Genomic DNA, 112,914 nt, shown 5'->3' on the forward strand with positions numbered 1-112,914 from the left:
AACGCCCACCGGATGTGTTGATCGTCAATGATCCTTGGGGGCTCTCATTGATGGCCGGGCTGATGCTTAAAGAAGTGCCTTTTTTACTCTTGATGTGCCTTGCAGCCCTCCCCCAGCTAGGCGCAGAAAAGCGCTTAATGATGGCGCGCTCTCTGGGCTATACGCCCACGATTGCCTGGTTAAAAACCGTACTGCCCTCACTTTACCCGCTGATTCGGCTGCCGGTGTATGCAGTGATCGCCTATGCCACGTCGGTTGTCGATATGGCGCTCATTCTCGGCCCCACACTGCCGCCAACCCTTAGCGTGTCGATTCTTAGCTGGTTCAATGATCCGAATTTGGATCGACGCTATATGGCCTCTGCAGGGGCGGTATTGCAGCTTGGGGTCACTCTGGCGGCGCTATTAACCTGGTGGCTGGGTGAACAGTGCATCAGGCGGTTCAGCCATTACTGGCTCGTGAATGGTGCCAGGAAAGCTGGCTCTACAACTATCGCCATTAGCGGCCGGATGCTGTTAACAACGACAACGCTGCTGGTCATCAGCGCGATAGGAGGGTTGGTCGTATTTTCGCTCGCCGGTTTTTGGCGCTTTCCTGATGCTTTCCCTGGCACTTTCACGCTGGATCACTGGCAACGCATTTTGCCGAGTGTGATAACACCACTGATGAATACGCTAAGCGTGGGACTTGCCTCAACGCTCATTGCTGGCGTACTGGTCGTGGCAACGCTTGAGAACGCTGTGCGTCACCACTTGCCGGTTAGCCGCTCCCAGTGGCTGCTGTATTTACCGCTTATCGTTCCCCAGGTCGCCTTTCTATTTGGCTTAGTCGTCGCGGCGGAGAGTATGCGTATTCGCCCCCAGTTAGCATTAGTGATTGTGGCGCATTTACTGTTTGTGGCGCCTTATCTTTACTTATCGCTCTCTGAAGCGTATCGGCGTCTTGACCCGCGCTGGGTACAGGTCGCTCATTCCCTTGGAGTAGGGCCATGGCGTGCGTTCTGGCAGGTGCGCCTGCCGCTGCTATTGGCCCCGTTGCTCACCGCCTGCGCGGTCAGCTTAGCGGTCAGTATCAGCCAGTATTTACCCACGCTGTTGCTGGGCGGCGGGCGTATTCCTACGATTACTACCGAAGCGGTAGCCATGGCTTCTGGGGGCAATCGGCGCCTCATCGCGGTGCTTGCCTTACTGCAAGCGCTGCTGCCCTTTATCGGTTTTAGCCTCGCTTTATTGATCCCGCGATGGGTGTGGGCGAAACGGCGCACTATGCAAGGAGTGGTATGAACGCCAATCCCAGGCTTCACATCAAGCAACTGACTATCTCGCTAGAGAGCGAGATGCTGCTCGCTATCGACCGTGTGATACCACCGGGCGACGTATTGACCGTGATGGGCCCTTCCGGCTCGGGCAAGTCCACCCTGCTGGCTTATCTGGCGGGCTTTTTGTCACCCGCCTTCACTGCCTTGGGCCAGCTCTACCTGGATGAACAGCGCCTGGACACACTGCCCGCCGAGAAGCGTGGTATCGGGCTACTGTTTCAAGATCCACTGCTGTTTCCACACCTGAGCGTCGGCGGCAACCTACGCTTTGGGCTACCTCGTCAGAGTAACGATAAACACCGGCAAATCTCGCATGCCCTTGAACAGGTAGGCCTGGCAGGCTTTGAAAAGCGCGATCCCGCCACCCTTTCCGGTGGCCAGAAAGCACGGGTAGCCTTAATGCGCCTGCTGCTTTCGAAGCCGCAGGCAGTACTGTTGGATGAGCCGTTTTCAAAATTGGATACGGCACTACGTCAGGAGACGCGCTCGCTGGTATTTGGCCAGCTGCGCGAGGCTGGCCTGCCTACACTGCTGGTTACCCACGACCGCGCTGATGCCGACGCTGCAGGAGGGCCGGTCATTGAGCTTGGCTAAACAACTGCCTCGGCTCAGCATCATAATGCCGGTGCTGAACGAAGCCGCCAGCATTAAGAATGCGTTGGAACCACTGCGCACACCGAACGCGGCTCAGCAAATCGAGGTCATCGTAGTTGATGGCGGGAGCAGCGATGACAGCGTTCATATCGCCAGGCCGCTGGCAGACCATTTACTCAACAGTCCGGCCGGCCGGGCGACGCAAATGAACGTGGGCGCACAGCAGGCGAGTGCACCTACGCTATTGTTTCTGCATGCTGATACTCGCTTGCCCGAGGGCGCCATGGAGCAGATAGCCCAAGCGCTAACAACCCATGCCTGGGGCCGCTTTGATATTCAGCTTAACGGCCACAGTGGCTGGCTACCCGTGGTGAGTTGGATGATGAATAAGCGCTCGCGGCTCACCGGCATCGCGACCGGCGATCAAGGCATCTTTGTACGCACCAGCACGTTCCAGGCCATGGGCGGCTTTGCCGAGCAGCCACTGATGGAAGATATTGAGCTGTGTAAGCGGCTCACTCGCGCATCGCCTCCCGCCTGCCTAACGGCAAAAGTGATAAGCTCAGGCAGACGCTGGGATCAGCACGGCGCGTTGAAAACCATCTGCCTGATGTGGCGGCTGCGCTATCGCTACTGGCGCGGCGTTAGCGCCACTCAGCTTGCCAAGGAATATCGCGATGCCCGCTAAGATGCCTATTCAGCGCAAACCGCTGCCTCATTTGCACCTGCTGGCCAAAGCGCCGCTTGCTGGGCAGGCAAAAACGCGCTTGGCACCATTGCTGGGAGAAAGCGGTGCGGCCAATGCACACGCTGAACTGGTGCGCCACTGTGTTGCCAACGCCTGCGGGGCACTGCCCGCTGAGCAGATTACGCTATGGACGGCGCTTGACCACACCCACCCGCTATTTATTGAGTTGCACAATCAATACGGCTTGGCGTTACGCCCTCAGCCGGACGGCGATCTAGGCACTCGGGTTCGCCAGGCTCTCAACAGTACGCCGGGGCCCGCCATGCTGATGGGCAGTGATTGCCCCAGTATTACCAGTGCGCTGATTACCACCTGTGCACAGCAGCTCGCCCGCTACGATGTGGTCATTTTACCCGCGGAAGACGGCGGCTACGGTTTTGTCGGCACCCAGCAAGATTACCCTGCACTCTTTACCGACATCCCCTGGGGAACCCACACCGTGCTGAAAACCACCCAGCAGCGTATTGAGGCGATGGGGCTGCAGGCCGCTTATCCGGCAACCATCTGGGATGTAGACCGTCCAGAAGATTGGCAGCGCTGGAAAGCGTTAGCGCTTTCCGTGTAAGGAAACGGATTCTGTTCTCACTGAGTGAATCTCCCTCTTTATATAAAAGCAGTTAAACGCAATATAAAAGCAGTTAAACACAGCATGCTTACTCCCTCCCCCTGCCCCTGGAGCTTATCGTGACCCGACAACGTTTGATTCTTGCCGCGCTACTGGTCATTGCCATTGGCGTGTTTTTTCTGAGCGGTGCCCACCAGTGGTTCACGCTAGAAACCCTTAAGGCGTACCAAAGCGACTTTCAAGCGGCGTTTAATCAAAATCCATGGCAGGTGGCGGGACTCTTTTTTGCCGTCTACGTGGTGATGACCGCCCTTTCGCTACCGGGTGCCACGCTGCTCACACTGCTTGGCGGTGCGCTGTTTGGTTTGGGCTGGGGGCTGCTAATTATCTCGTTTGCCAGCACGCTGGGTGCGACGTTAGCTTTCGTACTCTCACGGTTTTTATTTCGCCAACCGATTGAAAAACGCTTTCCGCGCCAGTTTGAAGCGGTAAACCGTGGCGTTGAGCGCGACGGCGCTTTTTATCTTTTTATGCTACGCCTTGTGCCGGTGTTTCCATTTTTCATGATCAACCTGGTCATGGGGCTAACGCGGATTAAAACCGTGACGTTTTACTGGGTGAGCCAGCTTGCGATGCTGCCGGGCACGGCGGTTTTCGTCAATGCCGGTGGCCAGCTGGGTGAGCTTGAGAGCCTGGGCGGCATCGTTTCCCCGACGCTGTTAGCCTCGTTTGCGCTGCTGGCGATTTTCCCCTGGATTGCCCGGCGCATCGTGCTATTAGTGCAGCAACGCAAGGCCTACCAGGGCTTCACCCGCCCCCAGCGCTTTGATTATGACATTGTGGTGATTGGCGCAGGCTCAGCGGGGCTGGTCACCAGCTACATCGCTAGCGCCGTGAACGCCAAAGTGGCGCTAGTGGAAAAAAATAAGATGGGTGGCGATTGTCTGAATACCGGCTGCGTACCGTCTAAAGCGCTGATACGCGCCGCCCGCGCAGCCCATGAGATTCGCACCGCGTCACGCTTTGGCGTCAGCGCCAGCGAACCCGAGATCGATTTTTCCAAGGTGATGGGGCACGTTCATCAGGCAATTCGTGATATCGAACCCCACGACAGCGTAGAGCGCTACAGCAGCTTAGGCGTGGAAGTGCATGAAAATCACGCCACGCTCATCTCGCCGTGGGAAGTCCAGGTCGGCGATAAAACGCTGACTGCCCGCCATATCGTGTTGGCCACCGGGGCACGGCCACGTATTCCAGCCCTGCCGGGCATTGAGGGCGCCCCCGTTTTAACCTCAGAAAACCTTTGGTCGCTCACGGAGCTACCCAAGCGCCTAGTTGTACTGGGGGGTGGTGCCATTGGCTGCGAGCTGAGCCAGAGTTTTGCTCGCCTGGGCAGCCACGTCACGCTGGTAGAAGAAGCTGCCCAGCTGCTGGGGCGTGAAGACCATGACGTTGGTGAACTGATTGAAAACACCTTGGCTGGCGAAGGCGTCACGGTGTTGTCCCATACCAAGGCGTTCGAAGTGATGAATGATGCCGCTGGCTACCAGTTGGTCGTTGAGCAGCAAGGCGAACGCACGCTGCTCGCCTTTGACTATCTATTAGTGAGTGCAGGACGCCAAGCCAACGTTGAGGGCTTGGGGTTAGAAACGCTGGGTATCACTACCACTCAAGCGGGCACGCTGGAGCTTAACGAGCGGCTGCAAACGCGGCTTCCTAATATCTGGGCCTGCGGTGATTTAGCCGGGCCTTATCAGCTCACCCACGCTGCGTCACATCAAGCATGGCACGCAGCGGTCAATGCACTGTTTGGTGAATTCAAGAGCTTTGCGGTGGACTATCGCGTTATGCCCGCCGTCACCTACGTTCAGCCTGAGGTGGCCAGAGTAGGGCTGAATGAGAAAGAAGCTGAAGCAAAGGGTATTGCATTTGAAGTCACTCGCTACGCGATGAGCGAGAGCGACCGCGCCATTGCCGAAGGCGCCACTCAAGGCTTTATCAAGGTACTCACCGCACCCGGTAAAGATAAAATTCTCGGCGCGACGATTGTGGCTGAAAATGCTGGCGAGTGGCTGGGTGAGTTTACCCTCGCCATGAAGCATGGCCTGGGGCTTAACAAGCTGTTGGGCACTATTCATCCCTACCCTACATTGGGTGAGGCGGCCAAGGCCACGGCAGGCGTATGGAAAAATGCGCATAAACCCGAGCGGGTGCTGGCGCTATTGAAACGCTACTTCAACTGGCGTCGCGGTGACGGAAAATGAAACAGCTGCTGCTGATCGGTGCAGGCCATGCCCATGCCTTTGTGCTGGAAGCGTTTGCCAATCGGCCAGACCCGAACATTGCCATTACCGTTGTCAGCGACAGTGCTTTAGCAGCTTACTCAGGTAGCGTGCCGGCATGGCTAGCAGGTGAATGTACGCTGCGTGAGACTCAGATCGACGTGGCGGCACTGTGCCAGCGCGCCAATGCACGGCTGCTGCTTTCTTCCGTTCGCCACATCGACACGTTATCGCGTTACGTAACGCTGGCAAACGGCGACCGGATTGATTTTGACATTGCCTCGTTCAATATCGGCTCCACCCTCGCTCCACCTCAGCAGCATGGCGAACAGCTGCCCAAGCTGATGGCCATGCGCCCGTTAAGCTCGCTACACGAACGCTGGCAAGCCTTACAGGCGCATGTTCAGCACCTACCCAGCGACGGCGTTCAACGCGTTGTCGGCATTGGCGGCGGCGCGGCAGGCTGCGAAACGCTGATGAGCGTGATGGCGCAGCTACGCCACCAGCGTGCAGATATTGACTGGCGGGGGCATCTGCTCAGCGCATCCAACCGGCTTTTGCCCGGCGCGGGACGTCTGCCTCGCGGCCTAACCCAGCGTGCGCTATCACGCGCGGGTATTAGTGTGCATACGCAAATACGCGGAGTCGCGTTGGTTGACGGCGGTGTATTAACTCACTGCAACATGCTGATTCGCGCAGATATCGTGCTATGGGCAACCGGCGCCGTCGGCCATCGCTGGCTGGCAGAGTCGGCATTACCGCTGGATAAATATAACTTTATTCGGGTAAACAACACGCTAGAAGCCAGCGATCAGCCGGGGATTTTTGCCGCCGGTGACTGTGCAGCGCTAACGCCAGCACTACCTAACGCCGGCGTTTACGCGGTGCGCATGGGCCCCCACCTGGCGGAGAACCTTCGCCGCGCTTGCCACGGTGAGCCGCTGACCAACTGGCAGCCACCGAAGCGCGTCCTGGCACTGATTGGCACCGGCGATGGCCGGGCCATTGGCAGCCATGGTGACGTTGGCATCTCAGGCCGATGGGTTTGGAAATGGAAAAAGCGGATTGATGCGCGCTTTATCGCACGCTTCAATCCGCCTAATAAGTAGTGCTCAGAACAGCCTACTTGCCTTCGCGCCAGCCGCCGAGTACTCGGCTATCCGGGCCAAAAAAGACCAGCCGATCATGGTCAATTAAATAACGATAGGCCGTTTCCATCATATCCGTTACCCGCTTTGCATCGGCCATTTGGGGGCACGCCATGCGGGTTGTCGCTAATTCGCTAAACGCTATGCGCTGGCTATCGCCGAGCGTCACTTCGCCGGTAAAGCGGTTGCAGCCATCATAACCGCTGACCTTGCCGTCCTTTGCAATCTGGAAATAGGGCGTTTCCGACATGGACAGCCGCTCGTCAGTGCCAACCAGCAATAGATTCCAGCGCTGCTCAACGATAGGGCCTGAGAGCGAGGAGCCGCTCATTTGGCCTCCCGTTGCTGAGCTCGGCCCCGGGGTGCTGCTACAAGCACTCAATAACAGCGCAGCCGAAGCAAGCAGCGGCAGTAAACGCCAACCTTTCATGGTCATGATGATCCATTCCTTCTCTAGCGATTAAGCTTAACGACGATCAGCAGATTGACTACCAGCTACCGCTATTTTCCATAGAGGCCCAGGGCTCTTGGGGTGCTAACGCATCGCCTTTCTGCAGCAGCTCCACCGAAATACCATCCGGCGATTTAACAAACGCCATATAGCCGTCGCGAGGCGGGCGGTTGATAGTAACGCCGTTATCCTGCAGGTATTGGCAAAGCGCGTAAATGTCATCGACACGATAGGCTAAATGGCCGAAATTGCGCCCGCCTGAATACTCTTCTGGGTCCCAGTTGTAGGTCAGCTCTAGCTCAGGCGCCGTCAGCCGCTCTGAACGCTGCTCGTCCGCTGGCGCCGCTAGGAAAATCAGTGTGAAGCGGCCTTTCTCATTTTCTTTGCGACGCACTTCCTTGAGCCCCAGCAGGTCGCAGTAAAAATGTAGTGACGCGTCTAAATCGCTAACCCGTGCCATGGTATGAAGATATTGCATAACGACTCCTGTGAATAATTCATCTTAGCCATGCTTTACAAAAGCGTGACGATAAGACCAAAACATTGCAACGCTGTACAATGACACCATAACGTTTATCTTAACTGGGTTTACTCGATGGAGAAACCTGTGGATTCAGTCACTCAAGCCGCGCTGGGTGCTGCCATTGGCGGCGCAGTGCTAGGACGCCGCCTTGGCGGCAAAGCATTACTCATTGGCGCAGTACTCGGCACCTTGCCGGATCTTGACGTAGTGTTGGATTATGGCGATGCCGTGGCCAATGTCACCGAGCATCGCGGCTTTAGCCATTCGCTGTTTGTGCTTACCGGATTAGCCACGCTAATGGCACTGCTGTGCACACGCTTTGCCCCTGCCCGCGATATCTCCTTTCAACGCTGGTGGTGGCTTTTTACTCTTGGGCTGACCACTCACCCATTGTTAGATTCGCTGACCACTTACGGCACCCAGCTGTTGTGGCCTCTGGACCTACCCCCAGCCGCGCTGCCCATCGTTTTTATTATCGATCCGTTCTACACGCTGCCCCTGCTGATTGCCCTCGGCATTGGCCTGGCTTCAAGGCGGATAGCTAAAGCCTGCACCTGGGGATTAGCCATCTCCAGCGTTTACCTCATCATGGCGATAGGCGCCAAAACCGCAGTGGAGCATCGTTTAGCGCCGGTGCTAGCGGCACAAGGCCTGGAAGATGCGCCCTTACTTATCCAACCAGCGCCGTTCAGTATCGCGCTGTGGCGCGTAACGCTGGTGGACGGCGATCGCTACTATGAAAGTTTGGTCAGTCTGTTTGATGGCCAGCATTCACCACATCTTGAGCCGCTACATCGAAACGCTGAGTTAGAACAGGCCGCCCTCGCTAGCCAGCAGGGCCAGCGTTTAGCATGGTTTGCCGGCCCGTTCTTACGCTACGAGACACGCTTGCTGGACGGTAAAGAGACGCTGATCGCCACCGATGTCAGGCTCGGCTTTCCAGGCTTTCACCCGTTTAGCTTTACACTCGCAACCTTAGAGGATGGCGGCTGGACACCCGTGGCGGTAACCGAGCAGCTAGAAAATACGCGTGAGCTGCCTATGCAAACGCTGTTAAGTCTAGCCGCTCGCGCCACCGGCAACCCTTCCGCTCTATGCGCCAGCGAATTTGTGGCGGATGCATGGCGAGCGGAGCCCACGGCTTATCGCTGTTAAGTTAATGCCTGAGCATTGGGCAGGGCTTATGGAGCGATACCCTGGCCGCAGCCACTGTACTGCTCGCCACCATAGGTCAGCGTGACTCGGGCGGGGAAAGGTTTGCCGCTCATGTCATCGAAGCAGGCCCCCGCCTCAATGCGAACGCGAAAGAAGGGCTCGACATCGCCATTTTCAATCACCACTCGGCCGGCCTCGTTATCCATCACGCTGACCATGTAGGGCAGTTGGATTTTATCCTCACCATAATTGAGCTCAATCGTTAGCGTCGGCGTGTCGTGGGCTAACGCAATCGACCATCCTGGCTCATTGCCCTGGCCAAAGAACATGACGCCGGGCCGTTCAGCGCGGGTTAAGGCATCACGCTGCTCAGCAAGCGAGCACTGTAGCTGACCCCGTGGCGTTTCCACGCGCGCCTGGTCACCGCGATTCCAGAAGCTGATTTCACCATCCTGATAGCGAGCGCCGCTGGCCACAATCGCCTGAGGCAATCGCCAAGCACCATGCAGTGACCAAAGGCGCAGGTCGCTGTCATTGGTCGCGGTGACGAGGTGCTGCTGAGCGGGCATGCAGTGCCAAGCTTCAAACTGCTGTGCAGAGCCGGGAAAAAGCGCCGACGGTAGAAAAGGTGCCCGGTTTTCCAGCGTTGCCTGGTTAGCAACGGCCGTTTCGGCTGAAGGCGTTGCTGCACAGCCCGTTAAGGCGAACATCAGCCCTGTCACGACCGACGCCCATACGCGTGTTGTTAGCATGTTCATTGTACTGGATTCATTGTACTGGGTTCCCTGTAGGACGGATTCTATAGCTTGCGTTGTGCCTACCCGCGTTTGAACGCTTGCAGGTCTTGAGTATCGACACTTTCTACTTGTGGTGGCAACCCCTGCTCTTCGCGCTTTATTTTAAGCTGGTTTTTTTCGGCGAGACGCTCTGGATCACTATTGGCGGCACGTCCATTAAGCTCTGCTAACTGCGCCATGCCCTGATGATAAAAGGTCAGTAGGTCCAGCGCAGTGCGATTGTTCTCTTCGAATTCACGCCGCAGCGGAGCAAGATAGCCGCTGACTTGTGACAGTTGATGCTTAAGCTGCCAAACATAGCGTACCTCAGCCATCCACGGGCGCTCACGCAGCACGGCAAAGAGTGCGCTGGTTGCCAGCAATCCAAGCACAACGCCTAAGACGTTGAGCCACAGGCTGCTGCCAAAGGTAGAGGTCAGCAGCATTGAAAATAATAGACCAAAAATAATCAGCTGCCCCGCCATGGCAAAGCTGATCATACGAGCTTTGCGACGGTAAGCCTCAGGGTCGTGATGTTCTAGGTTAAATACCATAGCCAGCCTCGTTATCTTTGGAAACGCTCTTATGATACGGGGCTGACCAGGGCAAACAAGCTCTTGCGCTAAGCTAAACGCTCCGCGGCCGTTTTGAGCAGATGCTCGGTGGTTTCCCAACCCATGCAAGCATCTGTTACCGACACACCGTAGCGCATTGCGCCGGGCTTTAATGGCTGTTTGCCTTCAAACAGATGGCTTTCTAGCATTAGTGCGACTAGGTTGGCCTCGCCTGCCTGGCGCTGAGCCAACACATCCAGCATAACCTCACTCTGGCGACGATGGTCTTTACGCGCATTGGCGTGACTGCAATCCACCATCAGCCGCGGGTTTTGCCCAGCGTTACGCAGCGCGGCAATGGCCGCACGCACGTGATGCGCCTGGTAATTGGGCTCACCGTGGCCACCACGTAATACGACGTGAGTATGCGGATTGCCCGCTGCTTGCTGGACAATAGGGTGGCCCTGAGAATCAACCGCGAAGCGCTGGTGTGGATGAGCCGCCGCCTCCATGGCATCAATCGCCACCTGTACATCGCCGCTGGTGGCATTTTTAAATCCCACCGCGGCGGCTAAATCACTGGCTAGTTCGCGATGCAGCTGCGACTCCGTTGTGCGTGCGCCAATCGCCACCCAGCTCAGTAAATCGTCCAGATAAGGTGCCAGCATCGGCTGCAAAAGCTCGGTAGCCACCGGCAGACCGCGTGCTGCAACCGCATGCATCAGCTTGCGGGAAAGCGCTAAGCCACGCCCCATATCGCCGCTGCCATCCAAATCAGGATCGTAGGCTAGCCCCTTCCAACCCACCGTAGTGCGTGGCTTTTCGATATAAACGCGCATCACCGGCAAAATATGCTCGCCCACTTGCTCGCTGAGTGCGGCCAAACGATCGGCGTACTCTAGCGTCGCCTTGGGGTCATGCACCGAGCAGGGGCCTACGACGACCAGCAGGCGATCATCCTGACCGCTTAAAATTTGCTGCACGGCGTGACGCTGGCGCGAAATCTGCTCACGTAGCGAGTCATTAAGCGGAACACGCTGACGAAGCGCATCGGGAGTAGGCAGCCTTTCGGACGGCGCGGTGAAGGCCGTATCGCCGTTAGGGCTATGTTTTGAAGGGCTATGTTTTGAAGGGCTATGTTCTGAAGGACTATGTTCTGAAGGACTATGTTCTGAAGGGCTATGTTCTGAAGGGCTATGGTTTGAATGACTTGATCTTGCAGGGCTATTGACAGCAGAACTGATGGGCGCATTCATGATTAACTCTCCGTAATCGTACATCGATTGACTAAGTGACCACCCAGGCGAACACGATCGGAGGTGGCAGCTAGCACCGATCGCGCGCCACTAAATCGCCAGCCATAGCAATAGCCCACAAAGCCAATAGCAAAAGCGTTAGTCAGTACGCGATAAATCATGGTGCCGCTCCTTAATGAAATAATGATGACGATCACTATAGATACGTCCAAAAACGCCAAAAGCCCCGGCGGGGTTACCGACCGGGGCTTCTGTGCTTGCGGCAGGCAACCGAGTGGTGTGCCTGGTAGCGCGACGTTAGACGTCGGCCAAGGGCACACCGTGGCTAAACCAATACCAATAAGATGCAATGCTGTTAGCCAGCTCAGCGCTACGCGCTGGCTGAAGGCTTTCCACGCTCACACGCAAGCCATCAGCCATTATCGGCTGGGGCTTAACTGTGAATGGCGTGGCGAGTCGTCGCATGCTGATTTTCCGTTGGTAATGGTGAGCCCTGACCGATCGCCCTAAGGGCTGCCGCAGTGGCGTAATGACTTTATCCTGCCTGCAAGCGTTTCAAATGGCAATACTCATGTGCTAAAAGCTTGCAGCTAAGCAGTGCCCTTCAAGTCAAACAGGGCTAAAAAAGGGCTTAGAAAAGAGCTTTAGCGGGCCTAAGACAAATCATTTTTGGGATATTAGCTAGCCCGTGGAGCATAGGCGAACACGTCTGAAAACACGCGCTCTAATGGCCTGCCTTTACTTTCAAGCACGTCCAGGCAGGCATACACCATGCCTGGCGAGCCTGATAAATAAACATCATGCGCATGCGGGGCAATATCCGCGGCCTTCAGGGCATCATCAATACGTCCCTGCTGATGGCTAATCCGCGCTCCTGCCGCTAGCGGCTCCTCTAACGGAAGCTCGGTGACAGCATGGAATGAAACGTTGGGATACGTTTGCGCCCAGTGGCTGGCCAGCTGTTCTAGATAAAGATCACGGTGTTCGCGTGCGGCCCACCATAGCGATACTTGCCGATCGGGCTGTTCGTGCAGCACCGCCTCAACCATGGCTTTCATCTGTGAAAAGCCGGTACCCGCGGCGATGAGCATAAGCGGCCGCTGGCTTTGACGATCCAGCACGCATTCACCGCCCGGCAATCGCAGCGTTAGTTGGTTCGCGACCTTCAACAGCTCTCGTAGGCGCACGGAATTGTTTCGCTCCGGCCAATGCTGAATATGTAGTTCAACAATGCCATCCCCGCGATCGAAGCTGGCAATCGAAAACGGCACCCAGGTGGTATCGTCTAACTTAAGCTCTAAATACTGGCCCGGTGCATGCTGCATAGCTTCGGCGCGCCCTTCGAGCGTCACGCCAAACACATCGGGATTCAAGTTCTCAACTTCGGTAACTTGGCAAGTCAACGTCCTTGCACTCATGAAAGCCTCTTTTTGCAAATTCGGTCAACTATTTCGGTCAACTATAACGCGGCACGTTTAACCGCCGTGGCGAGAGGGCGGCAAATCAAGGCCAATCCCAAGTGCTTCCCAGCGATCATCCACCCGCGCTTTAACGGCTTCGTCCATCACAATGGGGGTGCCCCACTCCCGGTCTGTTTCACCCGGCCATTTATTGGTGGCATCTAGCCCCATTTTCGACCCAAGGCCTGAGACCGGCGAGGCGAAATCGAGATAATCAATCGGCGTATTCTCTACCAAGACGGTATCGCGTGCGGGATCCATTCGCGTGGTGATGGCCCAAATAACGTCTTCCCAGTTGCGCGCATCAACGTCGTCATCCAGCACAATCACAAACTTGGTGTACATGAACTGCCGCAGAAAGCTCCAGACCCCCATCATTACGCGCTTGGCATGGCCAGGATACTGCTTCTTCATAGTGACCACCGCCATGCGGTACGAACAGCCTTCTGGCGGCAGATAAAAGTCGACAATTTCTGGAAATTGTTTACATAGAATCGGCACAAATACTTCGTTCAACGCTAACCCAAGGATCGCCGGTTCGTCAGGCGGACGCCCGGTGTAGGTTGAATGATAAATCGCGTCACGGCGCATGGTCATACGGGTGACGGTAAAGACAGGAAAGTGATCGACCTCATTGTAGTAACCGGTATGGTCACCAAAGGGACCTTCCGCTGCCATGTCGTCGGGATAGATGAAGCCTTCGAGGATGATTTCGCTCGATGCCGGCACATCAAGATCCGCATGGCCGCACTTGACTAGCTCAGTACGCGAGCCACGTAGCAGCCCTGCAAAGGCATACTCCGAAAGAGAATCTGGCACGGGCGTAACGGCGGCAAGAATCGTTGCCGGATCAGCGCCCAAAGCCACCGCCACCGGAAACGGCTCTCCGGGATGTTCTTTTTGAAACTCTAAGAAATCCAAAGCGCCGCCGCGATGGGATAGCCAGCGCATAATCAGGCGGTTTTTACCGATTTTCTGCTGACGATAAATACCAAGATTTTGGCGCTTTTTATGCGGCCCTTTGGTAATCACCAACGGCCAGGTGACCAACGGCCCTGCGTCGCCAGGCCAGCAGTGCTGGATTGGTAGCAGGCCCAGGTCGACGTCGTCATCCTCATAAACCACTTCTTGCACCGGCGCCCGCTTGACGTTTTTGGGCCCCATGCTGAGCACTTGCTTGAAAATCGGCAGCTTGTCCCAGGCATCTTTTAAGCCTTTAGGCGGGTCGGGCTCTTTGAGAAACGCCAGCAGCTTGCCGACTTCTCGCAACGCTTCTACCGAGTCCTGCCCCATTCCCAGCGCTACCCGCTTGGGCGTGCCAAAGAGGTTGCCCAGCAGCGGCATGTCGTGGCCCTTGACGTTTTCAAACAACAGCGCCGGGCCACCGGCACGCAGCGTGCGGTCGCAAATTTCAGTGATTTCCAGATAAGGATCGACTTCGACGTGGATACGTTTGAGTTCACCACGGGCTTCTAACGCCGCGATGAACTCACGCAAGTCTTTGTACTTCAAGGCACGCTCCCTGGCTGGCTACTGCACGGCGGCGTTTGTCCTACTCAACGCTAGCAGCGCTGATATGAACAACACGCTAGCGGCGCTTCATCGCTTCAAAGAATTCGAGATTGGTCTTGGTGTCTTTCAGACGATCAATCAGGAACTCGGTCGCGGCGGTATCTTCCATCGGATTGAGAAGCTTGCGCAGAATCCACATGCGCTGCATTTCATCCTCAGAGGCCAGCAAGTCTTCACGACGAGTGCCACTGCGACGGATATTGATCGCCGGGAATACGCGACGCTCGGCCAGCTTGCGGTCCAGGTGGGCTTCCATATTGCCGGTACCCTTGAACTCTTCAAAGATGACTTCGTCCATCTTAGAGCCGGTATCGACCAGCGCAGTAGCGATAATCGTCAGGCTGCCGCCCTCTTCGATATTACGCGCAGCACCGAAGAAGCGCTTTGGCTTCTCAAGCGCGTGGGCATCCACACCACCGGTCAGTACTTTGCCGGAGCTAGGCACTACGGTGTTGTAAGCGCGCGCTAAGCGAGTAATCGAGTCAAGCAGGATGACCACATCTTTCTTGTGCTCAACCAAACGCTTGGCTTTCTCGATGACCATTTCCGCCACCTGTACGTGACGCGCTGGCGGCTCATCGAAGGTCGATGCAACCACTTCGCCACGCACGGTGCGCGACATTTCGGTCACTTCCTCAGGGCGCTCATCGATCAACAGTACGATCAGATGACACTCTGGATTGTTACGCGTGATAGAGGTCGCGATGTTTTGCAACATGAGCGTTTTACCCGCTTTAGGCGGCGATACCAGCAAGCCACGTTGGCCTTTACCAATCGGCGCGGTGAGATCAATGATCCGCGCGGTAAGGTCTTCCGTGGAGCCGTTACCGATCTCCATACGCATGCGATCGTCTGGGAACAGGGGTGTTAAGTTCTCAAACAGTATCTTGTGCTTGGCGTTTTCCGGACGGTCAAAGTTGATTTGACTGACCTTCAGCAGGGCGAAATAGCGCTCACCCTCCTTCGGCGGACGGATTTTGCCTGAAATGGAATCGCCCTTGCGCAGATTGAAACGACGGATCTGTGAAGGCGAAATGTAAATATCATCTGGACCGGCCAGATAGGAGCTGTCAGCGCTACGCAGGAAGCCAAAGCCATCCTGAAGAATTTCCAGCACACCATCGCCATAAATATCCTCGCCACTTTTGGCGTGTTTTTTCAGGATGGCGAAAATGATGTCCTGCTTGCGCGAACGGGCCAAGTTATCAATACCCATTTCACGGGCGATATCGAGGAGCTCGGGAACGGTTTTTTGCTTGAGTTCAGTAAGATTCATCGGTGTGTTAGAAAATTGCTCATGGAAGCTGGGCGCTAGGCGCCGGGAATAAGACAGGAGGCGTTTCAGTTACGCCGTGTGATGCGTTCAGACCCCGGAAAAGACACGCGCTCGAAAATGAAAGGAACTTGATTGGGCTCAGTTAATGACACTATTGGTTAGTGTGATTAAGGCTCAACTCGAGGGTGCTAACGGTTGTTTAATCTGGTTCGCACAGGAGAGTGGCGAAACCAGTGGGCTATCTGACGACTTGGAAATCTGGCTGACGCTAACGAGATAAACCATGAGTAGCGTCTGGGGCGACCAAGATGCCGTACTTGAACGACGAATGTAAAACGATTTATTACCATAACGCCGCGCTTGTGGACACACTAACAAACTAGGTCATATCAAGCCAGTAGCTCGATGGTAGTCAAGCATCGCGACAAACGCAAGTCTTTGGTAATTGACAATGGATAAAGCTCACCGCAACCTTGGCACAGACCATAAGAAGGATAGCGTATGCCCCAGGACCTTTCGACACCCACTACCGCCACTGCGGAGACAGAAAGCGTTGCGCCACAGCGCTTTGCCGCGATTGACCTGGGCTCCAACAGCTTCCATCTTTTAGTGGCCAACTATCAGCATGAGCGCCTGCAGGTCGTCGCCCGACTGGGCGAAAAAGTCCAGCTGGCAGCGGGTTTAGATGATGATGGGCTGCTCAATGAAGCCGCCATACAGCGTGCGCTGGACTGCCTGGGCCGCTTCGCGCCGTTTCTTAGCGACATTCCCCATGGCAACTTACGCATCGTCGGCACCAACGCGCTGCGCGACGCACGTAACAGCCAAGCCTTTATTGAGCGCGCTGAAGCTCAGCTAGGTCACGCTATCGAGATTATTGCCGGTCGCGAAGAAGCCCGCCTCATTTACCTAGGTGCTGCTCACGCGCTGGCCGAAAACGGCCGCCGCTTAATTGTCGATATCGGCGGCGGCTCCACCGAGTTCATCATTGGCGAAGCCTTTGAACCCAAAGCATTGGAAAGCCTGCGCATGGGCTGCGTGACCTTTTCTCGACGCTTTTTCCCCGATGGTGAGTTAAACGAAAAACGCATGCGCCGTGCTGAAATCGCCGCCCTCTCAGAACTCGCTAATATCCAGCGCCCTTATCAGCGTTTAGGCTGGGACGACCCTGTCGGCTCAAGCGGCACGATCAAAGCTGCCGCTAGCGTGCTGCATGCTTACGGCGATACGCCTCATGAAGGGGTTATTACGCGCAGCGGGTTAAAAAAACTGCGCGAGCGCCTGCTGAAATGCAAGCAGCTGGACAAAGTCGAACTCGATGGCCTAAAGGCTGATCGCGCCAAAGTCTTCCCTGCGGGGATTGCCATCCTAGGAGCGATTTTTGAAGCCTTCGATCTCACGCAAATGCGTTTTGCGGACGGCGCCCTGCGCGAAGGCGTGCTCTACGATATGGCGGGACGCAATAGTGCTGAAGATTCACGCTCGAAAAGCCTGGAATCGCTGAAGCGAATCTACGATGTAGATACTCGCCAAGGAGCCAATGTCGCCGATACCGCCGAGCGTTTATTTAACCAGGTACGCCATGCCTGGTCGTTGGGCCCCGCCCAGGCGCGCCACTTACAGTGGGCAAGCCATGTGCATGAAATTGGCCTTGCGATTTCCCATAGCCAATTTCACCGCCATGGGGCCTACCTGCTGGAACACTCCGACCTGGCCGGCTTTTCACGCCCGGAACAGCGCCAGCTGGCCTTTCTAGTGCGCGCCCATCGACGCAAATTTCCGCTCAAAGAGTGGCAAGCGCTGCCAGAAACACAGCAGGCGAGCGCTCAAAAGCTCGCTCGGCTGCTGCGCTTGGCGGTTTTATTTAATCATTCTCGACCTGAAGCGACGCCAGCGCTACCGCTATTAAACGTCGATAGCGACAGTTTGACGATTACACTGCCGGAAAGCGATGAACCCACCCTGCTGAGCACCGACCTCGAACAGGAGCAGATGTTTATGCAAGCCGCGGGGTTTAATTTTGCGGTTAAGCAGGTGAAGGCTGAGGAGTAAACTCGACCCCTTCAGCCTGCCAAAGCAGCCTACCAGGAGGAGAAACCACGCCAATACAGGTCTCTGCCTGCATCACCACCACTAGCCGCTCGCGCTCCCAGGGCGGCACGGATGCCTCTTGCAGCAACCGCTTTAAATCGCGCCGACCACGCCCGGGCAGTTGGATCACCTCGCCCCCCTTGCGCCAGGCCACCCGCAGCTGTTGTGAGCAAGTCACCTGCCAACCTAACCGCCCCACTGGCGTTTCGAGCGGCGTTTGACCATCCCAGAAAACGTCCCACGGCAGTAGCGATTCAAGCCTTGTCATAACGTAGAGTCGGTGGCGCCATAGCCGTGCCTGACCACCCGGCCACTCAACGCAGACCGCTGCATCGGCCTTAGCCGTAAGCTGCTCCAACAGGCTTTCTAAGCGTTTTTGCGGCGGCGGCGCCAAGCCTTGCTGTTGGCACAGCGCTCGCACCAGCAGCCGCTGACGCGGGCGTGAGCATCGATTAAGCGCATCGACATCCACCTGGCCATCATTGGTCATAAGGCCCGCTAGTTCTGCTGCCACGTACTCACCCAGTACGGTATCCGCCTCATACGCATGCGCCGCGCTATTCGCTAACGCACGCGCGGCTCCTGGCCAGCGCTCCTGGATTTCCGGCAGCACGCGATGGCGCAGGCGGTTACGGTCGAGGCTAATATCAGCATTAGTAGGGTCTTCACACCACGTTAGTGCTAGTGAACGCGCCGCGGCTTCCAACTCGGCTCGACGTGCGCTCAGCCAGGGGCGCACAAGCGTAATACCCTGAGATTCACGCCGATAAGGCATGCCCGCCAAGCCACGTAACCCGCTGCCCCGCAGCGCAGCGAGCAGAAACGTTTCTGCCTGATCATCCTGGTGCTGGGCAAGCCATAGCGCATCGCCAGCGGCTAGCGTGGCGTAAAACGCGGCGTAACGAGCGTTACGTGCAGCGCCTTCGATACCCTGCCCCTGCACAGCCACCGTGACATTGACCACCGTCAGCGGCACATTCAAGCGCTCACACAGCGCCCGCGAGTGCGCCTCAAAGGCCTGGGCAGACGCCTGAAGGCCGTGGTTGATATGAATAGCGCGAACGCAGCGATTAGCCTGCTTGCCTACCATGGCGGCGAGTGTCACCAGCAGGCACGAATCTAAACCGCCGGATAGCGCCACCCAAACAGAGCGCCCCGGCGGGGTTTCCGCCAGGGCGTCGTTAAGCAGGCTTTGCAGTGTGCTAAGCGGCTGGGGCGCCATAGCTCATTAAGCGCTTGTAGCGGCGCTCCAGCAGCGCCTCGGTGTCCATCGACTGCAAACGCTCTAAGCTCGCAGACAGCGCCTCTTTAACACGCTCAGCGGTGGTTAGAGGATGCCGATGCGAGCCGCCTAACGGCTCTTTAATCAATGAATCGACAAACCCAAGCTCTTTTAGACGCTCGGCGGTAATACCCATGGCCTGAGCAGCGTCAGAGGCTTTGGTCGCGCTCTTCCATAGAATCGAGGCGCAGCCTTCCGGCGAGATAACCGAGTAAGTCGAGTACTGCAGCATTTGTAGCTCGTCGCAGACGCCAATAGCCAGCGCGCCACCGGAGCCGCCCTCACCCACCACGGTAGAAATAATCGGTGTTTTCAGCCGTGACATAACGGCCAAATTGTAGGCAATTGCTTCTGACTGACCGCGCTCTTCGGCATCAATGCCGGGATAAGCGCCGGGCGTATCGATAAAGGTCAGAATCGGCATTTTGAAACGTTCGGCCATCTCCATCAAGCGGCACGCTTTGCGATAGCCTTCTGGACGCGGCATACCGAAATTGCGGCGCACTTTCTCTTTCACGTCACGGCCTTTTTGATGGCCAATCACCATCACCGGCGCATCGTTCAACCGCGCAACCCCACCAACAAGAGCGGCATCGTCGGCGAAGTTACGATCGCCATGCAGCTCATCAAAGTCAGTAAAAACATGCTCAAGATAGTCGAGCGTATAGGGACGCTGCGGGTGACGCGATAGCTGAGAAACCTGCCAGGGAGTTAAATCCTTGAAGATAGATTCCGTCAGCTTGCGACTTTTTTCTTCCAGGCGAGCAATCTCATCGGAGAGATTCACTTGGCTGCTGGAGCCGACTAAACGCAGCTCTTCAATTTTTGCCTGAAGCTCGGCAATGGGCTGTTCGAAATCGAGATAATTAGGATTCATCGGCGCTACCTGTAAAAAGAAGCCTGATCAAAATAAGCATTGATAAATAATGAGAGAATAAGAGCATTATCGCACCCTGATTCTGCCACGCAAGGTGAAGGCTTCTTTGCCGCTTGGTTAGCGGTAGCGAAGCTGGACGCCCGCCTGGCCCTGTACATCTCGCAGCGCTAGTAATAAATCATCGCTAGGCGCAACTTTCCACTCATCGCCAAGCTCAAGCCAAGCCACTGCTGCTGGATGGCGGTACTGCAGCCGCACGGGCAGCCCCGCTTCATCGCGGTATGGCGTAAGGCTATCACGCAGGCTCTCAACTAAACGGCCGTTGATTTGCTCAGCGTCTAGGGCAAGCTCAACCGCCTGACCATAGCGAATCCGCGCCGTCACCATGGGCGTGACGTCTTTACCGCGCAGGCGCAAACCGCCAGAAAATTCGTCGCTGGAGACTTCACCTTCAACAATTAACACCTGATCGGACTCAATCTGGCCGCGCAACTGCTCGAACACCTCACCAAACAACGAGGCCTCAATGCGTCCGGTGCGGTCATCCAAGGTGATAAACGCCATGGTATCACCACGCTTGGACTTCATCGTGCGCACGCCAACCACCAGCCCTGCCACACGCTGAGGATCGCGAGAAGGTTTTAAATCGCTGATGCGAGTGGAAACAAAGCGCTTTAACTCACGCTCGTACTCATCAATCGGGTGACCGGTTAGGTAAAGCCCTAGGGTATCTTTCTCCCCCGACAACCGCTCACGATCGGTCCACTCCCGGGCGCTGAGATACTCGGCGTAAACGTTGCTATCGCTGTCGTCAGTTTCAGCGAACGCATCGCCAAACATGTCCAGCATGCCCAGATTCTGATTAGTATGATTCTGCGCAGCGGCTTTTAGCGCGTCTTCCATCGCTGCGAACAGCACCGCACGATTAGGACCTATCGTATCGAGTGCACCGGAGCGAATCAGCGCCTCCAGGGTGCGCTTATTCATCCGTTTAGGATCCATACGCCGGCAAAAGTCGAAGATATCCTTAAACGGGCCGTCTGCCTTGCGGGCATCAACAATGGCACCAATAGGCCCTTCGCCCACACCTCGGATCGCGCCCAGGCCATAAACAACGCGCGCGTCCGTATCCACCGTGAATTTGTAGCCCCCCACGTTGACGTCTGGGGGCGTCACCGTGAGCTTAAGATTGCGACACTCTTCAATCAGCGGCACCACTTTATCCAGGTTGTCCATTTCGGTGGACATGACGGCCGCCATAAAGGGACCCGGATAATGGGCTTTCAGCCAAGCGGTTTGATAAGACACCAGCGCGTAGGCAGCCGAGTGCGACTTGTTAAAGCCGTAGCCGGCGAATTTTTCTACTAAGTCAAAGATATTACCGGCCAGATTCTTATCGATACCGTTGGCGGCACAGCCATCCATAAAGCCGTCGCGCTGCTTAGCCATTTCTTCGGGTTTTTTCTTACCCATGGCGCGGCGCAGCATATCGGCCTGGCCAAGGCTGTAGCCTGCCATGACCTGAGCGATCTGCATGACCTGCTCTTGGTAAAGAATAATACCGTAGGTAGGTGCCAGCACCGGCTTAAGCAGTTCATGCTGGTAATCCGGGTGCGGATAAGAAACTTCGGCCCGGCCGTGCTTACGGTTGATAAAATCGTCGACCATGCCCGACTGGAGAGGCCCAGGACGGAACAGGGCCACCAGGGCAATCATATCGTCTAGTGAGTCGGGCAGCAGGCGCTTAATCAGCTCCTTCATGCCACGCGATTCAAGCTGGAACACCGCGGTGGTTTCGGCGCGCTTTAGCATTTCAAAGGTCGGCGCATCGTCCAGCGGAATGCTGTCGATATTCAGCGCCCCCTGACCGTTAACGCTACGCACCTTATCGACCATCTCCAGCGCCCAGTCGATAATCGTCAGCGTACGCAGACCCAAGAAATCGAATTTGACCAGGCCCGCTTCTTCGATATCGTTTTTATCGAACTGGACGACGAGGCCTGAGCCGTCTTCATCGCACAGCAGCGGTGAGAAATCGGTGAGTTTGGTCGGCGCGATTACTACGCCACCCGCGTGTTTGCCGGTACCCCGCGTGGTGCCCTCTAGCTTGAGCGCCATCTCCCAGATTTCTTCGGCCTCTTCGTCGTTGCCGATAAACTCTTTAAGCGCTGGCTCTTGCTCAATCGCTTTGGACAGCGTCATACCAACTTCAAAAGGGATCAGCTTAGAGAGCTTGTCGCCCAGCGAATAAGGTCGGCCCTGAGCGCGAGCAACATCGCGCACCACGGCCTTCGCCGCCATGGTGCCGAAAGTAACAATCTGCGAGACTGCGTTACGCCCGTAGCGCTCGGCCACGTACTCAATGACTTTGTCGCGTTTTTCCATGCAGAAATCGACGTCAAAGTCGGGCATGGAAACACGCTCAGGATTCAAAAAGCGCTCGAACAGCAGGTCGTAGCCAATCGGATCTAAATCGGTAATTTTTTGCGCGTAGGCTACCAACGAACCTGCACCCGAGCCACGCCCTGGCCCTACCGGCACACTGTTATCCTTCGCCCACTGGATAAAATCCATAACGATCAGGAAGTAGCCGGGAAAGCCCATCTGAATAATAACGTTCAGCTCAAATTCAAGCCGATCGCGATAGCGCTGCTCGATCGCTTTGTATTCGTCACTCTCGCGAGGATAGCGCTCAGCGGGAAATAAGAAATCCAAGCGATCCGTCAGGCCATCGTGGGAAACCTTGCGAAAAAATTCGTCCTGCGTCATGCCCTCGGGAATTTCGAACTCAGGCAGGAAAATCTCGCCAAGGCGCACATTGACGCTGCAGCGCTGGGCAATCATCACGCTATTTTCTAGCGCTTCGGGTATATCAGAGAACAGCGACGCCATCTCATCGGGGCTTTTTAGGTACTGCTCTTCGGTATAACGACGCTCGCGGCGCGGGTCGTCCAACGCTTTGCCTTCGCCAATCGCCACCCGGGTTTCATGGGCCCAGTAATCCTCGCGAGCCAAAAAACGCACGTCATTGGTAGCGACTACCGGCGTACCAGTCTCGATGGCTAACTTGACGCTTGCGTGAACACAGGCCTCTTCTAAGGGGCGCCCGGTGCGCACTAGCTCCAGATAAAAACGCTCCGGAAAGGCTGCCTGCCATTCTTTCAACAGCGCTCGCGCATCCTGCTCGTGATCAGATAGCAGGTGGCGACCAATTTCGCCATCGCGAGCGCCGGAGAGCGCAATCAACCCCTCGCTCTGCTCCATCACCCACTGTCTGTCGAGAATGGCGCGCCCCTGGCGCTGGCCGTGAGTCCAGCCCTTAGAGATCAGTTCGGTGAGATTACGATAGCCAACGTCATTCATCGCCAGCAGCGTTATACGGTAAGGATGCGATTCGTCGTGCGGGTTCTGGAGCCATAAATCGCTGCCAATCACGGGCTTTAATCCCGCGCCCTGGGCCGCTTTATAGAACTTTACCAGACCAAATAAATTGGTTTCGTCGGTCAAGGCCAGCGCCGGCATCGCCCGTTCAGCGGTGGTACTGACCAGCGATTTAAGCTTAACCAAGCCGTCAACCAGGGAGTACTCACTGTGCAAACGCAGATGGACAAACGGTACCGTCATGAGACTCTCGCTAACGTCATAATACCCTCAACAAATTCATAACATTCTCGGCAAATAAAGACATTGGCTTAAAGCAGCGCTAGGGTATGTTGATCGCTGATAGCTGACGCTGAACAGGCGCAAAGCTGCGTCGATGTTCGGGTAAAGGCCCATGCGCAGACAGTGCCGCTAGGTGCTCTTTTGTGGGGTAGCCTTTGTGACGGGCAAACCCATATTCAGGATAGCGCATATCCAGCGTCACCATCTGTGCATCGCGCGCCACTTTAGCCAAAATCGATGCCGCGGCGATAGCCGCATGGCGGGCATCGCCTTTTACCACAGCTTGTCCGGGCAACCGGTGACCGGGCAGCTTGTTACCATCGATGAGCAGATACTCCGCCGAAGGCGCCAGCGCATCAATGGCTCGGCGCATAGCTAAGTGAGTGGCGTGATAAATATTTAGCGCGTCCACTTCGGCGGCACTGGCCTCTGCTACCGCAAACGCTATTGCCCGCGCGCGAATCTGCTCATCCAGCGCTTCACGCCGACGCGCGCTTAATTTTTTCGAGTCAGTCAGACCTTCAATCGGATGGGCAGGATCCAGAATGACCGCAGCGGCCACTACGCTGCCGATCAGTGGTCCGCGTCCCACTTCATCGACCCCGGCAAGCCGCTGGCCGCTATAGGCAATCTCTAAAGGCGGATAGTCGGCGTAGTTAATCGTCATAAGCCTCTTCCCATGGCTGCCCTGCTGCCAATGCGCCGAGCGCTTGCGCCGCGCGCCGGCTAGCGTTGCGCTGCAGCGTAGCGTGTATCTCGGCAAAGCGCGTTTCAAGCGCGTAACGGCCCGGTTCATCGGTCAACATAGCACTGAGCTGGTCAGCAATCGCCTCAGGCGAGGCGGCCTCCTGAATCAGCTCAGGCACCAGCGTTTCTTGCGCAATCAGATTCGGCAGCGACACCCACTGAGTTTTCACCAGCCGCTTCGCCAGCCAGTGAGTCACCGGCGCCATTTTGTAAGCGACCAGCATCGCTCGGTGGCAGAGCATCGCTTCAAGCGCCGCCGTACCGGAGGCGAGCAAAACAATATCGCTTGCCACCATGGCTTCGCGGGCTTGCCCCTCTAGCAGGCTAGTGCGTTCCGCGAGCAGCGGATAGCCGGCAAGTAGTGCGCTTATTTCACGACGTCGATCAGGCGTAGCGGCGGGAATAACAACGTACAGCGCGGGATGACGCTGACAAAGCTGCTCGGCAGCGGCCAAAAAAGTAGCGCCTAAAAAACGCACTTCGTTAGCCCGCGATCCCGGCAGCAGAGCCAGCACCGGCGCATCAGCAGGCAAGTGGAGTGCATGTCGCGTAGCATCACGATCATTTTCAAGCGGTAGCTCGTCGGCCAGCGGGTGGCCAACAAACACGACGGGGACTCGATGGGCACGATAAAAAGCAGCTTCAAAGGGCAGCAGAGTTAGCATGCCATCGACTGATTTGGCGATGCCTTTCACTCTGCCCTGACGCCACGCCCAAACGGAGGGGCTAACGTAATGGGCGGTCGTAATACCCGCCTCGCGGAGCTGTCTTTCTAGCCCCAAATTGAAATCAGGTGCGTCGATGCCCAGCATAATATCCGGCTGCCAGGCCAGCGCTTCTGTTTTTAAGGTACGCCGCACACGAATCAGCTCAGGCAGATGCTTGAGCACTTCAACCAGCCCCATGACTGACAGGGTTTCTAATGGAAAACGACTTTCCATACCCTCAGCCTGCATGCGAGGCCCGCCGATACCACGAAACTCAACGCCCGGATGACGCGCTTTCAGCTCGCGCATCAACCCTGCGCCCAGAATATCGCCGGAGAGCTCCCCGGCCACGAGATAAACGCGTTGCAGGGTCATAAAATAACTCGCATGGGCTAGCGGGTAATGCCGCGTGTCGAGCGCTCAATAGAGGCGGCAAAATGCTCGACCTCAGGCAAATCAAAACGGCGGCGCATCTCGGCAAGCGCTTGCTCTGTCGTCAAGCCCTGGCGATACACCATTTTGTAGGCTGCAGTAAGTGCGTTAATCGCTTCGCGACTAAAGCCTCGACGCTTCAAACCTACTAAATTAAGGCCGCGTGCTTCAGCAGGATTACCATTAATCATGATATACGCGGGCGTGTCTTTGGTAATAATCGAGCCACCGCCCGCCATGGCATAATCGCCAAAGTGGCAGAACTGATGTACTGCCGACAAGCCACCTAGGATGACGTGGTCGCCGACGGTGACATGGCCAGCCAAGGTGACCTGATTAGCCAAGATGCAGTCGTTACCAATAACGCAATCATGCCCAACGTGCACATAGGCCATAAATAAATTGCGCGAACCAATCGTGGTTTCACTGCGATCCTGAACCGTACCGCGATGCAGCGTGGCGCCTTCGCGAATTACGTTATCGTCGCCCATCACCAGGCGCGTTGGCTCGCCTGCGTATTTTTTATCCTGGCAGTCTTCGCCTACAGAGGCGAACTGAAAGATACGCGTACGCTCGCCCAGAGTAGTGGGGCCTTTAACCACCACATGAGGGCCAATGACAGAGCCTGCGCCGATAGTGACGTCTGGCCCAATAACACTAAAAGGACCCACCTCAACGTCATCGGCTAGACGCGCCGCTGGGTCGACCAAGGCAGTAGGATGTATCAAGCAACCTTCCTCTCGGCACAAATAATTTCCGCTTCGCAGGCTAGCTCGCCATCAACAGAAGCGCGACAGGCGAATTTCCAGATACCGCGTTTACCTTTGATAACGTTAGCTTCTAACGTGAGCTTGTCGCCGGGCATAACCGGGCGTTTGAAGCGCACTTTATCGCTACCTACTAGATAATAGACGTAGCCATCGGCCGGTAGTTTATTAACCGTTTTAAAGCCAAGAATGCCACACACCTGGGCCAGCGCTTCGATAACAAGCACGCCGGGCATAATCGGATGGTGCGGAAAATGTCCGTTGAAAAACGGCTCATTGATACTAACGTTCTTGTACGCAACGATGGACTCACCGATGGTCAATTCCGTTACTCGATCCACCAGCAAAAACGGATAGCGGTGAGGCAAGTATTCGCGAATTTCATTGATATCCATAACCATCGTAGCGACCTCTAAAATGACAAAAAAACCTGATGAACACCGTAGGGGGAATCAGGTAAATACCAGCACGCCTGCTGGTGAAAAGGCTGTGGATTATACCCCGCTGCTGCCTAGCCTCAAGCTAACGGCGGATAAAATCATTCAGCACTTGTTAATCTCGCTGCTTTTTTTCCAACCGCGCTAAACGCTTGGCGATATCATCGAGCTGCTTAAAGCGCACCGCGTTTTTCCGCCACTGGTTATTGGCCATGGCACCAGTTCCCGAAGAGTAGACTCCGGGTTCATGAATAGAGTTCGTGACCAGGCTCATTCCTGTCACCTGAACGCCATCACAAATGGTCAAGTGGCCAGATAGCCCGACGCCTCCGCCCAACATGCAGTGCTTGCCGACTTTGGTGGAGCCCGCAATACCTACACAGCCCGCCAATGCACTGTGGTCGCCAATAATAACGTTATGGGCAATTTGCACCTGACTATCGATTTTAACGTCATTGCCAATCACCGTATCACCCAGCGCGCCACGATCAATACTCGAGCAACTGCCGACTTCCACATCATCACCCAGCACAACGCCACCCAGCTGAACAATTTTATGCCAGCCGCCACCATCGTGAGCAAAGCCAAACCCATCGCCGCCAATGACACAGCCACTTTGCAGGATCACGTTCTTGCCAATAACGACGCTATGACAGACGGTAACGTTGGCGTGCAGGCGCGTACCTTCGCCGAGCTGGCTATCGGCCCCGACCATACTACCGGCACCAATAACGACACGGTTGCCAAGCACCACTCCTGCTTCTACGACTGCGTGCGCCTGGATAGACACATCGACACCTAGCTGCACGTCATCGGCCACCACCGCCGTCGGGTGAATGCCAATCACGTCACGCGCTGGCAACGGATCAAACAGCTGAGAGAGCTTGGCATAGCCTAAATACGGGTTATCAATTTCCAGACGCGGCACAGGGCAATCTTTGCCATGCTCGGGGTGCAGTAACACTGCCGCCGCCTGGGTCGTCGCCAAATCTTTCAAATAGGCACGGTTCGCCAAAAAAGCCACTTGATCTGGCTGCGCTTCTTTTAGCGTCGCAAGACCGCGTATCGGCTGCTCAGCATTGCCCTTAAAGGCAACGCCTAAGTGGCGAGCAATGTCTGCAAGAGTAAGGTGATGAGAAGCGTGCGTCATGGGAACCCAGAGAAGCTTTGGTGTGGCCAGGCCACACCAAACATCGTTTAAATTTAGTTCAAGCCATCAAAAATCTGAGTGACTTCGTCGGTCAGATTAGGCAGGTCCACACCAGAGTGCAATACGCCTTGTGGCTCAACCAGCACGTCTATGCCGTGACGTTCCAGCACTTGCTCTACGGCTTGCTCTAGCTTGGATTCAGCGCTTTCTAAAAACTGCTGCTCAGAACGCTGCTGCGCCTGCATCACTTCTTGACGAAGCTGCTCAAAACGACTGCCCTTTTGCTGCAATTCGCCTATCAGCGACTCACGCTGGGACTGCCCCATTGTTTCACCTTCGTTTTGCAAGCGCTGCTGGAGCTGCTGGAGCTCGTTGCCAAGAGACTGCGCCTCCCGCTGCTGGCTGCCGATTTGACCTTCCAGACTGCTCAGGGACGCTTGAGCAGACTGGGTATTCATCAACGCTGCTCGCCAATCAAGCACGGCCACTTCCGCCGCATGAGCAGGTAAAATCATCGCGCCCAACAAGCATACAACCGCTGTCAGTTTACGCATTGTGTTAACTCCTTAGGTCACGCTAGTGCGCGCCATCATGGCACGCGACCTAGCAAAATTAGAGCGGCTGCCTCTTAGAGCTCTTAGAACGTTTGTCCCAATGAGAACTGGAAGAACTGCGTATCGTCACCGCTCTCATCATTCAATGGCCGAGCAACACTAAACGTTAGCGGGCCTACCGGTGTCAGCCAAGAAAGGCCAATACCTGTGCTGTAGCGCAGGTCACCTAAATCAACGCCCGAGTTACACTGCTGACGACCGGCATCTTCATCCAGCACATCGTAGCAAGAACTCAGGAAGGTATTACCACCATCTAAGAACAGCGATGTTTGCAGTGCGCGCTGATCTTCAACAAAGGGCAGCGGGAAAATGATCTCGGCGCTGCCTTCGATTGAAACATTACCGCCCAACGTACGATTACGGCCGCCTTCAGAAGATGGCGTCGTGCGTTGGCCTAGCGTATTAGAGGTAAAACCACGCACCGAGCCTAGGCCACCGGCATAGAAGTTTTCATAGAAGGGGAACGGATCGTTGCCGCCTAACGTGTCGGCATAGCCGACATTACCGGTAAATTTGAACGCGAAAGATTCATCAGCGTTGAGCGGGAAAAGCTGCTGGGCTCGCGCACGCAGTTTATAGTATTCCGCATCGCTGCCCGGTACACCGGTTTCTACTGAAAGACGCTGGTAGTTACCATTCGTCGGCATGATACCGCGGTTAAGGTTGTTACGTGTCCAGCTGGCCGTTAACTTAAGGCTTTGCGCGTTTTCACCCTGGTCTTCAACATAGCGGCGAATTTCAGAGGCCGTATCAAAGTAAGTTTTGACCGTTAGATCTTCAACACTGGCGCCAAAGTTAAGCCGCGATAGCTCGCTGACAGGGTAACCGAAGTTAATACCGGCACCGTAGGCATCCGTCGAGAACGTAGAAATATCGGAATCGGCGTAGTCAGTTTCGCGGTAGAAAACATTGTAGCCGCGAGAAATCCCATCGAGCGTCCAATAGGGGTCGGTGAAACCAAAGTTGACGCTGGTAAAGGTATCGCTGCGCTGAGCCCCTACGTTGACCCGATTACCCGTGCCAAGGAAGTTGTTCTGCGATAGGCCTACGCCGTAGATAACGCCGGCACTTTGAGAAAAGCCAACGCTCGCCGACACCGAACCGGAAGGCTGCTCTTCAACGTTATAGGTAACATCCAGCAGGTCCGGCTCGCCAGGGACTGGCTGCGTATCCACTTCTACTTGGCTAAAGAAACCCAGTCGCTCTAGACGCTGACGCGATTGAGTGATGGCATCCGTCGAAGCAGGCGCGCCTTCTAGCTGAATCATCTCGCGACGCAGCACTTCATCTTGAGTGGTGGTATTACCGAAGAACTCAATGCGGCGTACATAGGCACGCTCACCAGAATTAACGGCGATGACCAAATCGACCGTCTCGCCGTCGTCCGACATTTCAGGTACGCCCTGAATATCAGCAAAGGCAAAACCTTCAGCACCCAGCCGCTGGCGCAGGGCTTCAGTGGAGGCATTGACATCGCCACGCGAGAATATCTCACCTTCGTTAACGGTGAGCAGCTGGCGGGCCTCGTTTTCACTGATCTGTAAATCACCCGCAAAACGAATATTGCCAACGCGATACTGTTGACCTTCATCAACGTTTAACGTGATGAAAATCTCCGATTTTTCGGGACCAATCGACACCTGAGTCGAGGTAACGTCAAAGTTGACATAGCCGCGATCCAGATAGTAAGAACGCAGTCGTTCAATATCGCCCGACAGTGCTTCGCGGGAGTACTCATCGCTAGAGAACCAGCCAAAAAACCGCCCTGGCCGATCGTTTAGCTCAAATACTTGGCGCAGCGTTTCGTCATCAAAGGCTTCATTACCAATAATATTGATCTGGCTAATTTTAGCAATTTCGCCTTCATTGATGTTGATATTGACCTGAACGCGGCCTTCATCAATTTCTTCAACTTCGGTATCAATGCTGGCGCTGTAGCGACCCTGAGACTGATAAACGCCTTCCAGCTCGCGCTGAATTTCTTCTAGCGTTGAAAGCTCCAGCACCTGCCCCTCAGAAAGGCCCGATTGGCGTAAGCCATTACGCAGATCATCTTCAGATATCTGATCGTTGCCGTTGATCTGTAGCCGTGCAATGGTCGGGCGCTCAACGACCTGAATAACGAGCACATCCCCCTCACGGGCCAAAGAGACATCGTCAAAAAGTCCCGTTGCAAACAAATCACGAGCAGCGTCAGCCAACTGGGCCTCGCTGACGCGCTCGTTGGCACTAACGGGGAATGCATTGAAGACCGAGGCGGCAGATACCCGCTGTAGTCCTTCCACTCGAATGTCTGAAACATCAAAGGATTGTGCTTGGGCGCCGCTGGCGCCTGCCAGCAAAAGTGCCGCCATTCCAAGGGTCTTGATTTTCATGCAGTCAATTCGCTCGCGTTGGTCTGCCCATCATTCCAGACAGGCACCATATACATTTGTGCAGGCAGATGACAAGGCATCCTGCGCGCTACACGCGTCATTACCACAGGCGCATCAGATCAAAATAGAGGGCCATCAACATTAGGGTGCCAACCATGGCAAGCCCAATGCGCAATCCTACGGCTTGTGTTCTTTCAGATACTGGCCGTCCACGCACGACCTCCATGAAATAATAAAGCAAATGGCCACCATCAAGCACGGGGATTGGTAGTAAATTAAGCACCCCAAGACTGATAGAAAGATACGCTAGAAAGCCAACAAACGCTTCTATCCCCGCACGCGCTGAATCTCCAGACACCTGCGCGATGGTAATCGGCCCGGATAAGTTGGAGGGAGAAATGAGCCCAACCAACATCTTCCGTATGGCATCTACGGTTAATAGCGTCATTTCTCCGGTGCGCGAAAGCGCCTGTCCAACCGCTTCAATAGGGCCATAGCGAATTTCACGCTGGAACTTTGCAGGCCATTCAACCTGCTGCGCGCCGGCACCGATATAACCAATTTCAACCCCCGTATCTAAGCTGTTACGCCCTGGGGTTAAATCTATATTCGACCGTTCGCCGTCTCGCTCGTAGGTGAGGTGCAGCGTTTCACCAGGGCTGCCCCGCACGATATTGACGAAGTGCATCCAATCATCCACCGGCTCGCCATTAATCGCTACCATGGTATCGCCAGCCATAAGGCCCGCCTGCTCGGCGGCCTCGCCACTCACTACTTGGCCTAAAATAGCCGGAAACGCTGGCTGCCACGGCGTGATACCCAGCGTTTCCAACGGCTGCGGTGGGTCCTGACGCACCAAATAATCTACCACCGGCAGCATATAGCGCTGTGAATCGCTCGCCCCTTCGGGCCGTGCCTCAATACTCAGCTCGCCGTTAAAGCCAATGATAGACACTAGCTTTAGATTAACATCTTCCCAGGAGCGCATTTCATCGCCCTGAACAGCGACAATTTCATAGCCCCGCTCAAGCCCCGCCTGCTCGGCAGGGGAATTCGGAATAACGCTTCCCACCATGGGCGCGACGACCGTGGTACCGGCCACAAATAGCCCCCAGTACACAACGATCGCTAGCAAAAAATTAGCGATCGGCCCCGCTGCCACAATAGCAATGCGTTGCCAAACTGTCTTGCGGTTAAACGCCTGGTCTAGTTGATCTTCTGGAACCGGCGCTTCGCGCTCATCAAGCATTTTGACATAGCCGCCGAGCGGAATCGCCGCGATGGCGTACTCGGTGCCTTGACGATCAACCCGGGACCACAAAGGCTTACCAAAACCTACCGAAAAGCGCAGCACTTTGACGCCGCAACGACGCGCCACCCAAAAATGGCCAAACTCGTGAAAAGTCACTAACAGGCCCAGCACCACAATGACCGCTAAAATATTTTGTATCAGGCCCACACTACACTCCTTTACGCCCCGCTCTTAACGACCAGCTCAGCGGATGCTTAAGCGGACCACCTTGTTACCAGCTCAATCGCCTGATGTCGCGCCCACTGGTCGGCTGCCAGTACGCTTTCCACACTGTCAACGCGACCTTCAGAGGGGCGTGAAAGAATTTCTTCTACCAGCTGCCCAATCGCAGAGAAGCCCAGCCGACGCTGCAAAAATGCTTCAACCGCTATTTCATTCGCTGCATTTAATACGGCCGGCGCCAAGCCGCCTTGCTGCATCGCTGCGCGAGCAAGACCTAAACAGGGAAAACGCGCTTCGTCAGGGGCTTCAAAATCGAGCCGTGCCACCTGAAAAAGATCAAGAGTTCCCACTCCAGCGTTAATACGCTCAGGCCAAGCAAGCCCGTAGGCAATAGGCGTGCGCATATCTGGATTACCCAGCTGGGCAATCACTGACCCGTCATGATACGCCACCATGGAGTGAATCACGCTTTGCGGGTGAACCACCACCTGGATTTGCTCAGGCGTTGCATCAAATAACCAGCAGGCTTCAATAAGCTCTAACCCTTTATTCATCAACGTTGCGCTGTCGACTGAAATCTTGCGCCCCATCGACCAATTAGGATGGGCACAGGCCTGCTCTGGCGTTGCGCTATTGATCTCGGCCTGACGCCAGGTGCGAAACGGCCCCCCAGAGGCCGTCAACATAAGCTGGGTAATGCCGTGTTGTGCCAACCCACCGCGGTGCTCCACGGGTAGACACTGATAGATGGCATTATGTTCGGAATCAATTGGCAATAACGTTGCGCCCGAGCGGGAAACAGCCTCCATAAACAGCGCGCCACTCATGACCAGTGCCTCTTTATTGGCCAGCAGCACTCGCTTACCCGCCTCCGCCGCCGCCAGTGCTGGCAGCAATCCTGCGGCGCCCACAATCGCGGCCATAACACAGTCGACACTGGCATCTCGAGCAACGTCACATAGCGCCTGCGGGCCGGCATTGACATCGACCTGCTGCCCAGCTTGCTTAAGTTCACGGCGTAGCCACGCGGCATCAGCGTCGCTATCTAGCACGGCGACCGCGGGTCGATGCACCAAACACTGGGCTAGCAACGCCTCCTTTGACGTGTGCGCAGTTAGCGCGTGAACTGCATAGCGCTCGGGATGGCGGGCAATCACGTCCAGCGTGCTAGTCCCCACAGAGCCCGTCGATCCTAGCACCGTAACTCGCTGCAACGATGATGGCTTAGCTGACTGAATCATAGCGGCAGCCCTTGGACCAGCATTGGGGCAAACCTTGCGACCAAGACCTCGAGATACAGCAGCGCAAACAGCGGGATGGCGGCTGTCAGGCTGTCAATACGGTCTAAAACTCCGCCGTGACCAGGCAGCAGCTGGCTGGAATCCTTGATATTGCGATATCGCTTCAACATACTTTCTAACAAATCACCAAGCACGGAAATCAGAGTGACCAGAGCGGTGATTATGATCAACGCTAATCCTCCCGCGACGCCCAGCGGTTGCCAAATGGCAAACGCTAGTGCCAGTAGCGAGGTTGCCACCAGCCCTCCAATAACGCCTTCCCAGGATTTACCGGGGCTAACGCGGGGAGCAAGCTTGCGCTTACCCCATCGACGGCCGGCAAAATAAGCACCGATATCGGCGGTCCAGACAAGCAGCATCACGAACAATAGCCAAATCGCGCCGCTATCACGCAGCACGTTAAAGCCCACCCAACACGGTAGTAGCACCCATAAACCCATTGCTAAGCGGCGCCCTGTGGCTTGCCACTGCGCCCCCGCTGCCGGGTAGCGCACGACCCAGTAAAGGTTTACTAACCAGCCCACTGCGGCTAGCCATAGCGGCCAAACGGCAAATACCGCGCCACTAAGCCACATACCCGCCATCAGTAAGGCTAGAGCGGCTACCAGCTGTAAGCGGGCACGCTGGCGAGTAACGCCGGCTAAATTGGTCCACTCCCAAGCGCCAAGCAGAACTATCAAGGCTGTAAACAGCGCAAATGCACCGCCTTGTAATCCGAACAGGCCGATTAGCGTAAGAGGCGCTAACCAAGCTGCGGTGATAATCCGCTGTTTAAGCACCTTGCGCCTCAATTTGTTCGTCTGTCATACCAAAGCGACGACGACGCTGACAGAAGTCGTTTAACGCCAAATCAAAAGCGTCTGCGCCGAAATCAGGCCATAACAGAGGTGAAAAGTGCAGCTCAGCGTAAGCGAGCTGCCAAAGCATGAAATTTGATAGCCGCTGCTCTCCGCTCGTCCGTATGCACAGGTCGACCGGCGGCACTCGCTCGCTCCCCATCGCTGCATCGAAGCAATCTTCATCAATGGCGGAAGGTGCTAAGTCACCGGCGGCGACCTGCTCAGCTAAAGCACGGGCCGCGCGAGCGATCTCCCACTGCCCACCATAGTTGGCGGCAATAACTAAATGCATACCAGTGTTGTGCGCCGTTAGCGCCTCAGCACGCTGAATATGCTTTTGGATAGCATGAGAAAAACCACGCTCCTCGCCAATAATCGACAGCCGGACATTGCGCTCATTGAGTTTTTTGACTTCACGCTTAAGCGCCATTAAAAATAGCTCCATCAGCGCGTTAACCTCTGCTGCTGGACGTTTCCAATTTTCGCTGGAGAACGCGAACAGACTAAGCGTTTTCACCTCACGCTCAGCGGCCCGCTGAATCACCGCACGAACCGCTTCAACGCCTGCGCGGTGCCCACGCACGCCAGAAAGCCCGCGCGCGCGCGCCCAGCGGTTATTACCATCCATAATGATGGCAACATGGGACGGCATAGCCTCCCCATCCAGGGAAAGAACGCTGGCATCGTCCGGTTGTTTTTTGGGAAACTGCGGTGACGTCATGGGTTCTCGCGCCAAAGTTCAGTCATAAAACACCCGCCAGAGCGTCGACAAACGGGCAGCTAACGCTGCCCGTCATTGAATAAAACACAGAATTATACCTGCATAAGATCCTGTTCTTTTGCGGCCAACGCTTTATCGACTTCAGCGATATATTTGTCGGTCAATTTCTGAACCTCATCTTCACCTTGACGCTGATCGTCTTCGGTAATGTCTTTTTCTTTTAACAGCGACTTAAAGTCACCGTTGGCATCACGACGCACGTTGCGCACGGCAACACGGGCATTCTCTGCTTCGCTGCGCGCCTGTTTAATGTAAACCTTGCGGGTTTCTTCGGTCAGCATCGGCATCGGAACACGAATGACGTTACCCGCGCTGGCCGGATTAAGGCCAAGGTCAGACGTCATGATGGCTTTTTCGATCTTCTGAATCATGCCCTGTTCCCACGGTGCAATGCTCAGCGTACGAGCATCTTCAACGTTCACAGAGGCTACTTGGGTGAGCGGCACCTGGCTACCGTAATAATCAACGGTGACCGCGTCCAGAATGCTCGGATGAGCGCGCCCGGTACGAATTTTATTGAAGTTACTATTCAGCGCCTCAACGCTTTTCTTCATGCGCGATTCGGCATCTTTCTTAATATCGTTGATCACGTCATTACCCTCTATATATCAGCGTGCCTTCCTTGCCCCCCACCACCATATTCAGCAGGGCACCAGGCTTATTCATATCAAACACCCGCACCGGCATATTATGGTCACGTACCAGGCAGATAGCGGTCAAATCCATAACGCCCAGCTTTTGATCTAGGGCGTCGTCGTAAGAAAGCTGGTCATACTTAACAGCATCCGGGTGTTTTACCGGATCTTTATTGTAGACGCCATCAACTTTGGTCGCCTTGATCACCACGTCAGCATCCACTTCAATGCCGCGCAAACAGGCAGCTGAATCAGTCGTAAAGAAGGGGTTACCCGTTCCCGCCGAGAAAAGCACAACGTCGCCGGAGGTTAAGTAGCGAATGGCAGTGCGCCGATCGTAGTGCTCAACCACACCGCTCATCGGGATAGCCGACATAACGCGCGAACGAATATTGGAACGTTCGAGTGCATCACGCATGGCCAGCGCATTCATGACGGTGGCCAGCATCCCCATATGGTCGCCAGTCACACGATCCATACCGGCCTCACTGAGCGCGGCGCCGCGGAACAAGTTTCCGCCGCCAATCACGATACCCACTTGCACACCAATACCCACCAGCTGACCGATTTCCAGCGCTAGGCGGTCAAGCACCTTAGGGTCAATACCAAAATCGTGTTCACCCATCAGCGCTTCGCCCGAAAGCTTGAGCAAAATACGTTTGTATTTTGACTTCGAACTCTCAGCGTTGCCTTTGCTGGGTGCGACGTAAGGGGTCGGCTCTTGAACATCACGTGACATGGCATCTCTCCTGAGGCAGGCCTGAACACAAGCAGGCGGGGCAGCCCTGATTTGTACAACCATCCGTTGCACAGGAACCAATTACAAGGGCCGGATACGCAAAGGCGTGCGCTCGCGCGCACGCCATCTTCTTCTTGAAACCTCTGACCCTAGCGACGGCCAGCCTGTTCCATAACTTCTTTAGCAAAATCGACTTCTTCTTTCTCGATACCTTCGCCTACTTCAAAGCGCGTGAAGCTAACGACTTCGCCACCCGCTGCTTTAACGAACTCAGCGACTGTCTGGTTAGGATCTTTAACAAACGGCTGCTCAGTCAGGCTGTTTTCGGCCAGGTACTTTTTCAAGCGACCCTGCACCATTTTCTCAGCGATCTGCTCCGGCTTACCGGCCATATCCGGCTGTGCCAAGATAATAGCTTTTTCTTGATCAAGCTGTTCTTGGGGCATGTCAGCAGGAAGCGCAACCGCAGGGTTGATAGCAGCCACGTGCATCGCAACATCTTTCGCGACGGCCGCGGTACCGCCAGTCAACACAGTCAGAACGCCAATGCGGCCACCGTGGACGTATTCGCCAACCAGGCCACCTTCTACAGCGTTAACAACGACGGCACGACGTACGCCGATATTCTCGCCAATTTTCTGAACCAACTGCTCACGTGCAGTTTCCAGATCGCCCGCCATTACAGCAGCGACATCTTCGTTTTTAGCGGCGAAGAAACCACCAACGATTTTGTCAGCAAACGAAATGAAGTTGTCATCACGCGCAACAAAGTCGGTCTCGGAGTTGATTTCGACCATTACGCCGTAGCTACCGTCTTCCGCTACGCGCGTAACTACCACACCTTCTGCGGCGATACGGTCGGCTTTCTTCGCGGCTTTAAGGCCTGAATTTTTGCGCAGGTTTTCGATTGCAACGTCGATATCGCCATCGGTTTCGGTGAGTGCTTTTTTACACTCCATCATGCCGAGACCGGTACGTTCGCGAAGTTCCTTGACCTGAGAGGCGCTAATAGCTGCCATGAGAATTCACCTCTGAAATAGTGCTATTGAAGTAGCACTTGAAAATAGTGCTATGAGAGTTAGACGCAACACAGGCGAGTATAGTCAGAATAGATGACCATCATGTATCACTTTGCGTTACGGGGCCTGCTTCGATGAGCTGGCAAATGCGACTCGCCCAGATTATTCATCTGTAGCGCGACAAAGGGGGCATAGCCCCCTTCATCACGATGCGGCATAAATCACCGCATCCACAGCAGCTATTACTCAGCAGCCGTGTTGTCTTCAGCTGCAGCGGCCTCTTCGGTCACTTCAACAAACTCTTGAGCATTGCTTTCTTTGGCACGACCACACGCATCCGCAATCGCTTTAACGTAGATCTGGATAGCGCGGATAGAGTCATCGTTGCCTGGGATCACGTAATCAACGCCATCGGGGTTGGAGTTAGTATCCACCACGCCGATGACCGGGATGCCAAGCTTGTTGGCTTCGTTGATCGCAATACGCTCATGGTCAACGTCGATGACGAACAGCGCGTCCGGAAGGCCGCCCATGTTCTTGATGCCGCCGATAGAACGCTCAAGTTTTTCTTGCTCGCGAGTCGCCATCAAGACTTCTTTCTTGGTCAGCTTCTCGAACGTACCGTCTTCACGCATTGCTTCAAGTTCACGCAGACGCTTAATCGACTGGCGAATGGTCTTGAAGTTGGTCAGCATGCCGCCCAACCAGCGATGGTTGACGAACGGCTGTCCGCTACGGTTGGCTTCTTCTTTAATTACCTTGCTAGCGCTGCGCTTGGTGCCAACAAACAAAATTTTGTTGTTGGATGCCGCCATCTTCTCAACCACATCGACCGCTTCATTCAGTGCCGGCAGAGTGTGCTCAAGGTTGATGATGTGAATCTTGTTGCGCGCGCCGAAGATAAACTTGCTCATCTTCGGGTTCCAGTACTTGGTCTGGTGACCGAAGTGAGCGCCTGCTTTAAGCAGGTCACGCATATTGACGTGAGACATGGTAAAACTCCTCAAACTCGGGTTAGGCCTCCACGCACCCCATGGATCCGACCGTTGACTGCGTTAGACGCTGCCAGCGGCACCCGGGACCATGTGCCGGTGCATGTGTGTTTTTAAGGCTTGACGTTTTTAGTGATTAAGCAAGCAACGCGCCGCTTCGTGGCACACTGCATATTCATTGCCCCGCCCTTCAGTGTGCACCCAGCCAATAAAGAAGCTCGGAATCACGATTGCAGGAAAGCGCGCGGCTTTATACCATAGATCATCGCCAAGATGAAGTCGCGCCCCGTTTGACGGTTTTAAATTGCGCCATCTTCTTTGCCCCTTTTACATTCAAATCGAGTATTCATGAACGTTCCTATCAAAACGCCTTCTGAAATCGAACACATGCGCGAAGCCGGACGCCAAGCGGTCAGCGTCATCGAAATGATCACCCCGCATGTGCAGGCCGGCATCAGCACCGGCGAAATCGACCGCCTTTGCCACGCATACATTGTTAACGAACTAGGCTCAATCCCTGCGCCGCTGAACTACCATGGCTTTCCCAAGGCAACCTGCACCTCGCTGAATCACGTGGTGTGCCACGGCATTCCCGACGATGCCAAGACGCTGAAAAAAGGCGACATCATGAACCTGGATATCACCGTTAAGACCCCTGCGGGTTATCACGGTGACTCCAGCGTTATGTTCATTATCGGTGAGAACATTCAGGGCGAGCGACTAAGTCGCATCACTCAAGAGTGCCTGTATAAAAGCATCGAATTAGTAAAACCCGGCGTGCGCCTTTCTGAACTCGCGCGGGTGATTCAAAAGCACGCTGAAGAAAACGGCTATTCGGTCGTCCGCGATTTCTGCGGCCACGGGCTGGGTGCCGAGTTTCACGAAGAGCCACAGTTTTTACACTACGATGGCTACGCGCCGGATGCCGACATCAAACTCGCGGCGGGCATGTGCTTCACGATCGAACCGATGATCAACGTTGGCGGTTACAAAACCAAAGTATTGCGCGATGGCTGGACGGCTGTCACCAAAGACCGCAGCCTTTCTGCCCAGTGGGAACATACGCTGCTGGTCACTGAGTCTGGCGTTGAAGTGCTGACTGCACGTAGCGAAGAAGACTTCAGCTTTTTGCCCAACTGATGCTTCTACACCACTACCGGTTTGAACCGGACACCTCGCTTTACGACCTGCACGCCTTTCGCGCGGAGCTTGCAGGTTCGCGCTCACCGATTGCCCCGTTTAAGGCGGCCCTGCGCGAGCTACAGGCGCGCCTAGATGACCAGTTCCGTGCCGGTGCGGATATTCGCAACCTGGTGCGCGGCCGCGCCTGGTACCTAGACCAACTGCTGGCAATCGCCTGGGCACTGCAAACGTGGCCCGATGACGGTATCGCGCTGGTCGCGGTAGGTGGCTACGGCCGGGGTGAGCTACACCCTCACTCGGATATCGATCTGCTCCTGCTGCTGGCACAGGACGATGACACCGCTTACCGCGAGCCGCTCACCGCGTTTATCACTTTCTTGTGGGATATCGGCCTTGAAATTGGCCATAGCGTGCGCTCACTCAACGACTGCGAGCGAGAAGCAAAAGCCGATGTGACGGTCATTACTAACCTGCTCGAATCGCGCCTAATCGCAGGCCCCGAAAGCCTGCGTGTCGCCATGCAGCAGCGCTTAAGCGCCAGCAACATTTGGCCCGCCGATCATTTTTTCGAGGCCAAATGGCAGGAACAAATATCTCGCCACTACCGCTACAACAACTCTGAATACCACTTGGAGCCCAACCTTAAAAGCTCCCCAGGCGGTCTGCGCGATATCCAAATGATCGGCTGGGTCGCTAAACGCCATTTTGATACTGAGCAGTACACGGACATCGTGGCCAAAGGGTTTATGAATGATGCCGAGCTGCGCATTCTCAGCCAGGGCCAGGCGTTTTTATGGCAGGTACGCTATGCCCTGCATATGCTCACCGACCGCGCTGAAGACCGCCTGCTGTTTGACCACCAGCGCACTATTGCCGACATGTTTGGCTTTCGCGATACGCCGGAACGCCTGGCGGTTGAGCAATTCATGAAACGCTACTACCGGCATGTCACCGCGCTCGCAGGCCTTAACGACATGCTGCTACAGCATTTTGACGAGGTCATTCTGCGTGGCAAAGAGGCCCTAGAAACCGTCAAGCTCAACGAGCGCTTTGAGACCAAAGGCGGCTACATTCAAGCGCGCTCACGCACCTTGTTTCGCGAGCAACCCGCGGCCATGCTGGAACTGTTTCTTCTCATGGCCCAGCACCCTGAAATTGAAGGGGTTCGCGCAGATACGATCCGGTTGATTCGCGATCACCGCCATCAAATTGACGACCACTATCGTGACGAGCCTCGCCATCAGCGGCTATTCATGGCCATCATGCGCGCCCCTGGCAACGTACCGCGCCAGCTGCGCCGCATGAACCGCTACGGCATTTTAGGCAAGTATCTGCCTGAATTTGGCCGCGCGGTAGGTCTCATGCAGCACGATCTGTTTCATATCTATACCGTCGATGCCCACACGCTGCGGCTGCTTAAGTTTCTGCACGGCTTCCGCAAATCGGACGCCAAGGACGACTTCCCGGTAGCGGCTGCGCTAATACCTCAGCTGCCAAAGCTGGAGCTACTGTGGATTGCCGGCCTGTTCCACGATATCGGCAAGGGGCGCGGCGGCGATCACTCGGAAATCGGCGCTCGCGACGTGGAGCAGTTTTGCCAAAAGCATCACGTATCGCTGCATGACACCAACCTTGTTAGCTGGCTTGTCGAGCACCACCTGCTGATGTCGATGACGGCACAAAAGCGCGACATTACCGATCCTGACGTGATTCGCGATTTCGCTTTAATAGTGCGCAATGAGACCCGCCTAGATTATCTGTATGTGCTCACCGTCGCCGACATCAATGCCACTAACCCTACGCTGTGGAACGGCTGGCGTGCATCGCTGCTGCGCCAACTTCACGCCGAAACCAAGCGCGCCCTGCGCCGCGGCCTGAACAATCCACCGGACCGTGACGACTGGGTACGCGAGACGAAAACAGAAGCGCGTTCGCTGCTACAAACCATTGGCGTCAATCGTGGGCAAATTGACCAGCTTTGGGACTCGCTTGGGGAAGACTACTTTCTGCAGTACGCGCCGAGTGAAATTGTCTGGCAAACCCAGGGCATCCTCAATCACAACCAGTCACCGCTACCGCTGGTACTGATTAGCGCGCCCACAGCAGACATGGCCGAAGGCGGCACCAAGGTGTTTATCCACACCCGCTCGGTGGATGATTTATTCGCCGCCACCGCGGCCGCCATGGAGCAGTTGGGGCTTTCGATTCACGATGCGCGCATCGCCACTTCCCACAACGATTGGACGCTAAATACCTTTATCGTCCTCGATAGCCACAGCCAGCCAATCCGCGATCCTGCGTACATCGAAGAGATGCGCCAGCATTTAGTCGAAGAGCTCGATGACCCTGACGACTACCCCAACATTGTCACCCGCCATACGCCGCGTCAGCTCAAGCATTTCAAGGTACCCACGGAGGTCATTATAGAGCAAGACCCGGCCAACGAGCGCACCCTGCTAGAGCTAACGGCCCCCGACCGCCCCGGCCTGTTGGCCCGAGTAGGGCGTATTTTTATGGAGCAGGACATCGCGCTTTCTGCGGCAAAAATTGCCACGCTAGGCGAGCGCGTAGAAGACGTATTTTTCATTACCACCAAAGCAGGTGAGCCGCTTACTGACCCCGAGCGCCAGCAGCAGCTGCGCGAGCGCTTAATAGAAGTATTAGGGGTTTAGAATGCTCTGCAAGCCCAGTAAGGTTTGAGCCAACACTGGGGCTTGCTTATAATTGTCGGTCTACGCCCGCCACGCCACCAACGGACATATCATGAACGCCGACCTTGACGCCCTGCATCCCTACCCGTTTGAAAAGCTGGCCGCGCTCAAGGCAGCGCTCACCCCACCGGCTGAGATCGCACCTATCTCGCTGACGATTGGCGAACCCCAGCACGCCCCCTACCCCGCAGCGCTGGAAGCCATGGTGGCGCATCAGCTGGAAATGGCCCGCTACCCGGCCACTAACGGCCTGCCTGCACTGCGCCAAACGATTGCTGCCTGGGCAGCCCAGCGTTTTCAATTGCGCGAGCTGGATAGCGAGCGCCACGTAGTGCCGGTTAACGGCACGCGAGAAGCTATCTTCGCCTTTGTTCAGGCGGCGCTGGACCGCACCCGCCCGGCCAAAGTTGCCGTACCCAATCCGTTTTATCAGATTTACGAAGGCGCGACGCTGTTAGCCGGTGGCGAGCCGCTTTACCTGGACTGCACCGCTGAGAATGGCTTTCGACCCGACATTAGCGCGGTGCCCGCCGCCACGTGGCGCGAGGTGCAGATCGTCTTTATTTGCTCGCCGGGCAACCCTACCGGTGCGGTCACGCCTCTTGATGAGTTCAAGCAGCTGATTGCGCTGGCTGATGAACATGATTTTATTATCGCCTCCGATGAATGCTACTCGGAGCTGTATCTTGACGAAGCCGCCCCACCGCCCGGCCTGTTGCAGGCCTGCGCAGAGCTTGGGCGCGACGATTACCGGCGCTGCGTCGTCTTTCATTCGCTTTCCAAACGCTCCAACTTGCCAGGGCTGCGCTCTGGCTTTGTGGCGGGCGATGCGGCATTACTGACGCCCTTTAAGCGCTACCGTACCTATCACGGCTGCGCAATGTCGCTACCACTGCAACATGCTTCTATCGCCGCCTGGCAGGATGAACACCACGTGCGCGCGAATCGCGACGCCTATCGCGAAAAGTTTAGCGCCGTTACCGGTGTACTCGCACCCGTAATGGACTTTCCGGCGCCAAAGGCTAGTTTTTATCTATGGCCTGCGGTACCGGGCGGTGACGACATCGCCTTTACCCAACGCCTATTCGCTGAGCAGCACGTGAGCGTTTTGCCCGGCAGCCTAATGGGCCGTACCGGCAGAAGTGGCAAAAATCCCGGAGCCGGCCGTTTGCGATTAGCGCTGGTCGCTGAGTTAGCGCCCACGCTTGAAGCGGCCCAGCGAATTCGCCAGCTGATAGAGCTCGGTTAACAGTGATTACTCACCGCGCCCTTATTTAACGTTCTTGGAGGTCGTATGCGAACGCTCTACATTATCAATAATTGCGACACTTGCCGTAAGGCACAAAAAGATTTAGAAGCGAAAGGTATTGCCTTTAAAAGCTATGATTTACGCAAAGATGGCCTTTCAGCGAGCTTGCTTGAGCATATCCTGGAGCGCGTAGCGCTAGTGGAGGCAATCAATAAGCGCAGCAAAACCTGGCGCGAGCTTTCCGATGAGGAGAAAAACTACGACGCCAACTCGGCTCGCCAACTGCTGATCAAACATCCGACGCTGCTTAAGCGGCCGCTGCTCGAAGTAGACGACGCCACCATTTTAGTCGGCTATCGCGAGGGCGATTACGACCAGCTACGCGGCTAGCCGCGGCCACACACTGTTTATTTTTACGACCCTTTTCCCTAACCACAGGACGACGACTTATGCTGAGCTTTGCGCTTGGAATCGGCACTCAAAACACTCAGGGCAACTGGCTGGAAATTTATTACCCGGCGCCACTGTTCAACCCAGAAGCGAGTCTGGTGGAGGCCGCGCAACAAGCGCTAGATGCGCCTAAGGGCAATGCCGCCATCAGCTTTCTACCCGAAGACTGCACGCGGCTGGCCAAGGCGTTAGAAGCCGCCGGCCATTCTGCCCAAGCGGAGCTTGCTGAAGCGCTTTCTGCCAGCCAGCGCCCGCTGGTAGCCATGTTCCTGGACACAGACCAAGCTCCGCAAACCGTGCCTGAGGTGTATTTAAAGCTGCACCTACTGTCGCATCGCCTAGTCAAGCCTCATGGCCTCGATCTCACCGGCATGTTTGGCCTGCTGCGCAATATCGCCTGGACCAACGAAGGCGCGATTGATATTGAAGAGCTACCAACGCGCCGCCTGAAGGCGCGCATGGCCGGCCGCGCGCTGTCCGTTGACTGCGTTGACAAGTTCCCCAAAATGACCGACTACGTGGTGCCCACCGGCATTCGCATTGCTGACACCGCCCGCGTGCGTCTGGGCGCTTATTTGGGTGAAGGCACCACCGTCATGCACGAAGGCTTCGTCAACTTCAATGCCGGCACTGAAGGCCCTGGCATGGTTGAAGGCCGTATTTCAGCCGGCGTCATGATCGGCAAAGGCTCTGACCTTGGCGGCGGCTGTTCGACCATGGGCACGCTCTCCGGCGGCGGCAATATGGTTATTAAGGTCGGCGAAGGCTGTTTGATCGGCGCCAACGCAGGCATCGGCATTCCGCTAGGCGACCGCTGCACGGTAGAAGCAGGCCTGTATATCACCGCGGGGTCTAAAATTACGCTTTTGGATGAGCAAGGCCAAGAAGTGGATACCATCGCTGCGCGCGAGTTAGCCGGCCAAGATGACCTGCTATGGCGCCGCAATTCACAAAGTGGCCGCATTGAGTGCCTGACCAATAAAAGTGCGATCGCCCTCAACGAGGCGCTGCATGCCCATAACTGAGCCTGAATCACTGTCGCCCACGCTCACGCTCGCCTTTGAGCTGCTGCGCCGTGCGTCGGTCACGCCAGACGACGAGGGCTGCCAGCCGTTGATGATCGAGCGCTTAGAAGCGCTCGGTTTTCATATTGAGCGCCTGCAGTTTGGCGATGTGCAAAATTTTTGGGCAATACGCGGCCATCACGGCCCCGTCATAGCGTTCGCGGGGCATACCGACGTGGTCCCCAGCGGCCCGCATATCAATTGGCAGCATCCGCCATTTGAACCCTGTATCGACGACGAGGGCATGCTCTGCGGCCGCGGCGCTGCCGATATGAAAGGCAGCCTGGCCTCAATGCTGACAGCGGTTGAGCGTTTTGTTACCCGCTACCCTCAGCACGATGGGCGAATTGCCTTTCTGATTACCTCCGACGAAGAGGGCCCCGCAGTGGATGGCACCCGTGCGGTGGTTGAGCATTTACGCGAGCGCAATGAACGCCTTGATTATTGCATCGTCGGCGAGCCTTCCTCTACTGAGCGCCTGGGCGATGTGATTAAAAACGGGCGCCGCGGCTCGCTCGGCGGCGTACTGCACGTCAAAGGCATTCAAGGCCACGTGGCTTACCCGCATTTAGCGCGTAACCCTATTCATCAAGCGATGCCTGCGCTAACGGCGCTCATCAACGAGCACTGGGACGCTGGCAACGATTTCTTCCCGGCCACCAGCTTTCAAATATCTAACCTTCGAGCAGGCACAGGCGCCACCAACGTGATTCCTGGCGACGTGGAGGTGGTATTTAACTTCCGCTTTTCCACTGAGGTGACGCATGAAGAGCTCAAAACGCGCACACACGCGATTTTGGACCAGCATGCGCTTGAGTATCAGGTAGACTGGACGCTCAATGGCGAACCATTTTTGACTGCAGAAGGCGAGCTTGTCGATGCGGCCATTAAAGGCGTTGAAGCGGTGACCGGCCTGAGGCCCACGCTTTCAACCAGCGGCGGCACGTCTGATGGCCGCTTTATTGCCACCCTGGGCGCGCAAGTGGTCGAGCTAGGACCGCTTAACGATACCATCCACAAGGTCAATGAGCGCGTTCGCGCCAGCGATCTAGACGATTTAAGCCGGATTTACGAAGCCACGCTACAGGCGCTGCTCACACCCGGCGAGGCAACCGTATGATGGAGCGTTACCCCGATATAGAAATTTACCTGAAGAGCATTTCGCTTGACGCACTCAATGCGTGGCTTAAAAGCTCGCTGATAGCACCGCCGCTTAGCCCAGCCGGTAAAGGCCAGTGGAAAACCCGCGGCCAATATCAGGGCGACTGTGTACCGGTTTTATTGGTTGATAGGGCTGCGGATGGGTTTGCTAGCCTTTGGTTTGATAGCAACCTTACCCCCTGGCTAACCGACCAAGACTGCGCCCAGCAGGCAGCCGAAGCGCTGCAAACCGAGGTGCGCTGCTCGCTAGGCGGCTGGCATCCTGGCGATGACCCTGATCGCTTTTGGCAAGTATTCCCGGGCGGCAAAGAAGGTGAAATTGCGTGGCCAGATTCGGGCCGCTGATATCAGGCTCACTAAACCACCCAACGAGCTAAACGCAAACGACCCCGCCAAGGCGGGGTCGTTTGCTATCAAATAAGTGGTTAAACCTACTCGATAATACTCACATCGTCAGCTTGCAGGCCACGCTCATTTTTTATCACGTGGTAACGCACAATTTGACCTTCTGCCAACATACGCGGGCCACGACCCCGAATGGCGCGAAAATGTACAAATACGTCTTCGCCATTGTCGCGGGTAATAAAACCGTAACCTTTGTTAGTGTTGAACCACTTTACATCACCTTCTTCACGGCCGTCATTGGGGTCGATGATGTCTTCTTCCTCATCATCTTCCAAAGGAGCCGCCTGGGGCGGGCGCGACGCTGACTTGGAGCGTGCCATAGCGTCTGACGCCACCATTGAAGGCGCAAGCGCCGCTGATGCCAAGGTGCCGAGGAACAAAACAATAAAACACCCTATAGCAACGGCAATATACACACCGCTCATACCACTGATGGCTAACTCGGCCAACCATAGCTCAGCGAGCGCACTATCGGTTAGATGAACAATCCCCGCCAGCAGAAATGGCGTGGGGGCGGACAGTAATACACTGATTAAGAAACAGCGAAACACAACTTTTGGGTTCATAGAAAAAGAAAGCTCTCTTGTTGTATGGGTAACAGACGAAGGACAATACCCGAACTATCAGGCCCACTCCCAATAGCACCGGCATACTACTACATAAGGCTGCAATGTTATCATGACCCACGAATTAACGCCTGCTGAGCTAACTCAACTTCTTGAATCGTTAGAAAGTCGTCTCGCCTACCAAGAACACTGGCTGGACACGCTAGACCAAGCGGTCGTGCAACAGGAGCGGCGCCTGGAAAAATTAGAGCAGCTCAGTGGGCTAATGCGCGAACGCCTGCGCGAGCAACATCAGGCACTCCAAGATAGCGAGCCCCAGGGTGGCCGACGCCCTGAGGATGAGCTGCCTCCGCACTATTAAACCGACGGCCAGCGGGTGGACGGTTTAACTGGCGCTGATGACGCTGGCGGGATCAACACCATCAAGACCAAACGCTTGCGCCACCGCAGGGTACGTCACTCGCCCGGCATGGACATTAAGGCCCGGCAGAAAATGCGGGTCATCACGCAGCGCCTGCTGCCAGCCTTTATCTGCCAGCGCAATCACAAACGGCAGCGTTGCATTGGTTAGCCCTTGGGTAGAGGTCCGCGCTACCGCACCGGGCATATTGGCCACGCAGTAGTGCACAATGCCATCAACGATGTAGGTCGGCTCGGCGTGCGTCGTGGGTTTGCTGGTTTCAAAACAACCGCCCTGGTCAATCGCGACATCGACCAATACGCTGCCGGGCTTCATATTAGCCAGCATATTCCGAGTGATTAATTTGGGAGCGGCCGCACCAGGCACCAGCACTGCGCCAATGATCATATCGGACTCACGCACAGCGCTGTCTAATGCGTCGGTAGTTGAATAAACCGTTTTAATGCGCCCCTGGTAACGATCATCTAGCACTTCTAGCCGGGCCAGCGACTTATCCAGAATGGTGACGTCAGCACCTAGCCCCAGCGCCATACGGGCCGCGTTTTCGCCGACCACGCCTCCCCCAATCACGGTCACTTTGCCCGGCGCAACGCCAGGGACACCGGGCAGCAGCACGCCAGCGCCCCCCTGGGCTTTTTCTAGGCTGTGCGCACCGGCCTGAACGGCCATTCGACCGGCCACCGTGCTCATCGGCGCCAGCAGCGGCAGGCCGCCACGCGCGTCGGTAATGGTTTCATAGGCGATACAGGTCGCGCCGCTTTCCATCAGCCCACAGGTAAGCGTTTGTTCAGCGGCAAGATGTAGGTAGGTGAACAGCGTATGCTTCGCGGTGAGCCGTGCCACCTCCTCCGACTGAGGCTCTTTGACCTTAAGAATCAGCTCTGCACCGCGCCACAGCGCCTCTACATCGGTTTCTATCTGCGCTCCGGCGGCGTGATAGTCGTCATCCGCAAATCCCGCACCCTCACCGGCACCGGCCTGAACACTGACGTGATGGCCACGCTCGACTAGCTCGCGTGCGCCGGCGGGTGTTAAAGCCACTCGATATTCATGATTTTTAATTTCTTTAGGGATGGCGATATTCATTGGCGGCTTCCTTTTTTATGTAACGTCGGCGCTCAGCAGAAAAATTAGCTCTGTTAGGCAAACTACATCACCCCTAACGTTGACCACCAGCCCAGAAAATAAAAACAAAAAAAACGCCGGTTAAGGCGTTTTTTAGGAGAAAAATCTAGCGAATGCCGTTTCTACACGAAAAATTCAACTTGTCCCTGCGTCACTCCACCACCACCGCGCCGCCATAGATACGCCGATACTCATCGGGCAGCCGCTTGGGCCGTCCCGTACTAAGCGCGACACAGGCAAAGCGCGTGCGTGCGTTTAGCAACGTTTTGCCATCCCGCGGTCGCTTAAGCTGAAAACGCCGGGTCAAACTGAACCGCTCATCACAATCGACAATCCAGGTCGCCAACAGCAGTTCGTCGCCTGCAAAGGCGGGCGCGAGATAGTCCAGCTCGTGGCGATGAACCACCATGGCACGATCAAGCTTACGATAACGCTCAAGCGACAGCCCGAGCGCCTCCGAGTGCGCCCAACTGATCTGCTCAACCCAGCGCAGATACTCGCTGTTGTTGGCGTGCTGATAGGCGTCAATCGCCTCATCAGCCACGCGGATATCAATCATGAAGGGATCAGGCAGCGCCCACTCCATTAGCTTTTTCCTTTCGATTAATCGCGGAACACACGCACGCCGAGTGCTTTTAGGTAAGACGTTTCTGGGATAGCCGGGTGTACCGGGTGATCAGGCCCTTGGTGGCCCTGGAAAATCACCTGGCCTTGACGGTCTTGGTGGCGTACCGCGCCACGCACGACATCCATTAGCCGATCATTCGCCAAGTGCATAGAGCACGAGGCGGACATCAGCAGGCCATCGCGACCCAGTAGGCGCATAGCTTCGCGGTTTAAGCGGGCATAGGCACGCTCGCCGTTGGGAATATCTTTGCGCTTTTTGATAAACGCAGGCGGATCAAGCACGATGACATCAAATTGCTCACCGTCTGCTTTCAAAGCCGCCAGGGCTTCAAAAGCATCGCCCTCACCCACGGCAACCTGCTCCTGAACACCGTTCAGCTCGGCGTTGCGAGCCACTTGCTCAAGCGCTGTCTTGGAAGAGTCTAAGCACAGCACATCTTTGGCACCGTGAACCGCGGCCTGAACACCCCAGCCACCCACGTAGCTGAACACGTCCAGTACGCGCTTACCCGACACTTGGCGATTGAGCCACTCGCGGTTCACCCGGTGGTCAAAGAACCAGCCGGTTTTCTGGCCGTTAATAACCGGCACAGCAAAGCGCGCGCCGTTCTCTTCAAGCAAGACTTCGTCAGGCAAAACGCCTTTGATCACTTCAACGTGAGCCTCTAACCCTTCCTGACGACGCCCGCCGGTATCGTTACGGAAGACGATCACTTCAGGCTTGATGACTTTTTCCAGCGCATCAACGATCTCATCTGCCAATGCCTGCATGCCGGCAGTATTGAGCTGAACGACGACCACATCGCCAAAGCGATCAACCACCAAACCTGGCAGCAGATCCCCTTCGCCGTGGATCAAGCGGTAATAGGGCTGGTCATACAGGCGCTGGCGCAGAGCAAGCGCTTGGTTAAAGCGGTGCACAAACAGCGAGCGGTCCAAGCGCATTTCGGGATCGCGTGACATGACCCGCGCCGCAATAAGCGAATGAGGATTCACATACGCCACCGCCATGACTTTGCCGTTGGAAGCTTCTACCAGAGCGGTTTCGCCTGCCGCAAAGTTTTTCAGCGGCGTCTCTTTAATATCGACCTCGTTGGAGTAGATCCAAAGATGTCCCGCTTTAAGGCGGCGGTCAGCGTGTTTATTTAGGCGCAGGCGTTGGGTCACAAAAATCTCCAAAAGCGCTGTTTTAGCGCTTTGTCTTAAAACGTTGCCTTAAAACTTAGGCTTGAAAAACCTGAGGCTTAGAAAATCTTAGGCTTAATAAAACCTAGGCATGGCAACAAACTTGAATAGGGCAATCATTTGAGGTGCAAAACAACAGTATTAGGGGCGGCCATTAGTGCTGGCAGCCGGGACAGAACACGCTGGCGCGCTGGCCAAGCGTAATGCGGCGCAGTTCAGCACCACAGCGAAAGCACGGCTGGCCATGGCGCCCGTAAACCTTCAGGCGCTGGGCAAAGTAGCCCGGCTCACCCTGGCCGCTCACAAAATCGCGTAGCGTAGTGCCGCCTTGAGTAATCGCAGCGGCCAGCACCTCTTTTACCGCTACCGCCAGCTGCTGATAGCGCGCGAGGGACACGCGGCCCGCTGCGCGCCGTGGATCAATACCGGCCATAAATAACGCCTCGGCCGCGTAAATATTCCCGGCGCCAACCACTACCTGGTTATCCATCAAAAACGGCTTAACCGCCACCCGCTTGTTGCGCGAGAGCGTGTATAGCCATTTACCGTTAAACGCATCAGACAGCGGCTCTGGTCCTAAGTGCGCAAGGCGCTTATCCAGCGCTGCATCCTCTTGCTGCCAATCCACAAAGCCAAAGCGGCGAGGATCATGGTAGCGCAACACATAGCCGCTGGCAGTCACCACATCGACATGGTCATGCTTTTTAGGCAAGTCCCCCACCCTAGCAATACGCAGGCTACCCGACATACCTAGATGCCATAGCAGCGTTGCATCCGCTTGTTGCGCGGTATCACGTTCGCCTTCTGGCGCTTGGCCAGCGTGAATGGGGATCTGCAAATATTTAGCACGTCGCGTCAACACGCCAATCCGCGCGCCCACCAACCTCTCAGCGAGATCCTCTGGCACCGGCACACGCAGCCGTGGCTGCCGCACCAACACCTCGGTAATTTCCTGGCCCTCAATATAGGGGGCTATCCCGCGTCGGGTCGTTTCAACTTCGGGGAGTTCGGGCATATTTGGACACTGTACCGGCCTATTGATGACAGCCTTGTGAAAGTGGCAAAGAGACACATGTAACATGAAAGACATGCATGCAAAAACCCGGCTTGGGGCCGGGTTTTTGAACAGGCGCTAGCCTGCAGTGAAAGCCGATCTTCATCGCAACAGCGATTACTTGATCTTAGCTTCCTTGTACATAACGTGCTTACGGACGACCGGATCGAATTTTTTGAATTCGAACTTGTCCGGCGTGTTCCGCTTGTTTTTATCAGTGGTGTAGAAGTGACCTGTACCGGCACTAGACACCAACTTGATTTTATCGCGCATGGTTTAATCCTTCCAAAATGCTTGGTCCGAAACGCTTGGCCAAAAGCTGGCTTAGATAGCGTCGCCGCGCTTACGAATACCAACCAAAACTGCGTCGATACCGTTTTTATCAATAATGCGCATTCCTTTGGTAGAAACGCGCAGCTTGACGAAGCGGTTTTCAGACTCAACCCAAAAACGATGGGTGTGCAGGTTTGGCAAGAAACGACGACGTGTCTTACGCATTGAGTGTGAAACGTTATTTCCAGTTACCGGACGCTTACCGGTAACCTGACATACTTTGGACATGAGAGCCTCTCAACTGCTTGGCCAGGATATAATAACCTGAGTGTTCAAAACTGTCGGGCAAACCGGAGCAAGGAAGGCGTCGACGCGGTTAACCGGCCAAGCTTTATCCAAATCCGTTATTCAACCCAAGTTTAAAGGTGGCACTTTATACCAGAGCACCTGACTAGCAGCAAGCTAAACCGACCCAAAAGGCTAAAAAACAGCCTTTTTGCTCACAAAACTTAGCAAAACAAGGATGGCGCCATGTTCTACACCGCGAATCTCTTAGCGGCTAAGAACGATGCACCAATTGAGCTTATAGCCAGCCACGCTCGGCAAAAGAGACCACGTCTCCATCCCCCACCACGAAATGATCCAGCACGCGCACGTCAAACAGTGCGAGAGCGTCTTTTAAACGTTCCGTAATACGTCGGTCAGCATCGCTTGGCTCTGCCACGCCAGAGGGGTGGTTGTGAGCCAGGATAACGGCGCCAGCGCTAAGTTCTAACGCGCGCTTGGCAACTTCGCGGGGGTAAACAGATGCGCTGTCTAGGGTACCGCGAAACAGCGATTCATAGCGAATAATTCGGTGCTGAGTATCTAAAAAAAGCACCGCAAATTCTTCATGCCCTAAATGGCGCAGCTGTGAACTCAAATAGTGACGTACCAAGGCAGGTGACGTTAGCGCATTGCCGCGTGCCAACTGACTGGCCAAATGACGTCGCGACAACTCAAGCGTCGCCTGAAGCTGGGCATACTTAGCACTGCCCAATCCATGCGCGGCGCAAAAGCTTGCCTGATTAGCCTCTAGCAGGGGCCGCAAGCCGCCAAAGCTGCTGAGCAGGTCTCGCGCTAAATCAACCGCCGAGCGCCCTTGCACGCCAACGCGCAGGAAAATCGCCAGTAGCTCTGCGTCGGAAAGCGCCTGAGCGCCGTTATTTAATAATTTCTCTCGAGGCCGCTCACCTTCCGGCCAGTGATTGATTCCCATGACACCTTCCTGCCTTCATCTTTTTTGTGCGTATTGATATCCGCCTTATTGAGAATAGTCGCCCACAGACAAACCTCATTAAAACTAGCCCGGATAATGCTAGCTTAACCTTGTTTACCCCTAGCATGCCAAATCACGATGCCAATGGTATGGTAAGCCTCCTCACGAACGCTGACGTGGATCACTGCTCATGGCTTCTGGTACTTCAATAAGCGCGCCTGACAAGGCGTCGACGCTCACGGGAAAGCGCGTGCTGCTAGGGGTTAGCGCGGGTATCGCGGCCTATAAAAGCGCTCTTTTGGTGCGCTTGCTTAAGCAAGCAGGCTGCGAGGTACGCGTGGTGATGACCAGCGGGGCACAGGCGTTTATTACGCCACTAACGCTGCAGGCGCTTTCTGGCGAGCCGGTGCGCACGTCCTTGCTCGACCCTGAGGCCGAAGCGGGCATGGGGCATATTGAGCTAGCGCGCTGGGCAGATGTCGTGCTGATTGCACCGGCCACCGCCGACTTGATCGCACGTCTAGTACACGGCATGGCCGACGACCTGCTCACTACGCTGTGTTTAGCGTCTGATGCGCCTAAACTCATTGCCCCGGCGATGAACCAAGCCATGTGGCGCCATCCCGCCACACAGCGCAACGTAGCGCAGTTGGAAAACGACAAATGGCAACTGATAGGCCCCGCTGCCGGCGATCAAGCCTGTGGCGATGTCGGCCCTGGCCGCATGAGCGAGCCTGACGCGATTTTTAGCGCGATTGTCGACCTATTTAGGGCATCTCCCTCCACGCCACGCCCTGCAGCGAGTGCTCCTCATATTGTTATTACGGCGGGCCCTACCCGTGAGCCGCTCGACCCCGTGCGCTACCTCTCCAATCACAGCTCGGGGAAAATGGGCTTCGCGCTGGCCGCTGCGGCGGCGCTTGAAGGCGCCAACGTGACGCTAATCAGCGGTCCAGTTGAGCTACCCACACCAGAAGGCGTCACGCGTATTGACGTAGAGTCTGCCGAACAGATGCACGCCGAGACTCAGCGGCTAGCGCCCCGCGCCGCGCTGTTTATTGGCTGTGCCGCCGTCGCCGACTATCGCGCCGCGGCCCCCGCCGAGCACAAACTCAAAAAACAGGAAACGGGTGATACGCTTACCCTGACCCTGGTGAAAAACCCTGACATTATCGCCAGCGTCGCGGCACTGCCCGCTGAGCAGCGTCCGCTGGTGGTCGGCTTTGCTGCCGAAACCCAGGACATCGAGCGCTACGCACGCGATAAGCTCCAGCGCAAAGGGCTGGACATGATCGTCGCTAATGACGTTTCTTTAGTGGGCCTTGGCTTTGGCAGCGACCAGAACGCTGCGTGGCTACTGTGGCGCACGCCTCAAGGCATTGAAAGTCGCTCAGAAGCGCCCCAGCCAAAAACACAGCTGGCTGGCACCATTATTCGTCAAGCGCTCGCCCTACTAGCGACACAAACAGCTGAAAAATCATCTAACACCGCTTCTGGAGACATCCTATGACCGCCCGACCTCGGCTACAGTGCAAACTGCTGGATGAGCGACTAAACGACTATTTGCCAACGTATGCCACCGAAGGCTCCGCAGGCATGGATCTTCGCGCCCTGCTAGATGAGCCGCTAACATTAGCCCCCGGCGAATGTCAGCTCGTACGCACCGGCATTGCCATCTATATTGAAGACCCTGCCCTTGCGGGCATGATTTTGCCGCGTTCGGGTCTGGGGCATAAGCACGGCATCGTACTGGGTAACTTGGTCGGCTTAATCGACTCTGATTATCAGGGTGAGCTGATGATTTCTGTCTGGAACCGTGGCCAAAGCGCGTTTACGCTCGCGCCCTTTGAGCGTCTGGCACAGTATGTGCTTGTGCCTGTTGTACAGGCCGAACTCTCTCTTGTGGACGCTTTTGAAGATTCTTCACGCGGCAGCGCAGGATTTGGCAGCACCGGCAGTCAGTAGCCTTTGGCGGATAACGCCGCGATGAGCAACGCATGTTGCGTTTAGCTAGGAAGCCTTATGAATGCACAAACCGTACCCGCTTCGATTTTTCGCGCCTACGACATTCGCGGCATTGTTGACGACACGCTGACAGAAAGCACGGTCGAGATGATTGGCCGCGCTGTGGGCTCCGAGGCGGCCGCACGCGGTGAGTCCACGGTGGTGGTGGCCCGCGACGGGCGTCTTTCCGGCGCGCGGCTGCAAGCGGCCTTAATGCGCGGCCTAAACGCTGCAGGGCGCAACGTCATCGACATTGGCATGGTGCCCACCCCGGTGCTTTACTTTGCTACGCATCTGCTAGAGGGTACCCAGTCGGGCGTCATGGTGACCGGCAGCCACAATCCGCCAGATTATAATGGCTTTAAAATTGTGCTGGGCGGCGAGACGCTTTCCGGCGATGCCATCACTGCCCTGTTCGAGCGCATCCAGTCGGGCGAGCTAGTAGAGGGCCAAGGCAGCATCACTCAGCAAGATATTCGCGAAACGTACTTAGCGCGTATTTTAGGCGATGTTCGCCTCAGCAGGCCGCTAAAAGCCGTTGTCGACTGCGGCAACGGCGTCGCCGGAGAGCTGGGGCCACAGCTGCTGTCGCGCCTAGGCGTGGAGACGATTCCATTGTTTGCTGAGATCGACGGCAATTTTCCCAATCACCATCCGGACCCTGGCAAGCCGGAGAACATGCAAGATCTGATACGCAAGGTTCACGAAACCAGCGCTGATATTGGCCTTGCCTTCGATGGTGACGGCGATCGTCTAGGCGTTGTGACGCCTCACGGCCAGCTAGTTTTTCCCGATCATCTACTGATGCTATTTGCCACCGACATGCTCACTCGCCAGCCCGGCGCCAAGGTCATTTTTGACATTAAGTCCACGGGCAACCTGGTGAAAGTAATCAGCGAAGCAGGTGGCGAACCGGAAATGTGGCGCACCGGGCACTCGCTGATCAAGGCGCGCATGAAAGCAACGGGTGCCCAGCTGGCAGGTGAAATGAGCGGGCATATTTTTTTCCAAGAACGCTGGTATGGTTTTGACGATGGCCTTTATGCCGCCGCCCGACTGGTTGAGATTTTAGCTAACCAATCTGACGACGCTGATACGCTCTTCGCACAATTCCCCCAGGACGTGAGCACCCCGGAAATTAATATTGCGGTGACCGACGCTAACAAATTTTCTATCGTGGATAAGCTTGCTCGCGAGGGCGACTTCGGCGAAGGTATCAAAACCACGCTGGACGGCATTCGCGTCGACTATGCCGATGGCTGGGGGCTGTGTCGAGCCTCTAACACCACGCCTGCACTGGTGATGCGCTTTGAAGGCAAAGACGATGCCGCCCTAGCGCGCGTCAAAACTGTTTTTAACACCGCGTTATTACGCGCCGCGCCAGAGCTTAAGCTCGCCATTGAAGAAAGCTAGGCGCCGAAGGGATCGTGTGCACCAAGAAAGCACGGCCCTTATCACTGCATCAGCACAAATGTGATCAGCATAAAAACGTTCGCAAGGGACAACATAATGAGTTCAGCCAGTAGCGACCCCCAGGTCGTTGTGGAAGTGCTTTCTGAAGCACTTCCCTATATCCAACAGTTTTCCGGCAAAACCGTCGTGGTCAAATACGGCGGCAATGCGATGACTGAAAGCACCCTGATAGACTCCTTTGCACGCGATATCGTGTTAATGAAGGAAGTCGGTATCAATCCAGTGGTGGTGCACGGTGGCGGCCCGCAAATTGGCGACCTGCTAAAAAAGCTCAACATTGAGTCACGCTTTGTGAACGGCATGCGCGTCACCGACTCGCAAACCATGGACGTCGTTGAGATGGTTCTAGGCGGCCTGGTCAATAAAAGCATCGTCAACCTCATCAACCAGAGCGGCGGCAAGGCGATAGGCTTAACAGGTAAAGACGGCGCACAAATTCGTGCCCGCCAGCTCAAAGTTGAGCACCAAAGCCCCGAAATGACCGCACCTGAAATTATCGACATTGGTCACGTAGGGGAAGTCGAGTCGATCTCAACCGAGCTAATCGAGATGCTCGCGGCTCGCGACTTTATTCCGGTGATTGCTCCCATCGGCGTTGATGCAAAAGGCCACAGCTACAACATTAATGCCGACTTAGTGGCCGGCAAGATTGCCGAAGCTCTTAATGCCGAAAAATTAATGCTGCTCACCAATGTGGCCGGCTTAATGAATGCCGAAGGCGAAGTACTTACTGGATTAACCACTTTCCAGGTAGATGCCCTAATCGCCGATGGCACGATTTATGGCGGCATGCTGCCCAAAATCCGCTGCGCTCTTGATGCCGTTAAAGGCGGTGTGAACAGCGCACACATTATTGATGGCCGCGTCCCCCACGCAGTGTTGCTAGAAATCTTCACCAATGCTGGGGTAGGCACTCAAATAATGGACGCGTACTAACCGCGACGGAGGGCACTTTATGAGTGATGACCAAAAGCCTCGCCGTCGCGAGCAAATTCTTCAGGCGCTGGCATTGATGCTTGAAGAGGACAGCGGAAAACGCATTACCACGGCGGCCCTGGCGCGCCAGGTGGGAGTATCCGAAGCGGCACTCTATCGCCACTTTCCTAGCAAAGCGCGCATGTTTGAGGGGCTGATCGACTTTATTGAAGAAAGTATTTTTGCCCGGATTACGCGCATTTTAGAAGACGTACCCGATGCCACCACGCGCTGCGGCACCATCCTTGCGCTGCTACTAGGCTTTGCTGAAAAGAACCCTGGCCTTGCTCGTGTGATGGGGGGCGACGTGCTTACTGGCGAAACCGCTCGGCTGCGCCAGCGCGTCAATCAGCTGTTTGAGCGCCTAGAGACGCAGCTAAAGCAGATCCTCCGCGAGGCAGAACTTCGCGAAGGGCTGCGGCCCACCATTCCGGCCCCGGCAGCTGCTAACCTGCTAACAGCCCAGGCAGAGGGACGCATTTCGCAGTACGTGCGCAGTGACTTTAAACGCCTGCCGACCGAGCACTGGGAAGATCAGTGGTCATTGTTGTCGGCTCACTTGCTACGCGCCGTCGCACTCCCTGCCTAAGCCAACGGGACGCGAGCCTTGCCCCATAAAACTTACCCATAAAAAAACCGGCCCTGCTTTTAAAGAGGGCCGGTTTTTTGTATTACACATACCATACTGCAACTTACGATATTGCAGCTTACGGTATTTAAACTTACGTTAGTTAAACCTAGCTATGCAGCAATGGAATCTTCACCCATTTTCAAGCGCAGCTTTTTCATGGCATTTTTTTCAAGCTGACGAATACGCTCTGCACTCACGCCATAAACGTCGGCCAAATCATGCAGCGTTTCTTTATTTTCGGCTAACCAGCGGCGCTGCAAGATATCTCGCGAGCGATCGTCCAGCCCTTCCAACGCCAGTTGCAAACGACGCGTGGAGTCTTCTTCGAAATTGCTGTCTTCCAGCTGTGTTGCCGGGTCTGACGCAGCATCATCTAAAAAATGCACCGGCGCTTGATAAGCGCTGTCGTCATCGTCGCTCGGCGAGCCGTCAAACCCAGCGTCGTAAGAAGAAAGGCGGCCTTCCATATCGCGAACAATTTCAGGCTTAACGTCGAGATCTTTAGCAATAGCGGCGACTTCGTCGTTGTTCAACCATGCTAGGCGCTTCTTAGCGCTGCGCAAATTGAAAAACAGCTTACGCTGAGCCTTCGTCGTGGCGATTTTCACAATGCGCCAGTTACGCAGTACAAATTCGTGTATTTCAGCTTTGATCCAGTGCACCGCAAAAGAAACCAGCCGAACGCCGTGGTTGGGATCAAAACGCTTGACGGCTTTCATCAAGCCAACGTTACCTTCTTGAATTAGATCCGCTTGCGGCAACCCATAACCTGAATAACTGCGGGCAATGTGCACAACAAAGCGCAAATGCGACATAACTAAACGCCGAGCGGCTTCTAAATCGCCTTCATCGTGCAAACGATAGGCAAGCTCGCGCTCTTCATCGGCCGTTAATACCGAAATACCATTGACCGCGCGGATATAACCGCCCAGATCGCCGCCGGGTGAAAGCTGCCCCACCGGTAGAAGACTAGTGCTCATGTGCAGGTGGTCTCCCCTGTAAACCATCGTGGTTGACGTAGCACGCCTTAATTAACTTATACATTCAGACCCGATTGTGTGGATAAGGTTCAAAGCCTTTGCCACCCAACGGCATCATCTTGGACGAATACTTGAGAGATGGCGAGTCACCGCCAGCCAAGCGCCCAACCAGCCTAGTAGTGTACTGCAAGATAGCAGAATTGTAGAGCCTGTCACATCAAGTTGAGGCAAGGAGAAGCTCGCGCCGTAGCTTGCGGCCAGTGCCGCCACCGGCAGTGATAGCCAATGATTGCCCACGCCGAGTAGCCCCAGTGCTAACAGGCCGCCACCGACACCGTACCAAGCGCCACTATATAAAAATGGCCGCCGAACAAAAGCATGAGTAGCGCCAATCAGCATGACAACTTCAATTTCTCGGCGGCGGCTTTCTACGGACAAGCGAATAGTATTGCCAACCACCAGCAGCACCCCTAAACCGAACAGCGCTCCTAGCGCCAGGGCAACGCGCCGGCCAAGCTCGGCTAAGTTTCTGAGCCGCTCGACCCAGGCTAAATCGACTCGCACCTCATCAACGCCCGAAAGCGCTTCAAGCGTGTTAGCCAGCTGCTGCATGGCTGCAGGGTCAACGCTTTCTGGTCGCACTACGATGCTAATCGGCAGCGGATTATCGTCCAGGCCAGCCAGCGCATCATCAAGCCCCAGCGCCTGCTGAAATTCCACCATACCCTGGTCCGCGCTGATCAACTGTGTCTCAAGCACACTCCCCTCAGCATTGACGGCTTCTTCAATCCGCAGAGCCTGTGCGTCATCAGCGGCCAACTCTAGATACATCGTTAGCGTTGCGCTCTCATCAAGCTCCGCATCTAACAGGCGCGCGCTATCTAACGTTAGCCAGAGAGCGGCCGGCAGCACCAGCGCAATAGCAATGGCCAGCATTGTTAGTAGATTGCCAACCGGGTAGCGCACCAAGCGATAGAAGCTGTCTCCTGCCATGCTGCGGTGGTGACGACCCCAGGCCCGCAGGCGGCTTGAAAAGCGCGCCTGATGCGACCTGGCGCCTCGCTGCGAAGGTTTATTATCAGGTGCTTTGACGGGCGACCTGCGCGGCGTTTTTAACGCCGCTCCTTGGCGGCGCCTGGGAGTAGCCGATGGCTTCATAGCGCCCCCTCGTCGCCCACGAGACGACCGTCACTCAAGCGCAGAATACGATGACGCAGTCGTGCAATCAGAGCGAGGTCGTGGCTAGCAATCATGACAGTGGTGCCGATGCGATTAAAATCCTCGAACAGCGCCATGATATCCGCCGAAAGCTGAGGGTCTAAGTTACCCGTTGGCTCGTCCGCCAGCAGCAGCGCGGGCTTATTGACCACGGCGCGGGCAATGCCCACCCGCTGCTGCTCACCGCCAGACAGCTCTATCGGCAGCGCTTTCTCACGGTGCAATAACCCCACCTTATCTAGCGCCGCACGCACTCGACGAGCGGTTTCGCGGGATTCAATCCCTTGGATATCCAGCGGCAGCGAGACGTTGTGAAAAATACTGCGGTCAAAGAGCAGCTGGTGGTCCTGAAAGACGACGCCAATTTGGCGGCGATAAAACGGCACCTGGCTGGCATGCAGCTGGGCAATATCGTGACCGGCCACTATGACACGCCCGCGACTGGGCTTTTCAAGACGCATGATTAAGCGCAACAGTGAACTCTTACCCGCGCCGGAATGGCCGGTAAGAAATACCATTCCACCTCGACCGACACGAAAATTGAGGTGCGCTAGCGCTTCAAAACGGCCGCCATAGCGCTTTCCCACATGCTCAAAAGCGATCATGCGCTGACATCATCCTCTTGACGGTCAAACAGCGCATGCACAAAATCACTGGCCTCAAAGGGGCGAAGATCATCAATGCCCTCCCCCACGCCAATAAAGCGAATCGGCGTTCCTAGCTGCTTAGCCAGCGCGAAAATAATGCCGCCCTTGGCGGTGCCATCCAGCTTGGTCAAGGTGATACCGCTGATAGGCACGGCATCGTTAAAGGTACTGGCCTGAGAAATAGCGTTTTGCCCAGTTCCCGCATCGAGTACTAGCATCACCTCATGAGGGGCGCTGGTATCTAGTTTCTGCATCACCCGGTGGACTTTTTTCAGCTCTTCCATCAGGTGGCTTTTGTTATGTAGCCGGCCGGCGGTGTCGGCAATCAGCACATCGACACCGCGTGCTTTGGCAGCAGCTACCGCGTCATAAATAACCGAAGCGCTATCGGCACCGGTATGCTGGGCAATCACCGGCACGCGGTTACGGTCGCCCCATACTTTGAGCTGTTCAACGGCGGCGGCGCGGAAGGTATCGCCAGCCGCCAACATGACGCTTTTACCTTCACGCTGAAAACGCTGAGTCAGCTTACCTATAGTGGTCGTTTTACCCACGCCGTTAACGCCGACGACTAAAATAACAAACGGCCCGTTGCCCTCTTGATTGCGCGAGCGTTTTTCAATCACAAGAGGTTTGGCGACCGGCTCCAGCATAGTGGTCAGCTCTTCTTGCAAACCACGGTAGAGTGCTTCGGGATTATTGAGCTCTTTGCGCGAGACGCGCGCTTCCAGGCGCCCAATGATCTCTGTCGTTGCTTCAATGCCGACATCGGCCAGCAACAGCTGCGTTTCTAAGTCTTCTAATAGCTCGTCATCGATCTGTTTTTTACCTAAAAACAGATCGGCGATGCCGTCGGTCAAATTAGCGCGGGTTTTGCCCAGGCCTGATTTAATCCGCGCAAACCAGCCTTTTTTGTCACTTTTTTCCGCCCCTGGCTTTTCCTGCAAAACAGCAGGGGGAGCGATTGGCTCTGGCTCTGGCTCTGGCTCTGGCTCTGGCTCTGGCTCTGGCTCTGGCTCTGGCTCTGGCTCTGGCTCTGGCTCTGGCTCTGGCTCTGGCTCTGGCTCTGGCTCTGGCTCTGGCTCTGGCTCTGGCTCCGGCTCTGGCTCTGGCTCTGGCTCTGGCTCTGGCAAAGTATCCGGTGCTTGCGGGGCCTCTTCAACAGGCTCAGGAGGAAGTTCGGGCTCAATTTCCACCTCATCAGCCTGCTCTTGGGTCTGCTCTTTTAACCGCTGCTCTTCTTCTTGAGGCGTCTGCTGTGGATCTTGCTTATTTTTACGCTTAAAAAAACCAAACATGAGTGCTACCCGACAAAAATAGTGAACATTAAGGTTATGCTAACACCGTAACCCAAGACTTTGGATAACTAGCCCGCTACAATCCGCTTCATGACACGACAACGCTCCTCACGTTCACCCACTTCTCGCCGCGCACCTGCTCAGCAGGTTGGCAAGCTGCGCATTATTGGCGGAGAATTTCGCCGCCGCCAGCTACCGGTGTTAGACAGCCCTGGCCTGCGCCCAACCCCAGACCGCGTGCGTGAAACGTTGTTCAACTGGCTAGGCCAACAGTTTTACGGCCAAGCGGTGTTGGATCTGTTCGCAGGCACCGGCGCACTGGGTATTGAAGCGCTGTCACGCGGCGCTGCGTGTGTCGACTTTGTCGAGCGCGACCCGCGCGTATCTGCGCAGCTGTCGGCGAATCTTACCCTGCTTAATATTACCGCAAGCGCAGTACATGTTAACGATGTGCAGGCGTATCTAACGCGAGCGGCAAAGCCGTATTCGCTGGCATTTCTAGACCCGCCCTTTCACCAGCAGTTAGCCGCAGCGTGCTGCCACGCGCTAGAAAACGGTGGCTGGCTAGCCAGTGAGGCAATGATTTACCTCGAAACCGAGACGTCGCTGGCGCCGGACGTGCCTATTAACTGGCAGTTACACCGCGAAACCCAGGCCGGCGAAAGCACCGCACGGCTTTACCAACGTCAATTGCCGTAAACAGCGCTTGCCGCCACGCGGCAGCGGCGTTACGCTCGCCTCATTCGTCCCTATTAGCAAGCACGGCGCTTGTTTCTGGGTACTTATTTTTTGTTAGTTACTTTTTTTGGTGCTCGTTTTTACTCTATGGAGACATGCATGAGCCTGGAACTATTTAATCAGCTTGAACAGAAAGTCACCGATACCGTTGACGCTCTAGAAATGATGAAAATGGAAAATGAAGAGCTGCGCAGTGAAAATGCCAAGTTCAAAGAAGAGCGTGAAGAATGGGAGCGTCGTCTCAACAGCCTGTTAAGCAAATTCGACAGCCAAGATAACGCCAGCGCGTCCTAAACGGCGCATTGGCACGCGACTAAAGCACTCGAGACAGCAATAGCGCGTCCTCACGCCCGGCGGGGCCCTCAACCGCTGGGCAGCTTGGATAGTAGCCCTTTCGTCGCCCGTCTTCGCTAAACCCGCTGCGCTGATAGAGCCGGATAGCGCTAAGATTGCCAACGCGAACTTCCAGCAACAGCCGCTCGCTAGACCATCCTTGAGCTGTCGTTAAGACGGCGCCCATTAGCGCGTCACCCGCGCCCTGTCGACGACACACCGGCAATACGCCTATCGCCTGTAGCTCAGCGTCAAACAGCAGTTGCACCACAATGGCATAGCCTACTAGCGCCTTCTGATGCCATAGGCCCAACACACAGGTTTGCTGACAGCTAAGCGCGGCCTGCAGCTGTGAAGCGCTAATGCCGCTTCGCGCCTGATCCTCCAGCGCGGTGAGTAATGCTAAATCGTCGACCCTCAACTCAGTAATCATCAGCCGCCTGAGGAGTGTCCGCAGGGCTAACCGATGCCCATTGCTGGCCCAACAGCTGAAGCTCAGGCCAAAGATCACGCTTATTGTTCGTATTGTCGAGCAGTGAAGCCAGCGCAGGCCCCTGCCATACCGGCAGCGAAAGCGTATGGCTCTGCCCATCGGCCACGTTTAAGACGCGATCCAAGGTGCCTTGATCGGCGCCTAGCGCTCCCCACCATAGTAGCTGCTCTAATTGCCATCCTTGACGATTTACGCGGCCGGCGACAAAGGCTGCCAAGCCTTCACGGGCTTCATCCAGAGGGTCTTCAACGGCAAAGGCGTTGGTCATCTGCGGCCAAGTAAAGTGCGTGATACTTGGCGCGACGCTGGGCTGAATACCCGCCGCATAGAGTAGATTGATCAATAGCTGCTGCTCTGAGGTGCTCATTTCACCTGCGTGCAGCACCAGCCAACGCCCGTCAACACACAGGCAGGAAAGTGAAAATGCGAGCGGCTTAGCGGGCGCTGCATCAGGCGCAGCAACAGCCTCTGCGGGCTGAGAATCTGGCAGCGCTGCTGGAACCGGCGGTTCGCCCGCGTGCTTGGCTTGCCCGGGTTGATCGTTGGTCAGCAGAGCGCGAATCGCGGAGGGCGAAGCGGTTACATCGCCTGGCACTGATAACTCGGGCGCCGCTCGCCTTGGCGCCGGGGCATCATCCAACAACGCCTGCAGGCGCTCACGAGGCGGCGTCGGCGCGGGCGCAGACTCCTCCCACTCACAGGCCTCGGTGGGCAGTGCATTCGGTAGCTGATATTTAGCGGCCCAGGCCGTAATGCCCATAGCATCAAGGTAGTGCCGCCGAATAACTTCTTGTGTCACTTTTCGCCGCCATGGCAGTTCGGTGAGTTCGGACGTTCGCCGCCCCGGGCCTGCCACTCGCTGGCGGTATAAAGATGTAATGCCAGCGCGTGAACCGGGCCCGAAAGCTCATCAGCCAATAGCGCATAGATCTGCTGATGGCGCTTCACCGGCATCATGCCGCTGAAAAGTTCGCTAACCAGCGTCACCTTGAAATGAGTTTCAGAGTTAGCGGGCACGTTGTGCATGTGGCTTTCGTTCTCAACCTGCAGCACGTCAGGCGCTAATGCCGTTAACTTCTGCTCAATTTGTGTCTGCAGCGTCATATCATTTCTCCTAGAGATCAGAAACCGTTTTATTGTACTCGCTTAGTGACCCGCCGACGATGCCCGACGTGCGTGTAACGCGCGGCGAGCCAGCGGCATACGTGCCACGCTTGCCAGTAATGCCAGCAGCGTCGTTGCGGCCCCTAGCCATAGCGTTACCTGAACCGGCCAACCCAGCGCCAGCGCAGCCCCCACTATCGCCACGCCAAATGACTGGCCAACGGTACGCGTCGTGCTCATCACGCCTGACACATTCGAGCTGCGCTCTAATGGCAGGCTGCCCATCATTTCGCGATTATTGGGCGGCTGGAACAGTCCAAACCCTATCCCACATAGCGCGGTGCGCCACAGGCTGCCCGCCACACCGGTTGATTCATCCACTAATGCCAGTGCAATCAGGCCAACAATTAATAGTCCTAGCCCCGTGCTCGACAGCACGCTGGGGTTAATCCGGTCCGCTAAACGCCCTGCAATCGGCCCCACCAACATGATGGCAAGCGGCCAAGGCGTGAATAGCCATGCGGTTTCCAGCGGCGTAAACCCCATCTGTTCTTGGTAGAAAAAAGACAGCGCTACAAACGTCAGCCCTTGGCCAATAAACGCTAGCCCAGAGGCCGACACCGCTAGCGTAAAGCGCATCTCAGAAAAGACGCTAAGCGGCAGCAGCGGGTAAGGTGCGCGGCGCTGACGAATAATAAATCCGCCGCAAGCCAGCACTGCCAGCAGCGCCCAGCCGCCGCTTTGCCAAATCGGCACGGCGTGGCCTACGGCGTCCATGGCGATAAATAGACTGGCCAGCATCACCATGGAAAGCAGCGCGCCGGCCACATCAAAGCTACCTTGACGCGGCTTTTCGCGGGGCAACGCACGGTTTGCTAGCCATAGAGAACACATACCCAGCGGAACATTTAATGCAAACAGCCAAGGCCAGTCGGCGAAAGATAAAATCACTCCGCTCAGCGTAGGCCCCGCGGCGTAGCCACCCGCGACCACTAACGCGCTGAGGCCAAGCGCACTGCCGAGCAAGCGCGAAGGAAAAATCGCCCGATAGAGCGATGGGCCTATCGACAATGTCGCCGCGGCGCCTAGCCCCTGGCAGGCACGAAAAACAAGCAGCGTTTCCAAATTACGCGACAGCGCCGCCCCTAACGAGGCCGCAACAAAGATCCCTATTCCGAATAGATACAGCCGGCGGCGAGTAACTAGCTCACTAATGCCTGCAAAGACGAGCAGAAAAGCGGCGCAGACTACCTGAAAAAGATTGGTAATCCACACCGCACGCGAAGCGGGCACATCTAAATCGGCGGCAATGGTCGGCAGCGCCAAGTTAATCATCGTGGTATCGACCACCGCCATTAAGGTACCGGTGACCAGCGCCAGCACCGCCAGAGCGCGCTCAGGGCCTGGCAGGCCATCGTCTCCGGGACGGCTTTCAAACAATCGCATAGCGAAGTTCCTAGAGGAGCGTTCCTTAACGAAACGGCTAAAACAACACAGTTTTTAGAAACATAGTTTTTAGAAACACAGCATTTAGAAGCACAGTATTTAGAAACAAAGAAACCGGCCTTAGCCGGTTTCAAAGTGCGCCAATGCTAGGCTCTGCCTCAAACGTCGGCGAGTAAGGATTAGGCCTAGCGCAGCGCGTTTTAAAGCGCCTATACCGTTCGAATGCTACGCCTACTCACTATCTAACAGCAGCGCGTCATCTACTTCTGATATTTCAAGCGCGGTTTCATCATCAAGATCAATCGCTAGATAGCTGTGCTCGACGCGCACAAATTCTTGAAACAGCGCCCAATCGAGTTTATCCGGCCACTGGCCCTCATCCTCTTCCCACGCGCGCAGCTCCGTTTCGAGAATGTCCACGTAGCGGTCGCGCACAAACGTTTCCAGCGCTTCCGGCGTATCCATCTCAGGAATCAGGTAAATGGTACTTTCACGTTCGACGTCGTCCAAGGTCAGGTCGTCGTCTCCCATGGTGGGTTCCAGCGCGTTGATCCAGTCCACAAAGGGCTGGGTCGGCCTGACGCTCAATGCGGAGCGGTTAAGCAGTTTCATGGGATTCTCCTCGCCGTCGAAACGTTGACCATTATGGGCGCTATAACGCGCCCTTACCAACTTTTCATCCGCTATAGAATTTGTTTAGTCCACTTCAGGGCGCATTGCAGGGAATAGCAGCACGTCACGGATAGAGGGACTGTCGGTAAATAACATGACGAGACGGTCGATACCAATGCCCTCGCCTGCGGTAGGCGGCATACCATACTCCAACGCGCGGATGTAATCGGCGTCGTAATACATTGCCTCCAAGTCACCTGCGTCTTTTTCCGCTGACTGGGCGCGGAAACGCTCGGCCTGGTCTTCGGCGTCGTTGAGCTCCGAAAATCCGTTGGCGATTTCTCGGCCACCAACAAAGAACTCAAAACGATCGGTAACGAAAGGGTTAGCATCATTACGCCGCGCCAGCGGGCTGACTTCAGCCGGATACTCGATAATAAACGTCGGCCGATCGAGTTTGTGCTCAGCGACTTCTTCAAAGATCTCTGTTTGCACCTTACCCAGGCCCCAGCTCTCTTTGACCTTGATACCGAGCTTCTCAGCAGCCGCTCGCGCAGCCTCTAGTGAATCTAAATCGCTGTCAGCAATGCCGTCGCCGTGATCCAAAATCGCCTGACGCAGCGTCAAACGATCAAACGGCTGCCCAAAATCATAGCTAGTGCCCTGATATTCAATCACCGCGCTGCCCAGCACTTCTTCGGCTGCCGTGCGCAACATCGCTTCGGTCATATCGATCAGGTCGCGATAATCCGCGTACGCCCAGTAGAATTCCACCATGGTGAATTCTGGATTGTGGCGCGTCGACAGACCTTCATTGCGAAAATTGCGGTTAATCTCGAAGACTTTTTCAAAACCGCCCACCACTAAGCGTTTGAGATAAAGCTCCGGCGCAATACGCAGATACATGTCGATATCCAGCGCATTATGGTGCGTGATGAAAGGACGCGCTGCGGCACCGCCAGGAATCGGCTGCAGCATGGGCGTTTCTACTTCCATAAAGCCGCGCGTTTCAAAGAAGCGACGCATGGAACTGATCACCGCGGCACGGGTTTCAAACACCTTACGCGACTGCGGATTCATAATCAGATCCACATAGCGCTGGCGGTAGCGGGCCTCCATATCAGTCAAGCCGTGAAACTTATCTGGCAGCGGACGCAGGCTCTTCGTCAGTAGCTGGGCCTCTTTCATCATGACGTACAAATCGCCCTTACCGGACTTGTGCACGGGCCCGCGAGCGGCCACGATGTCACCAATATCCCAGCTTTTAATATCGTCTAGCACATCAGCGGGCAGGCCTTTTTTATCCACATACAGCTGGATTTGTCCGGCCACGTCCTGAATAACGATAAACGGCCCGCGCTGACGCATGACTCGCCCCGCCACCGAGGCGTGATGATCAAGCGCCTCAAGATCCGCCTTTTCTTTATCGCCCAGCTTATTTTGCAGCTCGACGGTTAAGCTATCGCGGCGAAAATCATTTGGAAACGCACTCTTACCCTGCTCGGCGGCCAGTTCACGACGCGCGGCAAGCTTGGCCCGGCGCTCGGCGATCAGATGATTTTCCTGGTGTTCAGAGCCATGTGTTTCAGAGCCATGCTGCTCAGACGCGTCTTGGTTAGCCATGTGGCACCCTGTTGATAATCAAACCGTTAAAAAATTACAAACCCTGCTTGAGACTAGCGACGATAAACTGATCAATATCCCCGTCGAGCACCTTATCGCAGTTGCTGGACTGCACGCTGGTACGCAAATCTTTGATGCGCTGATCGTCAAGCACGTAAGAGCGAATCTGGCTACCCCAGCCGATATCCGCTTTTGAATCCTCGGCTTCCTGCTTGGCTGCATTGCGCTTTTGCATTTCGTGTTCCCACAGCCGTGCTTTCAGCTGCTTCATAGCAAAGTCGCGGTTAGCGTGCTGGCTGCGCTGCCCTTGGCAGGCCACGACGATGCCGGTTGGCTCGTGAGTGATCCGTACCGCAGAATCGGTGGTGTTAACGTGCTGCCCGCCGGCGCCGCTAGAGCGATAGGTATCAACGCGCAGATCCGAGGGATTAATCTCAACCTCGAAGCTGTCGTCAATTTCCGGCGATAAAAAGACCGATGCAAAGGAAGTATGCCGGCGGCCGCCTGAGTCGAACGGGCTTTTGCGCACTAAACGATGCACGCCAGTTTCGGTACGCAGCCAGCCAAACGCATAATCGCCCTGGATATGTACCGTTGCCGACTTAATACCGGCCACTTCACCGGCAGAAATTTCGCTGATATCGGCTTTAAAGCCGTGGCTTTCCGCCCAGCGCAGGTACATGCGCAGCAAAATATTCGCCCAGTCCTGCGCTTCGGTGCCGCCAGAGCCAGACTGAATATCCAGATAGGCGTTATTTTGATCCATATCACCAGAAAACATGCGCCGGAACTCAAGCTTTTCAAGCGCAGCCTGCAGGCTGTCTAGCTCTTTGCGCACTTCATCAACCGTGCCTTCGTCGTCCTCCATTTCAGCCAACTCTAGCAGGTCTCGGCTATCGCCTAAGCCCTGGTCGAGATCATCAATGGTGGCCACAATGGCCTCAAGAGAGGCGCGCTCTTTGCCCAGTTTCTGCGCATAGGCCGGATCGTTCCAGACATTGGGGTCTTCCAGTTCGCGGGTGACCTCTTCTAGCCGATCTTGCTTTTCGGCATAGTCAAAGATACCCCCTAAGAACGTCTGTCCGCTCAGACAGGTCCTTGATCTGGTTATGAATCGGGTTGGTTTCCAACATGGGATTGCCCTAGCGTGGTCTGCATCGGATCGAACAGAGGTGTATCGATCAGAAAAGCGCATAGTGTAACGAAAGCCGACCCGCCCCGCATCCAATGGCCAGCGTCAGGGCAATAAAAAACCCGGCGTGCGCCGGGTTTCGATGAGGCTTAGCCTTCTCTGTGGCTTAAAAGCGATAGGTCAGCTGAGCGCCAAAGCCATGGGCTTCGTTTTTGTAGTCTGCCGAATAATTCGCTCCACCGATGGCCGCGCCCCCCGTGGCAGCGCTGGCTAGCAGGTCATTACGCTCCTGCTCCACAAAAGTGCCGCGCTCAGTCAGGTAAGAGTACGCAAAGTCTAGCGTCATGTCAGGCGTTGGGCTCCAACCTGCCCCCAGCGAGAAGATACGCCGATCATCCGAAGGAATACGTACGCTGCGGTCTTCATCATTGGTCGGCGTAAAGTCCAGTGACACCCCTGCACGCAACGCCAAGGTAGGCGTTAGCTGATATTCACCGCCGGTGGCAAATGCCCATGCGTTTGAATAATTTTGTGGCTCTTGAGTGATTTGGTCGCCCTGACTGCCTCTGACCAAAATCTCATCAAATTGACTCCAGCGCACCCATGAAGCGCCAAACATCAACTTAAGACGATCCGTCATCTGCTGCGTCAGCGAGAGGTTAACCGTCTCAGGCGTGGTTAGATTGAGGCTTGCTGAATCAGCACGCACCACGTTACCCATAGGATCGGTCGCACTAAAACTGCCTTCCAAGTTGTAATCTACTTTTGAGCGGTAAGTCAGACCCAGCGTCGTTTCAGCTACCGGGCGATAAATAACGCCTAAGTTATAACCCCACGCCTCGTCGTCACCTTCAACGCGCGAATCGATATCGCCAGCGGCATCAAAAGCGGGGCTTGAGGGCAACTGGCGGCGCAGCTCGCCTTCTACCCGGTTATAAGTAACACCAGCGCCGACCGCCCATTGATCGTTAAAGCGATAAGACACCGTCGGCTGGGCACTGACTACCGTCACTTCGGTGTAATCACCAAAGTAGCGGCCTTGGAAGTCATCTTCATACTCGGTTTTAGAGCCAAACGGCGCGTACACCCCAAACCCAAACGCTAGCTGATCAGTAACGGGCTGTGCATAGAAGGCAAAGGGAATGAAAGTACCCGGCACCATATCGCCATCGTTACCGCCGGGAATACTGCCCAGAGGAATTTGATTGCCATTAGGCGCACCGCCGAGGGCAACGCCGGAGTCGATATTACGGGTAGCCTCCACATTTGAAAGATCCGTATTTACATTTAAATAGGTTCCACCCACGGTGATTTGGGCACGATCTAAAAATGACATGCCCGCCGGGTTGCCATAAACAATAGAGGCATCGTTGATGTTAGAACTGCGCCCAGCATGGCCGTAACCCTGCCCGCTTACACTCTGTTCGTTGATTTGATACCCGCCCGCGTGGGCTTGGCTGGCGAAGGCGGCTGTGATGGCAGCAGCCAGGGTGAGCTTATTAAATTTATTGCTCTTAACTTTATTATTCTTAAATGTATTGTTCATAGCGAGCCTCTCTTCCCAATGATCCGATGGATACAGACGATCCAACTTCGTTATTTTTTACATGACTGTTTTCTCGCAACTACGCTAAAGGATCAAGAGTAAACGAGCGTTTTATTTCATTTTTCGCTTATACATTAGTCGTACGATCGTTTTAAATCAGTGTTTTAGTTATTTTCACTCATTCACTAAGCCCAGCTTGACCTGTGGGTCACCCATAGGTTTTACACTTAAAAGCATGATGCAATCCAACGATTCGCTTATTAGATGAGGGAGACGGCCATGAAAGTGAATGAGCTTGCCAAACGTGGCGGCGTCACCGCAGAGACCGTGCGCCATTACGCCCGCGAGCAGCTGCTGGCCCCGCAGCGCCACCCGGATAACGGCTATCAGCTGTTTTCAGATACCGACTTAGAGCGGCTGCGCTTTATTCAGCGGGCGCGCAAGCTAGGTTTTAGCGTCGCTGAAATCCGCGACATACTTTCCCACGCCGACCAGGGCGACTCCCCCTGCCCGCTGGTGCGTGATCTGCTCACCAGCCGCCTACCTCTCATTCGCGCCCGCATTGCTGAACTGGAAGCGCTGGCCGAGCGCATGGAGCATGCCCTCGTGAGCTGGCAAAACATGCCCGACGGCACGCCTGACGGACACAGCGTATGCCGCTTGATTGAAAGCTTTCCAGCGCCAGCGTCTAGCCAGGAGACACCATGAGCAACTCGTTGAGCGTCATCCGCGATGCTACCGGCAATGCCCAGCACACGGTGAAAAAGCAGCGTTTAGCGATCAGCGGCATGTCCTGTGCGGGCTGTGTAAAAAGTGTTCAGAAAGCGCTTGAGCATACCGATGGCGTCGACACCGCCAGCGTGAATTTCGGCACCCACTCTGCGCAGGTAGTTGGCAGCGCGGAAAGCCAAGCATTAATCGCCGCCGTTGAAGCGGCGGGCTATAGCGCGGCACCTATTGTGGACATGGCTGACGCCGAGCGTACTCGCGCAGAGCACGATGCCAAGACCTATCAGCAGCGGCTACGCGGCAGCGCTGCTTCGCTAGCCTTAGCGATTCCTCTCATGCTGAGCATGTTCTTTTTTCACCCTCACCCAGTGGGCATGGGGCGTCTTTATTGGCTAGTCGTTGGCCTGCTCACGCTAGCCGTCATGGCCTTTCCCGGGCGTCACTTCTTCGTCAATGCTTGGAAGAGCGTAAAACATCATCAGGCCAATATGGATACGCTGATTGCCATGGGAACTGGCACCGCCTGGCTTTACTCCATGGCAGTGGTGCTGCTCGCACCGTGGCTACCGGAGGTGGCTCAGGGTATCTATTTTGAAGCCTCTGCGATGGTGATCGGGCTGATTCTGCTCGGCAATGCCCTGGAACTACGCGCGCGCGGTCGTACCAGCAATGCTTTAAAGCGCCTACTCGATCTGCAAAGCCGCACGGCGCGGATTATCCGCGACGGCCAGGAGCAGGAGGTTGCGATTGATGATGTGCGCACAGGCGATCATATTCGGGTACGCCCCGGCGAACGCCTACCGGTAGACGGCCAGGTGACCGAAGGCCAAAGCCATATTGATGAGTCTATGCTTACTGGCGAACCGGTGCCGGTTGCCAAGCACGTTGGTGATGACGTCAGCGCTGGCACGGTGAATGGTCGTGGCGGGCTGGTGTATCAAGCAACGCGAGTAGGCGCCGACACTCGGCTTGGGCAGATTACCGAACAGGTGGCGAGTGCCCAGAACTCGCGCCCACCGATTGGCGAACTCGCCGATCAGGTCTCCAGCGTATTTGTCCCTTCGGTCATGATCATTGCCGTGCTCACGGCGCTGACCTGGTTCAACCTGGGGCCGGCACCGCTGGTCATCCATATGCTGGTCACGGCGACCACCGTGCTAATCATTGCCTGTCCCTGCGCGCTGGGCCTGGCAACGCCCATCTCGACCATGATCGGCGTTGGCAAAGCGGCAGAGTACGGAGTACTGGTGCGCAACGGCGAAGCGCTGCAAACCGCCAGCAAGCTCACCACGCTAGTCGTCGATAAGACCGGCACGCTGACCCAAGGCAAGCCCAGCGTCACTGATGTACAGATGTTTGACACCGAGCAATCCACCGCACTGGGATGGGTGTTCGCACTGGAGCAAGGCTCCGAACATCCGCTGGCAACGGCGCTGATGTATTACGCCGAAGAACATAACGCTCCAACCGCTGAGATTGAGCATTTCGATAGTGTGACCGGGGGTGGCGTGAAGGCGCAAACTGCCGATGGCAAATCACTATTACTGGGCAATGCTCGCCTACTGACGGAAGCGGGGGTGGATCTCCATGCGGGTGAGGGCCAAGCCCGCACTCTGGAAGCGCAGGCCCGCACGCTGGTGTACTTAGCGATAGATGGCAAACTGGCCGCCCTGTTTGGTATTAGCGACCCTCTGCGTCGCGACACCGTGGCCGCCATCAAACGTCTACAAAAAGACGGCTTGACCATTGTGATGCTCACTGGTGATAACGAGCACACCGCCAAGGCAGTTGCTCAGGAAGTGGGTATTGACGAGTATCGTGCGGGTCTATTGCCTGAAGAAAAGCATGCCGAGATTGAGCGGCGGCAAAAGGCGGGAGAAATCGTTGGCATGGTGGGCGATGGCATTAATGATGCGCCCGCCTTGGCCCGGGCAAATGTAGGCTTTGCCATTGGTCAAGGCACCGACGTAGCGATTGAGAGTGCGGGCATAACGCTAATACGCGGCTCGCTACACGGAGTGGCGTCCGCCATTGAGATAAGCCGGGCAACGCTGCGTAATATCAAACAAAACCTGGTGGGCGCGTTTGGCTATAACCTGCTGTGTATTCCCATCGCCGCCGGCGTGCTCTACCCGCTCACCGGCACTTTGCTCTCGCCAATGATCGCCGGAGCAGCGATGTCGCTCTCTTCCATCACCGTGGTGAGTAACGCCAACCGTTTACGGCTATGGAAATCAGACAACCCGGAGATTGCCTCATGAGTATATTGGTTAACCTCGCAGGGCTGGGTGCCATCGCGCTGATTGTGTGGTGGTTCTGGCTCAACTGACGCCGATATAGCGCCCTGGCTTATGATTCAAGGCGATAATCAGATTGAGCGTCAGCGCCCCCAGCACCGAGTAGCCCACGCGATCTAACGGTAGCTGTGTCAATGCAATCAGTAAAATGACGCCATCGATTGCCAGTTGAACATAGCCTGCGCGCAGGCCGTGTTTATCCTGTAGATAAAGCGCCAAAATATTAATACCACCAAGACTGGTGCGGTGGCGAAATAGCATCAGCATGCCAATGCCCATTAACGCACCACCCATTAACGCAGCATAGAGCGAAGGCACGTTAGCAAACTGCACCCAGCCTTGGGTGAGTTCCGAAAACAGCGAGACCAAACCAATCGCAGCAAAGGTACGCAGCGTGAAACTCCAGCCCATACGCTTAACGGCCAAATAATAAAACGGCAGGTTAATGGCAAAAAAGTACACCCCAAAGCCCCAGCCGGTGACGCTACTGGTCATATAGCTCAGCAACAGCGCCAGACCCGCGGTGCTGCCCGTGAGAAGCACCGCATGGGTGTAGAAGGTGACGCCCAGCGCAACAAAAAACGTGCCCAGCAGCATCGCCATGAGATCTTCATAAGGACGATGCTGGTCTTTGGGTAAATCTTCCACGCGCATAAGGGGCGACCTTACTTGGAGGTTGTTGGGGGTTTACGAGTTTGTGGGACGGTTTAAATAGCGCTGGCGTGTTCGACCATCAATTGAAGTGATTCGCGGCCGCGCCAGCGGTTACGATTAAGCTTATAGGCGCAGTGCAGCGTATCCCCCACGCTGAAACCAGGCAGCTCACCGGGCGTTAAAGCACGAAACCAGATGGCTTTGCAGGTTACCGGACCGGTGGAAAGCTCCAGCATCAGATGCGAGCCCTCGGTACCGACCGGGCGCAATGCCTCTACGATAAAGCGCCCTTCAAACAGCGGTGGATCAAATTCACGTCCGTAGGGGCCGAGCATTTCAATCTCTTTTAGCGTTGTCAGCGAAAGCTGTGCGGTGGAAAGCTCACCGTCGGTCCATAAGCGCGGGTAAAGCGTTCGCCCTCCCAACTGCTCGTTGACTGCCTGCAAGAAAGCCGCCTTAAAAGCATCAAGCTGGCTCCGAGGCACGCCAACGCCCGCTGCGCCACTATGACCACCAAAGCGCGGCAGCGCCTCGGGAGCAAGCTCATAAGTACGCTGCAGGGCATCGCGCAGATGCAGCCCATCGATTGAGCGACCAGAGCCGGTGAGCATGCCGGGGGTCGCGGCCTTGGTAAGCACCAATGCCGGGCGCCCGTAGGCCTGCACTAATCGCGAGGCAACGATGCCCTGCACACCAGGGTGACCATCTTCCAGCAGCACTATGACGGCAGGCTCGTCAGCGGACAGTGCACTCACCGCGAGGGTGCGCGCTTCGGCAGCCATATCCGCCTCAATGGCCTTGCGCGACTGGTTATCCTGATCCAACACGTCGAGCTGACGATTGGCAACGGCATCACTTTCAGCAAGCATAAAATGCAGCGCCGCGTAGGGATCATCAAGCCGCGAACGCGCGTTGATACGCGGCCCCATCTGAAACGCCAGTGTCTCGGCATTAAACGGCACGCTGTCAGCGCCTAAGCGCGTGGCCATAGCGCGCCAGCAGGCCGCATCCATACGATTAATCAGTGTTAAGCCCTGGCTGACCACTGCGCGGTTAGCGGGGCTGCCGCCCAGCGAGACGCAGTCAGCTACCGTGCCTAGCGCCACGTAGGAAAGCCAGGGCGAAAGCTTGGGCGTCGATTCTGGCAGCGCGCCCCACTCGATCAATACGCCGCGTGCAAGCGACATCAGCAGCCATGCCACCATACACCCGGCAATCGTTTTGTCGGGATAGTCACAGTCATTGCGGGTCGGATTTACACAGGCATAGGCCGACGAGGGCGGGCCTTCCACCGGCAGCGCGTGGTGGTCGCTGACCACTACGTCGATACCCGCTGCTTTGAGGCGTGCAATACGCGGCTCATCGGAGCTACCGCAGTCGGCAGTGATCACCAGCGTTGGAAAAGGCTTAAGTGCGAGCGTGCGTTCCACCAGCGGCAGACTAATGCCGTAGCCGTCGTTAATACGATGGCCAATCAAACTGTGCAATTTGCCTTCCGGCACGCCGAATAGCTCCACTAGCGTGCGCCGAATCACCACGTGCGACGTGATTCCGTCGACGTCGTAATCGGTAAGAATGCCAATGGCCTCGCCTTCGGCGACCGCCTGGGCGATGCGTTCGGCGGCGCGGCGGCCGTCGACAAGCTTCTCAGGGTGAGCCAAATACCGCAGGCTGGGTGCGATTAACGGCGCAAGCTCACCGCTATAGCCCGGCAAGCGTGAGGCTAGCAAGCGCGCCTGCAGCTCACTTAGGCCCTCTGCTTGCGCGCGCGCGTAGAGTTCCTCGTCCAGTGGACGAGGCTCCAAGCGCGGCCTGGTTGTACTAGGGGGCAGCGCGTCGTTAGGCAACTCATTCACGGCGTTCATTAACGGTTCAACGACGATGTTCAGCGACATACTGCTGCACGGCGGCAAGCTCGGCGGGCAGCACGGTGTAACGCTCTTCGCGCTCAAGCAGATCGTCCATGTGCGGCGGCAACGGCACGCCGAGGAAGCCCGCTTTCACCACGGCTTCAGCAAATTTGGCCGGGTGCGCAGTCGCCAGCGTAATCATCGGCGTTGATTGGTCCGCACGGGCACGCTCAGCGGCCCAATAGCCGGTAGCGGTATGCGGATCAAGCATTTCGCCCGTACGTTTATGGGCGTCACGGATCGCTTCCAGAATGGTTGTATCGTCCACGCTGTAGCTTGCAAACTTCTCGCGCAGCTTGGCCAGCGGCGCATCCGCTAAGGCGGTAGGCTCCTGCTGAAAACGTTCAAGCAGCGCCGCCACGGCCAGGCCGTCGCGGTCATAGGCGTCAAACAGCAGGCGTTCAAAGTTAGACGACACCACGATGTCCATGGAAGGCGCTAGCGTCGCCGCCAGCTCTTTTTTGGAGAAGTCGTTGGCCGCTAAGGTGCGATGCAGAATATCGTTGGCATTGGTGGCAATGATGAACTGCTTCACCGGCAGCCCCATTTTGTAGGCCATGTAGCCTGCAAATACGTTGCCAAAGTTAGCCGACGGTACGCAGAAACTCACCTCACGATGCGGCGCGCCTAGCGCAACGCCCGACGCAATGTAGTAAACGATCTGCGCCATAATGCGCGCCCAGTTGATCGAGTTCACCGCGACCAGGCGAGTCCCGTTCAAGAAGGTTTGATCGGCGAAGCTCGCTTTCACCATCGCCTGGGCGTCATCGAAATTGCCCTCAATGGCAATATTGAAGACGTTGTTGGCCAGCACCGAGGTCATTTGACGACGCTGCACTTCCGACACGCGGTTGTGCGGGTGCAGGATAAAGATATCCAGGTTGTCGCAGTGGCGGCAGCCTTCAATCGCCGCCGACCCAGTATCGCCAGATGTGGCTCCCATGATCACCGCGCGCTCGCCGCGCTTTTTCAGGAAGTGATCCAGCAGGCGACCTAGCAGCTGCAGCGCTACGTCTTTAAACGCCAGAGTGGGGCCATGAAACTGTTCAAGCAAAAAGTGATTGGCATCGAGCTGCTTGAGCGGCACTACCGCATCGTGATTAAACGTTGCGTAGGCTTCGGTAACGATACGCTTGAACGTCGCATCATCGATTTCGCCATTCACAAACGGCTTCATCACCCGAAAGGCGATCTCGGCATAGGAGAGCCCGGCCATATCGGCGAGCTCTTCGCGGGAAAACTCAGGCAGCGTTTCTGGTACGTACAGCCCACCATCACTGGCCATACCGGTGAGCACTACTTCTTCAAAAGACAGTGCGGGCGCCTGCCCACGCGTGCTGATATAGCGCATCTTGGCTTACTCCCCTTCGTCCAGGCTTTCCACACGAATACGCGTCAGCGGCCCAGCGATATCAGCCATTGCTTCGATTTCACGAATGGCTTCGTTCATCTGTTTCTCTTTGGTGCGATGCGTCAGCAGAATAATCGGCACCAGCTCGCCTTCGGTGGCTTCTTTTTGAATCAGCGCCTCGATCGAGATGCCCTGCTCAGCAAGAATGGTTGCCACGCGTGCCAACACGCCTGGGCGGTCGACGGCCAGCAGGCGCAGGTAGTACGCCGTGGTGATATCTTCCATCGGCATGATGGGCAGTTGGCTGACATCGTCATCGATACCGCTGAACGCCAGATAAGGCACGCGATAGCGGTGATCCGTGGCGATATCCCGGGCCACGTCAAGTAAGTCGGCAACCACTGCCGACGCTGTTGGCTCAGCGCCAGCACCCGCGCCGTAGTAAAGCGTTGGGCCAACCGCATCGCCCATGACCGCAATGGCATTTTTAACGCCATGCACATTGGCCAGCAGGCGCTCTTTGGGGATCAGCGTGGGATGAACACGCAGTTCAAGCCCTTGGTCGGTGCGTTTGGAGATACCCAAGTGCTTGATGACATAGCCTAGATTATCGGCCTGCTCAATATCTTCAGAGGTGATTCGCGAAATGCCTTCGGTGAAAGCGCGCTCAAACTGCAGCGGCACGCCATAGGCGATAGAGGCCAAAATAGTCAGCTTATGCGCGGCGTCGATGCCTTCCACATCAAAAGTGGGGTCGGATTCGGCGTAGCCTAACGCTTGTGCTTCAGCGAGCACGTCTTCAAAGGCACGGCCTTCGTCGCGCATATGGGTAAGAATGTAGTTGCCGGTGCCGTTGATAATGCCGGCCACCCATTCGATGCGGTTGGCACCTAAGCCTTCGCGCAGCGATTTAATCACGGGAATGCCGCCGGCAACGGCGGCTTCAAATGCCACAATCACGCCCTTTTCATGGGCGGCTTTGAAAATTTCATTACCGTGCACGGCAATCAACGCTTTATTGGCCGTGACCACGTGCTTGCCATTAGCAATGGCGGTCAGCACGAGTTCGCGAGCCATATCGTAGCCGCCAATCAGCTCAACCAGGACATCCACATTGGGGTTAGTGGCAACTTCAAACACGTCAGAGGTGGCATTGATGCCGGTAATATCGCAGTCAGGGTGAATACTGCGGTGAGCGACCTGTTCAATCACAATAGGACGGCCAGCACGACGCGCAATATCGTCGGCATTGCGGGTCAATACGTTAAAGGTGCCGCCACCGACAGTGCCTAAACCACAAATACCTACTCTTACCGGTTTCAAAATACTTCCCCTTTCACAGTTCGCACCCGTCAGTGTCGGGTCTTAAATTTGGAGTCTCAGCAGTCTTTGCTGTCGGTGACGTTATTCGTCGTCTAAGCCTAACATGGCGGTGAGCCGCTCGGGGGGCACAAATCCAGGCACTAGCTGCCCATCAGGTAAAATAATGGCGGGCGTACCCTGCACACCCAATGCTTTGCCCAAATCATACTGCCCGGCGACGGGATTGTCGCAGCTTGCCGAGCTAGCAATACTCTGACCTTCTTTGGCCTGGGTCATCGCTTCGCTGCGGTTATCCGAACACCACACCTGCTGCAGAGTGGTGGCAGCGGCGCTATTCATACCGGCGCGAGGAAAGGCCATGTAGTGAACGGCGATACCGCGCTCATTGAGCTCGGGAATAGTGTCGTGCAAACGCGCGCAGTAAGGGCAGGTCGGGTCAGTAAACACCACGATGGTCGCCTTAGGCTCTGCGGCACCGCGGAATACGACTCGCTCGCTTTCCGGCACGGCCGCTAACGCATCGGCGCGCTCTTGGTTTTGCGCCTGTTCCGTTAAGTTAATCAGTCCGCTGGGCGCATTTTCATACAGGTCGCCAAGCAAAAAGTAGCTACCGTCAGCGTTCGAGTAGAAGGACTCGCCACTTTCCAGCCGCACATGATAGATACCATCCATGGGCGTTTCAGTAACCGCTTCGACAGGCATCGATTGACCATTAACGCTCAGTGAGCCAGCTAAACGGTCTGCCACGTCATCGGCTTGAGCAGCCACAGGCAATAGGCTACCCGCTATCAGCAGCGTCATCATTGAGAAAGGAGACAGTAAAGGCAGTGCTAAAAAATGGCGTTGACGCATCATCAATTCAACCTCGTGGGTGGTGTTCTGCATGTAGGCTTTCCAAGCGTGCTTGGGCTACATGGGTATAAATTTGGGTCGTCGACAAGTCGCTATGACCCAGCAACAGCTGTACGACTCTCAAATTGGCCCCATGATTCAATAAATGGGTCGCAAATGCGTGACGTAGCGTATGCGGTGACAGCGGCCGGGTAATCCCAGCCGTTATCGCATGAACTTTAATACGGTGCCAAAACGTTTGCCGTGTCATGGCTTTGTCGGCGCGCCCAGGAAACAGCGCCGGACGCGTTGGGTCGCTCATTAAAGCAAGCCGCGCGGTCTGCATGTAGTGAGCTATCCAATCGGCGGCCTCTTCGCCCATGGGCACTAGGCGATCTTTATCGCCCTTACCGCGTACTCGCACCACCCCTTGGCGAAGATTGACCGCGTCACCGGTGAGTCCTACCAGCTCAGAAACTCGCAGGCCACAGGCGTAAAGCAGCTCAAGCATGGCGCGGTCGCGTACTCCTAGCGGCGTATCCGTATCGGGCGCCATCAGCAGCCGCTCTACCTCGTCCTCATCCAGCGTGTTGGGCAATCCGGGGATCACACGCGGCAGCTTGATATCCGTTAGAGGATCGCTCGCCACCTGATTATTCAGACGGCCCCAGCGGTAAAAACTACGCAAGGTCGATAGTAGCCGGGCGGTGCTACGTAACTGGTATCCTTGCTCACGGCGGCTGGAAAGCCATTCTCTGAGCCGCTCAGGCGGCGGTGCCAACAGCGCCTCACCGTGCGTGTCCAGATGATTTTGCCACGCGGTTAAATCACGTCGATAGGCCGCTAAAGTATGGTCGCTAGCCCCTTGCTCTAACCACAGGGCATCCAAAAAAGCATCAATAACGCTCATACGTTAGCCATCTCCCGGCGCCTGCTTTAGCGTGACTACGCAAAGCACCTGCTCTATAGACAAAACCCCGCCCCGCAAAGCGGTGACGGGGTTTTGGTATCCAGACGCTACGCATGTCCGAAAACAGCGAGCACCTGTGGAACAGTGGCGATTAAGCCAATTTTTCCTTGATACGTGCTGAACGACCGCTGCGCTCGCGCAGGTAGTACAGTTTGGCTTGACGCACGTCGCCGCGACGTTTGACTTCAAGCGAGTCAACTAACGGGCTGTAGGTCTGGAAAGTACGCTCAACGCCAACACCGTGAGAAATTTTACGCACGGTGAATGCGGAGTTCAGGCCACGGTTACGCTTACCGATGACCACACCTTCAAATGCCTGAAGACGCTCGCGAGTACCTTCTTTTACTTTTACCTGAACGACAATAGTATCGCCGGGGGCAAAGGGAGGAATTTCTTTGCCCATTTGCTCAGATTCGATCGCCTGGATCACTTTGCATTTACTGCTCATCATCATACTCCTGAATAACGTAATGGCTTGACCGCTCAATCATGGGAGGCGGAAGCCGTGATCCCGGCGCTCGAAACAAGCTGCGCGGGAGTCGTTATGGGTGACACAGGTACGCAGGCTTGCTGCCTTGTTCGCCCTGCACCGCCGCCCTGGCCTACTGAGTGGGCAAACGCCTACTGAGTCGACAGCGCGTGTTCCTCGATAAACTCATTCAACAGCTTGCGCTGTTCGGCATCTAACGGCCGCCCTTCTAACATATCCGGACGACGCTGCCATGTCCGGCCTAGCGACTGCTTTAACCGCCAGCGCTTGATGGCTGCATGATTACCGCTTAACAGCACATCGGGCACTTGGCGCCCGTCAATAACCTCTGGACGGGTATAGTGCGGGCAGTCTAACAGACCGTCATTAAACGAGTCTTCGACAGCGGAATCCTGATGGCCCAGCACGCCGGGAATCAGCCTTGCCGCCGCATCAATCAGCACCATCGCTGGCAGCTCACCGCCGCTCAGCACATAGTCACCAATTGACCATTCTTCATCGATGTCACTTTCTACCACGCGCTCGTCAATGCCTTCATAGCGCCCGGCCACGACCACTAGTGGTCCGGCACAAGCTAGTGCTTGAACGCCCTGCTGATCTAGCTTACGCCCTTGAGGCGACAGGTAGATCACCGTCGGCACTTGGCCGGTGGCTTGCTGTGCCCGCTCACGGGCTGCAAAAATCGCTGCGCGCAGGGTATCGACTTTCATCAACATCCCAGGACCACCGCCATAGGGGCGGTCATCAACGCTGCGGTGGCGGTCAGTGGCATAATCCCGCGGATTCCAAAATTCCAGTGCGATACGCTGTTTATCTACCGCTCTGCCGACCACGCCTTGTTGCGTTAGCGCATCAAACATCTCGGGAAACAACGACACCACACCAATCCACATTGCAGGCGTTGCTAGGTTTTCACCAGTGACCGGCTCACTTGAGTCGGACGGCACATCATTGTTCAGCGTATCCAACTCGCTCAGCTTACTCAGCTCTCTCAAAACTCAGGATCCCAATTGACGACCATGCGGCCCTCGTCGAGACTGATTTTGACAATGACATCGTCTGGTAAAAACGGCAGCAGCCGCTCACGCATGTCGATCGCATCCTGATCACCGCGAACCACCATGACATCGTTGGCGCCGGTTTCAAACAGGTAGCTTACCCGCCCGAGCCGCTCGCCGGCCTGAGTGAAGACCGCCATGCCTTCAAGCTCATGCCAATAGTATTCGTCGTCAGAAAGCTCGGGCAGTGCTTCTTTAGGCATCAGAATGTCCGTTTGGGCCAATGCTTCAGCCGCATCACGGTCATCAACGCCCTGCAGTTGCACCACAACGCCTTTGCCCTGCCGACGCCCCTGAACAATGCTTATGCGCTTAAGCGTTTCGCCTTGGCGCACCCACCATTCCGGGTATTCGAGAATGCTGTCCATCGGGCTAGTATAGGAATACACCTTCAGCCAACCTTTCACCCCATAAGGGCTAGTCAGCTTGCCTAGCACCACATGCGTGTCGTCAGTTTGGCTTAGTTCTTGGCTTAGCTTTTGACTCAGTTCAGAACGCGTCATTGACGACCTCAGCTACCTAGCACTCAACTAATTTCACACAGCAAGTCTCACACAGCAGGCTTATGCCTGTTTGCGTGCTTCTTTAACCAGCTCAGCAACACGACCAGAAAGCTGGGCGCCTTGGCTCTGCCAGTGAATAACGCGGTCTAGGTCAACGCGCAGACGCTCTTCCTGACCACGGGCTACCGGGTTAAAGAAGCCGATACGCTCGATGAAACGACCGTCGCGAGCGTTACGAGAATCAGTAACGGTCAGGTGGTAAAAGGGACGCTTCTTGGCGCCACCACGGGCCAAACGAATGGTAACCATACGATAACTATCCTTCGGTTGAGGTTACGAGAGTGTATTTCTAGCGCTTAGCGCCGTCGGAACACTCGTCGTGCTACATGCTATATAAAGGCCTTCATTGATGGGCGCTGCTGCCGCGCTTTACGCGCTTTTAGGCAACACCCACGCATGAAGAGGCCGCATTCTACGCAAATGCGCTCTGCTTGGAAAGCCTGACAGCCAGAAAACTCAAAGGCCGTCAACCTTACCCAGCGAGCAGATGCCTACTTTAGCGTCGCGGCAATCCACCGGGGCCGCCCATACCGCCCATGCCGCCGGGGCCGCCCATTCCACCTGGGCCACCCGAGCCACCGCCGCCCATCATGCCTGACATGCCGCGCATCATTTTCTGCATGCCGCCCTTCTGGCCGGCTTTTTTCATCATTTTCTGCATCTGCTTATGCTGCTTGAGCAGACGATTAAGGTCCGGCACTTGCAGGCCTGCACCGGCGGCAATACGGCGCTTGCGCGAACCGTTGATCAGGTCGGGCTTACGGCGCTCTTTAGGCGTCATGGAGTTAATCAGCGCTTCAAGCTTGCCCATCTCTTTCTCAGGGCCTGGGCCTTGGGCCATCTCGGCCATTTGCCCCATACCAGGCAGCTTACCTAACAGGCCACCCATACCGCCCATTTTTTTAAGCTGCTGGAGCTGGTCGCGAAAATCTTCCAGATCAAAGCCATCGCCCTTCTTAACTTTTTTGGCAAGCTGGGCGGCTTTGGATTTATCGACGGTGCGCTCAGCTTCCTCGATCAGCGACAGCATGTCGCCCATACCGAGGATGCGCGAGGCCACGCGGTCGGGATGGAACGGTTCCAGGGCATCGACTTTCTCACCGACACCCATAAACTTGATCGGCTTGCCGGTAATGTGGCGCACTGACAGCGCCGCGCCACCACGAGCATCACCGTCGGCCTTGGTCAGGATCACCCCGGTCAGCGGCAGCGCTTCGCTGAATGCCTTAGCCGTATTGGCGGCATCCTGACCGGTCATGGCATCGACCACAAACAGCGTTTCCTGAGGCGAGACTGCTTTATGCAGCGCCTGGATTTCCGCCATCATCGCTTCATCAATCGCCAGGCGGCCGGCGGTATCGATCAACACTACGTCGTGAAACTGGATCTTAGCGTGCTTGATCGCCGCTTCGGCAATCGCGACCGGCTGCTGATCAGAGCGAGACGGGAAGAAGTCTACCTCGACCTCTTTCGCCAACGTTTCCAGCTGGTCGATAGCCGCCGGACGATAGACGTCGGCAGACACTACCAGCACTTTTTTCTTCTCGCGCTCACGCAGATAGCGAGCCAGCTTGGCCACAGAGGTGGTTTTACCCGCACCCTGTAGACCCGCCATTAATACAACCGCGGGGGAGCCTTTAAGCACGAAGCCATCGTTAGCTTCGCCCATGATCGCTTCCAGCTCTTGCTGAACGATCTTGACGAACTGCTGACCGGGCGACAGGCTTTTGGATACTTCCTGCCCAACGGCCCGCTCGCGCACGCGTTCAATAAACTCCTTGATGACCGGCAACGCTACGTCGGCCTCAAGCAGTGCTCGGCGCACTTCGCGTAAGGTGTCTTTAATATTGTCGTCGGTCAGGCGAGCCTGGCCTTTGATCGACTTTAGCGTCTGGGAAAGACGCTCACTAAGATTCTGGAACATGGGGCCTCTCTGCCTCCGTCACTGCCGTCGGCGCGCACGCCCTGGACTGATGTGCCGCGATTATACGCGTTCACGCCCTGAGTCTCCATGGGGCGCATTGACGATCATGAGAGCCAGCACGCTATTTTCGTATACGCGTGCACGGCTGTGCGATATGGCTTGGATTCGTTATAGTAGCGGAGTAGGTTTTGGCCGCAACCGCTCTTAACGTCGTTTACTTATTTAAAGCAACGCGCTGCAAGGCGCACGGATAGCATCAATGCAGGCGCTCCCTTTCGCCACGATGGCCTTTATTCTCTATGTCGCCGCTGCCATTTGGCAGGGCATGACATTGTTCCGGCGCGTGCCGCCGCGCCAAGGTATGGTGCGCCTAATCGCCGTGCTGGGCCTGTTGCTGCACATCCCCGTGGCGATCAAACTGGTAGGACAATCCCCAGGGCTTTTGCCAGGCTTTTCCACTAGCGCCACGCTACTGATGGCCGTAGCGGTTAATGTGCTGCTCGTGGCTAGCCTGTTCAAACCGGTTTTAAACGCTGGCATTGCACTATTCCCGCTGGCAGGCATTGCGCTCTTGGCAGCCACTTGGCTACCGAATCAAGGGGGTCATACCGGCCTAACGCCCGGCATTTTGCTGCATGCGGTAAGCTCGGCGCTTGCGTTTGCCGTACTGGCGATTGCCGCGGCCCAGGCAGTGCTGGTGGGCCTGCAGAACCAAGCGCTTCGCCACCATCATATACGTGGCATTGTGCAATCGTTACCGCCGCTCACGACCATGGAGCGGGTGCTCTTCGAACTTGTGTGGGCCGGCATTATCTTGCTGACGCTCTCCATCGCTAGCGGGCTCATTTTCCTCGACAATCTCTTTGCCCAGCACTTAGCGCATAAAACAGTGCTGTCGCTCCTGGCCTGGATAATCTTCACCACGCTGTTGATAGGCCGTTATCGCTTTGGCTGGCGCGGCATGCGCGCCGTGCGCTGGACGCTAGGCGGCTGCGGCTTGCTCGTGCTGGCTTACTTTGGCAGCAAATTTGTACTTGAGATTATACTCAATCGATAGCTACTCAACCGATAACGGCTTAATTGCTGACGAGGCGCAACCACGCCTTTAGTTGTCTTGACACACTACTCGCTACCTTCTAAAAACGAGCCTAATACGCCACAAAGGACCTTTCGACTTGAGCGACGACTTCCCCCTGGGGTTACTGTTCGGCCTGCTAGCCTTACTGATAGTGCTTTCTGCTTTTTTTTCCAGCTCTGAAACCGGCATGATGTCGATCAACCGCTACCGCTTGAGCCATCAGGCTAACAGCGGTGATCGCAGAGCAAAACGGGTTATGCGCCTGCTCACCCGCCCAGACCGCCTGATTGGCGTCATTCTGATCGGCAACAACTTCGTTAATAACTTAGCCGCATCGATTGCCACGATTATCGCTATTCACTTTTTTGGCGACGTATCAGGGCCTGCCATTTCTACCGCCCTGCTGACCATTACCATTTTGATTTTTGCTGAAGTTACGCCCAAAACCTACGCCGCGATTAAGCCAGAACGCATTGCTTACCCCACGTCTTATGCGCTTGAGCCGCTGCTAAAGCTGCTTTATCCGCTGGTATGGCTGGTCAACGTGATGTCGAATGGCTTACTCAGACTCATTGGCGTTAAAAGCGTTGATAGCGGTGGCGACAGCCTGACGCGCGACGAGCTGCGCACCGTCGTTCATGAAGCCGGCACGCTGATCCCTTACCGCCACCGCGCGATGCTGCTCTCCATTCTCGATCTGGAGAACGTCACGGTGAACGATATTATGGTGCCGCGCCATGAGGTACTGGGTATCGATCTGGATGATTCTTTAGAAGATATTTTGACTCAGATTCGCACCAGCCAGCACACGCGACTGCCGGTATATAAAGGCGATATCAATAACATCATTGGCATGCTGCACCTTCGCAATGCGGCACGCTTTCTCTCTCGCGACGAAGTCACCAAAGCCTCGATTGTTCAGGAAGCCCGCGAACCCTACTTTATTCCTGAATCGACGCCGCTACATACCCAGCTACTCAATTTTCAAAAGCAGAAGCGGCGCATCGGCATCGTCGTCGATGAGTATGGCGACGTGGACGGCCTCGTCACGCTGGAAGATATTTTGGAAGAGATCGTGGGCGAGTTCACCACTGACGTGTCCGAAGATGAAGAGATTCATCAGCAGGATGACGGCAGCCATGTGATTGAAGGCACCGCCAATATCCGGGAGATTAACAAAATGCTCGGCTGGCAGCTGCCTACCGATGGGCCCAAAACGCTGAACGGGCTAATTCTTGAGCATCTTGAGGCGTTTCCAGAAGGCCCTGCATGCCTACAGATCGGCAATATGCGTATGGAGATATTAGAGATTCGCGACAACCTCATCACCTCAGCACGCTGCTGGCAGAAAGCTCGCCTGCCACGCCGCTAGGCTAAGGCTCGCCAGCAGAGCATCCTTCAGCGGCGATTGGCGAGGTCCTGATCGGCCGCAGCCTTTAGCGCCCTCACTCGCGCTTCAAGAAACCGCCTTAGCGCCATGTCGTCAGCATCCAGACGGTTTAGCGCTGGCCCAAAGTGCAAACTGACCGGGGCGCGGAAACGCCGGGGGCATTTCTTAAGCGCTTTGCCGCCATGATGAGAGGTCCACGACCCCCACAGACCTGCCAACCCGGCGGGAATGACCGGTACGTCGTCGCGCGCCAGAATCGTCTCTAAACCGCGCCGGAAGGCGTGAATTTCGCCATCGGGGGTTAATCGCCCCTCGGGAAACACCATGACAATTTGACCTTGGCGCAGCGCCTCGCTGACATCATCCAACGCACGCCTTATAGCACCCGGGCTGCGCCGTTCGGACTCAATAGGGATAGCCCCCACCAGCTGAAACCACCATTTAAACCACGGGGAATCAAAAATCGGCTGATCCATCACAAAGCGCAGCGGGCGAGGACTCGCGCCTCCAAGCACCAGCGCATCCATAAAGCTTACGTGGTTACACACCACCAGCGCGGCTCCCTGACGGGGAATATGCTGACGACCGTGCACTTGCAGCCGATAGCAAAGCCGCATTGAAACAAAAATAAGCCAGCGCAACACTTGGCGAGCTGCATTAACCCACCCCGTCACGACGATGCCTCACGGTGACGCAAACCCGCCAGAATGGTGCTCATGAGTTGATCCAACAGTTCATCAACCTTTAACTGCTGACCTTGCCAGTAGCCCAATCGCTCATTCAGGCCCAGTTGAACAAGGCCGTGCACACTGCCCCACAGAGTACGCCCCAAACGACGTGCCTCAAGATCATCCAGTGCAGGCTGATAAGATTTAAGCGACGCCTCCACCTGCGTAAATAGCGCTTCGATCAAATCGCTTTGGCGCTGATCCAGCTCGCCCTCTTGCGCCAGCGGATAATCAAAAAGTAGCTGCCAGCGGTAGCAATCCTGCTCAGCGAACCGCCAGTAGGAATGCGCCAACGCGCGCAGCCATGGCTCCGGGTCGTCATCGGCAAGGCTAGTAATGGTGTGCTGTAAGCGGGCTAGCGACTCAACATTAACGTGCTGCAATAAGTTATTAAAGCTGCCATATAGCTTGAGCAGCGTGCTGGGAGCACAGCCGACGTCTCGCGCCAAGGCACGCAGTGAAAGACCATGGACTGGCTGCTCAGCCAACCACTCATCACAAGCGTTCATCACCTGCGAATGGAGGGCATCGGGCGCATGCTGTCTAGGACGGGCCATGGCGATCTCTTAAGGTCAACAACAAACAAGAAGGAAGCCTCGCTGCACTTTAGTCGGAACAACGGGTGATATAGGATACCTTATATCGAACACTGTTTTCGACACTAAAAAACACCCTTTCGTGCTTTATTGCGCGAAGTCTCCCGCTATACAGGTACACTTCCACGACGATTTTGCTAAAGGAGGTAAGTATGACGGGGCGACTGCATGTGCAAAACTTACCGCTGACCCGTTTATTGCCGACGCTCGACACATCTGAGCCGCTGATTGAATCGCCCAACCTTGCGCCTCGACAGCCCATCTCCGCAATTCGCGCTGAGCAGGGCCAGTATCGGCTATCGTCGCTTTTCTGGGGATTAACGCCCCCCTGGCTCGAGGTGCTAGATCATGCGCCTCACTGCGCGCGAGCCGAAACGCTTGAATCTCGAGCAATGTTTCGCGATGCGTTTAACGCACGCCGCTGCGTCATCCCGGTCAGCGGCTTCTATCTATGGAAAAATCAGCCGCGCAGCAAGCAGCCTTACTTGGTCACCCAGGTATCACGGGCGCCGCTACTGCTAGGCGCGCTATGGTGCCGCTACCACACCACGCTAACGGCGTTTAGTGACTCAGCCGCGCTCATCACCGTGCCCGCCAATGTTCTTTTATCACCGCTGACCGACCGCTTGCCGGTGGTCATCCCAAGCCATGCGCTATCCGCATGGCTTAACCCGGACACCGACTCACAAACGCTTAATTCACTATTAGCGCCGGCGCCTTTGGAACTGTTAGGCGCTTTTCCGGTATCTAAATATGTCAATAATCCCGCCTATCAGTCACCGGCCTGCGCCCATCCCACCGGGTCGATGCTGCGCTGGGCTGTGCCTCAGGAGCTGTAATGTTGCGATCTTCTAGTTTAATGCACTGGCGCGCTCTGCCTCAGCGCGCGCTGCTTGGTTTTTTTGTGAGCCTCGGAATAGCCTCTTGCGCGCTAGCCGATGATAGTGACACCACGGCGACTGGCGCTACTAAAGACGCGATTAAGGACACAATCACTCCGATCATCAGCCCTTATGACAGCCGCGACTATCGCGTTTTGACGCTGGAGAATGGGCTCAATGTGCTTATCGTCAGCGACCCAGAAGCAGACAAAGCGGCCGCATCAATGAATGTTCGCGTGGGCAGCGCTCAAGATCCTGACGATCTTAAGGGATTAGCCCATTTCCTTGAGCACATGCTGTTTTTAGGCACCGAACCCTACCCCGAATCGGACGGCTATCAGCGCTACATTTCGGATAACGCGGGCTCTCATAACGCCTTCACCGCTCAGCAAGACACCAATTACTTCTTTGACATTGAGCCATCGGCGCTACCCGGCGCACTAGACCGCTTTAGCGAATTTTTCCTTTCACCGCTGTTCAATGCAGATCATTTAGCCAGCGAGCGTAATATCGTTCACTCGGAGTATATGGCACGTATTCGCGATGAGTCCCGACGCGAAAACGATGTGCTTAATCAGCTACTTGACCCTGATAATGCGACGACGGGCTTTGCCGTGGGAAGCCGTGAAACGCTCGCCAGCCCGCCCGAAGGTGAAGCAACGCTGCGTGAACGGGTTATTGATTTTTATCACCAGCATTACGACGCCAACGTCATGAATCTTGCCATTGTCGCACCTCAGCCGCTGGACACGCTGGAAGAGTGGGTGGCCGAACGCTTCGCTGACATTCCCGACAACGACTTAAGCGTGCCAACTATTGATGCGCCGCTCGTGGATGCTGACACCCTGCCCCGCTATATTGAGCGCCAGTCGCTGCAAGACCGTCGCCAGCTACGCTTTTACTTTCCCGTCCCGGACCCTACCGATGACTACCGCACTAAACCGTCGCAGTTGATCTCACACCTGCTCGGTGACGAGGGCGATGGCAGCCTACTGGCCGTCTTAAGAGATGCAGGGCTTGCCGACGGGCTTTCCGCCGGCGTTGGCCGCGGTGACGGTAACGATGCGCTGTTCACCGTTTCCATCAGCCTGACGCCAGCAGGCGCGGAGCGCTTGGATGACATTCAGGCCACGCTATTTGCAGCGGCTGAGCAGTTGCGCAACGACGGCCTTAACGCATGGCGCTACGATGAACAGAAAAGCCTTAACGAACAGGGCTTTCGCTTTCAGCAGCACGGCGCCCCTCAGCAGGAGGCCACTCAGCTTTCCATGAGCCTGTCGCGGTATCCCGTAGAGGACGTGCAGTATGCGGCTTATCGCATGGACGGTCTGGACGCAGAGCGTCAGCAGGCTTATCTAGATGCGCTCACGCCGGATAACATGCTGCGCTTTTATTCCGCGACGGATATTGAAAGCGAGACCGTATCGCCGTGGTTCAATACGCAGTGGAAAGAACAGGAACCTGGCACAGCGGGCCAAGCACTAAGCGGCTTAGCCCTACCCGCCCCCAACCCCTTTATTGCCAGCGATTTGACGCTGCTAGACGGCCAAGACGAACAGCCTAGTGCGCTAGTAGAAACCCCCACGTTTAGCGCTTGGCACATGCAGGATGCGCGCTTCAACACGCCCAGCGTTGAATGGCGAGTCAGCTTACAAAATCCCACTACAAGCTACTCAGCGGAAGAAGCCGTTCTCACCCAGCTGCTCGCCGGATGGCTCAACGACAGCCTCAACGAATCGCTTTATCCTGCATGGTTAGCGGGCCAGGCGTTCAGCGCTTACCCACACGCCCGAGGCATGACGCTGTCTTTCTCCGGCTGGCGCGATGGGCAAACGCCGCTCATTGAGCAAGCACTGGACCAATTGGAGAACGCCCACATCAGCGACAGCGCCTTTGAACGCGTGCGCTACCAACTGCAGCGCGAGTTGCACAACGCCCCTCAAGGCGCTCTTTACGGCCAAGCCAGCAGTACTTTGGGCGAAGCCTTGCTAACGCCGCAATGGTCTAACGCGCAGCTCCTCACTGCTAGCCAGCGGTTTGATCGTCGCCATCTGGAAGATTTCCGCGAGCGCTTTCTAAGCGACCTTTATGTCGACGCAATGGCGGTTGGCAATACCGACGCAGCGCTAGCGCGAGAACAGGCACAGCTGATACGTGACCGGCTACAGCCCCGCCTGACCCGCGACGACATTGCCACGCTAACGCCGCTGGCCGTAAGTGATGAGCCTAGCGTATTGCACCCTGACAGCTCACGGGATGAGTCGCTGGTGCTGCGCTATTTACAAGGTCGTGACCAAACGCCTGAAGAGCAGGCAGCAACGATGGTCATCGCCCAGTGGCTGGAAACGCCGTTCTACCAGCAGCTGCGCACCGAGCAGCAGCTTGGCTACATCGTCAACGCCGGCTATTCACCGCTGCTCAATGCGCCAGGCATCGCCATGATGGTGCAATCTCCCGATACCGACAGCGACACTATCGCTGAGCGTATGGAGGCGTTTCTTGAAGAAGCTGGCCAGCGCCTTGCCCAGCTGAGCGACGAAGAACTAGCCCCCCACCGCCAGGCGATCAACACCCAGCTGCGCCAGCGAGATACCAGCCTCTCAGGCATGGCCAACCGCTACTGGCAGGCAACGGCATTGGAAGACGTACGCTTTGATCGACGCAGCCAGTTAGCCGACCTGGTGCTGAACGTTAGCCTTGACGATATAAAGACACTTTGGCCATCGCTGCGGGCACATACTCTGGACGTGCGCTTTAACCCCGGCGATAAACCCAGCAGCAACATCGAAGCCTACAGAGCAGCGCTTTCAGCACTGCCTACGGTTCACAATGAGCAGAGCAATCCTTAACGCTTAGCCATCAAGCGCTAAGGAGGATCTCACTACCACCGGCTCAGGCGTCAAATGCCTGGGCCGGCATCATTGCCTCTACAAACATCACCAGCTCTTCTAGAATTTGCCTTTCACGATCGCTGAGCGTTTGCTGATTGTATTGGGCAATTTCGCGCGCAAATGCCTTAAGCGTAAAGCCGGCTAAACTTGGGTCGTTGATGCGCATCCAGCGAAACGCCTCCCACTGCTCTCGCTCGTCGCCTTCCAGGGTGTCTGGGTAGCTGCGGGCACGAAAGCGAAACAGCATCTCTTCCAGGCGCGCATCTTGAAACGCAAAGCGCTCGCCCACTAGATCCCAGGGCTCCATGGTGCGCGCACGCTCCATCTGCTGACGGTCTGCGGCGGAGAAAAAGCTGCCCGAATAAAGCATTAGATCAGGATCCTGCGAGCCGTCGTCGTAGCCTGCACTAAACACCTCTGCGACTTTTTCTGCTATGCCGCTGGCATCGCGCAGCGTTTTCCAGTGCTGCCGACAGGCTGCAACATCGAGCCCTAAACGCGTGACGATGCTGCCGTACTCGCCCTGCTGCGGCCCCTCAACGTCTTTCAAAGCACTGGCGGGGAAAACCACCGGGCAGCGATTGATATGAATTACTTTCAAGGGAATCCGTGCTTCGCCTTCGGTCAAATCCTGCTGACTAACAAACACGCGGTCACGAATCTGTTGTGCTGACATGCTGAGCAAATCATCAGGATCAACGCTTAAGTCGTAGACAATCACGCCGTTTGGATTGGAGGGGTGCTCGGCTAGCGGCATCACCAATGCGCTACATCCGCGGCTTGCAGGGTAGCGGCGCGAGATGTGCAGCAGCGGCTTGGCGTTAGCTAAGTCGAGCTGGTGAGCAACTGCACGCTTACCGCGCAGACCGAGTAGATAATCAAATAGCTTTGCATTACGTGCCCTAAGTAAGCGGGCCAGCGCAATCGTCGCCCGCACGTCGGCCACCGCGTCATGGGCGCCCTCATGGGCAATACCGTTGGCCGCGGTTAAGTGTTCAAGCTTAAAACTAGGCGCGCCGTCTTCGCGCAGCGGCCACTCGATACCGGCCGGGCGCAGTGCATAAAAAGCGCGCACAATATCGATTAAATCCCAGCGGGAATTGCCGTTTTGCCACTCGCGCGAATAGGGATCAAGCAGGTTGCGATAAAACAGATGACGCGAAATCTCATCGTCAAACCGCAGGCTGTTGTAACCCACCACGCAGGTACCAGGCTCGCTCATATGGCGCTGAATTTGGCCTGCAAACTCTGCCTCAGGGAGGCCATGACGCTGGGCTTTTTGGGGGGTAATGCCGGTGATCAAACAGGCAGTGGGATGGGGCAAATAGTCATCGGCTGGTTTGCAGTAAAGCTCTATCGGCTCACCGATTTCATTTAACTCGGAATCCGTACGCAGCGCCGCGAATTGAGCAGGACGGTCGCGTCGCGGGTCAGCCCCGAAGGTTTCATAGTCATGCCAGAGAAAACTGGCAGGGGCAGCATTGGGTGGCGCCATGAATAAACACTCCGCTGGGCAATGAAAAGCCCAAGCCTAGCACACCCGCCACCCCTTTCGCCGCGTCTTCAGCGCTTTGACTCAGCGCTTGACCTCAACCCTTAGGCAGAGTGACGTTCAGCTCCAGCACGGAACAGTTATCTTCACTGTCCAGCGAAATCTGAATCGCATCGTCGTCTACCTTAACGTAACGACGAATCACCTCTAGCAGCTCGCGCTCAAGCAGCGGCATATAATCCGGCTGACCGCGCTGACCACGCTGATGCGCGACAATGATTTGCAAACGCTCTTTTGCCACCGAAGCGGATTTCCTGCGCTCACGCTTCAAAAATTCCAGTAATTTCATCGACGACCTCCCCCGAACATGCGGCTCAGTAGACTTTTGCGCTGCACCTCATGAAAGCGCAGCGGTATGTCTTCACCGAGCAAGCGCGACACCGTATCGCTGTATGCTTGGCCTGCATCGCTAGAGATATCGTGCGTAACGGGTACGCCCTGGTTAGATGCGCGTAGCACGGCTTCTGACTCAGGAATTAAGCCTAGCAAATTAATTGCTAGAATTTCGCGAATATCGTCCAGTGTCAGCATGTCACCAGAGGTGACTCGTTCAGGGTTGTAACGCGTCACCAACAGGTGCTCTTTAATAGGGTCTTCACCCTGCTCTGCGCGGCGCGTTTTAGAGGCCAGCAGCCCTAAAATACGGTCTGAGTCGCGCACTGACGAGACTTCAGGGTTGGTCACTACAACCGCTTCATCGGCAAAATACATAGCCAGCTGCGCGCCGCGCTCAATACCCGCGGGGGAATCACACAGAATGAAATCGAAATCTTCTTTCAGCTTCTCCAGGATTTCGGCAACGCCTTCCTGGGTTAACGCATCTTTGTCGCGGGTTTGTGAGGCCGGCAAAATAAACAAATTTTCAACGCGCTTATCGCGAATCAACGCTTGATTCAGCCCTGCTTCGCCTTGAATGACGTTGACTAAGTCGTACACCACGCGACGCTCGCAGCCCATGATGAGGTCCAGATTACGCAGACCCACATCGAAATCGATGACGACGGTTTTTTTACCACGCAGCGCAAGCCCTGTGGCTATTGCTGCTGCACTGGTGGTTTTACCAACCCCTCCTTTACCAGAGGTCACTACAATTATTTTGGCCAAAGGTCACTTCCTTCTTGAAGTCATTTGTCGTGAGCGCGAGTGATCAAGCGCTCTACGCATAACGGGAACGTCAATGTTATCAACTTGCCACACTGTAACGGATAGTGTCTTCGGCGTCGCTAGGCGTAAAGCGCCTGCCAGCGGTCGCACCACATTAACCGAGTGGCTTAATTTCAAGCTGTTCTTTTGTAAAGTGAACTTCTGCTGGCCGCCCCAGCAGCTGTGAATCAATATCTTCCATGCGCTTGTAATTACCCGCCACGGATAACAGCTCCGCCTCAAGTTCACGGCAGTAAATACCCGCCTGAATATTGCCGTGAATACCCGCTAAAGCACGACCACGCAGCGCGCCATACACATGAATACTGCCGGCGGCTAGTACCTCCGCCCCGGCATTGACGGCGCCAATCACAACCAGATCTCCCTCAGAGGCACTGACCTGCTGCCCCGAACGGACGGTGCCACGGAAAAGACGTGTACCAAGTGCAGGCGCATCTGACTGCTCATTTTGTCTTGTCGCGTCTTCAGCGGTTACTTCATGCACTGGCGTTCTATCAACACTTTCAAGCGCGCGTGCACGGCCTTCTTCAACCGGAGGAAACCAGCCCAGTCCAAGTGCCCATGCCGACTGGCGCACCGGCTCGGTTCCTCCACGCACGGCCACAGGCAAAAGTTTGTGATCCCGACACACAGCACAAATACGCTCAAGGGCTAAGTGGGGTTCATTCAGCTTTTCCACGCTGAGCACAACCGGTGTATGCTGAAAGAATGCGGGGGCCTGCGATAGCTTGCCGGCCAGCTGCAAACGGATACGTTCCGGGTCGGCGCTGCTTAGCTCCATGACGGTCATCGGCAGCATGCCACCTTTGAAGGTAAAGGCCACTGCGGCACTATCCAAGTTAAGGCTCATGGCCGAACTCCATGTCATGTTTAGATTAGATAAAGGTAGCGCACTATTCACGCATTGTGATGTAGAAAATAGTCGCTTACCAGATCATAGTAAGACCAAGCTAAGCGACAGCGCCGGTGACTGCAACCGCCTTGTCGTAGAAGACTGCTTTTTTTTAGCGCTATACACCTCATACAGCAGGATGATCCATGCACGGACTGTTAAGACGCCTGTTCGCCCCTCGGTGGCAGCACCCGGACCCTGAGGTCCGCCGCCAGGCCCTCCAGCGACTCGACCCACAGCATAACGAACAGCGCCAAGCGCTGCAGTCGCTCGCTCAAGATAGCGATAGTCACATTCAGCTTGCCGCGCTGCTCGCTCTTGATGACTGTGCGGGCCTCGTCAAAGCGTATCCACAACACCTGCAAGAAAACGCCTGGTTTAATGCCGTCTGCCAACGGGTAAGTGGACGTGAGGGCCATACCGATCTGCAGCAGCGCCAAACACTTATTGAGCAGATCGACGAGCCGCGAGCGCTGAGCGCCGTTGCCTTGCAAGGCGATAATCTCAGTCTGCGCATGAGCGCGCTGGATAAGCTCACTGATGACAATGACTTGATCCATCAGGCGTGTCATAACGGCGTGGCGGCCGTTCGCCATCAGGCCGCCGAGCGCATTGAAGACGAAGAAGGGCTGAAGCGGTTACTGAAAGAAGCCCGCCGTGATCGCCAGGTGGTTCGCTTAGCGCGTGATCGTCTTAACCGCCTACGCAGCGACGCTCAGTGGCAGGAAGCCGAAGAGCAGCAGCGAGAAAAGCTGCTTAATCAGCTTGAGCAGCATGCCCGTGCGCCCTGGGAGCCTCTTTACGGCGGCCGCCTCCGCCACCTCCATCGCCAGTGGGAACAGCTTACTCAGCCCGCCAGCGTTGAGCAGGACCAACGTTTCCACCACGCCCTGCTCAACGGCCGCAAGACGTTGCACGACCACGAAACCCAAGAGCAGGCGCGTCAGCAAAGTGCAGAGCAGCGCGACGAAGCCGAAAATACCCGCGAGCAGCTGCTTGAAGGTATCGAAGAGACCCTTGACGGCCTGCGTCATGCCAGCGCCATAACTGCCCAAGATATCGACAGCCTGCGCGCCCAGCGCCAGCTTTTAGGCCAGCGCTGGCAAACGCTGTCCGACATGCATCCGCCTAGCGACACCCTCCGCCAACGCCATGCAAGGGCCATTCAGCACTACGACCAGTGCTTAGAAACATGGCAACGCTGGAGCGCTACCAGCCCTGCTATCGAAATTGCCCTGGGCAATGGCGATCACTCGGATTTGGCAACGCTGGTTGCTCAGTGCCAGTGGCCCGAAAGCTTTTCGTCGCCAAGCTTACTGAGCCGCGCCCAGGCGGCTCTCAGCGCGGAAAATGCCGCCCCGGCACAGCCGACCACTGAAGATACGGCCACAGTAGAGACCCATGCGGCGGAGCTGGATACATTTGAGCAGTTGCTAGAACGCGGTGCCTTTAAGAGCGCTAGCCGGCTTCACCAGCGGCTTAAACCCAACATAGAAGCACTAGAAAGCATCGCTGCCCAGCCTCTCAAAGTACGTTTAAAGCATCTTGCCGCCCGACTTGCAGAGCTTCGCGATTGGCGTGGCTTTGTCGCCGGGCCAAAACGAGAGCAGCTGTGCGCCAGCATTGAAGCACTGGCCAGCGATCTGCACATGGACGAAGAAGCGCTCGACCGTCATCATCGCCAGCTGGTCAAAGAGTGGAAATCCCTGGGTGACGCGGCGGCTAATCGAGAGCAGTCCGCTCGTTTTCGCACCGCTTCAGACAGCATTCATGAACGCCTGGCCCCTTGGCGGGATCAATTGAGCGAAGAGCGTGCGGCCAACCTGAAAGCTCGCGAGACCCTTTGCGATCAGCTTGAAAGCCTACTGGAACAGCCCGCAGAAGATGCTGACCCCGATATACTTCGACAGATTCGCGATAAAGCACGCCATCAATGGCGCCATTACAGTCCCATCCCGCGAGAAGGCTCTGAGGCCGTAGGGCGTCGCTTTGGCGTCATTCGTCATCGCCTGCAAACGCTGATAGACCAGCGCGCTGAGACCATCGCATCACAAAAATTGGCGCTGATTAGCCAAGTCGTAGCGCTGCGCAGCGACGATAGCCAGCCGCTGGCACAGCGTATCCATCTGACGAAACAGCTTCAGCGCCAGTGGCGTGCACTAGGCCGTGCGCCTAAGGGTGAAGAGCAAGCGCTTTGGAAAAACTTTCGTCACGAGTGCGATCAGCTCTTTGCCCAGCGCGATGCGCATAAAAACGAGCAGGCCGCGCGTCAGCAAAAACAGCTGGATGATATGCAGACGCTAATTGACCAAATGGAGAGCTGGCAGCCCATTAACGTCAGCGAGGCGACCAGCCTCGACAACTTCCTCAAGCAGGCCAGCCAGCTAGAACCGCTGCCACATAATCGACGTAGCGAAGGCATGCAGCGCCGCATGAGCGGCATAGTCCGCGCGCGACGAGAGCGCTTGAACCGTCTTGCGATCGCCGATACGGTCCAGCAGTGGCACGCCATCATGCCGTTAGTGAATGCTCACTTAGCTGCCGACGAGCACTATCTAGGCGAGGCCATTGCCGACGATGTTGATGCTCAAACGATACTCAGCGCTGCGCTTCCCGCAGAGTTCATCGCCGCTCATCACGCACGCAATGAACAGCGCCTCAGCGTTAAGGCACCGCTCTCAGATGCGGAACTCAGCAAAATAGCTGACTCTCTCGCTCGCTTGAGAGTGCACCTTTCAATGCTGGCACTGGGCAGCGTGCGCCAAAGCGATGAGCCTTTACGCCTTGCCATTCAGGTAGAGCGCCTGAATGAAGGCTTTAATCAAGAACGTAGCCGTGACCAGAATGTCACTGACATTTTAGCTGCACTATTGGCGCTAGGGCCGATGCCTGCCGCGCTATGGGCCGCTGAAGTGGAAGAGTTTGATAATCTACTGAGCCGGCTAGCAAGAGTGCCGCTGCCTTAGCGAAAGCGTGGCTTAACGCCATCAATAAAACAATAACGGGAGGCTGAAAAGCCTCCCGTTTGCGTGTTCACATAACCAAGCACACATGCCGTTATCAGCTAATAGCGAGCCACTAGCCCATAAACTGACCGCCATTGATATCGATGTTAGCGCCCGTAATAAATCCTGACTCCTTATCGGCTAAGAAAGTGACCAGACGGCCAATCTCTTCCGGCGTACCATAGCGCTTCACTGGAATCGTTTCCCTGATGGCTTCACGCACTTTTTCTGGAATATTCATAATCATATCGGTGGCGATGTAGCCAGGCGATACGGTATTAACGGTAATACCCTTGGTCGCTGTTTCCTGCGCCAATGACATGGTTAAACCGTGCATCCCAGCTTTGGCGGCCGCGTAGTTGACCTGGCCAAACTGCCCCTTGCGGCCATTAATGGATGAAATATTAATAACCCGTCCATAGCCATGCTCAAGCATCATCTCAATGACGCTGCGGCACGTATTAAAAACGCTGTTGAGGTTGGTATCGAGCACTTCGTACCACTGCTCATAAGACATTTTTTTCATGGTGCCATCACGCGTAATGCCCGCACAGTTCACGAGCACACTGATGGGTCCGTACTTGTCATGAATTTCGCGGGCACCTTCCAGGCAGGCATTGTGATCGGACAGGTCGACGCCGGATAGTTCGATATTGCTGTAGCCGTCAGCCTGCTGCGTTTCTAGCCAGGTTTTGGCCTTATCGGGGTTGCGGTAACCCGCGACGACCAGATAACCCGCCTCTGCCAACGAACGGCAAATCGCCGTACCGATACCACCAGTTCCACCAGTTACCCAGGCGACGGGGGCTTGATTGGCCATTGACTACCTCCCTGATATGACAAATGACTTGAACCTAACAGCACAGCATTACGCCTGCGCCTGTACTACTCTAGTCCGCCCGCTGGTCAAGCAATACACCAGCGTAAGCTTTTTATTGTGACTATTTGAAGCATCGCGATACGCCCTTAATGTTGCAGTAGTACGCCGCGAACCGCTATAAGCCGAACGTGTTAATACGCCTGTTGACTTCACGCAAAAAGCCTGTAGAATACGCCACAAGTTGATGCGGGGTGGAGCAGTATGGTAGCTCGTCGGGCTCATAACCCGAAGGTCATCGGTTCAAATCCGGTCCCCGCTACCAAATATAGAAGAAGCCAATACCTTATGGGTGTTGGTTTTTTTGCTTTCTGGGTTCCAGAAAACTCCCTATCTATGCTGAATGACATCCCTGTCGACGATCAGTCTTTGGCAGCTAAGCTTAATTCACTCAAGCATGCACTACTCCAACATAGATTCTAAGCGCAGCGCCTGCTCGCCCGTCAACTGCGTGACGCACTGCATCTCAGAAAGATTGGCGATGGTGGGGTCTTGAACCGAAATGAATTCACACATGCCATCGCGAAAAGACAGCCAAGTGCGGTGCGCATCGAGTAACTGTGTGCGCAGAAGCTCAGTGGATTGCTCGGCCTGCATTGCGCTATAGGCCTCACTCAACCTAGCATCCCAAGACTGCAGCACATCCTCGTAGCATTCGGTCATCGCCTCTGCCGTATCGCCATCGCTACGATTAGCCATGCACTCATGCGCCGGCTGACCAATACAATCGACCTTCTCTCCAAAGGTGTCAGTCGCCGCCAAACACTCTTCGATACTCTGACGATACGGCTGCTCATCCTGAGCATAAGACGTACTTGTGCATAAAGCCCAAGCAACAATGCCGACAAGGCACAGGCGTAGCCTAAGTAGCTTCACTAACATCATCAGTATTCCTTCCATGACGGCGTATCTTTACTTGTAACGCATCTAAGATACGAACACCGTATCAGCTTTCCCATTGTTATAGCATGATTAAGCGCTTCTATATTCCTTGCCAGCCAATGTCACGGTTGAATATTCCCCGCAGCGCCTGCATATCATGGGTAGCTTTCTTCTTTTTTAAGGTTGAGTCTAGCCATGCAAATTATTGACCCCCGCTCGGGTAAGCCGCTTACTGCCGATCCTGACAATACCGCAACGACGACCGCGAACGCTGAGCGAGCAAACGTACGTCCCGAAGATGTCATTATTGAGCTGAATGCAGGCAATATTCAGCAGATTCTGGAAGCATCAAAGCAGGTTCCGGTGCTAATGGGCTGCTACTCGCCTGCCAACGAGGCATGCAGGACGCTACTCGCGGTGCTGGAAAAGCTAGCGGTTGAATACGCAGGCGCCTTCCTACTTGCCAAGCTCGACATTGATACCAATCCAGAAATTGCTGGTCAACTAGGCGTGAGCTCTGTGCCTGATGTAAAGCTAATCAGTCAGGGTGGTTTAGTGGATGGCTTCCAAAGTGCGCTGCCTGAAAAAGAAGTGCGTGAGTGGTTAAACCGCTACTTCCCCGCTTCCGGCGAAGCCCCGCCCAGCCCAGAAGATCTGGCGGAAGAAGCCCTAAAAGCAGGCGATACCGCTGGCGCGCGCGATATTTATCAAACGCTCATTGGCCAATATCCTGAACACTATGCCTATCAAATAGCGTTTGCGCGCGTGCTGGTCGCCGAAAATCGCTATGACGAAGCGCGAGACGTGCTGAATAATTTACCGCCGGAAGAACGCGATGCCGCGCCTGCGCGTGGAGTACGTGCCAGCATCGAGTTTAGCGAGCAGGCACTCTCGGCTGACGAGATCGCCGCGCTTGCTGATCGCACCGATAGCGAGGCGCAGTATCAGCGGGCTCTGCGCCAAATCGCGGATGGCCACTATGATGAAGGTCTACAGGCGCTGCTTGCGCTGATGAAGCAAGACCGCGCCTACAACGATGACGCAGCGCGTAAAACGCTCCTTCAGGCGTTCGATGCGCTAGGCGCGGACCATCCACTGACCGTTGCCTACCGCCGCAAACTCTTTGCAATGCTCTATTAAGCAACTTTTCACATCTTCTTACGCATGGCGCGCATATCTGACAACGCTGCTTGAGGAATCATGAACAAACAAGACAAGCCATTACGCATAGATATCGTGTCGGATGTCGTTTGCCCCTGGTGCATCATCGGCTACCGACAACTGGCCGAGGCGTTAAAAGCAACCGACACAGCGCATGAGATTCATTGGCACTCATTTGAGCTGAACCCTGACATGCCGCCTGAGGGCCAAAACCTGCGCGACCATATTGCTGAGAAATATGGTACCAGTGCCCAGGAGTCCGAAGAGAGTCGGCGCAAGATGACAGCGCTTGGTGCAGATGTCGGGTTCGAGTTCCGCTTCAGTGACGATACGCGTACGTACAACACCTTCAACATACACCAGCTTCTGCATTGGGCCGGCCAGCAAGAGCGTATGCACGATCTTAAACTGGCTCTTTTTACTGCTCACTTCACCCATCAGCGCCATCTTTCTGACAACCATGTGCTGGCAGAAATAGCCGCAGAGATTGGCCTGGATCGCTCCGAAGCTCTAGCGATTCTTGAGAGTCAACGCTTTGCTGAAGAAGTGCGCGATGCGCAGCGAGTTTCGCGGGAACAAGGCATTCAAGGCGTGCCAGCCGTTATTTTCAATCGCCGTCATCTTGTGACGGGCGCACAGGGAATAGCAAACTACACCCATATTCTGGAGCAGTTGGAGGAGATGCAGGATTGAAGTGGCATGCAAGCTCTGTTGCCAGATATAGCTGCAGCGCTCGTTCCAACGAACCTTGCTACTTGCAGAATGCTTTTAGCAACTGGCATAAAATTGTTATAGCATGGGCGATTGCCCATTATCATAGGATGTATCGTTTCGTGAAAAAAACTATCTCCGCACTCGTGCTCCTAGGCCTCTTCGTCAGCCATGCTGCTAGCGCCCAAACACAAGAGTGCTCAGCCGAAGCGCTGATGACTGCCAATCAGGAAGTTCAAATTCAGATGGCGCAGTTTGCCGAGCAAAGAATGTCCTCGGACGCTCAAAACAGCGATGCAATGGCTGAAATGGAAAGCATTCTTCAGAATGCAGGTGTGAATAATACGATTGCTAAGCACGCAGACGAACTGGAAATGATGGAGCCTGGTTCTAACCACCAGCCTTCCCAGGCGCTGTGTGATGATATGTATGCCATGAACGATCGCCTGAGTGCAGAGCTGAAGCAGCGCCAGTAGCACGCCCTCTCGGAAGAGGGGTCGCGGCGTTTAGTCCGCGCCCCTCCCTGTACTTAGCGATGCCTTAATCTCCGTATCTAACGCCTTTGTTTTTCAACATGGCGTCCATACGCGACAACGCCACTTCCAGCAGAGAAGCAGTGGTGCCAAAGTTAAGCCGCACAAAGCCGGGGCAACCAAAGGCTGCTCCGTCCGAGAGCGCCACGCCCACCTCGCTCAGCAGTGTTTGATATGGCGCCTCACCCAGCCCCGCCTCGCGCATATCTAGCCATGCCAAATAGGTGGCCTCAGACGCATGCCAATTAACGCCCGGCCAAGTCGCCACGCGCGCTTGCAGGGTGTCGCGATTCTCGCGTAATACATTTAACAGTGCCTGTCGCCACGCCTCTCCTTCACGATAAGCGGCCTCCGCCGCAACCAAGCCCAGCACATTACCGTCAGGAAGCAGCCCTTTTGCTGCGGCGGCAAATCGCTTGCGCAGCGTAGCATCGGGAATCACCGCGCAGGCGCTGGTTAAACCGGCTAAATTAAAGGTTTTAGACGGTGCCCACAGCGTAATGGTGCGCTTCGCTAGTCCAGGAAACGCCGCGGCCAACGGGCGATGCTGCGCCCCCTCGCTTAATAGCAGGTCACAGTGCAGCTCGTCTGACACTACCCAAAGGTCGTGGCGCTCCACCAGCGTAGCCAGCGCTGCCAGCTCTTCATGTCGCCATACACGGCCGGTCGGGTTATGAGGCTGACACCACAGTAACAAGCGTGTTCTAGGCGTAATTGCCGCCTCTAGAGCAGCGATATCGAGCTGCCAAGGCTCGCCCGGCGCGGTAGGTTGCGCCAGCATGGCCTGCTGAGGCAGCCGCCCCGTTCGCTCAGCCACCGCTAAGAAAGGTGGGTAGATCGGTGCGACGGTCAATACGCCGTCGCCAGGTTCAGTCAGGGCCAACGCTGCTAGGTGCAATGCCGGCACCACCCCAGGCAACCACTGCTGCCACTCGGGTTGAATGCGCCAGTCATAGTGTTGAGCACTCCACTGACACAGCGTTTCTGTTAACGTAGCCGGCACTTCGCCATAGCCATAAACACCGTGGGCCACTCTCGCCTGTAGCGCATCAATGACCGCTGGCGGCGAGCAAAAGTCCATATCGGCAACCCACAGAGGTAAGATATTGTCACCGTAACGGTGCCATTTCTGTGATACCCAGCCACCTTCTGGATGGCGGCGTTCAATAGGCGTGGCAAAATCATAGGCCATAAAAAATCTCACTCATTCAATAGGAGTTGTGCTGAGCATGCCGCAAGATGACTTTTATACCAAGATGCGCGCTGGGCTTCCCGCTCTTTTGCGCCAGTGGCGTGCACTAGGCCAGGCGGATGCTGACCGCTTGGCGCTGATTCTCGCCGAGACGGCACGGGTGGCCAAGCTGGGTGAGCCTGAAAGTACGCCGAGCGGCTCAACGCTCGATGCATGGAGCACGGCCAGCGCGGATGACATTCCCCTCTGGGCACCCCGTACGGCGGTATTTCTGCTCAATCAAATGCCCGCTCGCCCGACACCGAATAGCGATGCTGAAGCCTGTGCCTGGGCCTACTGCTGGCTGCGGAACCGATCGTTTGACTCACTACAGGCCGCTCATGAGGCGCTCCCCACGCATTTAAAAGCACCGCTAGACAATGCGCTAGAGGCCGCGTGGCGCGACCAGCAAGGGCTGCGCTTAGTCTAAATGACGATGCTTATGCATCAATATCTTTAAAATAAAATACTTAAAATCAAAATAGCGATACCATAACCGTAAGGGCAACGCCGCATGTTAGAAATTCCGCTCACTTGGCAGCTAGCGAAACTCAGCCTCTCAATCAGCATGGTATTAGGCCTGGGTGCGATTGCGATGCGTACGAGCCCTCGTACGGCCGGGCTACTCGCCGGCTACCCGCTAGGAACGTCCTTGACGCTGTTTTTTATTGGTTTAGAAATTTCTCCAACATTTGCAACCCAAAGCGCGATACATACACTGGCGGGCTTTACCGCGACAATAGCGTTAGGCGCTGGTTACTTAGTGGCAGGCGGACGACAGCCCGGCATTAAAGGCATGGCGAGCGGCGTGGCCGGTGGCTTTATAGCATGGTTCACTGCCAGCAGCCTACTCACTCAGTTTGACTTCACCCGGCTCAGCGGTACGCTAGTAACACTGTGCGCTATTGGCGTGTTTAGTACGCTGTTCCGCGCGATCCCTGATGTAAAAAGTCCCGCTAGCCGTGCATTTTCACTATCAGCGCTGGCCGCACGCGCCTGCCTTGCAACCATCATCGTGTTTACAATCACGCGGCTAGCGCATTGGCTCCCGCCCGCCTGGGCAGGCACCCTGGCTGCTTTTCCTGTCACTATGCTGCCCTTTCTGCTGATCCTTCACTTGAACCATGGCATGGCACCGGTAGCCACTGTCATTAAGCATTTCCCGATGGGACTAGGCTCACTGCTAAGTTACACGCTATGCGTTTCCTACACTTATAGTTCGCTAGGGCTTTTGTGGGGCACATTGGCTGGGTTCGCAGCGGCGACGCTATGGCTGCTGGGATGGATGCAATTGACCGCTTGGTATCAGCGCCGCACCACTTGACCAAGAGCTTGGTTGGGATAATCCTAAATGAGCTGCGTTGCTAACAATGAGGATACGCCATGTTTACCCGCACTATTGAGCCCGCGTTTTATGACACCGACGCGCTAGGGCATATTAATAACACGCGGCTACCCGCGTGGTTTGAACTCGCCCGCAATGACTTGTTTAAGCTCTTCACACCCGATTTAAACCCTAAGCAGTGGCGTTTGATCATGGCGCGCATGGAAGTCGACTATCGAGCTGAACTGTTTTACGGTCACGATATCGAAATACGCACTTACTTAACCCGACTAGGCAATAGCTCGTTTACAGTGACCCAGGAGGCACGCCAGCACGGCAAGCTCACCAATCTTGGTCACGCCGTTATGGTGCAATATGACCATCAGGCCAAATGCGCTGTACCGATCAAGGACGGCCTGCGCGAAGCGCTAACGGCGCATGTACAGGATGCGCCTGAACCTGCCTGATTGACGTCGCCCCAGGCAGCTGGGGCAACAGGAGCCCGTACAATGGCAATCCGTTACACTCTCTGGCTAGACCCTGACAACGTTGCCCAGCATCGCGCTGTCGCGGCTGACCTTGAGCATTATTTTATGGAACGCTTCGCCGACTATCCGCATATCCGCTTGTTCGGTGCCGACCCCTACGATTATGATGCCCCCTTCAACCGCCTTTATGACGTGTTAATGGCACGAGCCGCTGAATACTGTGAGCGGACGTGGTGCTATGTCGCGTCACCCGAACAGCTCAACCGCTGCTTTTTCCGTGCTGTTGGCCGCTCAAATAAATTTGTGAGAGACCAGCCCAATGGTGATACGCACCAATCAGGTTCCTGACGAGCGTCAGCTCGCCATTATTGCCCAACAACTTGGCCGCGCACCGCGTGGTATCGAAGCCGTTGCCGCCACTGACGGTGAAGGTACGCCACTAGTTCTGCGTATGGCTCCCATTGTTGATGGCAAACCCTTTCCAACGCTGTACTGGCTTTGCTCAGACGTGCTTAAAGTCGAGATTTCACGCATTGAGGCCGTTGGCGTTATCAAAGCGCTGGAGCAACGTCTTCAGGAAGAGCCCGAGTTTCTTGAGGCTTACCAGCAGAGTCACCGCGATTACGTCACCGCTCGCTGGGACTATATGAGCGCCGCTCAGCGTGATGAAGTCGCACAGCTCGGCTATACCGACGTGCTGACCGAGCGCGGCATTGGTGGCATTAGCAATTGGCAACAGATTCGCTGCCTGCATACTCAGTACGCCCACCATCTATGTGGTGACAATGTGATCGGTCAATGGATGGATCAGCAGCATCAGATCGACCGCCACCTGCCCTAGCAATTGCTCATTTTTAGCATAAGGAATTAACTGGATGTCTAGAATTTGTGTTTATCTTGGCTCCCGTGAAGGCAACAGCCCAGGCTTTCGTCTGGCAACCAATGCGCTCGGCCGTGCACTGGCTGCACGTGGCCACACGTTGGTTTATGGCGGCGCACGCCTTGGCCTTATGGGCGAACTGGCGAATGCGGCTTTGGAGGCTGGCGGCGACGTCATTGGCGTGATGCCCGACCACTTGGTTGATCGCGAGCAGGCGCATTTTGGCTTAAGCGAACTGATCCGAGTGCGCAATATGCACGAACGCAAAGCCACCATGGCGGCGAATGCCGATGCTTTTATCGCGTTACCCGGCGGCATTGGGACATTTGAAGAGCTGTTTGAAACATGGACGTGGGGTTATCTAGGCCTGCATACCAAACCGATGGGCTTGCTGAATATTGATGAGTTCTACTCACCGCTGCTAACCTTTTTAGACAGCACCGTCGGCCATGGCTTTTTAGCCTCAGCGACTCGCGACATGTTACTGGACGCAGCGACGCCCAATGAATTACTTGATGCGCTAGAAGAGCAGCTTTAATGCGGAAGGAACAGAACGTGGCTAGCGGCCCACATGCTCGGTGAGATGGCGGGTATGCTGATAGGTAAGCTGCAGTAAGCGGGCATCTTCACCAGCACGATGGCGGTGAATGCCGCGCTCGGAGATCAGCGTTTCTTTGGTATCGCTCCACAGCGCCTGCTGGTCTTCGCTAAGCAGAATCCTTAATGCCTCAAGACGAAAACGCGGCAGCATTCCTGCGTGGTGAAAGAGTAATGAGAGCCAGGTATTGTCGTAGCCCCAGCTGTCGCTGTAGGCCTTTCCCAATTCGCCCATCTCATCGTTCAGCCATTGCGCGACTTGACGAACCGGATAGCCTTCCCGGGTAAGACGATCACGGGAGATGCCGTGCAGCAGCTCGGCCTTAGGATCCCAGTGTGTCCACTCATCAAGTGGTTGAATGAGGAAAGCGCAACAGCTTCCATCAGCACGTGCGATACCCACTTCAATGGGATAGCTGCCACGCCCAAACCCGGACGCTTCAATATCTAACACTGTGGGTAGCGTCTCGGACACAAACTTCCTCACTCAATCAAAAAGCAGTAACGGCTTCAGGCCGCGGCTGCTTCGTCTAGCGGCTGCGCAATAGCCTGTCGCTGCCAGTAAGCCGCCTGCTCACCGTCAACGGCCAATCCTAGCTCACCCAAGCGGTAGGCTTGAGCAAGGCGCTCAGCGGCTAAACAATGGCCGGCTTGAGCGGCACGCGCGTACCAAGTAACCGCGTAGTCTTCGCGACGGGGGTATTGAACACAGCCATGTTCGTGAATTTGCGCGACCTGATACTGTGACTTTAGGTCCCCTGCATGCGCGGCTTCCAGCACGTAACGCGCACCGCGCGCTTTATCTTGCGGGGTTTGGCTGCGATGAAACAACATGTGGCCATACATAGACAGCGCATCAGGATGCCCCGCGTCTGCACAGCGTTTAAATAAACGCATCGTTAAGCGCTGCGTACGCTTTGAGCGCGGCAGCAGCCAGCGATTATGAGACAACCTTTCAGCCAATCTAAATTCTAGCTGAATAAACAACATTGATGCCTGCAACATGGCAAACAAACCTGCCTATCTGTTGAAACCTTGGGCTAGCAGTCACTCAAAAATTGACGCCAACCACACAAGAAACCGGCCTTTAGCCGGTCGACGGGCTGGCAAGCATACGCCTGCCTTAGCGACGACTCAACCCCATTAATTTGCTGCTTTTGCAACGCCTCGCTAACATGCCCTACACACGCCGTGAACTATTCGAGTAATGGCTGCTTATCTTGCCGCAATTCCACCTTAGCTAGGAGATACATATGCAAACGCGCCCACTTGGCAGAACGGGTATGGAGGTCAGCAGACTCTGCTTAGGAACGATGACGTTTGGTGAGCAAAATAGCGAAGCCGAAGCTCACGAACAGCTTGATCGCGCCGTGGCGTTTGGTATTAATTTCATTGATACCGCTGAAATGTATCCCGTTCCTCCGCTGGCCAAAACTCAAGGCCTCACCGAGCAGTATGTCGGTAGCTGGCTAAAACAGCGCGGCTCAAGAGACGATGTCATTATTGCCACGAAGGCCGTTGGCCCAGGAATTGAACATATCCGCGGGGGGCCGCGTCTGACGCGCGATCATATCCATCGCGCCATCGATAGCAGCCTTGAGCGGCTAAATACGGATTATGTTGACCTCTACCAGCTCCACTGGCCCGACCGCCAAACCAACTTCTTTGGCAAATTGGGCTATATGCATAGTGATGACGAAGAAGCGACGTCACTCGAAGAGACGCTCTCAGCGCTTAAAGAATTAGTCGATGCGGGCAAGGTGCGTGCCATTGGGCTTTCTAATGAAACACCATGGGGAGTGATGCGGTCACTGCAGCTAGCTGACCAGCTTGGTCTACCGCGTGTCGCTTCGATTCAAAATCCCTATAATCTTCTCAACCGCTCCTTTGAAGTGGGCTTGGCTGAGATTGCTCATCGCGAAGATGTCGGCCTACTTGCCTATTCGCCGCTAGGGTTTGGCGTGCTCTCGGGCAAGTACCTTAACGGTGCTCAGCCATCGAAAGGTCGCTTGACACTTTATGAGCGCTTCAAACGCTATACCTCGCCAGAAGCAGAAGCCGCGACGCAGGCCTACGTGACATTGGCCCAACAGCATGATTTGGACCCGGCACAAATGGCGCTCGCGTTTGTTAACTCACGCAGCTTCTTAACCAGCAATATTATTGGTGCTACCACCATGAACCAGCTGGAAAGCAACCTTGCTAGTGAAAGTCTAAAGCTTGATGACGACGTATTAGAGGCGATCGAAAGCATCCACCGCAGAATGTCGAATCCCTGCCCATAAAAGAGTTTAAAAAATAGATGGTAAGACTGCCTCTAGGGGCAGTCTTTAAACCGCATTACCCCCTTATACACCAAGCTATCGCGTCTATAGCCTCGGCCTTCGCCAAGGCTTGGTATACTGCACTCACTAATGATGATTCCAGGAGTACGCGATGCTGAGCGTTATTTCACCGGCGAAAACGCTGGATTTTGAAACACCGTCAACGACTGACGACGTCACTCAACCCAGCTTTTTATCTCACAGCCAACCGCTTATCGATATTTTGCACGATTACTCGCCACAGCAAATCAGCGAGCTGATGGGCATCAGCGATAAGCTGGCGGGGCTGAACGCTGCGCGTTTTAAAGAATGGCAGCCACCCTTTACACTAAGCAATGCAAAACCTGCCGCTCAAGCCTTTCAAGGCGACGTCTACACCGGCCTACAAGCGGAGTTGTTCAGCGATTCAGACAATCGCTATGCGCAGTCACACTTACGTATACTTTCCGGCTTATATGGCCTGCTACGGCCCTTGGATTTAATTCAAGCCTACCGCCTGGAAATGGGCACTAAGCTAGCCAATAGAGCAGGTAGTGATCTTTACGCCTACTGGCAGCCTATTTTGACACCGGCTCTCGACGAAGCTATCTCTGAAAGTGGCTCTAACGTACTAGTGAATCTTGCGTCTAATGAATACTTTAAAGCGGTAGATACTAAAAAACTCAACGCGAGAATCATTACACCGGTGTTCAAAGACGAGAAAAATGGCACGTTCAAAATCATTAGCTTTTATGCCAAAAAAGCGCGCGGCCTGATGAGCGCCTGGCTTATTAAGGAGCAAATCAACGACCCAGACCGCCTTCAAGACTTTACCGTCGCTGGCTATCGCTTCAATGCCGCTTCATCACAGGGCGATACGTTCGTTTTCACCCGTAAAGAAACGGATCGTTAGAGAATCAGGCCTAGAAGAAACGGACAGGGCGCGCGGAGCGGGGCTTTAAAAGCTGCTGGTGCGCCTCTTTAAACAGCGCCGTGTCACAACGGTGCAGCCATTCATAGGCCACCATATCGGCTGACACCGCGACTGCCCCGCTCTGACAGGCGCGTTCACGGGCAAGCACTGCTTCCTGTGGACGTCGACTAGCAGAGGCATCGCTGAGCCAGTACAGCTCGTAGCCTGCCTCTAATAGCCCTAACCCTGTTTGCAGTACGCAAATATGGGCTTCCGTTCCACACAAGACGATCTGTGTTTTCCCCGTAGCGTTCAGCGCTTGGCGAAAATCATCTTCAGCCATGGCGCCAAAATGCTGCTTTTGCCAGAGCCGATAGTGGTTGCCCAGGCAGGCGAGCAGTGACGTCGACGTGCCTCCCAGCTTGTCTGGCGATTGCTCTGTTAGCCATACGGGCACCTCAAGCAAGCATGCTATTTCGCCGAGCCAAGCCGCTTCGCTAACGGCTTCCTCACCGCCGTCAATCACAGGCAGCAGCCGCGCTTGAAAATCGACCATTAAGAGCAAACTTTTATCACGCTGTATTTGCACGTCGGCTCCTACATTTCAGTTGTTATCGTTATTAGAGCTATTTATCGCTGTTAGAACCATAGTCGACATTCCATAAACAACAAAGCAGCCGCTTTTCGGCGACTGCTTTGGCTAATGCATGCAACTAATACTCGGCCTAGTCTTCGGCAGCATCTTCAATATTTTCGCCTAGATCTTCCATGCTCTCACCGGCACTTTCCGCGCTCTCATCAATGCTTTCACCGGCTTTTTCAGCAGGCCCTTTATTATCGCAAGCGATCAGCCCACCTGCCGTAAAGGTCATCAATAGTGCGATTGCTAACTTCTTGGCTAATGACATCGTCATATGCTTCTCCTCCTGAGATTTTACGTCATAACACATTCACCATAATACTAGATGGTGCTCGTCTACAATACCATGACAAATACGCAACCTGTTGTTATAACAACCTTTAAAACATATTTATTCGAGTTTCAAAGCACCCAGCACATTAAAATTGTTAAACAATGAGCAGCATAACTGTCGTTTTTTCACGCAAAAAAAATCCCCCGGGGCGTTAGCCTCGGGGGATTTTTCATATAAGTGCCTGACGATGACCTACTCTCGCATGGGGAGACCCCACA

113 protein-coding genes and 1 tRNA gene (1 of these 114 running past the window's edge) are annotated in these 112,914 nt (G+C 55.6%); 42 read left to right on the forward strand and 72 right to left on the reverse strand.

Features of this window, described 5'->3' with window-relative positions; genetic code table 11:
- The 6 genes from ACT3RP_RS04130 to ACT3RP_RS04155 form a co-directional block, all read left to right on the forward strand.
- On the forward strand, positions 1-1,283 hold the 3' portion of the coding sequence (locus tag ACT3RP_RS04130) for an ABC transporter permease (protein ID WP_483393316.1). 397 nt of this gene lie to the left of the window's left edge; 1,283 of the gene's 1,680 nt are visible here — the last part of the coding sequence; its start codon lies off the left edge, out of view; the stop codon is at positions 1,281-1,283.
- On the forward strand, positions 1,280-1,912 hold the full coding sequence (locus tag ACT3RP_RS04135; protein WP_096282148.1) for an ATP-binding cassette domain-containing protein: 633 nt from the start codon (positions 1,280-1,282) through the stop codon (positions 1,910-1,912). Before ACT3RP_RS04130 ends, ACT3RP_RS04135 begins: the two co-directional genes overlap by 4 nt.
- 25 nt (positions 1,913-1,937) lie before the next feature.
- Complete coding sequence (locus ACT3RP_RS04140) at positions 1,938-2,600, forward strand: TIGR04283 family arsenosugar biosynthesis glycosyltransferase (RefSeq protein ID WP_407647781.1); 663 nt, start codon at positions 1,938-1,940, stop codon at positions 2,598-2,600.
- Entirely contained in the window at positions 2,590-3,225 is a 636-nt protein-coding gene (locus ACT3RP_RS04145; RefSeq protein ID WP_441683951.1) for a TIGR04282 family arsenosugar biosynthesis glycosyltransferase, read from the forward strand. The genes ACT3RP_RS04140 and ACT3RP_RS04145 overlap by 11 nt, the downstream gene beginning before the upstream one ends.
- Positions 3,226-3,344: 119 nt before the next feature.
- The gene (locus ACT3RP_RS04150; protein ID WP_483393317.1) at positions 3,345-5,489 is read left to right on the forward strand and encodes a dihydrolipoyl dehydrogenase family protein; all 2,145 of its coding nucleotides are present in this window, start codon (positions 3,345-3,347) and stop codon (positions 5,487-5,489) included.
- Complete coding sequence (locus ACT3RP_RS04155) at positions 5,486-6,616, forward strand: FAD-dependent oxidoreductase (RefSeq protein ID WP_483393318.1); 1,131 nt, start codon at positions 5,486-5,488, stop codon at positions 6,614-6,616. The genes ACT3RP_RS04150 and ACT3RP_RS04155 overlap by 4 nt, the downstream gene beginning before the upstream one ends.
- A 13-nt stretch (positions 6,617-6,629) precedes the next feature.
- On the opposite strand, the gene ACT3RP_RS04160 is transcribed toward ACT3RP_RS04155, so the two are convergent.
- Together ACT3RP_RS04160 and ACT3RP_RS04165 are read right to left on the reverse strand one after the other, a co-directional pair.
- Positions 6,630-7,091, reverse strand: a complete 462-nt coding sequence (locus ACT3RP_RS04160) for an META domain-containing protein (protein ID WP_235041276.1) — start codon at positions 7,089-7,091, stop codon at positions 6,630-6,632.
- 52 nt (positions 7,092-7,143) lie between these two features.
- On the reverse strand, positions 7,144-7,584 hold the full coding sequence (locus ACT3RP_RS04165) for a VOC family protein (RefSeq protein WP_441671776.1): 441 nt from the start codon (positions 7,582-7,584) through the stop codon (positions 7,144-7,146).
- A 129-nt stretch (positions 7,585-7,713) separates the two neighbouring features.
- On the opposite strand from ACT3RP_RS04165, the gene ACT3RP_RS04170 reads away from it, so the two are divergent.
- Positions 7,714-8,784: a metal-dependent hydrolase gene (locus ACT3RP_RS04170; RefSeq protein ID WP_483393319.1), complete on the forward strand. Its 1,071-nt coding sequence runs from the start codon at positions 7,714-7,716 to the stop codon at positions 8,782-8,784.
- 26 nt (positions 8,785-8,810) lie between these two features.
- On the opposite strand, the gene ACT3RP_RS04175 is transcribed toward ACT3RP_RS04170, so the two are convergent.
- The 8 genes from ACT3RP_RS04175 to rho all read right to left on the reverse strand — a co-directional run bounded on the left by ACT3RP_RS04175 (position 8,811) and on the right by rho (position 15,678).
- On the reverse strand, positions 8,811-9,542 hold the full coding sequence (locus ACT3RP_RS04175; protein ID WP_483393320.1) for an MliC family protein: 732 nt from the start codon (positions 9,540-9,542) through the stop codon (positions 8,811-8,813).
- 59 nt (positions 9,543-9,601) lie between these two features.
- Positions 9,602-10,114 (reverse strand): DUF3087 family protein, encoded by a 513-nt coding sequence (locus ACT3RP_RS04180; protein ID WP_441683961.1) that lies wholly within the window; start codon positions 10,112-10,114, stop codon positions 9,602-9,604.
- 68 nt (positions 10,115-10,182) lie between these two features.
- Positions 10,183-11,370 (reverse strand): 3-deoxy-7-phosphoheptulonate synthase, encoded by a 1,188-nt coding sequence (locus tag ACT3RP_RS04185; RefSeq protein WP_483393321.1) that lies wholly within the window; start codon positions 11,368-11,370, stop codon positions 10,183-10,185.
- 2 nt (positions 11,371-11,372) lie between these two features.
- Positions 11,373-11,531, reverse strand: coding sequence for a hypothetical protein (locus ACT3RP_RS04190; protein ID WP_441683965.1), 159 nt, complete (start codon positions 11,529-11,531; stop codon positions 11,373-11,375).
- Between the two features lie 136 nt (positions 11,532-11,667).
- Positions 11,668-11,835, reverse strand: coding sequence for a hypothetical protein (locus ACT3RP_RS04195; protein ID WP_441683967.1), 168 nt, complete (start codon positions 11,833-11,835; stop codon positions 11,668-11,670).
- 212 nt (positions 11,836-12,047) lie between these two features.
- Positions 12,048-12,788, reverse strand: a complete 741-nt coding sequence (locus tag ACT3RP_RS04200) for an FAD-binding oxidoreductase (protein WP_483393322.1) — start codon at positions 12,786-12,788, stop codon at positions 12,048-12,050.
- 57 nt (positions 12,789-12,845) lie between these two features.
- Complete coding sequence (gene ubiD, locus ACT3RP_RS04205) at positions 12,846-14,342, reverse strand: 4-hydroxy-3-polyprenylbenzoate decarboxylase (RefSeq protein WP_441683971.1); 1,497 nt, start codon at positions 14,340-14,342, stop codon at positions 12,846-12,848.
- 76 nt (positions 14,343-14,418) lie between these two features.
- Positions 14,419-15,678: a transcription termination factor Rho gene (rho, locus tag ACT3RP_RS04210; protein ID WP_007111700.1), complete on the reverse strand. Its 1,260-nt coding sequence runs from the start codon at positions 15,676-15,678 to the stop codon at positions 14,419-14,421.
- A gap of 501 nt (positions 15,679-16,179) precedes the next feature.
- Between rho and ppx the strand changes: the two genes are divergently transcribed.
- On the forward strand, positions 16,180-17,730 hold the full coding sequence (gene ppx / locus ACT3RP_RS04215) for an exopolyphosphatase (protein WP_483393323.1): 1,551 nt from the start codon (positions 16,180-16,182) through the stop codon (positions 17,728-17,730).
- On the opposite strand, the gene tilS is transcribed toward ppx, so the two are convergent.
- The 18 genes from tilS to rpsB all read right to left on the reverse strand — a co-directional run bounded on the left by tilS (position 17,705) and on the right by rpsB (position 38,600).
- On the reverse strand, positions 17,705-18,991 hold the full coding sequence (gene tilS, locus ACT3RP_RS04220) for a tRNA lysidine(34) synthetase TilS (RefSeq protein WP_483393324.1): 1,287 nt from the start codon (positions 18,989-18,991) through the stop codon (positions 17,705-17,707). The two genes, ppx and tilS, sit on opposite strands and share 26 nt — an antisense overlap.
- Complete coding sequence (accA, locus tag ACT3RP_RS04225) at positions 18,972-19,928, reverse strand: acetyl-CoA carboxylase carboxyl transferase subunit alpha (RefSeq protein ID WP_441683977.1); 957 nt, start codon at positions 19,926-19,928, stop codon at positions 18,972-18,974. Before accA ends, tilS begins: the two co-directional genes overlap by 20 nt.
- A gap of 117 nt (positions 19,929-20,045) precedes the next feature.
- A complete protein-coding gene (dnaE, locus tag ACT3RP_RS04230; protein ID WP_483393325.1) occupies positions 20,046-23,552 on the reverse strand; it encodes a DNA polymerase III subunit alpha in 3,507 nt (1,168 codons plus the stop codon).
- A gap of 79 nt (positions 23,553-23,631) precedes the next feature.
- Positions 23,632-24,258, reverse strand: coding sequence for a ribonuclease HII (gene rnhB / locus ACT3RP_RS04235; protein WP_483393326.1), 627 nt, complete (start codon positions 24,256-24,258; stop codon positions 23,632-23,634).
- Positions 24,248-25,420 carry a lipid-A-disaccharide synthase gene (lpxB, locus tag ACT3RP_RS04240; protein ID WP_444672168.1) on the reverse strand — a complete coding sequence of 391 codons (1,173 nt, stop codon included), beginning with the start codon at positions 25,418-25,420 and terminating at the stop codon, positions 24,248-24,250. Before lpxB ends, rnhB begins: the two co-directional genes overlap by 11 nt.
- Before the next feature lie 17 nt (positions 25,421-25,437).
- The gene (lpxA, locus tag ACT3RP_RS04245) at positions 25,438-26,205 is read right to left on the reverse strand and encodes an acyl-ACP--UDP-N-acetylglucosamine O-acyltransferase (protein WP_444672169.1); all 768 of its coding nucleotides are present in this window, start codon (positions 26,203-26,205) and stop codon (positions 25,438-25,440) included.
- Entirely contained in the window at positions 26,202-26,645 is a 444-nt protein-coding gene (gene fabZ, locus ACT3RP_RS04250) for a 3-hydroxyacyl-ACP dehydratase FabZ (protein ID WP_096282168.1), read from the reverse strand. The genes lpxA and fabZ overlap by 4 nt, the downstream gene beginning before the upstream one ends.
- A gap of 151 nt (positions 26,646-26,796) precedes the next feature.
- Complete coding sequence (lpxD, locus tag ACT3RP_RS04255) at positions 26,797-27,831, reverse strand: UDP-3-O-(3-hydroxymyristoyl)glucosamine N-acyltransferase (protein ID WP_441683987.1); 1,035 nt, start codon at positions 27,829-27,831, stop codon at positions 26,797-26,799.
- A 53-nt stretch (positions 27,832-27,884) separates the two neighbouring features.
- Positions 27,885-28,385: an OmpH/Skp family outer membrane protein gene (locus tag ACT3RP_RS04260; RefSeq protein WP_096282170.1), complete on the reverse strand. Its 501-nt coding sequence runs from the start codon at positions 28,383-28,385 to the stop codon at positions 27,885-27,887.
- A gap of 83 nt (positions 28,386-28,468) precedes the next feature.
- On the reverse strand, positions 28,469-30,820 hold the full coding sequence (gene bamA, locus ACT3RP_RS04265) for an outer membrane protein assembly factor BamA (protein WP_483393327.1): 2,352 nt from the start codon (positions 30,818-30,820) through the stop codon (positions 28,469-28,471).
- A gap of 100 nt (positions 30,821-30,920) precedes the next feature.
- Complete coding sequence (gene rseP, locus ACT3RP_RS04270) at positions 30,921-32,279, reverse strand: RIP metalloprotease RseP (RefSeq protein ID WP_441683991.1); 1,359 nt, start codon at positions 32,277-32,279, stop codon at positions 30,921-30,923.
- A 47-nt stretch (positions 32,280-32,326) separates the two neighbouring features.
- The gene (ispC, locus tag ACT3RP_RS04275) at positions 32,327-33,535 is read right to left on the reverse strand and encodes a 1-deoxy-D-xylulose-5-phosphate reductoisomerase (protein ID WP_444672172.1); all 1,209 of its coding nucleotides are present in this window, start codon (positions 33,533-33,535) and stop codon (positions 32,327-32,329) included.
- Positions 33,532-34,374, reverse strand: a complete 843-nt coding sequence (locus ACT3RP_RS04280) for a phosphatidate cytidylyltransferase (protein WP_444672173.1) — start codon at positions 34,372-34,374, stop codon at positions 33,532-33,534. Before ACT3RP_RS04280 ends, ispC begins: the two co-directional genes overlap by 4 nt.
- Positions 34,367-35,155 (reverse strand): polyprenyl diphosphate synthase, encoded by a 789-nt coding sequence (gene uppS, locus ACT3RP_RS04285; RefSeq protein WP_441683997.1) that lies wholly within the window; start codon positions 35,153-35,155, stop codon positions 34,367-34,369. Before uppS ends, ACT3RP_RS04280 begins: the two co-directional genes overlap by 8 nt.
- Before the next feature lie 92 nt (positions 35,156-35,247).
- Complete coding sequence (frr, locus tag ACT3RP_RS04290; protein WP_441683999.1) at positions 35,248-35,805, reverse strand: ribosome recycling factor; 558 nt, start codon at positions 35,803-35,805, stop codon at positions 35,248-35,250.
- A 4-nt stretch (positions 35,806-35,809) separates the two neighbouring features.
- Complete coding sequence (gene pyrH / locus ACT3RP_RS04295; RefSeq protein ID WP_096282177.1) at positions 35,810-36,589, reverse strand: UMP kinase; 780 nt, start codon at positions 36,587-36,589, stop codon at positions 35,810-35,812.
- A 149-nt stretch (positions 36,590-36,738) separates the two neighbouring features.
- Positions 36,739-37,608, reverse strand: coding sequence for a translation elongation factor Ts (tsf, locus tag ACT3RP_RS04300; protein ID WP_441684001.1), 870 nt, complete (start codon positions 37,606-37,608; stop codon positions 36,739-36,741).
- A gap of 242 nt (positions 37,609-37,850) precedes the next feature.
- Positions 37,851-38,600: a 30S ribosomal protein S2 gene (gene rpsB, locus ACT3RP_RS04305; protein ID WP_235041250.1), complete on the reverse strand. Its 750-nt coding sequence runs from the start codon at positions 38,598-38,600 to the stop codon at positions 37,851-37,853.
- A 348-nt stretch (positions 38,601-38,948) separates the two neighbouring features.
- Here rpsB and map point away from each other — a divergent pair, with 348 nt between their 5' ends.
- The 7 genes from map to ACT3RP_RS04340 all read left to right on the forward strand — a co-directional run bounded on the left by map (position 38,949) and on the right by ACT3RP_RS04340 (position 46,723).
- Positions 38,949-39,740 carry a type I methionyl aminopeptidase gene (map, locus tag ACT3RP_RS04310; RefSeq protein ID WP_441684003.1) on the forward strand — a complete coding sequence of 264 codons (792 nt, stop codon included), beginning with the start codon at positions 38,949-38,951 and terminating at the stop codon, positions 39,738-39,740.
- Complete coding sequence (locus ACT3RP_RS04315) at positions 39,740-42,415, forward strand: [protein-PII] uridylyltransferase (protein ID WP_441684005.1); 2,676 nt, start codon at positions 39,740-39,742, stop codon at positions 42,413-42,415. The genes map and ACT3RP_RS04315 overlap by 1 nt, the downstream gene beginning before the upstream one ends.
- Positions 42,416-42,506: 91 nt before the next feature.
- A complete protein-coding gene (gene dapC, locus ACT3RP_RS04320) occupies positions 42,507-43,703 on the forward strand; it encodes a succinyldiaminopimelate transaminase (RefSeq protein WP_096282182.1) in 1,197 nt (398 codons plus the stop codon).
- 45 nt (positions 43,704-43,748) lie between these two features.
- Positions 43,749-44,093: a Spx/MgsR family RNA polymerase-binding regulatory protein gene (locus ACT3RP_RS04325; protein WP_096282183.1), complete on the forward strand. Its 345-nt coding sequence runs from the start codon at positions 43,749-43,751 to the stop codon at positions 44,091-44,093.
- A 59-nt stretch (positions 44,094-44,152) separates the two neighbouring features.
- Positions 44,153-45,178, forward strand: coding sequence for a 2,3,4,5-tetrahydropyridine-2,6-dicarboxylate N-succinyltransferase (gene dapD / locus ACT3RP_RS04330; RefSeq protein ID WP_441684008.1), 1,026 nt, complete (start codon positions 44,153-44,155; stop codon positions 45,176-45,178).
- Positions 45,165-46,337, forward strand: a complete 1,173-nt coding sequence (gene dapE, locus ACT3RP_RS04335; protein ID WP_483393328.1) for a succinyl-diaminopimelate desuccinylase — start codon at positions 45,165-45,167, stop codon at positions 46,335-46,337. The genes dapD and dapE overlap by 14 nt, the downstream gene beginning before the upstream one ends.
- On the forward strand, positions 46,334-46,723 hold the full coding sequence (locus ACT3RP_RS04340; RefSeq protein WP_483393329.1) for a hypothetical protein: 390 nt from the start codon (positions 46,334-46,336) through the stop codon (positions 46,721-46,723). The genes dapE and ACT3RP_RS04340 overlap by 4 nt, the downstream gene beginning before the upstream one ends.
- 86 nt (positions 46,724-46,809) lie before the next feature.
- On the opposite strand, the gene ACT3RP_RS04345 is transcribed toward ACT3RP_RS04340, so the two are convergent.
- A complete protein-coding gene (locus ACT3RP_RS04345) occupies positions 46,810-47,349 on the reverse strand; it encodes a cold-shock protein (protein ID WP_096282187.1) in 540 nt (179 codons plus the stop codon).
- A gap of 112 nt (positions 47,350-47,461) precedes the next feature.
- Here ACT3RP_RS04345 and ACT3RP_RS04350 point away from each other — a divergent pair, with 112 nt between their 5' ends.
- Positions 47,462-47,710, forward strand: coding sequence for a SlyX family protein (locus ACT3RP_RS04350; protein WP_096282188.1), 249 nt, complete (start codon positions 47,462-47,464; stop codon positions 47,708-47,710).
- A gap of 24 nt (positions 47,711-47,734) precedes the next feature.
- Here the strand turns inward: ACT3RP_RS04350 and ald are convergent, their stop codons facing one another.
- The 7 genes from ald to radC form a co-directional block, all read right to left on the reverse strand.
- Positions 47,735-48,856: an alanine dehydrogenase gene (gene ald, locus ACT3RP_RS04355; protein WP_444672178.1), complete on the reverse strand. Its 1,122-nt coding sequence runs from the start codon at positions 48,854-48,856 to the stop codon at positions 47,735-47,737.
- A 190-nt stretch (positions 48,857-49,046) separates the two neighbouring features.
- Positions 49,047-49,481 (reverse strand): acyl-CoA thioesterase, encoded by a 435-nt coding sequence (locus ACT3RP_RS04360; RefSeq protein WP_096282190.1) that lies wholly within the window; start codon positions 49,479-49,481, stop codon positions 49,047-49,049.
- 17 nt (positions 49,482-49,498) lie between these two features.
- Positions 49,499-50,689, reverse strand: coding sequence for a class I SAM-dependent rRNA methyltransferase (locus ACT3RP_RS04365; protein ID WP_096282191.1), 1,191 nt, complete (start codon positions 50,687-50,689; stop codon positions 49,499-49,501).
- Between the two features lie 172 nt (positions 50,690-50,861).
- The gene (gene mutM / locus ACT3RP_RS04370) at positions 50,862-51,722 is read right to left on the reverse strand and encodes a bifunctional DNA-formamidopyrimidine glycosylase/DNA-(apurinic or apyrimidinic site) lyase (RefSeq protein ID WP_096282192.1); all 861 of its coding nucleotides are present in this window, start codon (positions 51,720-51,722) and stop codon (positions 50,862-50,864) included.
- Positions 51,723-51,878: 156 nt separating this feature from the next.
- Positions 51,879-52,034 carry a 50S ribosomal protein L33 gene (gene rpmG, locus ACT3RP_RS04375; protein WP_096282193.1) on the reverse strand — a complete coding sequence of 52 codons (156 nt, stop codon included), beginning with the start codon at positions 52,032-52,034 and terminating at the stop codon, positions 51,879-51,881.
- 51 nt (positions 52,035-52,085) lie between these two features.
- Positions 52,086-52,322 (reverse strand): 50S ribosomal protein L28, encoded by a 237-nt coding sequence (gene rpmB / locus ACT3RP_RS04380; RefSeq protein ID WP_096282194.1) that lies wholly within the window; start codon positions 52,320-52,322, stop codon positions 52,086-52,088.
- Positions 52,323-52,617: 295 nt separating this feature from the next.
- Positions 52,618-53,292 (reverse strand): RadC family protein, encoded by a 675-nt coding sequence (radC, locus tag ACT3RP_RS04385; protein WP_096282195.1) that lies wholly within the window; start codon positions 53,290-53,292, stop codon positions 52,618-52,620.
- A 190-nt stretch (positions 53,293-53,482) separates the two neighbouring features.
- Here radC and coaBC point away from each other — a divergent pair, with 190 nt between their 5' ends.
- From coaBC to slmA, 5 genes are all read left to right on the forward strand, one after another.
- Positions 53,483-54,802: a bifunctional phosphopantothenoylcysteine decarboxylase/phosphopantothenate--cysteine ligase CoaBC gene (gene coaBC, locus ACT3RP_RS04390; protein WP_483393330.1), complete on the forward strand. Its 1,320-nt coding sequence runs from the start codon at positions 53,483-53,485 to the stop codon at positions 54,800-54,802.
- On the forward strand, positions 54,799-55,257 hold the full coding sequence (gene dut, locus ACT3RP_RS04395; protein WP_096282197.1) for a dUTP diphosphatase: 459 nt from the start codon (positions 54,799-54,801) through the stop codon (positions 55,255-55,257). Before coaBC ends, dut begins: the two co-directional genes overlap by 4 nt.
- A 57-nt stretch (positions 55,258-55,314) precedes the next feature.
- Positions 55,315-56,709, forward strand: coding sequence for a phosphomannomutase/phosphoglucomutase (locus ACT3RP_RS04400; RefSeq protein ID WP_441684018.1), 1,395 nt, complete (start codon positions 55,315-55,317; stop codon positions 56,707-56,709).
- A gap of 96 nt (positions 56,710-56,805) precedes the next feature.
- Complete coding sequence (gene argB, locus ACT3RP_RS04405; RefSeq protein WP_096282199.1) at positions 56,806-57,705, forward strand: acetylglutamate kinase; 900 nt, start codon at positions 56,806-56,808, stop codon at positions 57,703-57,705.
- A gap of 19 nt (positions 57,706-57,724) precedes the next feature.
- Entirely contained in the window at positions 57,725-58,333 is a 609-nt protein-coding gene (gene slmA, locus ACT3RP_RS04410; RefSeq protein ID WP_096282200.1) for a nucleoid occlusion factor SlmA, read from the forward strand.
- A gap of 152 nt (positions 58,334-58,485) precedes the next feature.
- On the opposite strand, the gene rpoH is transcribed toward slmA, so the two are convergent.
- From rpoH to ftsY, 4 genes are all read right to left on the reverse strand, one after another.
- On the reverse strand, positions 58,486-59,355 hold the full coding sequence (gene rpoH, locus ACT3RP_RS04415) for an RNA polymerase sigma factor RpoH (protein WP_096282201.1): 870 nt from the start codon (positions 59,353-59,355) through the stop codon (positions 58,486-58,488).
- A gap of 114 nt (positions 59,356-59,469) precedes the next feature.
- A complete protein-coding gene (gene ftsX, locus ACT3RP_RS04420) occupies positions 59,470-60,513 on the reverse strand; it encodes a permease-like cell division protein FtsX (protein WP_441684023.1) in 1,044 nt (347 codons plus the stop codon).
- Entirely contained in the window at positions 60,510-61,178 is a 669-nt protein-coding gene (gene ftsE, locus ACT3RP_RS04425; protein ID WP_483393331.1) for a cell division ATP-binding protein FtsE, read from the reverse strand. The genes ftsX and ftsE overlap by 4 nt, the downstream gene beginning before the upstream one ends.
- Positions 61,175-62,518 carry a signal recognition particle-docking protein FtsY gene (gene ftsY, locus ACT3RP_RS04430; protein ID WP_483393332.1) on the reverse strand — a complete coding sequence of 448 codons (1,344 nt, stop codon included), beginning with the start codon at positions 62,516-62,518 and terminating at the stop codon, positions 61,175-61,177. Before ftsY ends, ftsE begins: the two co-directional genes overlap by 4 nt.
- 90 nt (positions 62,519-62,608) lie before the next feature.
- Between ftsY and rsmD the strand changes: the two genes are divergently transcribed.
- A complete protein-coding gene (gene rsmD, locus ACT3RP_RS04435; protein ID WP_096276026.1) occupies positions 62,609-63,217 on the forward strand; it encodes a 16S rRNA (guanine(966)-N(2))-methyltransferase RsmD in 609 nt (202 codons plus the stop codon).
- A 138-nt stretch (positions 63,218-63,355) separates the two neighbouring features.
- Positions 63,356-63,550: a cell division protein ZapB gene (gene zapB, locus ACT3RP_RS04440; RefSeq protein ID WP_096276028.1), complete on the forward strand. Its 195-nt coding sequence runs from the start codon at positions 63,356-63,358 to the stop codon at positions 63,548-63,550.
- A gap of 19 nt (positions 63,551-63,569) precedes the next feature.
- Here the strand turns inward: zapB and ACT3RP_RS04445 are convergent, their stop codons facing one another.
- The 8 genes from ACT3RP_RS04445 to ACT3RP_RS04480 form a co-directional block, all read right to left on the reverse strand.
- Positions 63,570-64,022, reverse strand: coding sequence for a GNAT family N-acetyltransferase (locus ACT3RP_RS04445; RefSeq protein WP_096276030.1), 453 nt, complete (start codon positions 64,020-64,022; stop codon positions 63,570-63,572).
- The gene (locus ACT3RP_RS04450; RefSeq protein ID WP_483393333.1) at positions 64,012-64,881 is read right to left on the reverse strand and encodes a hypothetical protein; all 870 of its coding nucleotides are present in this window, start codon (positions 64,879-64,881) and stop codon (positions 64,012-64,014) included. The genes ACT3RP_RS04445 and ACT3RP_RS04450 overlap by 11 nt, the downstream gene beginning before the upstream one ends.
- A complete protein-coding gene (locus ACT3RP_RS04455; protein ID WP_096276035.1) occupies positions 64,878-65,186 on the reverse strand; it encodes a BolA family protein in 309 nt (102 codons plus the stop codon). The genes ACT3RP_RS04450 and ACT3RP_RS04455 overlap by 4 nt, the downstream gene beginning before the upstream one ends.
- A 42-nt stretch (positions 65,187-65,228) precedes the next feature.
- The gene (locus tag ACT3RP_RS04460; protein ID WP_483393334.1) at positions 65,229-66,632 is read right to left on the reverse strand and encodes an MFS transporter; all 1,404 of its coding nucleotides are present in this window, start codon (positions 66,630-66,632) and stop codon (positions 65,229-65,231) included.
- Between the two features lie 231 nt (positions 66,633-66,863).
- Positions 66,864-67,244, reverse strand: coding sequence for a hypothetical protein (locus ACT3RP_RS04465; RefSeq protein ID WP_096276039.1), 381 nt, complete (start codon positions 67,242-67,244; stop codon positions 66,864-66,866).
- Positions 67,245-67,328: 84 nt separating this feature from the next.
- Positions 67,329-68,867 carry a lysine--tRNA ligase gene (gene lysS / locus ACT3RP_RS04470; RefSeq protein WP_441684523.1) on the reverse strand — a complete coding sequence of 513 codons (1,539 nt, stop codon included), beginning with the start codon at positions 68,865-68,867 and terminating at the stop codon, positions 67,329-67,331.
- A 34-nt stretch (positions 68,868-68,901) separates the two neighbouring features.
- Positions 68,902-70,000, reverse strand: a protein-coding gene (gene prfB / locus ACT3RP_RS04475; RefSeq protein ID WP_096276043.1) for a peptide chain release factor 2 whose coding sequence is annotated in 2 segments (ribosomal slippage) — positions 68,902-69,924 and positions 69,926-70,000 — 1,098 coding nt in all. Because the reading frame shifts where the segments join, the coding sequence is not laid out codon by codon here.
- A gap of 165 nt (positions 70,001-70,165) precedes the next feature.
- Positions 70,166-71,545, reverse strand: a complete 1,380-nt coding sequence (locus ACT3RP_RS04480) for an OmpP1/FadL family transporter (protein WP_096276045.1) — start codon at positions 71,543-71,545, stop codon at positions 70,166-70,168.
- Between the two features lie 279 nt (positions 71,546-71,824).
- Here ACT3RP_RS04480 and ACT3RP_RS04485 point away from each other — a divergent pair, with 279 nt between their 5' ends.
- Both ACT3RP_RS04485 and ACT3RP_RS04490 read left to right on the forward strand, forming a co-directional pair.
- On the forward strand, positions 71,825-72,253 hold the full coding sequence (locus ACT3RP_RS04485; protein ID WP_096276047.1) for a MerR family transcriptional regulator: 429 nt from the start codon (positions 71,825-71,827) through the stop codon (positions 72,251-72,253).
- Positions 72,250-74,535, forward strand: a complete 2,286-nt coding sequence (locus ACT3RP_RS04490; protein ID WP_483393335.1) for a heavy metal translocating P-type ATPase — start codon at positions 72,250-72,252, stop codon at positions 74,533-74,535. Before ACT3RP_RS04485 ends, ACT3RP_RS04490 begins: the two co-directional genes overlap by 4 nt.
- A gap of 60 nt (positions 74,536-74,595) precedes the next feature.
- On the opposite strand, the gene ACT3RP_RS04495 is transcribed toward ACT3RP_RS04490, so the two are convergent.
- The 11 genes from ACT3RP_RS04495 to ffh form a co-directional block, all read right to left on the reverse strand.
- Positions 74,596-75,225 carry a YitT family protein gene (locus ACT3RP_RS04495; protein ID WP_096276049.1) on the reverse strand — a complete coding sequence of 210 codons (630 nt, stop codon included), beginning with the start codon at positions 75,223-75,225 and terminating at the stop codon, positions 74,596-74,598.
- Positions 75,226-75,278: 53 nt separating this feature from the next.
- Positions 75,279-77,090, reverse strand: coding sequence for a single-stranded-DNA-specific exonuclease RecJ (locus ACT3RP_RS04500; protein ID WP_483393360.1), 1,812 nt, complete (start codon positions 77,088-77,090; stop codon positions 75,279-75,281).
- A gap of 7 nt (positions 77,091-77,097) precedes the next feature.
- On the reverse strand, positions 77,098-78,486 hold the full coding sequence (thrC, locus tag ACT3RP_RS04505; protein WP_444624424.1) for a threonine synthase: 1,389 nt from the start codon (positions 78,484-78,486) through the stop codon (positions 77,098-77,100).
- A gap of 6 nt (positions 78,487-78,492) precedes the next feature.
- Positions 78,493-79,809, reverse strand: coding sequence for a homoserine dehydrogenase (locus ACT3RP_RS04510; protein ID WP_096276055.1), 1,317 nt, complete (start codon positions 79,807-79,809; stop codon positions 78,493-78,495).
- Positions 79,810-79,890: 81 nt separating this feature from the next.
- A complete protein-coding gene (locus tag ACT3RP_RS04515) occupies positions 79,891-80,694 on the reverse strand; it encodes a DsbC family protein (RefSeq protein ID WP_192536227.1) in 804 nt (267 codons plus the stop codon).
- Positions 80,669-81,550, reverse strand: coding sequence for a site-specific tyrosine recombinase XerD (gene xerD / locus ACT3RP_RS04520; RefSeq protein WP_096276059.1), 882 nt, complete (start codon positions 81,548-81,550; stop codon positions 80,669-80,671). The genes ACT3RP_RS04515 and xerD overlap by 26 nt, the downstream gene beginning before the upstream one ends.
- A gap of 151 nt (positions 81,551-81,701) precedes the next feature.
- Positions 81,702-82,058: a 50S ribosomal protein L19 gene (gene rplS / locus ACT3RP_RS04525; RefSeq protein WP_096276061.1), complete on the reverse strand. Its 357-nt coding sequence runs from the start codon at positions 82,056-82,058 to the stop codon at positions 81,702-81,704.
- A 173-nt stretch (positions 82,059-82,231) separates the two neighbouring features.
- Positions 82,232-82,993 (reverse strand): tRNA (guanosine(37)-N1)-methyltransferase TrmD, encoded by a 762-nt coding sequence (gene trmD, locus ACT3RP_RS04530; protein WP_441684552.1) that lies wholly within the window; start codon positions 82,991-82,993, stop codon positions 82,232-82,234.
- Positions 82,994-83,091: 98 nt separating this feature from the next.
- The gene (gene rimM, locus ACT3RP_RS04535; protein WP_444624423.1) at positions 83,092-83,661 is read right to left on the reverse strand and encodes a ribosome maturation factor RimM; all 570 of its coding nucleotides are present in this window, start codon (positions 83,659-83,661) and stop codon (positions 83,092-83,094) included.
- A 60-nt stretch (positions 83,662-83,721) separates the two neighbouring features.
- Complete coding sequence (gene rpsP / locus ACT3RP_RS04540) at positions 83,722-83,970, reverse strand: 30S ribosomal protein S16 (protein ID WP_096276065.1); 249 nt, start codon at positions 83,968-83,970, stop codon at positions 83,722-83,724.
- 247 nt (positions 83,971-84,217) lie between these two features.
- Entirely contained in the window at positions 84,218-85,645 is a 1,428-nt protein-coding gene (ffh, locus tag ACT3RP_RS04545; RefSeq protein ID WP_444624422.1) for a signal recognition particle protein, read from the reverse strand.
- A gap of 259 nt (positions 85,646-85,904) precedes the next feature.
- On the opposite strand from ffh, the gene ACT3RP_RS04550 reads away from it, so the two are divergent.
- Both ACT3RP_RS04550 and ACT3RP_RS04555 read left to right on the forward strand, forming a co-directional pair.
- The gene (locus ACT3RP_RS04550; protein ID WP_441684526.1) at positions 85,905-86,702 is read left to right on the forward strand and encodes a cytochrome C assembly family protein; all 798 of its coding nucleotides are present in this window, start codon (positions 85,905-85,907) and stop codon (positions 86,700-86,702) included.
- Between the two features lie 118 nt (positions 86,703-86,820).
- A complete protein-coding gene (locus ACT3RP_RS04555) occupies positions 86,821-88,095 on the forward strand; it encodes an HlyC/CorC family transporter (RefSeq protein ID WP_192536226.1) in 1,275 nt (424 codons plus the stop codon).
- A gap of 26 nt (positions 88,096-88,121) precedes the next feature.
- Here ACT3RP_RS04555 and ACT3RP_RS04560 read toward each other — a convergent pair whose 3' ends face one another.
- Both ACT3RP_RS04560 and ACT3RP_RS04565 read right to left on the reverse strand, forming a co-directional pair.
- Positions 88,122-88,787: a 1-acyl-sn-glycerol-3-phosphate acyltransferase gene (locus tag ACT3RP_RS04560; protein WP_096276073.1), complete on the reverse strand. Its 666-nt coding sequence runs from the start codon at positions 88,785-88,787 to the stop codon at positions 88,122-88,124.
- Complete coding sequence (locus ACT3RP_RS04565) at positions 88,784-89,398, reverse strand: TetR/AcrR family transcriptional regulator (protein ID WP_483393336.1); 615 nt, start codon at positions 89,396-89,398, stop codon at positions 88,784-88,786. The genes ACT3RP_RS04560 and ACT3RP_RS04565 overlap by 4 nt, the downstream gene beginning before the upstream one ends.
- Before the next feature lie 191 nt (positions 89,399-89,589).
- Here ACT3RP_RS04565 and ACT3RP_RS04570 point away from each other — a divergent pair, with 191 nt between their 5' ends.
- Positions 89,590-90,276 carry an SOS response-associated peptidase gene (locus ACT3RP_RS04570; RefSeq protein WP_483393337.1) on the forward strand — a complete coding sequence of 229 codons (687 nt, stop codon included), beginning with the start codon at positions 89,590-89,592 and terminating at the stop codon, positions 90,274-90,276.
- Entirely contained in the window at positions 90,276-93,167 is a 2,892-nt protein-coding gene (locus ACT3RP_RS04575) for an insulinase family protein (protein ID WP_483393338.1), read from the forward strand. Before ACT3RP_RS04570 ends, ACT3RP_RS04575 begins: the two co-directional genes overlap by 1 nt.
- A 43-nt stretch (positions 93,168-93,210) precedes the next feature.
- On the opposite strand, the gene sbcB is transcribed toward ACT3RP_RS04575, so the two are convergent.
- The 4 genes from sbcB to minC form a co-directional block, all read right to left on the reverse strand.
- A complete protein-coding gene (gene sbcB / locus ACT3RP_RS04580; RefSeq protein WP_441684529.1) occupies positions 93,211-94,704 on the reverse strand; it encodes an exodeoxyribonuclease I in 1,494 nt (497 codons plus the stop codon).
- Between the two features lie 94 nt (positions 94,705-94,798).
- Positions 94,799-95,050, reverse strand: coding sequence for a cell division topological specificity factor MinE (gene minE, locus ACT3RP_RS04585; protein ID WP_096276083.1), 252 nt, complete (start codon positions 95,048-95,050; stop codon positions 94,799-94,801).
- Entirely contained in the window at positions 95,047-95,865 is an 819-nt protein-coding gene (gene minD / locus ACT3RP_RS04590) for a septum site-determining protein MinD (RefSeq protein WP_096276085.1), read from the reverse strand. Before minD ends, minE begins: the two co-directional genes overlap by 4 nt.
- A gap of 154 nt (positions 95,866-96,019) precedes the next feature.
- Positions 96,020-96,775, reverse strand: a complete 756-nt coding sequence (gene minC / locus ACT3RP_RS04595; RefSeq protein WP_096276087.1) for a septum site-determining protein MinC — start codon at positions 96,773-96,775, stop codon at positions 96,020-96,022.
- A 188-nt stretch (positions 96,776-96,963) separates the two neighbouring features.
- On the opposite strand from minC, the gene ACT3RP_RS04600 reads away from it, so the two are divergent.
- On the forward strand, positions 96,964-99,783 hold the full coding sequence (locus tag ACT3RP_RS04600) for a DUF349 domain-containing protein (protein ID WP_483393339.1): 2,820 nt from the start codon (positions 96,964-96,966) through the stop codon (positions 99,781-99,783).
- A 112-nt stretch (positions 99,784-99,895) separates the two neighbouring features.
- On the opposite strand, the gene phbB is transcribed toward ACT3RP_RS04600, so the two are convergent.
- Complete coding sequence (gene phbB / locus ACT3RP_RS04605) at positions 99,896-100,642, reverse strand: acetoacetyl-CoA reductase (protein ID WP_444624418.1); 747 nt, start codon at positions 100,640-100,642, stop codon at positions 99,896-99,898.
- 245 nt (positions 100,643-100,887) lie between these two features.
- Here phbB and ACT3RP_RS04610 point away from each other — a divergent pair.
- Positions 100,888-100,964 (forward strand) — tRNA-Met (locus tag ACT3RP_RS04610).
- Between the two features lie 137 nt (positions 100,965-101,101).
- On the opposite strand, the gene ACT3RP_RS04615 is transcribed toward ACT3RP_RS04610, so the two are convergent.
- Positions 101,102-101,584: a lysozyme inhibitor LprI family protein gene (locus tag ACT3RP_RS04615; RefSeq protein ID WP_483393340.1), complete on the reverse strand. Its 483-nt coding sequence runs from the start codon at positions 101,582-101,584 to the stop codon at positions 101,102-101,104.
- A gap of 192 nt (positions 101,585-101,776) precedes the next feature.
- On the opposite strand from ACT3RP_RS04615, the gene ACT3RP_RS04620 reads away from it, so the two are divergent.
- The 3 genes from ACT3RP_RS04620 (at position 101,777) to ACT3RP_RS04630 (ending at position 103,929) form a co-directional block, all read left to right on the forward strand.
- Positions 101,777-102,721: a co-chaperone YbbN gene (locus ACT3RP_RS04620; protein WP_096276095.1), complete on the forward strand. Its 945-nt coding sequence runs from the start codon at positions 101,777-101,779 to the stop codon at positions 102,719-102,721.
- A gap of 60 nt (positions 102,722-102,781) precedes the next feature.
- Positions 102,782-103,435, forward strand: coding sequence for a DsbA family oxidoreductase (locus tag ACT3RP_RS04625; protein WP_096276097.1), 654 nt, complete (start codon positions 102,782-102,784; stop codon positions 103,433-103,435).
- Between the two features lie 140 nt (positions 103,436-103,575).
- Positions 103,576-103,929: a hypothetical protein gene (locus ACT3RP_RS04630; RefSeq protein ID WP_483393341.1), complete on the forward strand. Its 354-nt coding sequence runs from the start codon at positions 103,576-103,578 to the stop codon at positions 103,927-103,929.
- 64 nt (positions 103,930-103,993) lie between these two features.
- On the opposite strand, the gene ACT3RP_RS04635 is transcribed toward ACT3RP_RS04630, so the two are convergent.
- The gene (locus tag ACT3RP_RS04635; protein ID WP_483393342.1) at positions 103,994-105,178 is read right to left on the reverse strand and encodes a MalY/PatB family protein; all 1,185 of its coding nucleotides are present in this window, start codon (positions 105,176-105,178) and stop codon (positions 103,994-103,996) included.
- Positions 105,179-105,215: 37 nt separating this feature from the next.
- On the opposite strand from ACT3RP_RS04635, the gene ACT3RP_RS04640 reads away from it, so the two are divergent.
- The 6 genes from ACT3RP_RS04640 (at position 105,216) to ACT3RP_RS04665 (ending at position 108,447) form a co-directional block, all read left to right on the forward strand.
- Positions 105,216-105,647, forward strand: a complete 432-nt coding sequence (locus tag ACT3RP_RS04640; protein ID WP_096276103.1) for a hypothetical protein — start codon at positions 105,216-105,218, stop codon at positions 105,645-105,647.
- Between the two features lie 84 nt (positions 105,648-105,731).
- Positions 105,732-106,541 (forward strand): hypothetical protein, encoded by an 810-nt coding sequence (locus ACT3RP_RS04645; RefSeq protein WP_096276105.1) that lies wholly within the window; start codon positions 105,732-105,734, stop codon positions 106,539-106,541.
- Positions 106,542-106,600: 59 nt separating this feature from the next.
- Positions 106,601-107,008, forward strand: a complete 408-nt coding sequence (locus ACT3RP_RS04650) for an acyl-CoA thioesterase (RefSeq protein WP_096276107.1) — start codon at positions 106,601-106,603, stop codon at positions 107,006-107,008.
- Positions 107,009-107,050: 42 nt separating this feature from the next.
- A complete protein-coding gene (locus ACT3RP_RS04655) occupies positions 107,051-107,377 on the forward strand; it encodes a hypothetical protein (protein WP_483393343.1) in 327 nt (108 codons plus the stop codon).
- The gene (locus tag ACT3RP_RS04660) at positions 107,349-107,870 is read left to right on the forward strand and encodes a DUF501 domain-containing protein (RefSeq protein WP_096276111.1); all 522 of its coding nucleotides are present in this window, start codon (positions 107,349-107,351) and stop codon (positions 107,868-107,870) included. Before ACT3RP_RS04655 ends, ACT3RP_RS04660 begins: the two co-directional genes overlap by 29 nt.
- Positions 107,871-107,904: 34 nt before the next feature.
- Positions 107,905-108,447, forward strand: coding sequence for an LOG family protein (locus ACT3RP_RS04665; RefSeq protein ID WP_096276113.1), 543 nt, complete (start codon positions 107,905-107,907; stop codon positions 108,445-108,447).
- A 21-nt stretch (positions 108,448-108,468) separates the two neighbouring features.
- On the opposite strand, the gene ACT3RP_RS04670 is transcribed toward ACT3RP_RS04665, so the two are convergent.
- A complete protein-coding gene (locus ACT3RP_RS04670) occupies positions 108,469-108,981 on the reverse strand; it encodes a hypothetical protein (protein WP_441684536.1) in 513 nt (170 codons plus the stop codon).
- A gap of 35 nt (positions 108,982-109,016) precedes the next feature.
- Positions 109,017-109,511: a tetratricopeptide repeat protein gene (locus ACT3RP_RS04675; protein WP_441684537.1), complete on the reverse strand. Its 495-nt coding sequence runs from the start codon at positions 109,509-109,511 to the stop codon at positions 109,017-109,019.
- Between the two features lie 248 nt (positions 109,512-109,759).
- On the opposite strand from ACT3RP_RS04675, the gene ACT3RP_RS04680 reads away from it, so the two are divergent.
- The gene (locus ACT3RP_RS04680; RefSeq protein WP_444624411.1) at positions 109,760-110,791 is read left to right on the forward strand and encodes an NADP(H)-dependent aldo-keto reductase; all 1,032 of its coding nucleotides are present in this window, start codon (positions 109,760-109,762) and stop codon (positions 110,789-110,791) included.
- A 151-nt stretch (positions 110,792-110,942) separates the two neighbouring features.
- Positions 110,943-111,722 carry a peroxide stress protein YaaA gene (gene yaaA, locus ACT3RP_RS04685; protein ID WP_483393344.1) on the forward strand — a complete coding sequence of 260 codons (780 nt, stop codon included), beginning with the start codon at positions 110,943-110,945 and terminating at the stop codon, positions 111,720-111,722.
- Between the two features lie 10 nt (positions 111,723-111,732).
- Here yaaA and ACT3RP_RS04690 read toward each other — a convergent pair whose 3' ends face one another.
- Both ACT3RP_RS04690 and ACT3RP_RS04695 read right to left on the reverse strand, forming a co-directional pair.
- Positions 111,733-112,311, reverse strand: a complete 579-nt coding sequence (locus tag ACT3RP_RS04690) for an isochorismatase family protein (RefSeq protein WP_483393345.1) — start codon at positions 112,309-112,311, stop codon at positions 111,733-111,735.
- 136 nt (positions 112,312-112,447) lie between these two features.
- Positions 112,448-112,636 carry a hypothetical protein gene (locus tag ACT3RP_RS04695; protein ID WP_096276126.1) on the reverse strand — a complete coding sequence of 63 codons (189 nt, stop codon included), beginning with the start codon at positions 112,634-112,636 and terminating at the stop codon, positions 112,448-112,450.
- Positions 112,637-112,914 lie beyond the last annotated feature (278 nt).

This window comes from Halomonas sp. AOP5-B2-8, from assembly GCF_052376475.1.
GTDB classification, from domain to species: Bacteria; Pseudomonadota; Gammaproteobacteria; order Pseudomonadales; family Halomonadaceae; genus Vreelandella; species Vreelandella casei.

Coding starts and splice junctions, on each gene's coding strand:
- ACT3RP_RS04135 (WP_096282148.1), top strand. CDS start 1,280: ATGAACGCCAATCCCAGGCTTCACATCAAGCAACTGACTATCTCGCTA.
- ACT3RP_RS04140 (WP_407647781.1), top strand. CDS start 1,938: ATGCCGGTGCTGAACGAAGCCGCCAGCATTAAGAATGCGTTGGAACCA.
- ACT3RP_RS04145 (WP_441683951.1), top strand. CDS start 2,590: ATGCCCGCTAAGATGCCTATTCAGCGCAAACCGCTGCCTCATTTGCAC.
- ACT3RP_RS04155 (WP_483393318.1), top strand. CDS start 5,486: ATGAAACAGCTGCTGCTGATCGGTGCAGGCCATGCCCATGCCTTTGTG.
- ACT3RP_RS04160 (WP_235041276.1), bottom strand. CDS start 7,091: ATGACCATGAAAGGTTGGCGTTTACTGCCGCTGCTTGCTTCGGCTGCG.
- ACT3RP_RS04165 (WP_441671776.1), bottom strand. CDS start 7,584: ATGCAATATCTTCATACCATGGCACGGGTTAGCGATTTAGACGCGTCA.
- ACT3RP_RS04175 (WP_483393320.1), bottom strand. CDS start 9,542: ATGAACATGCTAACAACACGCGTATGGGCGTCGGTCGTGACAGGGCTG.
- ACT3RP_RS04180 (WP_441683961.1), bottom strand. CDS start 10,114: ATGGTATTTAACCTAGAACATCACGACCCTGAGGCTTACCGTCGCAAA.
- ACT3RP_RS04185 (WP_483393321.1), bottom strand. CDS start 11,370: ATGAATGCGCCCATCAGTTCTGCTGTCAATAGCCCTGCAAGATCAAGT.
- ACT3RP_RS04190 (WP_441683965.1), bottom strand. CDS start 11,531: ATGATTTATCGCGTACTGACTAACGCTTTTGCTATTGGCTTTGTGGGC.
- ACT3RP_RS04195 (WP_441683967.1), bottom strand. CDS start 11,835: ATGCGACGACTCGCCACGCCATTCACAGTTAAGCCCCAGCCGATAATG.
- ACT3RP_RS04200 (WP_483393322.1), bottom strand. CDS start 12,788: ATGAGTGCAAGGACGTTGACTTGCCAAGTTACCGAAGTTGAGAACTTG.
- rho (WP_007111700.1), bottom strand. CDS start 15,678: ATGAATCTTACTGAACTCAAGCAAAAAACCGTTCCCGAGCTCCTCGAT.
- ppx (WP_483393323.1), top strand. CDS start 16,180: ATGCCCCAGGACCTTTCGACACCCACTACCGCCACTGCGGAGACAGAA.
- tilS (WP_483393324.1), bottom strand. CDS start 18,991: ATGGCGCCCCAGCCGCTTAGCACACTGCAAAGCCTGCTTAACGACGCC.
- accA (WP_441683977.1), bottom strand. CDS start 19,928: ATGAATCCTAATTATCTCGATTTCGAACAGCCCATTGCCGAGCTTCAG.
- dnaE (WP_483393325.1), bottom strand. CDS start 23,552: ATGACGGTACCGTTTGTCCATCTGCGTTTGCACAGTGAGTACTCCCTG.
- rnhB (WP_483393326.1), bottom strand. CDS start 24,258: ATGACGATTAACTACGCCGACTATCCGCCTTTAGAGATTGCCTATAGC.
- lpxB (WP_444672168.1), bottom strand. CDS start 25,420: ATGACCCTGCAACGCGTTTATCTCGTGGCCGGGGAGCTCTCCGGCGAT.
- fabZ (WP_096282168.1), bottom strand. CDS start 26,645: ATGGTTATGGATATCAATGAAATTCGCGAATACTTGCCTCACCGCTAT.
- lpxD (WP_441683987.1), bottom strand. CDS start 27,831: ATGACGCACGCTTCTCATCACCTTACTCTTGCAGACATTGCTCGCCAC.
- ACT3RP_RS04260 (WP_096282170.1), bottom strand. CDS start 28,385: ATGCGTAAACTGACAGCGGTTGTATGCTTGTTGGGCGCGATGATTTTA.
- bamA (WP_483393327.1), bottom strand. CDS start 30,820: ATGAAAATCAAGACCCTTGGAATGGCGGCACTTTTGCTGGCAGGCGCC.
- ispC (WP_444672172.1), bottom strand. CDS start 33,535: ATGATTCAGTCAGCTAAGCCATCATCGTTGCAGCGAGTTACGGTGCTA.
- uppS (WP_441683997.1), bottom strand. CDS start 35,155: ATGACGTCACCGCAGTTTCCCAAAAAACAACCGGACGATGCCAGCGTT.
- pyrH (WP_096282177.1), bottom strand. CDS start 36,589: ATGTCACGTGATGTTCAAGAGCCGACCCCTTACGTCGCACCCAGCAAA.
- tsf (WP_441684001.1), bottom strand. CDS start 37,608: ATGGCAGCTATTAGCGCCTCTCAGGTCAAGGAACTTCGCGAACGTACC.
- rpsB (WP_235041250.1), bottom strand. CDS start 38,600: ATGTCTCACGTCAATATGCGTGACCTGCTTAAAGCAGGCGCTCACTTC.
- map (WP_441684003.1), top strand. CDS start 38,949: ATGAACGTTCCTATCAAAACGCCTTCTGAAATCGAACACATGCGCGAA.
- ACT3RP_RS04315 (WP_441684005.1), top strand. CDS start 39,740: ATGCTTCTACACCACTACCGGTTTGAACCGGACACCTCGCTTTACGAC.
- dapC (WP_096282182.1), top strand. CDS start 42,507: ATGAACGCCGACCTTGACGCCCTGCATCCCTACCCGTTTGAAAAGCTG.
- ACT3RP_RS04325 (WP_096282183.1), top strand. CDS start 43,749: ATGCGAACGCTCTACATTATCAATAATTGCGACACTTGCCGTAAGGCA.
- dapD (WP_441684008.1), top strand. CDS start 44,153: ATGCTGAGCTTTGCGCTTGGAATCGGCACTCAAAACACTCAGGGCAAC.
- dapE (WP_483393328.1), top strand. CDS start 45,165: ATGCCCATAACTGAGCCTGAATCACTGTCGCCCACGCTCACGCTCGCC.
- ACT3RP_RS04340 (WP_483393329.1), top strand. CDS start 46,334: ATGATGGAGCGTTACCCCGATATAGAAATTTACCTGAAGAGCATTTCG.
- ACT3RP_RS04345 (WP_096282187.1), bottom strand. CDS start 47,349: ATGAACCCAAAAGTTGTGTTTCGCTGTTTCTTAATCAGTGTATTACTG.
- ACT3RP_RS04350 (WP_096282188.1), top strand. CDS start 47,462: ATGACCCACGAATTAACGCCTGCTGAGCTAACTCAACTTCTTGAATCG.
- ald (WP_444672178.1), bottom strand. CDS start 48,856: ATGAATATCGCCATCCCTAAAGAAATTAAAAATCATGAATATCGAGTG.
- ACT3RP_RS04360 (WP_096282190.1), bottom strand. CDS start 49,481: ATGGAGTGGGCGCTGCCTGATCCCTTCATGATTGATATCCGCGTGGCT.
- mutM (WP_096282192.1), bottom strand. CDS start 51,722: ATGCCCGAACTCCCCGAAGTTGAAACGACCCGACGCGGGATAGCCCCC.
- rpmG (WP_096282193.1), bottom strand. CDS start 52,034: ATGCGCGATAAAATCAAGTTGGTGTCTAGTGCCGGTACAGGTCACTTC.
- rpmB (WP_096282194.1), bottom strand. CDS start 52,322: ATGTCCAAAGTATGTCAGGTTACCGGTAAGCGTCCGGTAACTGGAAAT.
- radC (WP_096282195.1), bottom strand. CDS start 53,292: ATGGGAATCAATCACTGGCCGGAAGGTGAGCGGCCTCGAGAGAAATTA.
- coaBC (WP_483393330.1), top strand. CDS start 53,483: ATGGCTTCTGGTACTTCAATAAGCGCGCCTGACAAGGCGTCGACGCTC.
- dut (WP_096282197.1), top strand. CDS start 54,799: ATGACCGCCCGACCTCGGCTACAGTGCAAACTGCTGGATGAGCGACTA.
- ACT3RP_RS04400 (WP_441684018.1), top strand. CDS start 55,315: ATGAATGCACAAACCGTACCCGCTTCGATTTTTCGCGCCTACGACATT.
- argB (WP_096282199.1), top strand. CDS start 56,806: ATGAGTTCAGCCAGTAGCGACCCCCAGGTCGTTGTGGAAGTGCTTTCT.
- slmA (WP_096282200.1), top strand. CDS start 57,725: ATGAGTGATGACCAAAAGCCTCGCCGTCGCGAGCAAATTCTTCAGGCG.
- rpoH (WP_096282201.1), bottom strand. CDS start 59,355: ATGAGCACTAGTCTTCTACCGGTGGGGCAGCTTTCACCCGGCGGCGAT.
- ftsX (WP_441684023.1), bottom strand. CDS start 60,513: ATGAAGCCATCGGCTACTCCCAGGCGCCGCCAAGGAGCGGCGTTAAAA.
- ftsE (WP_483393331.1), bottom strand. CDS start 61,178: ATGATCGCTTTTGAGCATGTGGGAAAGCGCTATGGCGGCCGTTTTGAA.
- ftsY (WP_483393332.1), bottom strand. CDS start 62,518: ATGTTTGGTTTTTTTAAGCGTAAAAATAAGCAAGATCCACAGCAGACG.
- rsmD (WP_096276026.1), top strand. CDS start 62,609: ATGACACGACAACGCTCCTCACGTTCACCCACTTCTCGCCGCGCACCT.
- zapB (WP_096276028.1), top strand. CDS start 63,356: ATGAGCCTGGAACTATTTAATCAGCTTGAACAGAAAGTCACCGATACC.
- ACT3RP_RS04445 (WP_096276030.1), bottom strand. CDS start 64,022: ATGATTACTGAGTTGAGGGTCGACGATTTAGCATTACTCACCGCGCTG.
- ACT3RP_RS04455 (WP_096276035.1), bottom strand. CDS start 65,186: ATGACGCTGCAGACACAAATTGAGCAGAAGTTAACGGCATTAGCGCCT.
- ACT3RP_RS04460 (WP_483393334.1), bottom strand. CDS start 66,632: ATGCGATTGTTTGAAAGCCGTCCCGGAGACGATGGCCTGCCAGGCCCT.
- ACT3RP_RS04465 (WP_096276039.1), bottom strand. CDS start 67,244: ATGAAACTGCTTAACCGCTCCGCATTGAGCGTCAGGCCGACCCAGCCC.
- lysS (WP_441684523.1), bottom strand. CDS start 68,867: ATGGCTAACCAAGACGCGTCTGAGCAGCATGGCTCTGAAACACATGGC.
- ACT3RP_RS04480 (WP_096276045.1), bottom strand. CDS start 71,545: ATGAACAATACATTTAAGAATAATAAAGTTAAGAGCAATAAATTTAAT.
- ACT3RP_RS04485 (WP_096276047.1), top strand. CDS start 71,825: ATGAAAGTGAATGAGCTTGCCAAACGTGGCGGCGTCACCGCAGAGACC.
- ACT3RP_RS04490 (WP_483393335.1), top strand. CDS start 72,250: ATGAGCAACTCGTTGAGCGTCATCCGCGATGCTACCGGCAATGCCCAG.
- ACT3RP_RS04495 (WP_096276049.1), bottom strand. CDS start 75,225: ATGCGCGTGGAAGATTTACCCAAAGACCAGCATCGTCCTTATGAAGAT.
- ACT3RP_RS04500 (WP_483393360.1), bottom strand. CDS start 77,090: ATGAACGCCGTGAATGAGTTGCCTAACGACGCGCTGCCCCCTAGTACA.
- thrC (WP_444624424.1), bottom strand. CDS start 78,486: ATGCGCTATATCAGCACGCGTGGGCAGGCGCCCGCACTGTCTTTTGAA.
- ACT3RP_RS04515 (WP_192536227.1), bottom strand. CDS start 80,694: ATGCAGAACACCACCCACGAGGTTGAATTGATGATGCGTCAACGCCAT.
- xerD (WP_096276059.1), bottom strand. CDS start 81,550: ATGAGCGTTATTGATGCTTTTTTGGATGCCCTGTGGTTAGAGCAAGGG.
- rplS (WP_096276061.1), bottom strand. CDS start 82,058: ATGAGCAGTAAATGCAAAGTGATCCAGGCGATCGAATCTGAGCAAATG.
- trmD (WP_441684552.1), bottom strand. CDS start 82,993: ATGTGGATTGGTGTGGTGTCGTTGTTTCCCGAGATGTTTGATGCGCTA.
- rimM (WP_444624423.1), bottom strand. CDS start 83,661: ATGACGCGTTCTGAACTGAGTCAAAAGCTAAGCCAAGAACTAAGCCAA.
- rpsP (WP_096276065.1), bottom strand. CDS start 83,970: ATGGTTACCATTCGTTTGGCCCGTGGTGGCGCCAAGAAGCGTCCCTTT.
- ffh (WP_444624422.1), bottom strand. CDS start 85,645: ATGTTCCAGAATCTTAGTGAGCGTCTTTCCCAGACGCTAAAGTCGATC.
- ACT3RP_RS04550 (WP_441684526.1), top strand. CDS start 85,905: ATGCAGGCGCTCCCTTTCGCCACGATGGCCTTTATTCTCTATGTCGCC.
- ACT3RP_RS04565 (WP_483393336.1), bottom strand. CDS start 89,398: ATGGCCCGTCCTAGACAGCATGCGCCCGATGCCCTCCATTCGCAGGTG.
- ACT3RP_RS04570 (WP_483393337.1), top strand. CDS start 89,590: ATGACGGGGCGACTGCATGTGCAAAACTTACCGCTGACCCGTTTATTG.
- ACT3RP_RS04575 (WP_483393338.1), top strand. CDS start 90,276: ATGTTGCGATCTTCTAGTTTAATGCACTGGCGCGCTCTGCCTCAGCGC.
- sbcB (WP_441684529.1), bottom strand. CDS start 94,704: ATGGCGCCACCCAATGCTGCCCCTGCCAGTTTTCTCTGGCATGACTAT.
- minE (WP_096276083.1), bottom strand. CDS start 95,050: ATGAAATTACTGGAATTTTTGAAGCGTGAGCGCAGGAAATCCGCTTCG.
- minC (WP_096276087.1), bottom strand. CDS start 96,775: ATGAGCCTTAACTTGGATAGTGCCGCAGTGGCCTTTACCTTCAAAGGT.
- ACT3RP_RS04600 (WP_483393339.1), top strand. CDS start 96,964: ATGCACGGACTGTTAAGACGCCTGTTCGCCCCTCGGTGGCAGCACCCG.
- phbB (WP_444624418.1), bottom strand. CDS start 100,642: ATGGCCAATCAAGCCCCCGTCGCCTGGGTAACTGGTGGAACTGGTGGT.
- ACT3RP_RS04615 (WP_483393340.1), bottom strand. CDS start 101,584: ATGATGTTAGTGAAGCTACTTAGGCTACGCCTGTGCCTTGTCGGCATT.
- ACT3RP_RS04620 (WP_096276095.1), top strand. CDS start 101,777: ATGCAAATTATTGACCCCCGCTCGGGTAAGCCGCTTACTGCCGATCCT.
- ACT3RP_RS04625 (WP_096276097.1), top strand. CDS start 102,782: ATGAACAAACAAGACAAGCCATTACGCATAGATATCGTGTCGGATGTC.
- ACT3RP_RS04635 (WP_483393342.1), bottom strand. CDS start 105,178: ATGGCCTATGATTTTGCCACGCCTATTGAACGCCGCCATCCAGAAGGT.
- ACT3RP_RS04640 (WP_096276103.1), top strand. CDS start 105,216: ATGCCGCAAGATGACTTTTATACCAAGATGCGCGCTGGGCTTCCCGCT.
- ACT3RP_RS04645 (WP_096276105.1), top strand. CDS start 105,732: ATGTTAGAAATTCCGCTCACTTGGCAGCTAGCGAAACTCAGCCTCTCA.
- ACT3RP_RS04650 (WP_096276107.1), top strand. CDS start 106,601: ATGTTTACCCGCACTATTGAGCCCGCGTTTTATGACACCGACGCGCTA.
- ACT3RP_RS04655 (WP_483393343.1), top strand. CDS start 107,051: ATGGCAATCCGTTACACTCTCTGGCTAGACCCTGACAACGTTGCCCAG.
- ACT3RP_RS04660 (WP_096276111.1), top strand. CDS start 107,349: ATGGTGATACGCACCAATCAGGTTCCTGACGAGCGTCAGCTCGCCATT.
- ACT3RP_RS04665 (WP_096276113.1), top strand. CDS start 107,905: ATGTCTAGAATTTGTGTTTATCTTGGCTCCCGTGAAGGCAACAGCCCA.
- ACT3RP_RS04675 (WP_441684537.1), bottom strand. CDS start 109,511: ATGTTGCAGGCATCAATGTTGTTTATTCAGCTAGAATTTAGATTGGCT.
- ACT3RP_RS04680 (WP_444624411.1), top strand. CDS start 109,760: ATGCAAACGCGCCCACTTGGCAGAACGGGTATGGAGGTCAGCAGACTC.
- yaaA (WP_483393344.1), top strand. CDS start 110,943: ATGCTGAGCGTTATTTCACCGGCGAAAACGCTGGATTTTGAAACACCG.
- ACT3RP_RS04695 (WP_096276126.1), bottom strand. CDS start 112,636: ATGACGATGTCATTAGCCAAGAAGTTAGCAATCGCACTATTGATGACC.